Annotated in this window: 99 protein-coding genes, 2 tRNA genes, 1 pseudogene and 1 riboswitch (2 of these 103 only partly in view); of the genes and pseudogenes, 74 read left to right on the top strand and 28 right to left on the bottom strand. The window is 68.7% G+C overall.

The window, feature by feature from the left end:
• The 3 genes from NQ706_RS03170 to crcB all read left to right on the top strand — a co-directional run.
• A protein-coding gene (locus tag NQ706_RS03170; RefSeq protein ID WP_038566847.1) for a PhoX family phosphatase crosses the window boundary here: on the top strand, window positions 1–841 show its final stretch. The gene continues 1,199 nt to the left of window position 1, outside the view; the window shows 841 of its 2,040 coding nt (coding positions 1,200–2,040); its start codon lies off the left edge, out of view; its stop codon occupies window positions 839–841.
• 112 nt (window positions 842–953) lie between these two features.
• A complete protein-coding gene (locus tag NQ706_RS03165) occupies window positions 954–1,340 on the top strand; it encodes a CrcB family protein (protein WP_235181999.1) in 387 nt (128 codons plus the stop codon).
• A complete protein-coding gene (crcB, locus tag NQ706_RS03160) occupies window positions 1,337–1,687 on the top strand; it encodes a fluoride efflux transporter CrcB (RefSeq protein ID WP_235181998.1) in 351 nt (116 codons plus the stop codon). Before NQ706_RS03165 ends, crcB begins: the two co-directional genes overlap by 4 nt.
• 70 nt (window positions 1,688–1,757) lie before the next feature.
• On the opposite strand, the gene NQ706_RS03155 is transcribed toward crcB, so the two are convergent.
• The gene (locus NQ706_RS03155) at window positions 1,758–3,284 is read right to left on the bottom strand and encodes an ATP-binding protein (protein WP_404360372.1); all 1,527 of its coding nucleotides are present in this window, start codon (window positions 3,282–3,284) and stop codon (window positions 1,758–1,760) included.
• Window positions 3,281–4,009 carry a response regulator transcription factor gene (locus NQ706_RS03150; protein WP_038566843.1) on the bottom strand — a complete coding sequence of 243 codons (729 nt, stop codon included), beginning with the start codon at window positions 4,007–4,009 and terminating at the stop codon, window positions 3,281–3,283. The genes NQ706_RS03155 and NQ706_RS03150 overlap by 4 nt, the downstream gene beginning before the upstream one ends.
• A gap of 311 nt (window positions 4,010–4,320) precedes the next feature.
• Here NQ706_RS03150 and NQ706_RS03145 point away from each other — a divergent pair, with 311 nt between their 5' ends.
• Window positions 4,321–5,385, top strand: a complete 1,065-nt coding sequence (locus NQ706_RS03145; protein WP_051805603.1) for a hypothetical protein — start codon at window positions 4,321–4,323, stop codon at window positions 5,383–5,385.
• On the opposite strand, the gene NQ706_RS03140 is transcribed toward NQ706_RS03145, so the two are convergent.
• Window positions 5,376–7,667: a bifunctional UDP-sugar hydrolase/5'-nucleotidase gene (locus NQ706_RS03140; protein ID WP_051805602.1), complete on the bottom strand. Its 2,292-nt coding sequence runs from the start codon at window positions 7,665–7,667 to the stop codon at window positions 5,376–5,378. The genes NQ706_RS03145 and NQ706_RS03140 overlap by 10 nt on opposite strands.
• Window positions 7,668–7,934: 267 nt before the next feature.
• Between NQ706_RS03140 and NQ706_RS03135 the strand changes: the two genes are divergently transcribed.
• On the top strand, window positions 7,935–8,984 hold the full coding sequence (locus tag NQ706_RS03135) for a pirin family protein (RefSeq protein WP_038570250.1): 1,050 nt from the start codon (window positions 7,935–7,937) through the stop codon (window positions 8,982–8,984).
• 81 nt (window positions 8,985–9,065) lie between these two features.
• On the opposite strand, the gene NQ706_RS03130 is transcribed toward NQ706_RS03135, so the two are convergent.
• Window positions 9,066–9,707, bottom strand: coding sequence for a hypothetical protein (locus NQ706_RS03130; RefSeq protein WP_038566841.1), 642 nt, complete (start codon window positions 9,705–9,707; stop codon window positions 9,066–9,068).
• A 254-nt stretch (window positions 9,708–9,961) separates the two neighbouring features.
• Between NQ706_RS03130 and NQ706_RS03125 the strand changes: the two genes are divergently transcribed.
• Both NQ706_RS03125 and NQ706_RS03120 read left to right on the top strand, forming a co-directional pair.
• Window positions 9,962–10,858 carry a lysoplasmalogenase family protein gene (locus NQ706_RS03125; RefSeq protein ID WP_051805599.1) on the top strand — a complete coding sequence of 299 codons (897 nt, stop codon included), beginning with the start codon at window positions 9,962–9,964 and terminating at the stop codon, window positions 10,856–10,858.
• Between the two features lie 10 nt (window positions 10,859–10,868).
• Window positions 10,869–11,354, top strand: coding sequence for a hypothetical protein (locus NQ706_RS03120; protein WP_038566839.1), 486 nt, complete (start codon window positions 10,869–10,871; stop codon window positions 11,352–11,354).
• A gap of 172 nt (window positions 11,355–11,526) precedes the next feature.
• Here the strand turns inward: NQ706_RS03120 and NQ706_RS03115 are convergent, their stop codons facing one another.
• Together NQ706_RS03115 and NQ706_RS03110 are read right to left on the bottom strand one after the other, a co-directional pair.
• Entirely contained in the window at window positions 11,527–11,940 is a 414-nt protein-coding gene (locus NQ706_RS03115) for a hypothetical protein (protein WP_081873568.1), read from the bottom strand.
• A gap of 6 nt (window positions 11,941–11,946) precedes the next feature.
• Window positions 11,947–12,993: an ATP-dependent 6-phosphofructokinase gene (locus NQ706_RS03110; protein WP_038566837.1), complete on the bottom strand. Its 1,047-nt coding sequence runs from the start codon at window positions 12,991–12,993 to the stop codon at window positions 11,947–11,949.
• A 212-nt stretch (window positions 12,994–13,205) separates the two neighbouring features.
• Here NQ706_RS03110 and NQ706_RS03105 point away from each other — a divergent pair, with 212 nt between their 5' ends.
• The 3 genes from NQ706_RS03105 to NQ706_RS03095 all read left to right on the top strand — a co-directional run bounded on the left by NQ706_RS03105 (window position 13,206) and on the right by NQ706_RS03095 (window position 19,700).
• Window positions 13,206–17,381 (top strand): Pls/PosA family non-ribosomal peptide synthetase, encoded by a 4,176-nt coding sequence (locus NQ706_RS03105; RefSeq protein ID WP_038566835.1) that lies wholly within the window; start codon window positions 13,206–13,208, stop codon window positions 17,379–17,381.
• Window positions 17,381–18,760: a M1 family metallopeptidase gene (locus tag NQ706_RS03100; RefSeq protein WP_038566833.1), complete on the top strand. Its 1,380-nt coding sequence runs from the start codon at window positions 17,381–17,383 to the stop codon at window positions 18,758–18,760. The genes NQ706_RS03105 and NQ706_RS03100 overlap by 1 nt, the downstream gene beginning before the upstream one ends.
• A gap of 97 nt (window positions 18,761–18,857) precedes the next feature.
• Complete coding sequence (locus NQ706_RS03095) at window positions 18,858–19,700, top strand: thioesterase family protein (RefSeq protein WP_038566831.1); 843 nt, start codon at window positions 18,858–18,860, stop codon at window positions 19,698–19,700.
• A 23-nt stretch (window positions 19,701–19,723) separates the two neighbouring features.
• On the opposite strand, the gene NQ706_RS03090 is transcribed toward NQ706_RS03095, so the two are convergent.
• The 3 genes from NQ706_RS03090 to NQ706_RS03080 form a co-directional block, all read right to left on the bottom strand.
• Window positions 19,724–20,887 (bottom strand): ABC transporter ATP-binding protein, encoded by a 1,164-nt coding sequence (locus tag NQ706_RS03090; RefSeq protein WP_038566829.1) that lies wholly within the window; start codon window positions 20,885–20,887, stop codon window positions 19,724–19,726.
• Window positions 20,888–21,027: 140 nt separating this feature from the next.
• Window positions 21,028–22,701: an iron ABC transporter permease gene (locus NQ706_RS03085; protein WP_081873567.1), complete on the bottom strand. Its 1,674-nt coding sequence runs from the start codon at window positions 22,699–22,701 to the stop codon at window positions 21,028–21,030.
• Between the two features lie 10 nt (window positions 22,702–22,711).
• Window positions 22,712–23,806 (bottom strand): thiamine ABC transporter substrate binding subunit, encoded by a 1,095-nt coding sequence (locus tag NQ706_RS03080; protein WP_038566827.1) that lies wholly within the window; start codon window positions 23,804–23,806, stop codon window positions 22,712–22,714.
• A 55-nt stretch (window positions 23,807–23,861) separates the two neighbouring features.
• Window positions 23,862–23,970: riboswitch (TPP riboswitch) on the bottom strand.
• A gap of 270 nt (window positions 23,971–24,240) precedes the next feature.
• Here NQ706_RS03080 and NQ706_RS03075 point away from each other — a divergent pair.
• The 4 genes and pseudogenes from NQ706_RS03075 to NQ706_RS03060 all read left to right on the top strand — a co-directional run bounded on the left by NQ706_RS03075 (window position 24,241) and on the right by NQ706_RS03060 (window position 28,380).
• Complete coding sequence (locus NQ706_RS03075) at window positions 24,241–24,576, top strand: DUF4235 domain-containing protein (RefSeq protein ID WP_006945679.1); 336 nt, start codon at window positions 24,241–24,243, stop codon at window positions 24,574–24,576.
• A gap of 377 nt (window positions 24,577–24,953) precedes the next feature.
• Window positions 24,954–25,229, top strand: a pseudogene (locus NQ706_RS03070) (DUF72 domain-containing protein); the annotation flags it as partial.
• Between the two features lie 139 nt (window positions 25,230–25,368).
• On the top strand, window positions 25,369–26,898 hold the full coding sequence (locus tag NQ706_RS03065) for a circularly permuted type 2 ATP-grasp protein (protein ID WP_051805597.1): 1,530 nt from the start codon (window positions 25,369–25,371) through the stop codon (window positions 26,896–26,898).
• A 198-nt stretch (window positions 26,899–27,096) separates the two neighbouring features.
• Window positions 27,097–28,380: a DUF4921 family protein gene (locus tag NQ706_RS03060; protein ID WP_038566823.1), complete on the top strand. Its 1,284-nt coding sequence runs from the start codon at window positions 27,097–27,099 to the stop codon at window positions 28,378–28,380.
• 12 nt (window positions 28,381–28,392) lie between these two features.
• Here NQ706_RS03060 and NQ706_RS03055 read toward each other — a convergent pair whose 3' ends face one another.
• Window positions 28,393–28,824: a nucleoside deaminase gene (locus tag NQ706_RS03055; protein WP_038570237.1), complete on the bottom strand. Its 432-nt coding sequence runs from the start codon at window positions 28,822–28,824 to the stop codon at window positions 28,393–28,395.
• A gap of 64 nt (window positions 28,825–28,888) precedes the next feature.
• On the opposite strand from NQ706_RS03055, the gene upp reads away from it, so the two are divergent.
• A complete protein-coding gene (gene upp, locus NQ706_RS03050) occupies window positions 28,889–29,539 on the top strand; it encodes a uracil phosphoribosyltransferase (protein ID WP_006945708.1) in 651 nt (216 codons plus the stop codon).
• A gap of 106 nt (window positions 29,540–29,645) precedes the next feature.
• Here the strand turns inward: upp and NQ706_RS03045 are convergent, their stop codons facing one another.
• Complete coding sequence (locus NQ706_RS03045) at window positions 29,646–30,737, bottom strand: small ribosomal subunit Rsm22 family protein (RefSeq protein ID WP_235181997.1); 1,092 nt, start codon at window positions 30,735–30,737, stop codon at window positions 29,646–29,648.
• Between the two features lie 193 nt (window positions 30,738–30,930).
• Between NQ706_RS03045 and NQ706_RS03040 the strand changes: the two genes are divergently transcribed.
• The 8 genes from NQ706_RS03040 (at window position 30,931) to NQ706_RS03005 (ending at window position 37,622) form a co-directional block, all read left to right on the top strand.
• Entirely contained in the window at window positions 30,931–31,107 is a 177-nt protein-coding gene (locus NQ706_RS03040; RefSeq protein WP_006945715.1) for a hypothetical protein, read from the top strand.
• A 4-nt stretch (window positions 31,108–31,111) separates the two neighbouring features.
• Window positions 31,112–32,146, top strand: a complete 1,035-nt coding sequence (locus tag NQ706_RS03035) for a PH domain-containing protein (protein WP_051805593.1) — start codon at window positions 31,112–31,114, stop codon at window positions 32,144–32,146.
• Between the two features lie 39 nt (window positions 32,147–32,185).
• Window positions 32,186–33,754 carry an APC family permease gene (locus NQ706_RS03030; protein WP_038566821.1) on the top strand — a complete coding sequence of 523 codons (1,569 nt, stop codon included), beginning with the start codon at window positions 32,186–32,188 and terminating at the stop codon, window positions 33,752–33,754.
• Between the two features lie 257 nt (window positions 33,755–34,011).
• Entirely contained in the window at window positions 34,012–34,587 is a 576-nt protein-coding gene (def, locus tag NQ706_RS03025; protein WP_038566819.1) for a peptide deformylase, read from the top strand.
• Between the two features lie 59 nt (window positions 34,588–34,646).
• On the top strand, window positions 34,647–35,522 hold the full coding sequence (locus NQ706_RS03020; RefSeq protein ID WP_038566817.1) for an SMP-30/gluconolactonase/LRE family protein: 876 nt from the start codon (window positions 34,647–34,649) through the stop codon (window positions 35,520–35,522).
• A gap of 368 nt (window positions 35,523–35,890) precedes the next feature.
• Window positions 35,891–35,963: transfer RNA gene (locus NQ706_RS03015), tRNA-Arg, on the top strand.
• 106 nt (window positions 35,964–36,069) lie between these two features.
• Window positions 36,070–36,789, top strand: coding sequence for a sulfite exporter TauE/SafE family protein (locus NQ706_RS03010; RefSeq protein ID WP_038566815.1), 720 nt, complete (start codon window positions 36,070–36,072; stop codon window positions 36,787–36,789).
• A 194-nt stretch (window positions 36,790–36,983) separates the two neighbouring features.
• The gene (locus tag NQ706_RS03005) at window positions 36,984–37,622 is read left to right on the top strand and encodes a hemerythrin domain-containing protein (protein ID WP_038566813.1); all 639 of its coding nucleotides are present in this window, start codon (window positions 36,984–36,986) and stop codon (window positions 37,620–37,622) included.
• Window positions 37,623–37,920: 298 nt separating this feature from the next.
• On the opposite strand, the gene selB is transcribed toward NQ706_RS03005, so the two are convergent.
• From selB to NQ706_RS02990, 3 genes are all read right to left on the bottom strand, one after another.
• Entirely contained in the window at window positions 37,921–39,738 is a 1,818-nt protein-coding gene (gene selB / locus NQ706_RS03000; RefSeq protein ID WP_038570230.1) for a selenocysteine-specific translation elongation factor, read from the bottom strand.
• 118 nt (window positions 39,739–39,856) lie between these two features.
• Window positions 39,857–41,212 carry an L-seryl-tRNA(Sec) selenium transferase gene (selA, locus tag NQ706_RS02995; RefSeq protein ID WP_038566811.1) on the bottom strand — a complete coding sequence of 452 codons (1,356 nt, stop codon included), beginning with the start codon at window positions 41,210–41,212 and terminating at the stop codon, window positions 39,857–39,859.
• Between the two features lie 224 nt (window positions 41,213–41,436).
• A tRNA-Sec gene (locus NQ706_RS02990) sits at window positions 41,437–41,529 on the bottom strand.
• Window positions 41,530–41,650: 121 nt separating this feature from the next.
• On the opposite strand from NQ706_RS02990, the gene selD reads away from it, so the two are divergent.
• Window positions 41,651–42,640 (top strand): selenide, water dikinase SelD, encoded by a 990-nt coding sequence (selD, locus tag NQ706_RS02985; RefSeq protein WP_038566809.1) that lies wholly within the window; start codon window positions 41,651–41,653, stop codon window positions 42,638–42,640.
• Between the two features lie 177 nt (window positions 42,641–42,817).
• On the opposite strand, the gene nrfD is transcribed toward selD, so the two are convergent.
• The 3 genes from nrfD to fdh are packed head-to-tail and all read right to left on the bottom strand — an operon-like array spanning window position 42,818 to window position 48,653.
• Entirely contained in the window at window positions 42,818–44,161 is a 1,344-nt protein-coding gene (gene nrfD, locus NQ706_RS02980) for an NrfD/PsrC family molybdoenzyme membrane anchor subunit (protein ID WP_081873565.1), read from the bottom strand.
• Window positions 44,158–45,384: a 4Fe-4S dicluster domain-containing protein gene (locus NQ706_RS02975; RefSeq protein ID WP_038566807.1), complete on the bottom strand. Its 1,227-nt coding sequence runs from the start codon at window positions 45,382–45,384 to the stop codon at window positions 44,158–44,160. The genes nrfD and NQ706_RS02975 overlap by 4 nt, the downstream gene beginning before the upstream one ends.
• Window positions 45,384–48,653: a formate dehydrogenase gene (gene fdh / locus NQ706_RS02970; RefSeq protein WP_239303125.1), complete on the bottom strand. Its 3,270-nt coding sequence runs from the start codon at window positions 48,651–48,653 to the stop codon at window positions 45,384–45,386. Before fdh ends, NQ706_RS02975 begins: the two co-directional genes overlap by 1 nt.
• Before the next feature lie 109 nt (window positions 48,654–48,762).
• Here fdh and NQ706_RS02965 point away from each other — a divergent pair, with 109 nt between their 5' ends.
• Window positions 48,763–49,416 carry a histidine phosphatase family protein gene (locus NQ706_RS02965; protein WP_038566802.1) on the top strand — a complete coding sequence of 218 codons (654 nt, stop codon included), beginning with the start codon at window positions 48,763–48,765 and terminating at the stop codon, window positions 49,414–49,416.
• Between the two features lie 103 nt (window positions 49,417–49,519).
• Here the strand turns inward: NQ706_RS02965 and NQ706_RS02960 are convergent, their stop codons facing one another.
• Window positions 49,520–50,260, bottom strand: coding sequence for a hypothetical protein (locus tag NQ706_RS02960; protein ID WP_150112710.1), 741 nt, complete (start codon window positions 50,258–50,260; stop codon window positions 49,520–49,522).
• A gap of 148 nt (window positions 50,261–50,408) precedes the next feature.
• Here NQ706_RS02960 and NQ706_RS02955 point away from each other — a divergent pair, with 148 nt between their 5' ends.
• The 5 genes from NQ706_RS02955 to NQ706_RS02935 all read left to right on the top strand — a co-directional run bounded on the left by NQ706_RS02955 (window position 50,409) and on the right by NQ706_RS02935 (window position 56,830).
• On the top strand, window positions 50,409–51,260 hold the full coding sequence (locus NQ706_RS02955; RefSeq protein WP_404360360.1) for a rhodanese-like domain-containing protein: 852 nt from the start codon (window positions 50,409–50,411) through the stop codon (window positions 51,258–51,260).
• Between the two features lie 200 nt (window positions 51,261–51,460).
• Window positions 51,461–53,233: an ABC-F family ATP-binding cassette domain-containing protein gene (locus NQ706_RS02950; protein WP_038566796.1), complete on the top strand. Its 1,773-nt coding sequence runs from the start codon at window positions 51,461–51,463 to the stop codon at window positions 53,231–53,233.
• 62 nt (window positions 53,234–53,295) lie between these two features.
• The gene (locus NQ706_RS02945) at window positions 53,296–53,469 is read left to right on the top strand and encodes a CsbD family protein (protein ID WP_006945671.1); all 174 of its coding nucleotides are present in this window, start codon (window positions 53,296–53,298) and stop codon (window positions 53,467–53,469) included.
• A gap of 357 nt (window positions 53,470–53,826) precedes the next feature.
• On the top strand, window positions 53,827–55,296 hold the full coding sequence (locus tag NQ706_RS02940) for an amino acid permease (protein ID WP_038566791.1): 1,470 nt from the start codon (window positions 53,827–53,829) through the stop codon (window positions 55,294–55,296).
• 169 nt (window positions 55,297–55,465) lie between these two features.
• Window positions 55,466–56,830, top strand: a complete 1,365-nt coding sequence (locus NQ706_RS02935; RefSeq protein WP_038566789.1) for an amino acid permease — start codon at window positions 55,466–55,468, stop codon at window positions 56,828–56,830.
• A gap of 491 nt (window positions 56,831–57,321) precedes the next feature.
• On the opposite strand, the gene NQ706_RS02930 is transcribed toward NQ706_RS02935, so the two are convergent.
• Entirely contained in the window at window positions 57,322–57,540 is a 219-nt protein-coding gene (locus NQ706_RS02930) for an RNA-binding S4 domain-containing protein (protein WP_006944081.1), read from the bottom strand.
• Between the two features lie 228 nt (window positions 57,541–57,768).
• Here NQ706_RS02930 and shbA point away from each other — a divergent pair, with 228 nt between their 5' ends.
• The 3 genes from shbA to guaB all read left to right on the top strand — a co-directional run bounded on the left by shbA (window position 57,769) and on the right by guaB (window position 61,398).
• Window positions 57,769–58,446: an RNA polymerase sigma factor ShbA gene (shbA, locus tag NQ706_RS02925; protein WP_074040287.1), complete on the top strand. Its 678-nt coding sequence runs from the start codon at window positions 57,769–57,771 to the stop codon at window positions 58,444–58,446.
• Window positions 58,443–59,735, top strand: coding sequence for a hypothetical protein (locus tag NQ706_RS02920; protein WP_038569115.1), 1,293 nt, complete (start codon window positions 58,443–58,445; stop codon window positions 59,733–59,735). The genes shbA and NQ706_RS02920 overlap by 4 nt, the downstream gene beginning before the upstream one ends.
• A gap of 136 nt (window positions 59,736–59,871) precedes the next feature.
• Window positions 59,872–61,398 (top strand): IMP dehydrogenase, encoded by a 1,527-nt coding sequence (gene guaB / locus NQ706_RS02915; protein ID WP_038569113.1) that lies wholly within the window; start codon window positions 59,872–59,874, stop codon window positions 61,396–61,398.
• A 326-nt stretch (window positions 61,399–61,724) separates the two neighbouring features.
• Here the strand turns inward: guaB and NQ706_RS02910 are convergent, their stop codons facing one another.
• The gene (locus NQ706_RS02910) at window positions 61,725–62,297 is read right to left on the bottom strand and encodes a hypothetical protein (RefSeq protein ID WP_150112780.1); all 573 of its coding nucleotides are present in this window, start codon (window positions 62,295–62,297) and stop codon (window positions 61,725–61,727) included.
• Between the two features lie 72 nt (window positions 62,298–62,369).
• Between NQ706_RS02910 and NQ706_RS02905 the strand changes: the two genes are divergently transcribed.
• The 11 genes from NQ706_RS02905 to NQ706_RS02855 all read left to right on the top strand — a co-directional run bounded on the left by NQ706_RS02905 (window position 62,370) and on the right by NQ706_RS02855 (window position 75,305).
• Window positions 62,370–63,359: a bile acid:sodium symporter family protein gene (locus NQ706_RS02905; RefSeq protein ID WP_038569110.1), complete on the top strand. Its 990-nt coding sequence runs from the start codon at window positions 62,370–62,372 to the stop codon at window positions 63,357–63,359.
• A gap of 9 nt (window positions 63,360–63,368) precedes the next feature.
• A complete protein-coding gene (locus NQ706_RS02900; RefSeq protein WP_038569108.1) occupies window positions 63,369–64,490 on the top strand; it encodes a GuaB3 family IMP dehydrogenase-related protein in 1,122 nt (373 codons plus the stop codon).
• 157 nt (window positions 64,491–64,647) lie between these two features.
• Window positions 64,648–66,228 carry a succinic semialdehyde dehydrogenase gene (locus NQ706_RS02895; RefSeq protein WP_038569106.1) on the top strand — a complete coding sequence of 527 codons (1,581 nt, stop codon included), beginning with the start codon at window positions 64,648–64,650 and terminating at the stop codon, window positions 66,226–66,228.
• Window positions 66,225–67,991 carry a GMC oxidoreductase gene (locus NQ706_RS02890; protein ID WP_038569104.1) on the top strand — a complete coding sequence of 589 codons (1,767 nt, stop codon included), beginning with the start codon at window positions 66,225–66,227 and terminating at the stop codon, window positions 67,989–67,991. The genes NQ706_RS02895 and NQ706_RS02890 overlap by 4 nt, the downstream gene beginning before the upstream one ends.
• A 63-nt stretch (window positions 67,992–68,054) precedes the next feature.
• A complete protein-coding gene (locus NQ706_RS02885; protein ID WP_150112779.1) occupies window positions 68,055–68,981 on the top strand; it encodes an SURF1 family protein in 927 nt (308 codons plus the stop codon).
• Window positions 68,978–69,346, top strand: coding sequence for a DUF3817 domain-containing protein (locus tag NQ706_RS02880; RefSeq protein ID WP_006944851.1), 369 nt, complete (start codon window positions 68,978–68,980; stop codon window positions 69,344–69,346). The genes NQ706_RS02885 and NQ706_RS02880 overlap by 4 nt, the downstream gene beginning before the upstream one ends.
• A gap of 57 nt (window positions 69,347–69,403) precedes the next feature.
• On the top strand, window positions 69,404–70,990 hold the full coding sequence (gene guaA, locus NQ706_RS02875; RefSeq protein ID WP_038569103.1) for a glutamine-hydrolyzing GMP synthase: 1,587 nt from the start codon (window positions 69,404–69,406) through the stop codon (window positions 70,988–70,990).
• A 164-nt stretch (window positions 70,991–71,154) separates the two neighbouring features.
• The gene (locus NQ706_RS02870; protein WP_062257908.1) at window positions 71,155–72,024 is read left to right on the top strand and encodes a phosphatase PAP2 family protein; all 870 of its coding nucleotides are present in this window, start codon (window positions 71,155–71,157) and stop codon (window positions 72,022–72,024) included.
• Window positions 72,025–72,090: 66 nt separating this feature from the next.
• Window positions 72,091–73,059 (top strand): phosphatase PAP2 family protein, encoded by a 969-nt coding sequence (locus NQ706_RS02865; protein WP_167539855.1) that lies wholly within the window; start codon window positions 72,091–72,093, stop codon window positions 73,057–73,059.
• 9 nt (window positions 73,060–73,068) lie between these two features.
• Entirely contained in the window at window positions 73,069–74,388 is a 1,320-nt protein-coding gene (locus NQ706_RS02860) for a Mur ligase family protein (RefSeq protein ID WP_038569101.1), read from the top strand.
• The gene (locus tag NQ706_RS02855) at window positions 74,385–75,305 is read left to right on the top strand and encodes a type 1 glutamine amidotransferase (protein WP_081873717.1); all 921 of its coding nucleotides are present in this window, start codon (window positions 74,385–74,387) and stop codon (window positions 75,303–75,305) included. The genes NQ706_RS02860 and NQ706_RS02855 overlap by 4 nt, the downstream gene beginning before the upstream one ends.
• A gap of 187 nt (window positions 75,306–75,492) precedes the next feature.
• Here NQ706_RS02855 and NQ706_RS02850 read toward each other — a convergent pair whose 3' ends face one another.
• Together NQ706_RS02850 and NQ706_RS02845 are read right to left on the bottom strand one after the other, a co-directional pair.
• A complete protein-coding gene (locus tag NQ706_RS02850; protein WP_235181938.1) occupies window positions 75,493–76,539 on the bottom strand; it encodes a lysylphosphatidylglycerol synthase transmembrane domain-containing protein in 1,047 nt (348 codons plus the stop codon).
• A 95-nt stretch (window positions 76,540–76,634) separates the two neighbouring features.
• Entirely contained in the window at window positions 76,635–77,504 is an 870-nt protein-coding gene (locus tag NQ706_RS02845; RefSeq protein WP_051806076.1) for a PIG-L deacetylase family protein, read from the bottom strand.
• Between the two features lie 24 nt (window positions 77,505–77,528).
• On the opposite strand from NQ706_RS02845, the gene NQ706_RS02840 reads away from it, so the two are divergent.
• Complete coding sequence (locus tag NQ706_RS02840; protein ID WP_038569097.1) at window positions 77,529–78,647, top strand: glycosyltransferase family 4 protein; 1,119 nt, start codon at window positions 77,529–77,531, stop codon at window positions 78,645–78,647.
• Window positions 78,644–79,357, top strand: coding sequence for an NUDIX hydrolase (locus NQ706_RS02835; RefSeq protein ID WP_051806074.1), 714 nt, complete (start codon window positions 78,644–78,646; stop codon window positions 79,355–79,357). Before NQ706_RS02840 ends, NQ706_RS02835 begins: the two co-directional genes overlap by 4 nt.
• Before the next feature lie 125 nt (window positions 79,358–79,482).
• Here the strand turns inward: NQ706_RS02835 and NQ706_RS02830 are convergent, their stop codons facing one another.
• Window positions 79,483–79,830 (bottom strand): hypothetical protein, encoded by a 348-nt coding sequence (locus tag NQ706_RS02830; RefSeq protein WP_006945590.1) that lies wholly within the window; start codon window positions 79,828–79,830, stop codon window positions 79,483–79,485.
• 87 nt (window positions 79,831–79,917) lie between these two features.
• Entirely contained in the window at window positions 79,918–80,556 is a 639-nt protein-coding gene (locus NQ706_RS02825; protein WP_038569096.1) for a DedA family protein, read from the bottom strand.
• 133 nt (window positions 80,557–80,689) lie between these two features.
• Between NQ706_RS02825 and pcrA the strand changes: the two genes are divergently transcribed.
• The 11 genes from pcrA to NQ706_RS02770 all read left to right on the top strand — a co-directional run bounded on the left by pcrA (window position 80,690) and on the right by NQ706_RS02770 (window position 93,790).
• Window positions 80,690–83,386, top strand: coding sequence for a DNA helicase PcrA (pcrA, locus tag NQ706_RS02820; RefSeq protein ID WP_038569094.1), 2,697 nt, complete (start codon window positions 80,690–80,692; stop codon window positions 83,384–83,386).
• An 82-nt stretch (window positions 83,387–83,468) separates the two neighbouring features.
• Window positions 83,469–83,936, top strand: a complete 468-nt coding sequence (locus NQ706_RS02815; protein ID WP_006945578.1) for a cobalamin B12-binding domain-containing protein — start codon at window positions 83,469–83,471, stop codon at window positions 83,934–83,936.
• A 93-nt stretch (window positions 83,937–84,029) separates the two neighbouring features.
• Window positions 84,030–85,214: an ADP-forming succinate--CoA ligase subunit beta gene (sucC, locus tag NQ706_RS02810; protein ID WP_038569092.1), complete on the top strand. Its 1,185-nt coding sequence runs from the start codon at window positions 84,030–84,032 to the stop codon at window positions 85,212–85,214.
• Window positions 85,215–85,230: 16 nt separating this feature from the next.
• Entirely contained in the window at window positions 85,231–86,130 is a 900-nt protein-coding gene (gene sucD / locus NQ706_RS02805) for a succinate--CoA ligase subunit alpha (RefSeq protein WP_038569090.1), read from the top strand.
• 218 nt (window positions 86,131–86,348) lie between these two features.
• On the top strand, window positions 86,349–87,041 hold the full coding sequence (locus NQ706_RS02800; protein ID WP_038569088.1) for a DUF4352 domain-containing protein: 693 nt from the start codon (window positions 86,349–86,351) through the stop codon (window positions 87,039–87,041).
• Between the two features lie 58 nt (window positions 87,042–87,099).
• A complete protein-coding gene (locus NQ706_RS02795; protein ID WP_038569086.1) occupies window positions 87,100–87,774 on the top strand; it encodes a DUF4352 domain-containing protein in 675 nt (224 codons plus the stop codon).
• A gap of 501 nt (window positions 87,775–88,275) precedes the next feature.
• Window positions 88,276–89,352, top strand: coding sequence for a DUF6350 family protein (locus NQ706_RS02790; RefSeq protein WP_150112777.1), 1,077 nt, complete (start codon window positions 88,276–88,278; stop codon window positions 89,350–89,352).
• A gap of 60 nt (window positions 89,353–89,412) precedes the next feature.
• Window positions 89,413–89,799 carry a hypothetical protein gene (locus NQ706_RS02785; RefSeq protein WP_150112776.1) on the top strand — a complete coding sequence of 129 codons (387 nt, stop codon included), beginning with the start codon at window positions 89,413–89,415 and terminating at the stop codon, window positions 89,797–89,799.
• Window positions 89,800–90,415: 616 nt separating this feature from the next.
• Window positions 90,416–91,111: a phosphoribosylglycinamide formyltransferase gene (gene purN, locus NQ706_RS02780; RefSeq protein ID WP_051806072.1), complete on the top strand. Its 696-nt coding sequence runs from the start codon at window positions 90,416–90,418 to the stop codon at window positions 91,109–91,111.
• The gene (gene purH, locus NQ706_RS02775; protein WP_038569078.1) at window positions 91,104–92,714 is read left to right on the top strand and encodes a bifunctional phosphoribosylaminoimidazolecarboxamide formyltransferase/IMP cyclohydrolase; all 1,611 of its coding nucleotides are present in this window, start codon (window positions 91,104–91,106) and stop codon (window positions 92,712–92,714) included. Before purN ends, purH begins: the two co-directional genes overlap by 8 nt.
• Before the next feature lie 104 nt (window positions 92,715–92,818).
• On the top strand, window positions 92,819–93,790 hold the full coding sequence (locus tag NQ706_RS02770) for a DMT family transporter (RefSeq protein WP_038569076.1): 972 nt from the start codon (window positions 92,819–92,821) through the stop codon (window positions 93,788–93,790).
• Here NQ706_RS02770 and NQ706_RS02765 read toward each other — a convergent pair.
• Entirely contained in the window at window positions 93,768–94,211 is a 444-nt protein-coding gene (locus NQ706_RS02765) for an SGNH/GDSL hydrolase family protein (RefSeq protein ID WP_081873716.1), read from the bottom strand. The genes NQ706_RS02770 and NQ706_RS02765 overlap by 23 nt on opposite strands.
• 350 nt (window positions 94,212–94,561) lie before the next feature.
• On the opposite strand from NQ706_RS02765, the gene NQ706_RS02760 reads away from it, so the two are divergent.
• The 17 genes from NQ706_RS02760 (at window position 94,562) to NQ706_RS02680 (ending at window position 112,506) form a co-directional block, all read left to right on the top strand.
• On the top strand, window positions 94,562–95,419 hold the full coding sequence (locus tag NQ706_RS02760; protein ID WP_038569073.1) for a bifunctional methylenetetrahydrofolate dehydrogenase/methenyltetrahydrofolate cyclohydrolase: 858 nt from the start codon (window positions 94,562–94,564) through the stop codon (window positions 95,417–95,419).
• On the top strand, window positions 95,416–95,679 hold the full coding sequence (locus NQ706_RS02755; protein WP_038569071.1) for a DUF3017 domain-containing protein: 264 nt from the start codon (window positions 95,416–95,418) through the stop codon (window positions 95,677–95,679). Before NQ706_RS02760 ends, NQ706_RS02755 begins: the two co-directional genes overlap by 4 nt.
• Window positions 95,680–96,090: 411 nt before the next feature.
• Window positions 96,091–97,434: a UDP-glucose/GDP-mannose dehydrogenase family protein gene (locus NQ706_RS02750; RefSeq protein WP_038569067.1), complete on the top strand. Its 1,344-nt coding sequence runs from the start codon at window positions 96,091–96,093 to the stop codon at window positions 97,432–97,434.
• A 113-nt stretch (window positions 97,435–97,547) separates the two neighbouring features.
• Entirely contained in the window at window positions 97,548–98,357 is an 810-nt protein-coding gene (locus NQ706_RS02745; protein WP_288756508.1) for an exodeoxyribonuclease III, read from the top strand.
• Window position 98,358: 1 nt separating this feature from the next.
• Window positions 98,359–99,183: a hypothetical protein gene (locus tag NQ706_RS02740; protein WP_051806067.1), complete on the top strand. Its 825-nt coding sequence runs from the start codon at window positions 98,359–98,361 to the stop codon at window positions 99,181–99,183.
• A gap of 31 nt (window positions 99,184–99,214) precedes the next feature.
• Entirely contained in the window at window positions 99,215–100,057 is an 843-nt protein-coding gene (locus NQ706_RS02735; RefSeq protein ID WP_038569063.1) for an HAD-IIA family hydrolase, read from the top strand.
• The gene (locus NQ706_RS02730) at window positions 100,054–100,554 is read left to right on the top strand and encodes an NUDIX domain-containing protein (RefSeq protein ID WP_051806063.1); all 501 of its coding nucleotides are present in this window, start codon (window positions 100,054–100,056) and stop codon (window positions 100,552–100,554) included. The genes NQ706_RS02735 and NQ706_RS02730 overlap by 4 nt, the downstream gene beginning before the upstream one ends.
• 147 nt (window positions 100,555–100,701) lie before the next feature.
• On the top strand, window positions 100,702–101,922 hold the full coding sequence (locus NQ706_RS02725) for an NADP-dependent isocitrate dehydrogenase (protein WP_038569061.1): 1,221 nt from the start codon (window positions 100,702–100,704) through the stop codon (window positions 101,920–101,922).
• Window positions 101,923–102,053: 131 nt separating this feature from the next.
• Complete coding sequence (locus tag NQ706_RS02720; RefSeq protein ID WP_038569060.1) at window positions 102,054–103,109, top strand: NAD(P)-dependent oxidoreductase; 1,056 nt, start codon at window positions 102,054–102,056, stop codon at window positions 103,107–103,109.
• 78 nt (window positions 103,110–103,187) lie between these two features.
• Window positions 103,188–104,075, top strand: coding sequence for a nucleotidyltransferase family protein (locus NQ706_RS02715; RefSeq protein ID WP_051806060.1), 888 nt, complete (start codon window positions 103,188–103,190; stop codon window positions 104,073–104,075).
• The gene (locus NQ706_RS02710) at window positions 104,072–104,383 is read left to right on the top strand and encodes a PqqD family protein (RefSeq protein ID WP_038569058.1); all 312 of its coding nucleotides are present in this window, start codon (window positions 104,072–104,074) and stop codon (window positions 104,381–104,383) included. Before NQ706_RS02715 ends, NQ706_RS02710 begins: the two co-directional genes overlap by 4 nt.
• Window positions 104,370–105,713 (top strand): O-antigen ligase family protein, encoded by a 1,344-nt coding sequence (locus tag NQ706_RS02705; protein WP_131941406.1) that lies wholly within the window; start codon window positions 104,370–104,372, stop codon window positions 105,711–105,713. The genes NQ706_RS02710 and NQ706_RS02705 overlap by 14 nt, the downstream gene beginning before the upstream one ends.
• Complete coding sequence (locus tag NQ706_RS02700; RefSeq protein WP_167539854.1) at window positions 105,710–106,258, top strand: DapH/DapD/GlmU-related protein; 549 nt, start codon at window positions 105,710–105,712, stop codon at window positions 106,256–106,258. Before NQ706_RS02705 ends, NQ706_RS02700 begins: the two co-directional genes overlap by 4 nt.
• Window positions 106,255–107,271: a glycosyltransferase gene (locus NQ706_RS02695; protein WP_038569056.1), complete on the top strand. Its 1,017-nt coding sequence runs from the start codon at window positions 106,255–106,257 to the stop codon at window positions 107,269–107,271. The genes NQ706_RS02700 and NQ706_RS02695 overlap by 4 nt, the downstream gene beginning before the upstream one ends.
• A complete protein-coding gene (locus NQ706_RS02690) occupies window positions 107,268–108,458 on the top strand; it encodes a glycosyltransferase (RefSeq protein WP_006944481.1) in 1,191 nt (396 codons plus the stop codon). Before NQ706_RS02695 ends, NQ706_RS02690 begins: the two co-directional genes overlap by 4 nt.
• A complete protein-coding gene (locus NQ706_RS02685; protein WP_038569051.1) occupies window positions 108,455–110,314 on the top strand; it encodes an ABC transporter ATP-binding protein in 1,860 nt (619 codons plus the stop codon). Before NQ706_RS02690 ends, NQ706_RS02685 begins: the two co-directional genes overlap by 4 nt.
• 5 nt (window positions 110,315–110,319) lie before the next feature.
• Window positions 110,320–112,506, top strand: a complete 2,187-nt coding sequence (locus tag NQ706_RS02680; protein ID WP_051806055.1) for a glycosyltransferase — start codon at window positions 110,320–110,322, stop codon at window positions 112,504–112,506.
• Window positions 112,507–112,589: 83 nt separating this feature from the next.
• Here the strand turns inward: NQ706_RS02680 and NQ706_RS02675 are convergent, their stop codons facing one another.
• The 3 genes from NQ706_RS02675 to NQ706_RS02665 form a co-directional block, all read right to left on the bottom strand.
• Window positions 112,590–113,540, bottom strand: a complete 951-nt coding sequence (locus NQ706_RS02675; protein ID WP_038569049.1) for a glycosyltransferase — start codon at window positions 113,538–113,540, stop codon at window positions 112,590–112,592.
• Window positions 113,541–113,850: 310 nt separating this feature from the next.
• Entirely contained in the window at window positions 113,851–114,786 is a 936-nt protein-coding gene (locus NQ706_RS02670) for a glycosyltransferase family 2 protein (protein ID WP_081873710.1), read from the bottom strand.
• On the bottom strand, window positions 114,783–115,343 hold the 3' portion of the coding sequence (locus NQ706_RS02665; RefSeq protein WP_167539853.1) for a glycosyltransferase. 135 nt of this gene lie beyond the right edge of the window; the window shows 561 of its 696 coding nt (coding positions 136–696); its start codon lies off the right edge, out of view — the gene reads right to left on this strand; its stop codon occupies window positions 114,783–114,785. Before NQ706_RS02665 ends, NQ706_RS02670 begins: the two co-directional genes overlap by 4 nt.

Here is a 115,343-nt window from a genome sequence, read left to right as displayed (position 1 = left end):
GCTGCTGTCCGCCGGCACGCTCTACGTCGCGAAGTTCACCGGTGACGGCGACGCCGACGGCGTCCACGACGGCACAGGCACGTGGATCCCGCTCGCGAGCGAGAAGAAGTCGTACGTTCCGGGCATGAGCGTCGCGGAGGTGCTCGTCCACACGCGCGTGGCGGCCGACAAGGTCGGTCCGACGCGCATGGACCGCCCCGAGGACATCGAGCCGAACCCCGTCAACGGCAAGATCTACTGCGCGCTGACGAACAACTCCGACCGCGGCAAGAAGTTCACCACGGACGAGGCCAATCCCCTCGCCTCGTCGATGACGCGCAAGAAGCTGGGCGAGCCGCTCACGGCCACGTCCGGCAACCGCAACGGATACATCCTCGAGGTCACCGAGGGCCGTGGCGGCTCCTGCGGCAAGGGGTACGAGACCTCGACCGACTTCACCTGGGATCTCATGCTCATCTGCGGTGACCCGGCCGCGCAGGAGACGTACTTCGCCGGCTTCCCGAAGGAGCACGTCAGCCCGATCAGCTGCCCCGACAACGTCGCCTTCGACGCCGTCGGCAACCTGTGGATCTCCACCGACGGCAACCAGCTTGGCTCCAACGACGGGCTCTTCCGCGTCCCGACGAACGGGCCGGAGCGCGGCCGCGTCCAGCAGTTCCTCACGGTGCCCTACGGCGCCGAGACCTGCGGGCCGCTCGTCAGCCCGGACCAGCTGTCCGTCTTCACGGCCGTGCAGCACCCGGGCGAGACCGACGACGCGACGTTCGAGAAGCCGACGAGCACGTGGCCGCACACGGACGCCTTCCCCCGCCCGTCGGTCATCGTCTCCTACGCGAAATGACGATGCTCGTCTGACCGAGCGTGAGCCGTGAGGTCAGACGAGCAGGCGCCGGCGGCTCACCCGCGCATCAGGTGAGCCGCCGGCGTCATGCGTCATGGCCTAGGCTCGGGCCGTGAGTTCGCCCGCCTTGCATCGTCGCGTCTCGATGGTCGCTCTCGTCGCCCTGGGCGGCGCAGCGGGGGCGATGGCCCGCGCCGGTGTTGCGGCCGCGATGCATGCGCCGTGGGCGACGCTGACGGTCAACCTCGTCGGCGCGTTCGTCCTCGGCGGGCTGCTCGAGTTCTTCACCCGCGCAGGCGACCGCCCGGCCTGGCGTCTGCTGCTCGGCACCGGGTTCTGCGGGGCCTTCACGACGTACAGCACGTTCGCGCGAGAGGTCGCCGAACGCTCCGCTGGGTCGGGAGTGGGCCTCGCCGCCGCGGAGGTCGCGCTCGGCCTCGCAGCCGCGGCGGCGGGGGCCGTCGTCACCGCCCGTTGGGCACCTCGGAGCAGCGCATGATGACGTGGCCGCTCATCGCCCTCGGTGGCGCTGTCGGAGCCGTCCTGCGCTTCGTCCTCGACGGAGAGATGAAGGCCCGCGGCCCACGCACGTGGCCCCACTCGACGTTCGCCGTCAACCTCCTCGGCTCGTTCGTGCTCGGCGTCCTCACCGCGCATCCTCGCCCAGGATGGTTGAGCGCCCTCGTCGTCACCGGCGTCTGCGGCGGCTTCACGACGTTCTCCACCGCGAGCGTCGAAACGCTCACCCTGCTGCGCGCACGGCGCGCGGCCACTGCTCTCGGGTACGCGGTGGGCAGCGTCGTCGCGTGCGTCGCCGTCATCCTGTTGGCCCACCGCATCGCCTGACGGCCGGGCTCGGGCCGGCTGTCGAGCCGCGCGGCGCGCATCCGACACCGCGACCGGCTCGAACCGAAGCTCACTCAGCCCCGAGCGCTGCGGGGCGGCGCGGCAACGTCACGATCGCCGTCGTGCCGGCAGTGCTGGAGTCGAAGTGGATGCTCGCCTCCATCGACTCCGCGAGTGCCATCGTGATGGCGAGGCCCAGCCCACCGCGACGACCGGTGTCCGAACGCGCCGCCCCCTTGAAACGTCGCCCTGGTTCGGCGGCGACGGACGCGGGCAGCCCCGGCCCGTCGTCGGCCACCTCGACGACGACGCTGTCGCCGGCGTCGCGCACGCTGAGCTGCACGCGCGTACCAGCGGGCGTGTGGCGTCGCGCGTTCGTCACCAGATTGACGATGACGCGGCGCACCCCGTTCTCGTCGCCCACGATCTCGCACGCCTCGTCCGGCGCGTCGAACGCCCACAGGTGCTGCGGCGCCATCAGTTTCGCGTCGGACAACGCCTCCAACGCGAGGAACGTGACGTCGACGCTCTCCTGTGCCGCGCGTTGGCCGGCGTCGAGGTGGGCGAGGAGCAACAGATCCTCGACGAGGCGCGCCATCCGGATGCTCTCGCGTTCGATGCGACGCAGCGATGGCGCCAGCTCGAGCTCGAGCGCGCGGACGTCACTCGCCGCCCTACGTCCGTGGTCAGCGCCGCCATCCTGGCCCTCAACGCCCGAGAGGCCCGCGCCGGCAGACTCGCCCGCCGCCTCGGATCGCTCGGCCTCTACGGCGCGCGTGAGCATCGACGCGGACAGCTCGGCATGCGATCGCACGACGGCCAGCGGCGTGCGCAGTTCATGGCTGACGTCGGCCAGCATGGTGCGCAGGGCGGCCTCGCTCTCGTCGCGGCGCGCGAGGGCCGCCTCGACCTGACGCAGCAGATCGTTGATGGCGTGCGTGAGCACCCCCACCTCGTCGGCGGCTCGTCGCGGTTCGGGCACACGGCGGCTGACGGCGTCCTCCACCGATTCCGCGGGTGTCTCGGCGATACTGCGCGCGGTGCGCGTGACGGCCTGCAGGGGCCGCACCTGACGTCGCGTCAGCCACACGCCGACGGCGCTCGCCACGATGCCCGCGGGCACCCACAGTGCCAGTTGCCACGCGGCGAGGCGGGTGAGGTCGCGCTCCGCAGGTTCCATGCTGACGGCAGCGAGCACCTCGGTGCCGGGCTGCCTCAGCGTGGCGACGCGCATGTCGTCGCGTTCGGGCAGCTTGACGTCGCGCAGGCCGTCCGGGCGATCGAGCTCGGTTCGCAGCGCGGTGGCGTCCTCCGCCGCCACCACGCGGTCGGGGCCGTTGGCGCGCACGTCGAGCCGGTCGCCACGTCGCACCATGACGATCGCCCCGGACGGTAGTTCTTCCGCCAGCTCCTGCGCCGACGTGTGCTCGTGGTTGACCGCAACGTGCAGGGTGTCGTCGATGCTCGCGTGGATGACGGCGCGTGACAGCAGGAACGAGGCGATGCAGCCGATGGCGGCGAGCACCATCGTCAGCGTCATGACGAGCACTGCGACGCGGGTGCTCAGCTTGCGTGGCCGCAGCCGTGCGAGGTTCATCCCGCGGCGGGTCGCATGGTGTATCCGAGGCCCCGCACCGTGTGGATGAGCGCCGGATGCGACCCGTCGATCTTCTTGCGCAGGTAGCTGATGTAGAGCTCGACGACGTGCTCACCGCCCTGGAAATCCTCGCCCCACACCGCGGCGAGCAACTCCTGCTTCGAGCACACGCGACGCCCGTTCTGCGCCAGGTGCCGCGCGAGCGCGAACTCGGTGGCGGTCAGACGGATCGGTTCGCCGGCGCGCGACACCTCGTACGTCAGGGTGTTGATGACGAGGTCGTCGACGACGAGATGCTCGCCCTGCCCCTGCGCGACCATGCCGCTGCGGCGCATGAGCGCCTCGGCGCGGACGATGACCTCCTCGAGGCTGAACGGCTTCGTCAGGTAGTCGTCAGCGCCCTGCCGGATGCCACTCACCCTGTCCTCCAACGCATCCCGCGCCGTGAGGAAGATGACTCCCGCCTCGGGCAGGATCGAGCGGATGCGGGCGAGGACGTCGAAACCGTCCGTGTCCGGCAGCCCGATGTCGAGGACGACGACGTCCGGGCTCTCGCGCCGCGCGAGGGCGACGGCCTGCGAGCCGGTCGTCGCCGTCAGCACCTGCCAGCCCTGGAACGTGAACGCCGCCGACAGCGACGTGAGCAGGCCCTCCTCGTCGTCGACGATGAGGACGCGCGCTGCACGTCCGGTGACGTGACGAAAGGATGCCTCGCGGGTGTTCATGCTCCCACGATAGAAGCCGCCGAGACGCGCGAAACAGACCACAGTTCCATGAGAGGGAATTCTGAGGAAGGGGCGATAGTTTCATCTTCGTGCCCAGGAAGGTGCTCCCGTTCCCCCCTGGTGTGATGCGTCCTGGGCACCCCAGCGGCGGTGGAGGTCTCGACCTTCACCGCCGCTTTCTTCTCACCGCGGGCGCGTCGTCCACAGGCCGTGACGGCGGGAGCGCTCTTTCCGCTGCCGGAGCAGGCTGATCCACAGGGTGGCCGTGCTGACGTTGGCGCCGCTCATGGCCCGCCCGCCACGCTCGAGCCATGAGCGACGATCTGGCACCCGGCCCCCTGTTCGACACCCCCGCGCCTGACACCTCCGACGACGCCGCACCGACGCTCGTCGGCGCGTGGATGAGCCCCGGCCTCCTGACACATGACGGTGTCGTGCCGCATGACGAGCGCCTGCCGGGCGATTTCGGTGCGACCGGCCCCGGGGCGGACGATCCCGACGCGGGCGGCCCGGCGGAAACCGGCCTCGGGTCGGACGAGGCGCCGTCGGCCAGCCAGCCGTCCCCTGCTGACCCGACGGCCGGTGAGTCGGCCGCTCCCGAAGACGCGCCTGCTCCGGAGAACGAGCCAGCTCTCGAGGACGGTCTCGTTCCAGGGGACGATCTCGAGTCGTGCGCGGCGACCCTCGCAGTCGCCGTCGTGCTCGAGCGCGGCGCTCCGTCTGCATGGCGCGCCGTGCCGGTGCGTCAGGGCCTGAGCAGCGCCGTCATCGATGCGGTGATGACGCCCCGCGTCATGACGAGCACCGTCGACGCCGTCGTCGCCCGCCACGAGGCCGCGTTCGGGGCGGGCACCGCGTCGGAGCTGCTGCACGCGTTCGATCTCATGGGCGAGACGACGTGGCGGGAGGAGATCGGCACCGGCCACCGCACCCGCGCCAGTGTGGACGCACCCCACAAGAGCGCCGTCATCCGTCAGGCGGCGGCGCTCCTCGCGGGCCGAGGTATCGAGTCATGCGCCGACCTGGTGGCGGCCGCCCACGACGACGACCTCCGACGGGCCTGGTGCGCGCTGCCCGGCCAGTCGTCCGGCTCGACGTGGCGTCACCTGCTGCTCGCCGGAGGGTGCGACGACGTCATGTTGTGCCCCCTCACCCGATCCTTCGCGCGCCGCGCCACCGGCCACACCCTCACCGCCGACGAGCTCCACGCCGTCATCGTCTCCGCGGCCGTCCAGTTGGGCATCACGCCCGCCGCGATCGAGCACCAGATGTGGCGCGGCGCGCTCACGGCGAAGCGCCGCCGCCCCAGCGTGAGCGACGACGGCGCTGCGCGTGAGGGGGCCGATGAGCCCCCTGCTGTCGACGATCAGCTCTGACGGCGCAGACGCATCGCGATGCCCGCGCCGGCAGCCACCACGACGACAGCCAGGCCCGCGAGGCCTGTGACGGCGCGCTCGTTGCTCACGCCATCGGTGTCGACCTTCGGCCCCGTCGTCGTGCTCGGGGACGTGCCGTCGGAAGCGGAACCGGTCTCCGTCGCGCCGGTGGTGGAGCTCGTCGAACCGGCCGGCGGCGTCGTGGGCTCGGTCGTCGGCGTGGTCGGCTCGGTCGTCGGCGTCGTCGGTTCCGTCGTCGGCGTCGTGGGCTCGGTCGTCGGCGTCGTCGGCTCGGTCGTCGGCGTCGGGGTCGTCGTGGCGCCGGCCTCGAGCGTCACGGGGAAGCTGCCCGTCGTGCCGGATTCCTTGGCCCTCAGCGTGATCACGGCGTCGCCGGCGGCGAGGTCGCTCGGGGCGGTGAACGAGATCGTGGCCTCACCGTGGTTGGCCGGGTAGGGCGGGGTGGCGGCGCTCGTCGCGCTGATCGGGAACGTTCCGACCACGTGGCCACCGATCGAGACCTCGACCGAGGTGTTCGTCGGCGAGTTCTTGCTCGTCATGTCGAAGCCGGAGGCGGTGAACTCGACCTTCTCCCCGGCCTTGACGCTCGTCGGCTGGCCATGGATGGACAGCGACTGCTTGGCGTACGACGGCTTCACCGGGCTGTGCGCCTTGAGCCACTCGACGAACAGGCCCTGGTCGATGAGACCGGAGTCGGAGATCGGGCCACCCTCGTTGAGGGCGGTGAAGTTGTCGCCGCCGGCCATGAGGAAGGAGTTGGACGCGACGGTGTACTTCGCCGCCTGGTCGATGGCCTTGCCGCCCACCATGACGCTGGTGATGCGCGAGCCCGCGGGCTTGGTCTCGTCGAACGTGTACGTGACGTTGCTCGACAGGCCCATCTTGAGGAACGGGCGGGAGGCGCCGTCGGGCTGCCACTGCTGCTCGAGGAGCTTGACGAACGTCGAGCCCGAGATCTCACGCGTCGCGACCGTGTTGTTGAACGGCATGACGGCCGCGGCCTGCGCGAACGTCAGGTTGCCCGCGGCGTCGGGGACGAGGTCGGCGCGCACGCCGCCGGGGTTCATGATGCCGATCTCGACGCTGCCCGGGCGACCGGGCGCGTTGAGGGAGTCGACGTAGCTCTGCGCGATGGCGTTCGACAGGTTCGACTCGGCGAGACGGTCGTCGCGCGAGCCGTCGGGCTTGAGCGCCGAGGTGATCGGGCCCGTGGCCTGCGCGATGACCTGCTGACCGATCTGCGCGGCGCGCGCGTTCGCCGAGTCGACGATGGAGGCCGCCGCGGTGTAGGCGGGCAGCGACGCGCAGGCGTCCGTCGGCGCCGTGACCTTGCGGTTGACGACGGAGTACTGCTTCACCTTCCCCGAGGCCTTGTCGTAGCCGAGGTTGAGGATGCCCAGGTTGTGCGCGTAGAAGTCGGTCTGGATGATCGGGCGCGTGCCGTCGCCGTCAGGCACGGGAGCGTCCCAGTCGTACAGCTGGTGGGTGTGGCCGGTGAAGATCGCAGAGACGTTCGCGCTCGTCTTCGTCACGATGTTCTTGAAGACGGGGCTCGCGGATTCCATCTGCTCCAGCGTCGCGCTGCCGCCCTCCGGCGCACCCTCGTGGTACTCGGCGACGACGACGTCGGCCTCACCGTTCGACGGGTCGCCGTCCTTCAGCTTCGCGGCGACACGGTTGACGGCGGCCACGGGGTCACCGAAGTCGATGCTCGCGATGCCGTCGGCGCCGACCATGTTCTTCGTGTCCGTCGTGACGGCACCGACGACGGCGACCTTGACGCCGTTAACGTCGAGCACCTTGTACTCGGGCAGCGCGGGCGTCGTCGTGCCCTTCTCGTAGACGTTGGCACCGAGGTAGGTCCACTGCGCGCGCGACTGGACGTGACCGGTCAGGTCGTCCAAGCCCTTGTCGAACTCGTGGTTGCCGACGGAGGAGACCTGCAGCTTCAGGGCGTTGAGGTAGTCGATCGACGGGTTGTCGTCCTGCGAGGCCGACTCGAACGGCGAACCGCCGACGTTGTCACCGGCCGAGATGAACGCCGAACCCGGGAACTCCTGCTCGGCCGAGGCGACGGTGCAGGCGAAGTCCTTCGTGAAGTGACCGTGGAAATCGTTGGTGCCGAGCAGCGTGACGGGCGTGAGGTCGGCGTCGAGCGTGGGAACGACGGTGGCGGCGTTCGCGGCAGGCGTCAGGGCACCGGCGAAGGCGAGTGCGAGCACACCGGAGAGGGCACAGGTGCGCGCGATGCGGTTGGTCATGAGGTTCCTCGAGGTTCGAAGTGTTCGGCGGACGCTCGGCCTGGGGCACGTGGCCGCGGGGAAGGACAGCGCCTCATTGTGCGCAGGCTGGCCACCCCCTGGGTGCCCCCAGCGCCCCCTGCGCATGATGTTCACCAACTGTTCGCCTGACGTCGTCGACCACGGGCGAAACCGCGGTGGCGGCCGTCCACCTCACCCACCCCGCCAGGCGGAATAGTTGAAATGTAAACTAGGTTGAACCAGGCAACCGATCGCCAGGAGGATCACATGCCCGCCGTCACCGCAGACACGCTCACGTTGCCGCGCCTCGCCGCACCCGCGGCCACGGCCCGCGAGCGCCGCGTCACCCGTCACGTGGCCGGCCCGAAGGGGTACGAGGGCGAGGGTTTCCCGGTCACGCGCGCCTTCGCCGGCATCCCTCACGACGAGCTCGACCCCTTCGTCCACATGGACGAGATGGGCGCCGTCAACTACGCCCCGGGCGAGCCGAAGGGCACCGACTGGCACCCGCATCGCGGTTTCGAGACCGTCACCTACATCATGGACGGGCGCTTCCAGCACCAAGATTCGCACGGTGGTGGCGGCATGATCGAGAACGGCGCAACCCAGTGGATGACGGCCGGTTCGGGCGTGCTGCACATCGAGACACCTCCGGCCGAGCTCGTCGTCTCGGGCGGCTTCTTCCACGGCATCCAGCTGTGGGTCAACCTGCCGGCGGCGCAGAAGTTCGCCGACCCGCGCTACCAGAGCATCGACGGCACGGACTCGGAGCTCGTGACGACGCCCGACGGTGCCGCGCTCATCCGCATCATCGCCGGCTCCATCGGCGGCTTCCGCGGACCGGGCAGCACGCACACGCCGATCACGATGGCGCACGCGACGATCCCGGCAGGTGTGCGCGCCGACATCCCGTGGGAGGCGTCCTACAACGGCCTCGTGTTCGTCCTGTCCGGTTCGGGCACCATCGGCAGCACGCCCGCTGACGGTTCGTCGCCCCGGCCCATCTCGGCGGGTCAGACGATCGTCACGAGCGCCGGTGACCTCTTGACGCTGACCGCCGACGCCCGCCAGGACGTCGAGACCCCGTCGCTCGAGGTGCTGCTGCTCGGCGGTCGCCCCATCAAGGAACCCGTCGTGCAGTACGGTCCCTTCGTCATGAACACGAAGGCGGAGGTCATGGCGGCGTTCGAGGACTTCCGCTCAGGACGCCTCGGCCGCGTCCCCGCGGACGCCCTGCGCCCCTACCGCGCGACGGAGGCCGAACTGCGCGACGCCGTGGCCGCCATGCCGCACGGGGGCAATATCACGAACCCCTGACCACCGCGCCGCCGTCCCCAACTGCGATTTTCGTCCACCCTCGAGGCCGGCTCGTCGCCCACGACGGGCCGGCCGGCGTCGTCACCCAACGGGCAGAGCGGGCATCTGCATGACGAACCACACCGCGAAGCCGCCGGCCAGTGCGAAGGTGACGATCGCGACGACGGTCGTGACCGCGGGCGCCGTCCGAGGGCGTGCGCGCTGACCGCGCGGGGCTCCGATGACCTTCGGCAGCCGCCACACGTAGGCGAGGACGTGCGTCGCGGCGCAGGTGATCCACCCCCAGAACGACGCCTTGTGCAGCGTCAGCCAGATCGTGTCCGGTTCGTACAGCGTCACGATGCCGGTGCCGATGACGCTCGCAGTGAGCACCACGAGCAGCGGCGCAAGCAGTCGCAGGACGATGAACGGTGGCCCTGACGCGACGTAGCGGCCGTCGCGGGTGTAGTAACGCACGAGCCGGTAGCCGGTGGAGGTCAGCTTGACGAGGACGACGACGCCCGCGGCGATGCCCAGCCCCGCATGCCACTCGATGAGCCCCTCGACGTCGAGCAAGGTGATGCCGACGGCGCTCAGGGTGAGGACGAGCGAGGCCCCGAGCGTTGCGGTCAGGCGTGAGTTGGCGACGACGCCGTCGTCCGCGGCGGGCTTGTCGACGCTTTCGGGGCGGAACAGCTCGGCGGGGAAGAGCACCTCGTCGAGCGGTTCGGGCAGGCGATTCATGCGCCGATCATGCGGCCGCGCAGCGAGATGCGCCAACCAGTGCAGGCAAACCTGAGCTCGCCACCTCGTGCTCACTCCGGCGACACAGAACCCGCCTCGCGAAGCTGCCTGCCCGTTATCCACGCCCGCGGGGTCGATATCCACCGCGAGGCCATCGCGAGGCTGCGATGCTGAGGGGACGAGAACGGCGCTGACGCGCCCCGAGATGGAACCCGAGTTCAAGGAGAGATGACGATGACGCACGGTGAGCGGGTATGAAACTGCGTCCTCTGCGCCACCGTCCGGCAGGCCGCGCAATCGCCTCACTTCCCGGCGCGGCCACGCGCCCTGCAATCGCTCGCCTCGCGACGACGCGCCCCTCGGCCGCGGCATACGTCGTCGTCGCTGCGACGACCAGCCTCGGGGCTCTGTTGCCCGACGATCGCCTCCACGCGGTCACCAAGCATCTCGTCGCACCGCTCGCCGCGCTTGACGTCGCGACTCGCCCGGGGGCGTGGACCCCGCGTCGCCGTCCTACGACCGGCACGCTGCTCGTCGCCCTCACCGGCTCGGCCATCGGCGACCACCTCATGCTCGCCGAGTCGCGCAGCGAGGGCGCGGCGGCTCGCCGTCATATGGGTCGCGGCGCGGCCGCATTCGGTGTGCAGCAGCTCGGCCTGCTCACCGTCATGCGCACGCGCGGTCAGCGCTTCACGCCGCGCACGATCGCAGTCGGCGTGACGACGCTCGCCGCGCTCGCCGTGGTCGATCACGTTGCCGCCCAGCGCGATTCAGTCTCGTCGATCGTGCCGGACGACAGCGCTCCGAGCGCCGCTCGCAACCCGGACGCCGCCAGGGTTCAGCCGAGCGCCGCCGAGCCGCGCACGCCCGACGCGCCATCGTCCGCACTGCCCGACCCTGTCGTCGCGACCTACGGGGCGCTCCTCGTCGCCATGGCCATGCTCGCCCAGGACGACGCCCGTACCGCCCGCGGCGGGGCCATCTTCCTCGCGAGCGACGCCCTCATCATCACCCGACAGCTGCTGCCACACAGCAGGCTGCGGCGCGTCGCCGACACCGCCGTCATGGCGACGTACACCACGGCGCTCGCGATGCTCGTCGACGCCTTGGCCGCCGACGACATCACTCCCGCGCGGTGTCACCGCGGGTGATAATGCAGGCATGGCTCTGCAGATCGACTACTTCGCCGCCGCGTCCGACGACGAGGCCGCGGCTCTCGTCAACCTCGAGACGGGCGTGCGCTCGATCCCGTTCGACGACGAATCCGACGCTCCGGCAGTCGAATACGACGTCGTCCCCTCCCAGGTCGTTGATCCGGGCCTCGCACTCGGCTACCTCAACGAGCTGTTGACGGGCGTGCCCGTCGAGGAGTTCGTGACGAACGGCTGGCCCGCGCTCGTCGCGACGAGCGACGACGAGCAGAAGTTCGTCCTGCAGGTCGACCCGGGATTCGTCGCGCTCATGTCCACGCGCGAGGGGCCGTTCGACGACCTCGCCGCCCAATGGGCCGCCGTCGAAGCACCCGAGGACGCCGACGAGTGGGACGCCGACCCGCGTGAACTCGGCGAGTTCCTGGCCCAGTTCGTCGCGCTCGCGCTGACGGCCGGCGACGAGGGCAAGCACGTCTACTGCTGGCTGTGGCCCTGACGGGTCTGGGTGCTCGCTGGCCCGGAGCCGCAGGAGACGCCCGCCGGGTGGCAGGTCACTCACACATAGGCGCGCAACTGCGTGCCTCCCTGTTCGTCAGTCGCCATCCTGCATCACGCGAGGCCACCACAGCGCGCCATGCGAGGCCGCCACGGCGCATCACGCGCAGCGATCACCTCGCAAGATCCTCCCGCGACAGCGCACGGTAGGCGTGCCAGGCCGGTTCCTCGTACGGGTGCGCGGCGAGCATGGCGTCGAGCGCCCGCACGGCGTCGCGACGCGGGCACACGACTTCGATGCGCTGCTCCTGCACGACCTCGGGGCGCCCTACGGCGCCGATGTGCGGCTGCGCGCCGGCGAGCGGTTCGAAGCGCCCTTCGCCGGTGACGCTGAACGAGCACGCGCGGTAGTCTCCGATCGCACCCGCCCCGGCCCGCGCCGCAGCGTCACGCACCGCGTCGACGTGGCTGACAGGGGCGAACACGACGATGACGACGAGGTCGTCCCGGCCGCCCGCACCCCCGTCACCCGCGCCGAGATACTTGCCCCCACGCCGGACGGCACGCGCCCAGCGCGTCTCATGCACCGTCGATCACCCGAACAGGACGGCTGCCTCGTCCCACTGCTTGCGCGGGACGGTCTTGAGCTCCTTCGTCGCCTCGGCCATCGGCACCGTCACGATGTCGATGCCCGAGAGCGCCACCATCTGACCCCACTTGCGCTGCATGACGGCGTCGATGGCGGCGTGCCCGAAACGCGTCGCGAGCACGCGGTCGTAGGCCGTCGGCACACCGCCGCGCTGCAGGTGGCCGAGCGTTGCGGCGCGCGTCTCGATGCCGGTTGAGCGTTCGATGAGCGGTGCGAGCGCCTCACCGATGCCACCGAGGCGCGGGCGTCCTGCGGCGTCGAGGCCACGTTCGGCCGCGATGTCCTCGAGCTCGCCCTTGTCGTTCTTCAGCTGGAACCCCTCGGACACGACGACGACAGGCGCACGCCCGCGCGCCTGCGTCAGCAGTACCCACTCGGTGATCTGCTCGAGCGTCACCGACACCTCGGGGATGAGGATGGCGTGGGCGCCGCTCGCGAGCCCGGCGTGCAGCGCGATCCAGCCGACGTGACGGCCCATGACCTCGACGACCATGCAGCGGTGGTGCGCCTCCGTCGTCGTGCGCAGTCGGTCGATCGACTCGGTCGCGATGGAGACGGCGGTGTCGAACCCGAACGTGTAGTCGGTGCCCGACAGGTCGTTGTCGATGGTCTTCGGCACACCGACGATGGGAAGCCCGTCAGCCGCGAGACGCGCGGCACCCGACAGCGTGCCCTCGCCTCCGATCGCAATGATCCCCTCCATGCCGTGCCGTTCCATGACGGCGCGGATCGCGTCGGGGCCTCCGACGCCGTCGATGCCGTTGTAGGGGTGCGTTCGGGAGGTGCCGAGGATGGTGCCCCCCTCCTTGGACAGCCCACGCACGCGACGGCGTGGAAGGGAGAACACGTCGTCGACGATGAGGCCGCGCCACCCGTCACGGATGCCGGCGAACTCCTGCTCATAGATCTTGTCGCCCTTCATCACCGCGCCACGGATGACGGCGTTGAGGCCGGGGCAGTCGCCGCCAGAGGTCAGGATGCCGATGCTCATGCGCCTAGTTTCTCCCATGCGCGGCGGCAGGGGGCGCCCGCACCGCCGGGTGGGACGTCGCGTCTCTCCCTACGGACGAGTAGACCCGCAGCCATGTGGATGGGACGGCAGCCGACGCGACGCATCGCGCGTGCGCGGAGGACACCCGTCGGGAGGAGCGTTGCCCATTACGATGAGGTGTCACCACACCTCGACGGCAGGAATCCGTGAGCATGACGCGCCCCGACGACACGACGCCTCAAGCCCCTGTTCCCCCCGAGCCGGAGGCTGCGGCGCCAGAGCCATCCGGAACCCGCGACCCGTTGCTGCGTGGCGATCTGGCTCCCGCGCCGCGCACACTCGTCGACATCCTGCGCGCGAGCGTCGCCGCGCACCCGGACGACTCGGCCGTCGACAACGGCCAGGACGTGCTGACGTACGCCGAATTCGCCCAGGCCGCAGAGCAGTTCGCCGACGCCCTGCACGAGCTGGGCATCGGTTCGGGTGAGCGCATCGGCATCCGCATCCCGTCGGGAACCCTTGATCTGTACGTCGCGATCGCGGGGACGCTCGTCGCGGGCTGCGCGTACGTGCCGGTCGACTTCGACGACCCCGACGAGCGCGCCGACACCGTCTTCGGCGAGGCCGACGTCGCCGCCATCGTCGGCAAGGACCTCGTCATCAGCCCCCGCGCGCCGCACGCCGACGACGCCGCGGCGCACGACGACGTGCGCACCGGCGACCCTGCCCTCACCGACGACGCGTGGATCATCTTCACCTCGGGTTCGACGGGCAAACCGAAGGGCGTCGCCGTCACGCATCGCAACGCTGCGGCGTTCGTCGACGCCGAGGCCAACCTGTTCCTGCAGAACGCACCCATCGGGCCGGGTGATCGCGTCATGGCGGGTCTGTCCGTCGCGTTCGACGCGAGCTGCGAGGAGATGTGGCTCGCGTGGCGCTACGGCGCCTGCCTCGTGCCGGCACCGCGCAGCCTCGTGAAGTCGGGCATGGATCTGGGGCCGTGGCTGACGGCGAACGACATCACGATCATCTCGACGGTGCCGACGCTCGTCGCGCTGTGGCCGCACGAGGCGATCAAGGACGTCCGCCTCGTCATCCTCGGCGGCGAGGCGTGCCCGCCCGAGATCGGGGCCCGTCTCGCGACCGAGGCCCGCGAGGTGTGGAATACCTACGGCCCGACGGAGGCGACCGTCGTCGCCTGCGCCGCGCAGCTGACGGGTGAGCCACCCGTGCGCATCGGCTTGCCCCTCGACGGGTGGGATCTCGCCGTCGTCGACTCCGAGGGCAACCCCGTGCCGCAGGGTGAGGCGGGCGAGCTCATCATCGGCGGCGTCGGCCTCGCGCGCTACCTCGATCCGGCCAAGGACGCGGAGAAGTACGCGCCGATGCCGACGCTCGGGTGGGAGCGCGCGTACCGAAGCGGCGACATCGTCGTCAACGATCCGATCGGTCTGACGTTCCAGGGCCGCGCCGACGACCAGATCAAACTCAACGGCCGACGCATCGAGCTCGGCGAGGTCGACTCCGCGCTGCTGCAGCTGCCGCACGTCAGTGGTGCGGCTGCGGCGGTGCGTACCTCGGAGACGGGCAACAAGCTGCTCGTCGGCTACCTCACCGTCAAGGACGGCTTCGACCGCAAGGCCGCCACCGCGCACCTGCGCGAGACGATGCCCGCGGCGCTCGTGCCGCAGCTCGCCGTCGTCGACACGCTGCCGACGCGCACCTCCGGCAAGATCGACCGCGATGCGCTGCCGTGGCCCCTCGAGATCCCGACGGGTGACGGCGACGGCGAGACGTTCACGGGCACCGCGGCGCGGCTGCAGGAGCTGTTCGCCAGCATCCTGGGCACTCCCCCGACGTCGCCGGACGACAACTTCTTCGACCTCGGCGGCGGCTCGCTGACGGCGGCGCAGCTCGTCGCGCGGCTGCGTGAGACGAACCCGGAGATCACCGTCGCCGACGTCTACGAGGCGAACTCGATCACCGAACTCGCCGCGACGATCGACCAGATGTCCTCTCCCACCGGGCGATTGAACGACAACGTCGTCAAGGTGCGCCGCAGCACGCAGAGGTTGCAGGTCGTCGCGTCGCTCGCGGTACGCCAGTTCTCGGCGCTGCGTTGGCTGACGTGGTTGGGTGCCGGCGCTAACCTCGCGCACGCCTGCGGCATGACGTGGGTGCCGACGCTGAGCTGGTGGTGGATCCTCGTGGGCTGGGTGCTGTTCGTCGCCCCGCCGGGGCGCATGCTGCTGGCCGCCGGATTCGCCCGCACCATCCTCGCGGGGGTGACGCCGGGCGCGTACAGCCGCGGTGGACGCACCCACCTGCGCGTCTGGCTCGCCGAACGCATCGCCGACGAACTGGGCGCCACCAACCTCGCCGGTGCGCCGCTCGTCAAGTTCTACGGCCGCCTGCTCGGCTGCGACATCAAGAAGCACGTCGACCTGCACAGCCTGCCGCCCGTCACCGGCTTCCTCACGCTCGGCAAGGGCTGCTCGATCGAGCCCGAGGTGGAGCTGCGCGGGCACTGGATCGACGGTGACACGTTCCATCTCGGACGCATCGAGGTCGGACCGAACGCCCGCGTCGGCACGCGCTCGACGCTGCTGCCCGGCGCCCGCGTCGGCAAGCGCGCGGAGATCGCCCCCGGTTCGGGCGTGTTCGGTCGCGTGCCCGCCGACCAGCTCTGGTCCGGGGCGCCCGCCGAGCACATCGGCACCGCACGCGGCCCGTGGGACGAGCAGGCGCCGCCGAACAAGCCGATCTGGCTCGTCGCGTACGGCGCGACGGGCATGGCTGCGTCGCTCATCCCCGCGGTGGGTTCGGCGGCCGGGCTGGCCGTGCTGTGGCCCTGGCTGCGTCACGCCGACTCGGTCGCGGACATCGCCCGCATCGGCGCGATCGGCGTCATCCCGGCGACGCTCGTCGGTTTCGTCGTCACGGCCCTCGTCATCCTGGCTGCGGTGCGCGCCCTCGGCCGCGGCCTCGTCGCCGGCCACCACGCGATTCACGGCGGTCAGGGCTGGCGCGCGTGGACGACCATGCGCATCCTCGACGAGGCCCGCACCTGGCTGTTCCCGCTCTACTCGAGCACGCTGACGCCGAACTGGCTGCGCGCGCTCGGCGCGAAGATCGGACGTGAGGTCGAGGCCTCGACCGTGCTCATGCTGCCGAAGATGGCGGACGTCGGCGAGGGCGCGTTCCTCGCCGACGACACCCTCGTCGCCAACTACGAACTCGGCGGCGGCTGGATTCGCATCGCGCCCGTCAAGGTCGGCAAGGGTGCCTTCATCGGCAACTCGGGCATGGCCGCGCCCGGGCGCAAGGTGCCGAAGCGCGGCCTCGTCGCCGTACTGTCGGCCGCGCCCGCACGCGGGGCGGCGAAGAAGGGCACGAGCTGGCTCGGCTCGCCGCCGCAACGTCTGCGCCGCCAGGCCGGTGAGACGGACGCCTCCCGTACCACCGCGCCGCCGACGAAGCTGCGTGTCGCGCGCGCCGTCGTCGAGGCGCTGCGGATCATCCCGCAGTCGCTGCACTCGGCGCTCATCGCCGGTGCAGCGCTGACGATGCTGTGGGTCGCCGACACGCACTCGTGGTGGCTGGCAGCGCTGACGGCAGGATTCGTGCTCGTCGGCTTCGGCGCGCTCGGCGGGGCGTCCGCCGTCATCGCGAAGTGGCTACTGGTCGGGCGCCTGCGCGTCACCGAATACCCGCTGTGGAGTTCATTCGTGTGGCGCAACGAACTCGCCGACACGTTCACCGAGGTCGTCGCCGCGCCCTGGCTCATCCGCGCCAACGGCGGCACGCCGGTGCTCAACCTGTGGCTGCGCGCGATGGGAGCGAAGATCGGCCACGGCGTGTGGTGCGAGACGTACTGGCTGCCCGAAGCCGACCTCATCCGCCTCGGCGACGGCGCCTGCGTCAACTCGGGTTGTGTCGTGCAGACTCACCTGTTCCACGACCGCATCCTCGCGATGGACACCGTCACCCTCGGCGCCGGCGCGACGCTCGGCCCGAACAGCGTCGTCCTGCCCGCCGCGAAGATCGGCACGCACGCGACCGTCGGGCCGACGTCCCTCGTCATGCGCGGCGAGAGCGTGCCGGACAAGACCCGCTGGCTCGGCAATCCCATCGGCCCGTGGATCGAGGACGAGAACCCCGCCGACGCCCGCCGCGACGGCGGCGAGATGGAAACCGACGACGCCGTCGCGCACGATGACGAAGCGGCGCGTACTTCGCAGGGCGCGACCCACGTCGAGTTCCACGACGAACCGTCCTCACCGGTAGCATCCGACGAGCACCCCGGTGACGGGCAGCCCGTCACGAACGGCGCCTCCTTCGAGGTACGCGACGCCACGCCGACCGCACGACCCGAAAGAGATTCCTGATGTTCAGCAGCACTCCGAGCGGCGGCGCCGACCCCTACGTCCCGGGTCACGGTGATCTGGCGTTCGGCGTCGATTCCTACGATCTGACCCTCGACTACACGCCCGCCGGTAACCGTCTCGACGCCACGGCCGTGCTCGCCTGCCGCATCGTCGACGACGTGCCGGAGGCCTCGCTCGACGACGGCGGGGTGCGCCGGATCGAACTCGACCTGCATCACCGACTCAAGGTCGCGAAGCTGACGGTGTCGGGCGCGAAGATGGCGCGGTTCGGCCAGGAGCGTTCGCGGCTGTTCATCCGGTTCGCGCAGCCGCTCGCGCCGGGCGCGCGCTTCACCGTCACCGTCGCCTACAAGGGTTCGCCCGGTCCGATGCGCGGGCTCGACGGCGACGCGGGCTGGGAGGAGCTGGAGAACGGCGTCATCGTCGCGTCGCAGCCCCACGGTTCGCCGACGTGGTTCCCGTGCAACGACCGTGCCGCGGACAAGGCCGTCTACCGCTTCGCCGTGACGACGGATGCCGAGTACCACGTCGTCGCCAATGGCACTCTGCTGCGCCGCCGTCACACGGGCCGACGTGCGACGTGGACGTACGAGTGCACAGCACCCATGTCTCCGTACCTGGCGACGTTGCAGATCGGGCCGTACCAGACCCGTCAGATCCAGGCGAAGCCGACGGACGTCCGCCTCGTCTTCCCGCCTCGTCTGCGTGAGCCGGTCCGGGAGGCGTTCTCCGAGCAGCTGCACATGATCGATTTCTTCTCCTCGCGCTTCGGCGCGTACCCCTTCGCCTCATACACGGCCGTCATCACCGACGACCCGCTCGAGATCCCCCTCGAGTCGCAGACGTTGTCGACGTTCGGCTCGAACTTCGCGAACCGCGGCTGGGACGCACAGCGCCTCATCGCGCACGAACTCGCGCACCAGTGGTTCGGCAACGCCGTGACGGCGGCGTCGTGGGAGGACATCTGGCTCCACGAGGGCTTCGCCTGCTACAGCGAGTGGCTGTGGAGCGAGGAGATCCATCTCGGGAGCGCCGACCAGCGGGCGCGCGAGGCGTGGCTGCGCCTGTCGCGGCTGCCGCAGGATCTGCGCCTGCACGATCCGGGCCCGAAGGACATGTTCGACGACCGCGTCTACAAGCGCGGAGCGCTGACGCTGCACGCCCTTCGCCTGACGATGGGTGACGCCGCGTTCTTCACGCTGCTGCAGCGATGGGTGTCCGAGAACACCGGCAAGACGGTGACGACGCAGCAGTTCGTGCGGCTCGCGGACGAGGTGGCTGCCGCAGCCGGCGTCGAACCCGTGGGCGCCCTCATCGCCGAGTGGCTCGAGACCCTCCCCCTGCCGCAGCTGCCTGGGCCAGGCTCCACGCGCGTCTGACCCGCTCGAGCCATTGAATGTGGACAGGAATCGCAGATGGGTACGCGGCGCCGCCACCGAAGCGATCCAGGTCACACCAGATGGGTAGGGTGAGGGCATGCCAGCTGATGCACCTGAGCTTCCTGCGTTCACGCCGCGCGAGGACGTCGACACCTACTTCATCCCCCGCCTCGAGACCCCCGAAGGAGCCCCCGAGGGCGCGCGCCTGTTCGATCCGACGATCCACGTGCAGGGCGCCTGGAACGAGGGCGAGCAGCACCTCGCCGCGTCGGCAGGGCTCATGGTGCACTGCATCGAACAGCACGAGCCGCGCGACGACATGCAGCTTGCGAAGATCACCTTCGACGTCCTCGGCTTCATCCCGCTGCGTCCGACGCTCGTGTCGGTGCGCACGATTCGCCCCGGCCGCACGATCGAACTCGTCGAAGCCACGTTCAGCGTCGACGGACGAACCATCATCGTCGGGCGCGCGTGGCGTCTGTCGAAGCAGGATTCCTCACCGGTGGCGGGCGCCGACGTGCCCACCATGCCGCCCCTCGAAGAATGCACCCCCTACAGCATGTCGAGCATGTGGCCGGGCGGCTTCATCCACTCCCTCGACGGTTACGAGGCCGAACCTTACGTGCCGGGCCGACACCGCGTCTGGCTGCGCACGCAGCTGCCGATCGTCATGGGTGAACAGGTCACCCCGACGACGCACTTCCTCTCCGTCATCGACGGCGCCAACGGCATCGCCGTCCGCGTCGATCCGCGCGAGTGGATGTACCCCAACGTCGATTTGACGGTGCACCTCTTCCGCCAACCCGACCCCACCGCAACGGGATTCGACACCACCGTCGCGATGGGCGAGAGCGGGCTCGGCGTCACGATGACGTCACTGCACGACGTCCACGGCCCCGTCGGACGCATCGCGCAGAGCCTGACGGTCCGCAAGCTCTGACGCGCGATGTTGCCCGGGAATCTTCAGTGGGTGAACTGCACGCCCTGGGAGGCGTCGAGCACGACGCCGACGCGGGCGCCGGGCTCGAGCGCGGCCGGTTCGACGTCGCCGGGGTAGGCCACGGCAGCCAGCTCCAGCGTGGGCAGCGCATCGAGCCGGACGCTCACGCGCGTCAACTCGTCCGCCACCGCGCTGTGCACGATGCTCGCCGCCAGCGCGCGGGGGGCCCGGGCGTCACGCGCTCCGGCCGCTTCGCCCCACGAGGAACCATGTGTCGCCCCGGCGTCACGCATTGCGACACCGTCCCCCGAAGAGGAGCCGGACGCCGTTCCTGTCGCAACCACCCGTAGCGCACTCTGACGCAACTTCCAACGCCCCGGCGCGAGGCCCACCGCTGCCGCCTCGTCGGGGTCCAGGGTCGTCGTGAAGCCGAGGAAATCGGCGGTGTCTTCGTCGGACGGCGCGGCCCACACCTCACGCGCGGCACCGTGCTGGACGATGCGTCCGTCGCGCATGACGGCGATGTCGTCGGCGACGGTGAGCGCCTCGCCGTGATCGTGCGTGACGAACAGTGCGGTAGCGCTCTCGGCCGTGAGGATGGCCCGCAGATCGGTCGACAACCGCTCGCGCAGGCCTCTGTCGAGGGCCGAGAGCGGCTCGTCGAGGAGCAACAACCGCGGTCGCACCGCGAGGGCCCGCGCGAGCGCCACACGCTGCTGTTGACCGCCGGACAGCGTTGCGGGAGAACGCTTCTCGTAGCCAGGCAGCCCGACGAGGTCGAGCAGTTGCCCGACGCGTGCGGCCTGCTCGGCGCGCCCCACACCACGTCGCGCCAGCCCGTAGGCGACATTCGCGGCGACGTCGAGGTGCCCGAACAGTTGGCCGTCCTGGAACATCAGCGCGAAGTCGCGCTTGTGCGTCGGCACACGCGTCACGTCGTCGCCGTCGAAGCTGACGCGCCCCGCGTCGAGACGCTGCAGCCCCGCGACGGCGCGCAGCAGCGTCGACTTGCCGCAGCCGCTCGGGCCGAGGACGGCGAGCACGCGCCCGGCGTCGACGGTGACATCGACGTCGTCGAGCGCCGGTGACTCCTGGCCGGCGAACGTCACGCGGGCGCCGCTGACGACGAGCCCGCGCGCCGCCTCCGCGGCCCGCTCACCATCGGCCCGCTCGCCACCAGACGTCATCCCCTCGGACCGCGTCCCACCGGCTCGCAACCCGTCGGACCTCTCTCCACCAGACGGCATCCCGTTGGCCCGCTCTTCACCGACCGGCGCCCCACCAGCCCACGCCGGACCGGCGTCGCCTCGCCTGGGTCGTCCCACCATCAGCCCATCCTCCCTGCGGCGACGCCGCCGATCTTGTCGACGGCCACCATGACGAGGCCAGTCACGGCTGCGAGCACGACGGACGCTGCCATCGCGCCACCGAAGTTGGCGTCACCGGGGCGCCCGATCAGCTGGTAGATGACGACGGGCAACGTCGGCGAATCAGGTTGCGCGAGAAAGGCCGTCGCGCCGAACTCGCCGAGCGAAACCGCGAGCGCGAACCCGGCTGCCGCGACGAAGGGTCGCCACAGCACCGGCAGATCCGCCGTCATCCATGCCCGGACCGGCGAGGCCCCGAGCGCGGCGGCCGCCTCGCGCGGACGGGGGTCCAGCGAGCGCAGCACGGGCGTCAGCGTGCGCACGACGAGCGGCAGCGCGACCATTGCCTGCGCGATCGGAATGAGCGCTGACGACGAACGCAGGTCGAGAGGCGGCCGGTCGAGCGTGATGAGGAAACCGAAACCGACGGTCACGGCCGAGACGCCGAGCGGCAGCATGAACGCCGCGTCGAGCAGCCGGACGACACTCCGCCCCTTCGGGCTCGCCGCGCGCCACGACACGACGACGCAGACGCACACCCCCAGCACGAGCGCGAGCAACGCAGCGTCGATCGCGATGCGCCAGCTCTGCGAGAGCGCACCGACGACCCCGAGGTCACCCAATCCGCGATAGTGCTGCACCGTCCAGCCGCCATCGGAACGCAGCGAGCGCACGAGCAGCGTCACCAGCGGCGCCAGGATGAGCGCCCCGACAGCGGCGGTGAGCGTCAGGGCAGCCACGTCACCGCGCCCAGGACGTCGCAGCGCCGTCTGCTGCGTCACGCCACGCCGCACCCGCTCGTCATGACGCCCGATGCGCGAGCGTTCGCTGACGACGAGCAGCGCCGCGACGAGGACGAACTGCGTCACCGACAGCACCGCCGCGGCTCGCAGGTCGAGGAATTCGACGGTGAGGGAGTAGATCTCCGTCTCGAGCGTCGAGTAGCGCAGGCCACCGAGCATGAGGACGATGCCGAACGCCGTCGAGCAGAACAGAAACACGACGCTCGCGGCGCTGACGACGGCGGGGCGCAGCTGCGGCCACGTCACCGTCCGGAAGACCTCCCGCGGTGATGCCCCGAGTGCCGCCGCCGACTCCGCCGTGCGCGGGTCGAGCGACGCCCACATCGGCCCGACGGTGCGCACGACGACGGACACGTTGAAGAACACCATCGCGAGCAGCACCGGCTGCCACGAGCCGTCCCAGCCCAACCAGGCAAGCGGGCCGCCGTCGGCGAACAGCGACCGGAACGCGACGCCGACGACGACCGTCGGCAGGACGAACGGCAGGACGACGAGCGCGCGCCACACCCCCGCCCCCGGCACGCGCAGCCGGTACAGGGCGTGCGCGACGGGCACACCGAGCAGCACCGAGCACGCCGTCGCGAGCGCCGCCATCCACACGGTGAACCACAGCACGCGCAGGATGCGCGGGCGCGTCAGGACGTCCGTGAATCCGCCCAGATCGACGTGCCGACCCGGCGCGAGCCCACGCACCGCCATCGCTGCGACGGGCCACGCGAAGAAGATCGCGAGGAACACGAGCGGGACGACGGCAAGCGCGGCCATGACGAACGGCGCGCGAGCGCCCCGGGCTCGTGCGCCGCGACGCAGACCATCACGGGTGCCGTTCATCGCTCGGGCGTCACTTGGACGTGACGTCCTTCCACTTCGTCAGCCATTCGGAACGGTTCTTGTCGATGTCGGCGGGCGACACCTCGATCGGCTTCGTCGGCTGCTTCGCGTTCGCCGCCCACGCCTTGGGCAGTTCGACGTTCGAGTCGACGGGGAAGACGTACATCGAGTCGGGCAGCGACTTCTGGAAGCTCGCACCGTTCATGAAGTCGATGAGCGCCTTCGCGCCGTCGGGGTTCTTCGCCCCCTTGAGCACACCGGCGTACTCGGTCGATCGGAAGCACGTGTCGAGCAGCGCCGACGTCGTCGACGTGCCCGCCTTGTCGACGGTGAACGCCGGCGAGCTGTCGTAGCTGACGACGATCGGACGCTTGCCCTTGCCACTGCCGCTGAAGTCGACCTCGTACGCGTCGCTCCAGCCCGACGTCAGCTTGAGCCCGTTCGCCATGAGCTTCTTCCAGTACGCCTCCCAGCCGTCCTGGCCGTAGTGGCCGACGGTCGCGAGGAAGAACGCCATGCCCGGCGAGCTCGACGACGCGCCCGGCGCGACCATGAGGTTCTTGTACTCGGGCTTGACGAGGTCGTCGAACGAAGCGGGCTTCGTCTTGTGGTTCTTCGTGAACCACGCGTCGTCGACGTTGACGCACACCGACGCGGTGTCGATCGGCGCCAGCTGCCCCTTGCCCTGGCCGTCCGGCAGCTCGTACTTCGACGCCGACGCAGGCGCGCCCTTCGGGCTGTACGGCTCGAGGACGTCGTTCGTGGCGACACGCGAGGCGAACGTGTTGTCGATGCCGAACACGACGTCACCGAGCGGGTTGTTCTTGCTCAGCACGAGCTTGTTCGCGAGCTCACCGGCGTCACCGGACTTCACGACCTTGACGGTGTAGCCCGTCTGCTTCGTGAACTCGGCCATGACGTTCTTGTCGGGCGCCCACGACTCGTGCGTCACCAACGTGACCGTCTTCGACGCGCCCGAACCCGACGCACCCGAGCCGCCCGCCGAACTCGACTTCGACCCCGACGAGTTGTTGTCGACGCTGCACGCCGCCAGCGCACCCACGCACGCGAGCGCCAGCACGGCGCGGCCACCACGAGACATCATGTGAACGTTCCTCCTCACGGCCAGTGAGGGACGTCGTCGCCCGCACGTACGCGCGACGAGTGAGAACTCGACTTCCTCCGCCGGTGCTAACCGGGTCAGGTTCGAGGGTTTGGTGCCGGGTGCGGCACGATCTCAGCGCACACTGCGCTCCCCTGTCGTTCGAGCGCGAGATTAGCACCGACCACCGACGGACGACACGCTTCGGCCCGCTTCGCACTCCGGCATCCCCGCTGACGGCTCGTGCGCACCTCACGCCGACGCCCGATCCCCCGTGCAAGAGGCGACCGCCACGACGCCCACCCCCGTCAGACCGGGCCGATGACCATGCCGACTGGCGCAGCGACACATGCACGCGCGAGGATGGACCCAAGACATCAACGGCCCGAGGCTCGACGACGCCTCACGACGGCCGACGACACGTAAGGGGAAACACCATGGGCAACCTCGTGTGGAAGGTGCTGAGCATGGGCGCCGGCATCGTCGCGAGCAAGATCGCGACGACCACCGCCACCAAGACGTGGAAGATGACGACCGGCAAGAGCCCGCGCAGCGCGAAGGACCCGAACGCCAGCATCATCGAAGCCGCGATCTACGCCGCCATCTCCACCGGCGCACTCGCCGCCGCGAAGATGTACGCCGAACGCCGCGCCGCCGACTACTTCACCAAGTCCGCCGGCCACCCGCCGCAGGCCCTCGTCAAGCGCGCCGAAGAAGAAGCCAAGGAAGCCCAGAAGGGCAAGAGCCAGGCGCCCGTCGTCGTCATGAAGTAATTCCCCTTCGTCCGCTTTCCGGCGTGGGAGCCTCGCGGGCTCGGCTCCCACGCTCGGTGCAGCAGACTCGGGGGCGTCCATGTCGCGCATGGAGCCGTCCGCTTGGAGGGTCAGGTTCTGCCTGGCCCTCCTCGCGTGTCTCGGGCCGACGCATCACTGAGCGTCGCGAATTTCGTCCACACCGACGAATCACGTCCACATTTGCGATTCACGTCCACCTCGGCGAACATCGTCCACATTCACGTCCCGGCCGAACGTCACGCCGCGCTCCGGTGGCATCTGACGACATGAGCACGGCCACCCGAGCGCAACTGCGCCTCGGCACGTCAGGGGGGACGTAAGCCGCCTGGAAAGGCACCGTCCACCCCGCAGGCGTCGCCGACCGCGTGCGCCTCGAGTACTACGCGGCGAACCTCTTCGACACCGTCGAACTCAACGCCAGCTACTACCGCTGGCCGGCACTCACGAGCCTCGAGGGCTGGCACCGCCGCCTACCCGGCGGGTTCCGCATGACCGTCAAGGCATGGGCAACCGGCATCAACGGCTGGCTCACCGAGGGACGCACCGTCTGGGCGTACTTCAACAACGACATCGACTGCGCCGCCGTCGCCAACGCGCAGACCCTGGGCCGCTTCGTCCACGACCGCACGTGACCGATCAGCCCTGCTTCACCCATGCGGCCCCTCACCTCGCCCGCCATCGCCCGAGATCCGCCCACCTCCGCGCGACGGACCAGAACCCGCCCGCCTCGTCCGCGAGCGCACGTGAGCCGTCTGCCGTAACGTCGTGCCCATGACCACCGCACAGGGCACGAACGCGACGAACGACGAGGGCGCAGAGGGCGAGATCGTCCCCGAGGCGTTCAGCGAATACCGCGAGCACGAACCCGAGACCCCGGGCGTGCACGACGAATCCGTCACCGACGATGCGGAGCTGCGCCCCGACTACGCGGCCGTCATCGAGCGCATCGAGACGCTCGGGCCCGACGAGGTGTCGCGCCGCCTCGAAGCGGCCGGCAAGGGCCTGACCGAGCTCGGCGTGACGATCAACTCCGAGGACGGCAACCGCCCGTACCCGATCGACATCGTGCCGCGCATCATCTCGGCCGAGCGCTGGGCCGAGCTCAGCGCCGGCGCCGAGCAGCGCGTCCGTGCGCTCGAACTCTTCCTGCGCGACGTCTACGGCCCCGGCGAGATCATCAAGGCGGGCCGCGTCGACGCCGACATGCTGCGTCGCTCGCCCGGCTGGTCCAAGGACGGCCAGCGGGTGCCCGCTGACTTCGTCCGCGCCGGCATCTGCGGCCTCGACCTCGTCTCGCCCGCGTCCGGCGAGTGGATGGTGCTCGAGGACAACCTGCGCATGCCCGGCGGGCTCGGCATGACGCACATCAACCGCGAGGTGCTCGAGAACCACTTCGCCGAGATCCTGCCGCCCGCCGAGACGCTCGAGCACCCGACCCGGACGTACGGGCTGCTGCACGAGTCGCTCGTCGCGAGCGCAAGACTCGTCGACGGTGGCGTTGCCGGGGGCGAGATCGGCCTGTGCATGGTCTCCCCCGGCCCGACGGACACGACTTGGTACGAGCAGAACCTCGTGAGCGGCCAGGTCGGCGCCGCCATCGTGACGGCGGACGCCCTCGTCGTCGACGACGGCAAGCTGTGGCGCCTCGACGGCGGCGAACGTCACCGCGTGCACCTGCTCAACCCGCGCATGGGTGAGACCGAGCTGTTCGGAGCGAAGGGCGCGGACGGTCGTCCGCTCGGCGACGCGCTGCGTGACGTGCTCGCGGCGGGCGCGGTCGCCATCGTCAATGCGCCCGGCAACGGCCTCGCCGACGACAAGGCGACGTACGCGCTCGTGCCCGACATCATCGATTTCTACCTCGGCGAGAAGCCGCTGCTCGCGCAGGTGCCGACGCTGCTGTGCGCCCGCGAGGACCAGCGCGAGGAGGTGCTCGATCGCCTCGACGAACTCGTCGTCAAGCCGATCGACGGCTACGGCGGCAGCGGCATCACCGTCGGCCCGGAGTGCTCGGCCGACGAGCTGGAGACGCGCCGTCGGGAGATCCGTGAGACGCCGGAGCGCTTCGTCGCGCAGGACATCGTGCCGTTGTCGACCCTGCCGACGCTCGTCGACGGCTCGTTCGCGCCGAGCCATGTCGACCTGCGCGCGTTCGTGCTGCAGCGCCCGGACGAGCAGGACGCCTCGCGCACCGTCGCCGTCACGGCACCGGGAGCGATGACGCGCGTCGCCCCAGCGGGCACGATGATCGTCAACGTCTCGGCCGGCGGCGGCGCGAAGGACACCTGGATCCAGCGCTGACGCCCGCATCGCGGCCCGGTGCGACGCTCGAAGCGCCCTGACGCGATCGTCGACGGCCGCGCCACCGTGCGCAGAGTTACGCCAACCTGCGCAGAACCGCGCCCGGTCGCGCAGCCCCATGCCTCTGCGGGCAAGTGCACCCAGGTGCACTTGCCCGCAGAGGAGACGGGGCGCGGCGCCGTGGGTGAGACTGGAGTCATGACGCCCGACGCCAGCCAGCAGCCGACCGAGTTCATCCGCACGATGGCCGACGGCACGACGAAGCAGGTCAACCCGCTGAGCGGTACGAAGGTGTGGACGGTGCCAGGCCGCGGCGACCGTCCCCTCGGGCTCGTCCCGCCTGGCGTCAAGGACCTCGAACCGCACGACTTCACGGCGTCCTGCGCATTCTGCTCCGACCGTTACCTCGAGACGCCGCCGGAGAAGGTGCGTTCCGTCCTCGCCGCAGGTTCCGCCGAGGGGCCGCGCTTCGTCCGACTGCGTGGTCTGACGCCGGCCGAGGTGACGTCGCAGGTCGCCGAGTTCCGCCGCATCCCGAACCTGTTCGAGATCATGTCGGTCGACTACTGGCAGGCCAATCACGGTTACACGTTCGACGACGCGATCGAGGCCCGCCGCCGCGCCTACGAGGCTGCTGACGGAGGGCGCGAACACCTGTTGCGCCTCGCGCGGGTGCGTCTCGGCAAGCGCGCCGAGGGCGCCACGGACGCCGAACTCCTCGACGCTGCAGGCGATTTCTTCGCGAGCACCCATGACGTCATCGTCGGCCGCCGCCACTACGTCGACGGCGCGACGCGCAGCGACCAGCTCGCCTCGTCAGGCGCCCTGACGCCGACCGAGCACCGCGAATACCTCGACCTGACGATCGACGCGATGGCCGAGCTGTACGCGACGAACCCGCACGTGCGCTACGTCGCGGCCTTCCAGAACTGGCTCAAGCCGGCGGGCGCGTCGTTCGACCACCTGCACAAGCAGATCGTCGGCATCGACGAGTTCGGCACCTCGACCGACCTCGACATCGATGCGGCGCGTCGCGATCCGCGCGTGTTCGAGGAACTCATCGCCTACGCGCGCAGCCACGATCTCGTCGTCGCGGAGAACGCTCACGCGATCGCCTTCGCCGGGTTCGGCCACCGCTACCCGAGCATCGAGATCTGGTCGACGTCCGGCACGTGCGAGCCATGGCTCATGACCGACGACGAACGTCACGCGATGGCCGACCTCGTCCACGCCATGCATGCCGCGACCGGAACCGATGTGCCGTGCAACGAGGAGTGGCACCACCGTCCGCCGTCCATGAGCGACGTCGAGATCCCCTGGCACGTCGTGCTCAAGTGGCGCATCGCCAACCTCGCCGGGTTCGAGGGCAGCACGAAGATCTACCTCAACACCATCAGCCCCGCGGGCGTCCGCGACCGCGTCGTTCCCGCGCTCCGCCGGTTGCAGGAGGAGGGCCGCCTCGCCCCCGGCATCCGCCTCTGATCGCTGCGCGCGTCACCGTCGGGTCGCGAAGAACTCCTTGAGGACCGCCGAACACTCGTCCTCACGGATGCCGCCGACCACCTCGATGCGGTGGGTCGAGCGTGAGTCGCGTACGACGTCCCACAACCCGCCGCAGGCGCCGGCCTTGCGATCCCACGCCCCGAGGACGATGCGCGCCAGCCGCGCCTGAACGGCTGCCCCCGCGCACATGAGGCACGGTTCGAGCGTGACGACCAGGGTGCAGCCGTCGAGGCGCCAGCCCCCTCGCGACGCTGCAGCGCGCCGCATCGCGACGATCTCCGCATGACCCGTCGGGTCGCCGTCGACCTCACGAAGGTTCGCGCCGACGCCGATCACCTCGCCGTCAGCATCGACGACGAGCGCTCCGACCGGCACGTCTCCCGCCGCGCCCACCTCACGCGCCAGTTCGAGCGCGCGCCCCATCCACGCGTCGTACGTGAGCTCGATCGCTGGTGCCACGGGAAGATCCACGGGTTAAGTTTGTCCCATGCGCGTCATCGTTGCCGACCACCCGCTCATCTCGCACAAGCTCACGACGCTGCGTGACAAGCGAACCGACTCCCCGACGTTCCGTCGCCTCGTCGACGAACTCGTCACGCTCCTCGCGTACGAGGCGACGCGTGACGTCCGCGTCGAGGAGGTCGACGTCGAGACGCCGGTGACGACGGCGCGCGGCATCAAGCTCGCGACGCCGCGTCCGCTGCTCGTGCCGATCCTGCGCGCCGGCCTGGGCATGCTCGACGGCATGATGCGGCTCCTGCCGACGGCCGAGGTCGGCTTCCTCGGTCTCGTGCGCAACGAGGAGACGCTCGAGGCGACGACGTACGCGAACCGTCTGCCCGACGACCTGTCGGGCCGTCAGGTCTACGTCGTCGACCCGATGCTCGCGACGGGCGGCACCCTCGCCGCGACGATCGACTACCTCGTCGAGCGCGGCGCCGACGACATCACGGCCGTCGTGCTCATCGCCGCGCCGGAAGGCCTGGCGAAGCTCGAGGAGTTGACGTCGCACATCGAGGTGCCCATCACCCTCGTCACCGGTGCGATGGACGAGAAGCTCAACGAGAACGGCTACATCGTGCCCGGCCTCGGCGACGCCGGCGACCGTCTCTACGGCATCGCGACGCACGACGCGTGAGCGCCTGAGCCGCATTCTCGATGGGGGCCGAAATCCTGAAATGCAGGGTTTCGGCCCCCATCACGCTCATTCGGGGCTGAAACACTGCATGGCAACGTTTCAGCCCTCAGCCCCGAGCACCCAGGTCGATGGCGTCGCCCCAGCCAGCGTCACGAGCCTGCTTGTAGGCCGGGCCGGCCTTCTTCGTCACGACGGCGCGTCGCACCTGGCCGGCGAGGCCTGAGGCGTCGAGCGCCTCGCACACCTGCAGCTCGACGAACCCCTTGTTCTTCTTCGGGTGCCGGATGATGCGGGCGTCGCGCTCGCTGGGGCGCTGCGTCAGATCGACGCCGTCGCGCAACGGCACACCCTGCGCCACATGCGCGGGCTCACGCACCATCGCGACGTACGAGAACTTCTCGTCCTCGTGCGACAGCTCGCCACCCTTGACCTGCCGGTGCACCGACGAACGGTTGACGCGCGCCGCGAAGTGGCACCAATCCGGTTCCGTCTTGGCGAGCAACGGGCACGCCCCCTGATGCGGACATGGCGCCGCGACCGACCACGACTGCTCGAGCAGTTGATCGCGGGCTCGCAGGATGCGCGCGTAGCCGTCCGGCGTGCCGGGTTCGACGATGACGACGGCGCGCGTCGCCGCTGACGTCGCCTCGGCGACGATGCGATCGGCCTGCTGAGCCGACAACTCGCTCAACACATAGGAGACCGTCGCGAGATCAGCGCCGCCACCGGATGGCGCACCGACCGTCACGTTCCACGAGCCGACGCGGCCCTCCTGCCACACGGTGCGCTCGAGGGCGGGCACCCCACTGGCGCGCGCGAGCCGCTGCCCCAGGTCGAGCGCCGCCGGCACCTGGTCGAGGACGCTGATGTCGCGCAGCGTCTCGAAGACGTCCGCCGCCGCCCAGGCCGCGGCGCCGGTGCCGCCGCCGAGGTCGACCATCGACGTCACCGAATCAGCGTCGAACACACCGGAATCGGCGAGGGCGCGCAGCGCCGAACGCACCGCACCGAACGTCGCGGGCATGCGGTAGTGGGCGTACGCGAGCACGTCGACGGGGCGCGCGAGAATGGGCTCGTCAGCCGCCGCGACGGCCCGATACCGGGTCGACAGGCGCGTGACAGCCTCACTCAACTGCTTGATCGCCGTGCCGGAGGCTTCTCGTTCGAGCGCATCGCGCAGACTCATCGCCAGATCCACGCCGTCAGCGTACGCACCACCAGCGACAGCGGCGCGCGCGTTCCACGGTGGGCCCGACAGCGAGCACTCGACAGCGAGCGCCGCCAAAAACGGTTCGGCGCGCCTGCGCCGCAGCCTGGGCGAACCCTGCAAGGATGCGAGAGTTGCCCGTGCCTTCCCCCGCGCGCTCCACCCACCAGAAAGAGACGACGCCATGGACAAGATCAACTTCAAGTCGATCCTGAAGTTCTTGTTGTTCGCGTTCATCATCTACGCCGTCTTCTCGAGCCCCGCGAAGTCGGCCGACGTCGTGCGCGCCGTCGGTGACGTGCTGCGCAACGCCGTCACCAACCTGCGCGAATTCTTCGACGCGCTGCTCGGCAAGAACTGAACCCATGGGCCCACTGCGCCCACATCAGGCGAGCGACCACGTCGCCGGTTATCTCGCGCGCGGCGAGGACGTCGTCCTCGAGATGAAGCAGCACTGGGCGCGCGTGCTGCCCGCCATCACCTCGTGCGTCGTCGGGTTCGCCCTCGTCATCGTCGCGGGCATCTGCGCGCCCGCCTGGATGGGCCCGCTGACGAACGCCGCGTGGTGGATCTGGCTCGTCCTCGCCGCGCACCTCGCCTGGCGCGTCGTCGAATGGTGGGACGAGACGTTCGTCATCACGAACAAGCGCCTCATCCTGGTGCACGGGTTGTTCGTCAAGAAGGTGGCGATGATGCCGCTGTCGAAGGTGACGGACATGTCGTACAACCGCTCGCCCGCCGCGCGGCTGCTCGGCTACGGCACGTTCAAGATCGAGTCGGCGGGTCAGGAGCAGGCGCTCAACGTCATCGACTTCGTGCGCAACCCCGACGAGAAATACCGCGACATCTGCGGGCTCATCTTCGGTTTTGAGGACGAGGACGACCCGCGCCCCAGCGGGCGCGCGGACGCGCGGCACGCCGACGACGAGGGTTACGACGACGAATGGCGTGACCCGTGGGTCGAGGCCGACTGGCGCGACGAGTCGCAGCATGACGAGTCGTGGGATGGCGACGGCTGGTCCGACGACGAACAACGCCGTGAGACGCCGCGCCGCGAATCGCAGCGTCGTGAGTCGCAGCGTCACGGCCCGTCAGGCGGCGACGACACCCGCCCCCTCGCGGTCCGTCAGCCCCGAGCTCGCTACGGCCGCGGGCAACGTCGAGCGGCCGAAGACGACACCGATCCTCACGGATTTGTCACGGTTGGCCACCCAAACCCCCACAGTGACACCGATCACACGTACCGTCAGCGGCATGACATGGACGAGACGTCGCCCGAGCAGGGTGACGAATCGGCCTGGTGGGTGAGCCGTGAACACGCGACCTCACCTCAACCCGTCCGCCGACGAGGTCGCGACCACGATGTGGACGATGGCTCCACATGGCGAGACGGAACGTAATCTCACACGGTTCCAACCATCCGGTGAAAGGGCGCTCACATGAGCCTTTTGCGCACCAAGTCGATCGAAGCGTCGATCGCAGACTCGGAAGCCTCCGAGTTCCAGCTGAAGAAGAACCTGTCAGCGCTCGACCTGACGGTCTTCGGCATCGGCGTCATCATCGGCGCCGGCATCTTCACGGTGACGGGGCGAGCCGCGCACACGATGGCGGGCCCCGCCATCGTCATCTCGTTCCTCATCGGCGCCTTCTGCTGCGGTCTCGCTGCCCTGTGCTACGCCGAGCTGTCGTCGGCGGTGCCCGTCTCGGGCTCCGCCTACACGTTCTCCTACGCGACGATGGGCGAACTCATCGCCTGGATCGTGGGCTGGGATCTGCTTCTCGAGCTCATCCTCGCCGCGGGCGTCGTCGCCCAGGGCTGGAGCGCGTACTTCAACATCCTGTTCGGTGAGTGGGGGTTGAAGCTGCCCGACAATCTGCAGGGCGGCACCGGCTGGTTCACCCACTTCGACATCGCCGCCTTCGGCCTCGTCGCCGTGCTCACCTGCGTCATCGCGACGGGCATCAAGGAGTCGATGCGCGTCAACCTGACGCTGGTCGCCGTCAAGCTGTTCATCGTGCTGTTCATCATCGTGATGGGCATTCAGTACATCAACACGTCGAACTACACCCCGTTCGTGCCGCCGGCTCAGCACCTCGAGAGCACGTCCGACACGCTCAAGCGCCCCCTGTGGGAGCTCATGACGGGCATGGAACCGCAGGCGTTCGGCGTCATGGGCGTCATCTCCGGCGCAGCCCTCGTGTTCTTCGCCTACATCGGCTTCGACGTCGTCGCGACCACTGCCGAGGAGACGCGCAACCCGAAGCGCGACCTGCCGATCGGCATCATCGGCTCGCTCGCGATCTGCACGATCCTCTACGTCTCCGTCTGCCTCGTCATCACCGGCATGGTGAGCTACGACAAGATCGACCCCAAGGGCGCACTCGCCGCGGCCTTCCGCGATCACGGACATCCCGGGTACGCGCAGATCATCGCAGCCGGCGCCGTCGCGGGTCTCGCCACGGTCGTCATGACGCTGATGATCGGCGCCACCCGCGTCATGTACGCGATGTCGCGCGACGGCCTGCTGCCGATGGGCATGGCACGCACGAACCCCAAGACGGGCACGCCGGTCCCGATGACGCTCGTCATGGGCTTCATCATCGCGGTCGCAGCGGCGACCATCCCGATCGGTGAGTTCGAGGAGATGGTCAACATCGGCACCCTGTCGGCGTTCTTCCTCGTCAGCCTGGCCGTGCCCGTGCTGCGCAAGAAGCGCCCCGACCTCGAGCGCCCGTTCAAGGTGCCGGGCAGCCCCGTCCTCCCGTGGGTCGCCGCCGCTGTGTGCCTCTACCTCATGCTCAACCTGCCCGTCGAGACGTGGCTGCGTTTCGTGGTGTGGCTCCTCGTCGGCTTCGCGATCTACTTCTTCTACGGCCGCGGCCACTCGCGCGTCGGTCGCAACCCGCAGCTGCAGGGCGGCGTCGGTGACGGCGTCTACGCCACCGACCTCGACACGTCGGTCGGTGACGGCGCCGAGGCGCTGCGCAAGAACGAGCGACGCCACTGAGCACACTCGCCTCGTTTCATCTCGAAGCCCCTCGCCCGCATCGTCGGGTCGAGGGGCTTCGACGTGCTCCGTCTCCTCGTGTCGCAGCTCACCCGCGCGCGCGATCGAGCAGAATCGGTGAGATCGAGCGTCGGGGCGCTCGATCCCGCCGATTTCGCTCGATCACGTCGGCGAGCACCCATGCACCCGGTCGCCCCACCCGAGGGCCCTAGAATGATCGACGCCCACCCGCCGACCCGCGTTCTTCGAGGTTCCTCATGGCTGTTCGCCCCATCACCATCGTCGGCCACAAGGCCCTGCACGCACCCACGAAGCGGGTCAAGGAGATCACCGACGACACGCGCGCCCTCGTCGAGGACATGTTCGAGACGATGGAGGCGGCGAACGGCGTCGGCCTCGCAGCCAATCAGGTCGGCGTCAAGCAGCGCATCTTCGTCTTCGACTGTCCCGACGACGAACTCGGCGAGAACCGCCGCGGCGTCGTCATCAACCCGAAGCTCGAGAAGGGTCGCGTGCCTGCCGGCGAGGCCGACGAGGAGAACGACAACGAGGGTTGCCTGTCGGTGCCCGGCGAGCACTTCCCGACGGCGCGGGCCGACTGGGCGAAGGTGACGGGCACCGACCTCGACGGGAACGAGATCGTCATCGAGGGGCACGGCTTCTTCGCCCGCATGCTGCAGCACGAGACCGACCACCTCGACGGCTACCTCTACCTCGACCGCCTCACGCCGACGATGCGCCTCGAGTCGCGCGAGGCGGTCAAGGACCGCGGCTGGCAGTACGACGGCATCACCAAGTGGGACCCGACCGAACTCAAGGCCGAGGACGTCTGAGCCGACAGCGGCATCCGAGCATCGTCGCGGAGCGTTGCCGCCCGATATAGCCTGACGTCATGAAGGCTGAAGCTGTCGCGAAACCGCACGCCTACCACGGTGAGGGCGTCATCTGGGCCGACGATTGGGGCGGAGGCCACCCGGCGCTGCGCTACGTCGACATGCTGGCCGGGGATGTCCTCGAGCTCCAGCCGGGCGGTGACGTCACCCGATTCCACGTCGGGGACGTCGCGGCAGCGCTGCGTCCGCGCGCAGGTGGAGGCGCGATCGTCGCGACGGAGCGTGGTTTCGCACTGACGCGTTCGGTCGACTTCGCCGACCTGGAGCACACCGCCGATCTGTGGCCGTCGACGCACGAGCCGCGCACCCGGTTCAACGACGGTGGATGCGCCCCCGACGGGTCGTTCTACATGGGGTCGATGGCCTACGACCAGAGCGAGGGCGCGGCGTCGATGTGGCGGCTGGCGCCGGACCGGTCGACGAGCCATGTCTTCGATGACGTCACCATCTCGAACGGCCTGTGCTGGTCGCCCGACGGCACGCTCGCCTACTACAACGACACGCCGACCCGCATCATCTGGGTGTTCGACTGGGGCGCCGAGACCGGCCTGACGAACCGTCGGCCCTTCGTCCGGCTCGAGGACGGCATCGGCTACCCCGACGGGTTGACGGTCGACGCCGAAGGCGGAGTGTGGACGGCGCTGTTCGGCGGCTCCGCCGTGCGTCGCTACGGCGCTGACGGCTCGCTCAGCGAGATCGTCGAGGTGGGGCCGAGTCAGGTGACGTGCCCGGCCTTCGGCGGCGACGACCTCGACCAGCTGTTCATCACGACCTCGCGAGAGAACCTGCCGGACGACGCGGAGCCGGACGCCGGCGCCCTCTTCGTCTGTACGCCGGGTATCCGCGGTCAACGCACCCTCCCCTTCACCGGCTGACCGCACCAGTCCGTCCCCATGTGCGATTTTTGACCCCTTCTGCGAACCGCGTCCACATCGGCGATCTACGTCCACATGCAACCGACGTTGCCACCAGGGCGACCCGTGTCACGACGACTCGCGCCGGCGCGTGCGAATGTGACGCTGATTCGCAGATGTGGACGCCGTTAGCGCGTGTGAACGTGGATCGCGGATGGGGATGCGATTCGCCGATGTGGACCAAAATCGCAGGTCATGACGGGCGACACGGGCGGGGCTGACGGAGGAGCACAGGCCGGTTCACGAGGGCGGCCGAGCCGATTAGCGTTCCCCCGAGGATGCGTGTAGAGTTCTATCTCGTTGCAGAGGCCGCTGAGGCCGAGCAGCAAGCACCCGTAGCTCAACGGATAGAGCATCTGACTACGGATCAGAAGGTTTGGGGTTCGAATCCCTACGGGTGCACTCTGTGTTGAGACAGAGGAAAGAACCCCCGGCTCGCCGGGGGTTTTTGCTATGTCCGGGCCTTCCTCTCCGCGCGGCCCGACAACCTTCGGCGAAGTGAGGTCCGATGCCGCTCACCACCCTGCTGGCCTTCGGTCTCGTCGTCGGCGTCGGCGCCTTCGTGCAACGCATCGCCGGGTTCGGCCTCGCCGTCGTCGCAGCGCCGTTCGTCGTCATGGCGGCTCCGCAAGTCATGCCGGCGGCACTGCTGTTCGTTGTCCTGCCACTGCTCGTGCTGGAGGTGGCTCGGGCCCACCGTGACATCCGGTGGCGGCCGTTCGGGTGGGCGATGGCAGGCCGCCTCGCGACGATGCCATTCGGCGTCTGGCTCGCGGCCAACGCGTCGCACACCGTCACGTCACTCCTCGTGGCCGGCATGGTGCTCGTCGCCGTCGCCGGATCGCTCACGCGCTGGCGCGTACGCCCGTCGTCGGGCATCGCCTTCGGCGCCGGAGCATTGACGGGCATCTCGGCGACGACGGCGTCGATCGGCGGCCCGTTCTTCGGCCTCGCCCTGCAGGAACTCGCACCGCAGCAGGCACGCTCGACACTCGCGCCGTTCTTCCTCTTCGGCTCACTGAGTTCACTGCTCGGCCTCGCGATCGGCGGCCAGATCGGCGCTGACGGTCTGCGTGCCGGGCTCGCGTGGCTGCCGTTCATGGCCGTGGGCGCTCTCGCGGCGCAGCCGTTGCGGCACTCGGTCGACGCGGTGCGCTTCCGCCACAGCATCCTCGCCCTCGCGACGGTCAGCGCCCTCGCCGTCATCGTCCGCGTCGCGCTCACCTGAACGCGTCCCTCTCGACGGCGAGCGCCACGCCGTCCGCGTCCCGCGCGTCGTCATCGAGCCCGCGACGCTGGGCGCGACCTCCCCCTCACGAACGCCTTGTCGCATAGGTGCACCTTGCTGGCGCAACGCCCTTCGCCAGCGTGAGATTGAGGGCAAACAGTCCCCGATTCCGGGGCCGTCTCACGGAGGTAGCCATGGACATCACCGAGATCATCCTGCAGCAGCACACCGCTCAGCGACGCGCGTTCGCCGTGCTCGAGGAGTGGCCGCGCGACGACACCGACGGTCTGGCCGCGCTGTGGAGCCAGCTGCGCATCTTCCTCGAGCTGCACGCTGAGGCGGAGGAGCTGTACTTCTATCCCGAACTCGTCAAGATCGGCACCGGCGGCGCAGACGCCGAGAGCAACGACGAGCAGGTCGAGGACGCGATCCACGACCACAACCTGCTGCGCGACGCCATTAAGCGCGCGGACGCCGCCACGACCGGGTCGAAAGACTGGTGGGAGGCCGTCGTCCAGGCCAACATCGCGAACTCCGACCACATGGCCGAGGAAGAGCGTCAGGACCTGGCCGACTTCCGTCAGCAGGCGAGCCTCGAACTGCGTCACCAGGTCGGCATCAACTTCCTGCGCCACCTCGCGGCGTCGTGGTCGAAGCCGCTGACGATCGAGGACAAGAACCCCGAGCGCTTCATCGCCGACGCCGAGAAGGCCGGCCCGAGCGGCGCCGTCCGCGCCGCAGCCGCTCAGGCGAAGGAGCAGACGTCGACGCGCGTCAGCGCCGACCCCGAGCCGTCGCTCAAGGCCGACGACCCGGAAGGCGACGACGACTGAGCTCCCCTGATCGAACGCGACGCGCCATCGCTGGGTCCTTCCCAGCGGTGGCGCGTTGCTGCGTCTGTGCGGCTGGACGCACGTCGAAGATCGGCCCCGAGCGGCGGTCCGTCGGCGCCGGGCGCGGGATGGTGCGCCCCGGCGCGCTCGGGTGCGCCTCAGTCGGTCGCGATTCTGGTACCCGGCCGACCGCGCTGCGTCCCCGGCCCCGCTTGACCCAACTTCGGGTGCGATTCTGACGGTCGCGATTCTGGCACCCTGGCCGACGGTGCTGCGCTCGGCCCCGTCCCAGCACGATTCAGCGCACGACGACGCGCGCGTTGCCGTCACGCCGCGTCCAGCCTCGTGCGTCGAGATGCTCGAGCAGGGGGATGACGACGCGGCGCGTCGTGCCGAGCGCCTGGCGCGCCTCGCTCGTCGTGAACGGTTGCGGCAGTCTTGCGAGCTCGCGCATCGCTCGCGCGGGCGTGTCGGGCAGCAGGACGATGTCGGCGGGCTCGGCCTTGAGTCGCAGGATCGCTCCGCGCTGTGCAGCCGCGGCGAGCTGCCGGTTGCCGAGGCCGAGCGCCACGAGGTCGTCGGCTTCGGGGGCATCGAACGGGTTGGCGCGCAGCCGTTCTCGAAGTTGCTCCAGGGCCGCTTCATCGGCACCGAACGACGAGCCGTGGCGTGAGCCGACGACCCGCCCGTCGCGGATCACGAGACCCGCATCAGGGTTCGCCACGCCGCATGACTCGACGAGGGCGGGCAGCAGACGTCGGGGCACGCCGAGGCGCGTCTCGATGGCACCTGACGGCAACCCGGGGCTCAAGGGGTCGGCGGCGTCAGCGGTGACCGCCTCGATGATCGCGGCGCGCCAGGCCGTCGCCTGTTTCTCGTGCACGACGAGTCCCTCGACACGACCCAGGCCCTCCCCCGGCAGGGGCAGCCCCTCGCGCAGCACCTCGGGCCGGCGGGCCCCGACGGCGGTGACCCACTCGTCGCGCACCCAGCCGCGCTCGGCGACGAGCGGTTCGAGCTGCGCGACCGCGTGGCCGGCTAGGACACGCGCGCGCTCCCGACCGGCGCCGCGCCTCGTCAATGCCGCCGGGTCGAGGTCGAGCACCGTTGCCCCGCAATGGATCCGCCCCGCTGACGCATCGCGCACGATGATGCGATCCCCCAGCCGCAACGGCAGCGGATCGCTCAGCGTCAACCGCGCGTGACGCTCGTCGAACGGTCGCACCCGCGCCTCGACGGACGCTGTGCCGATGTGGACGCTGACCTCTGCCGACGCATCCTGCCACTCATGCCCGCTCTCGCTGCGTACGTCAAGGACGTTCACCCACGACGCCGACCCCGGCGTCAGCAGGGGCGTGCCGCGCGGCACGTCGTCGGTGTGCAGACCTCGCAGAGCGACCGCGACGCGCGAGACCGGCGAGACCTCGTCATGACGCTGCCCGAGCACCTGCAACGAACGCACGGCCGCTCGTTCGTCACCCACCTCCAACTCGTCCCCGAGACGCAGCGTGCCCGCCGCGAGCGTGCCGGTGACCACGGTGCCGGTGCCCTTGACGGAGAACGAACGGTCGACCCACAACCGCACAGGCGAAACCGTGTCCACGGGTGGCATCTGCGCGACGAGATCGTCGAGGGCGCACCGCAGTTCGTCGATGCCACGGCCGCTGACGGCGTCGGTCTCGACGACGTCGACAACTTCGAGCGACGTCGCGGCGATGTGACCGAGCGCTGTCTCACGCACCTCGGCGACGCGCTCGGGCGTCGCCAGGCCACAGCGCGTGATGACGAGCAGGCCGTGCCTGAGACCGAGTGCGTCGATGGCGTCGAGGTGCTCGCGCGATTGCGCCTGCCACCCCTGATCCGCGGCGACGACGAGCATGACGGCCGGCGCCGGCCCGAGGCCCGCGAGCATGTTGCCGATGAAGCGACGGTGGCCGGGCACGTCGACGAATGCGAGCTTCTCGCCCGACGGCAGGTCGAGCCCCGCGAACCCGAGATCGATCGTCAGGCCACGCTTCTTCTCCTCCTCGAGCCGATCCGGGTCGGTGCCCGTGAGAGCCCGCACGAGGGTGCTCTTGCCGTGGTCGACGTGACCGGCCGTCGCGACGACGCGCATCAGCACTCACTCCCCGCGAGCCGCACCGCGCCGCCGCTGCGCTCGGCGACGTAGCCTCTGGCGGGGAGGAGCGGTGTCGTCGCCGACGGGGCCGTGGCATCACGCCGCGTGTTCACCGTCATGCGCGTCCTCCGTCGTCAGCTGGGGTGCCGGATTCGTTGCCTACAGCGACGGCCCGGATCGCGGCGGCGACGTCGGCGTCCGAGGACGCTGGGACGCACCGCAGGTCGACGAGGCAGCGTCCAAGCGCGGTGCGGGCCAGGACGCACGGGCGTCCGAGGCGTAGCGCCTCCGCGAAGGGCTCGGGCAGGGCGACGGCGAGGCTCGGCAGCTCGAAACCAGGCGCGCCTCCCCCACCGACGCGTCCGATGACGTCGACGACCTCGGCGCCCGGAACGACGTCAGCGATGGCCGCCGCGAGGTGTGTCGTGCGCTGACGAAGCGAGTCGCGCGTCTCGTGCAGGGCGCGGGTAACGGGGGGTTCGGGGCCGCGCAGGGTGGCTTCGAGAGCGGCGAGCGTCAGCTTGTCGATGCGCATCGCGCGGGCCATCGGGTGGCGGCGGACGCGTTCCACGGCGTCGGCGTCGCCGAGAACGAGCCCCGCTTGCGGCCCGCCGAGCAGCTTGTCGCCGCTCGCGGTGACGACCGTCGCGCCGTCGCGCAGCCAGCTCGTCGCGTCGGGCTCGTCGGGCAGCACCCGTTCGGGGGCGAGCAGGCCGCTGCCGACGTCCGCGATGACGGGGACGCCGAGCGCCGAGAGATCGCGCACGCCTGGCACCCCGGCGAACCCTTCGACGCGATAGTTGCTCGTGTGGATCTTGAGCACGGCGCCCACCCGGCGGCCGTGACGTTCGGCGTCGACGATGGCGTTCTCGTAGTCGCGCAGATGCGTGCGATTCGTCATGCCTACCTCGACGAGCCGGGCCCCGGCCGACTGCAGCAACTCGGGCAGACGGAAGCCGTCGCCGATCTCGATGAGTTCGCCGCGGCTGACGAGGACGTCCCTGTCCCCGGCGATCGCGAGGCAGGCGAGCAGCAGTGCGGCCGCGCCGTTGTTGACGACCAGTGCGCCGCCCGCGTCCGGCACCTGCTCCTGGAGCGCGTCGAGCGTCGCGCGGCCGCGCTTGGCGCGCGTGGCAGTGACGGGGTCGAACTCGACGTCGACGTACCCCGCAGCGCGACCGAGTGCCTCGACCGCGGCGTCGCTGAGAGGCGCGCGCCCGATGTTGGTGTGCACGACGACGCCCGTTGCGTTGAGAATCGCTCGCAGGGTGGTGGCCGATTCGGGCAGGCGCAATGCAATGGCCGCGTCGATGCCGTCGGGGCTGATGGTGCCCGCGCGGACGTCGGCCTGGGCAGAGACGATGGCGCGCTTCACAGCGTCGCGTCCGAGCGCGCCTACCTCGTCGGCGAAGCGTGCGAGGAGCTCGTCGGTGCGCGGGATGCGCCGACGTGGGTCGTCGCTCGTGGCCATCGTTCCTCCAGGTCGAGTGCTGATGCGCCCCAACCTATCGGGCAGGTCTGACAATCCTGCGCAGCAACGGTTTTCACGCCCTTCGCCGCTGCGGCGCACTCATGGCTCGAGTAACCCTCCGTGGCGCGTCGCTCCGGGCCGCGGCGGCGAGCCCACGCGGCCGGAAGACGGGCCAATGACGACACATGCGAGAAGCCCCCCAGCTCGCGGGGCCCTGAGACTTGCGGAGGCGGACAGGAATCGAACCTGCCAAACCGAGATGCTCGGTTTCACCGGTTTTGAAGACCGGGGGGCCCACCAGGAACCCGGACGCCTCCCTTGGTGCGTGTCAATCATAGGGGCGCTGGGGTCGTGGGTGCGCCGGGGCAATGGGCGGGCGGGGTCCGCGCGGCGTACCCGTCGGGGTCGTTGTCAGGGGTACGGCGTAGGGTCGGATGCATGGAGTCGATTCGTCTGACGCAGTACGCCCATGGTGGCGGGTGCGCATGCAAGATCCCGCCCGGCGAGCTCGAGGAGGCGGTGAAGCACCTCGTGGGGAAGCCGAATCCGAGCGTCATCGTCGGCCTCGACGACGGTGACGACGCAGCCGCCGTCCGCGTCGGCGAGCAGGCGGTGCTCTCGACGGCTGACTTCTTCACCCCTGTCGTCGACGACCCGTACGACTTCGGTCGCATCGCGGCCGCGAACGCGCTCAGCGACATCTACGCGATGGGCGGCACCCCCGTCATCGCCATCAACCTCGTCGGCTGGCCGCGCGACGTGCTCGGCCTCGACATCATGGCCGAGGTGCTCCGAGGCGGCGCCGACGTCGGTGCGCAGGCGAACTGCCCCGTCATCGGCGGCCATTCGATCGACGATCCGGAGCCGAAGTTCGGCATGGCCGTCACCGGCATCGCCGACCCGGGCAAGCTCATGCGCAACGACGCCGCCGAGGCGGGCCTGCCCATCTCCCTGACGAAGCCGCTCGGCGTCGGTGTGCTCAACAACAAGCACAAGTCGACGGGCGAGGTGTTCCCGCAGGCCATCGAGGTGATGACGACGCTCAATCGCGACGCGTCGATCGCCGCCGTCGCGGCGGGTGTCACGGCGGCGACGGACGTCACCGGTTTCGGTCTGCTCGGCCACCTGTGGAAGATGTGCCGCGCCTCGGGCGTTCGCGCCGAGATCGACTCCGCTGCCGTGCCGTACATCGACGGCGCCCGCGACGCCGCAGCCGAGGGATACGTCTCCGGCGGCACGCGCCGCAACCTCGACTGGGTGCATGAGCACATCACCGCGGCCGACGGGATCGGCGAAGACGAACTGCTGCTGCTCGCGGACGCTCAGACGTCCGGCGGCCTCCTCGTCATCGGCGAGGTGCCCGGCGCGCCCGTGATCGGCCGCACCGTCCCCCTCGACGGCGGCGCCCCCGGCATCAGCGTGCGCTGACACGGCCGCGATCCGACAACCAGCCAGGACGGCCGCCGCCCCGCGACTCGAACATCACAGCTGCACGAGAAATGCGCATCTGCACGGGTATCAGCAGTCACAATCCCGATGCAGATGCGCATTTCTCGTGCACAGGCCCGGCCAGCCGACGAACCGACCCGCCAGACACGCGAGCGCTCAGAGGTTGACGGGCTTGCCGTCCGGGCCAGGCAGCGGTCGGCGCCCATCCGCGGTGCGGGGGGCATCATCCGACGAGGCCAGCCGCGGGCCCGTCGTGATGTTCTCCGTCCCGCCACGCGCGTCGAGGCGGCGGCGCTGCGGCCCCATCGTGTACTTCGGGTCCTTCGCCGATTCCATGCCGGCCTCAAACACCGCGAAGCGCGTGCACACCGAGCCTGCGACGAAGCAGGCCCCGGAGACGACGGACGCCACGCGCGAGCGTCGCGCGAACAGCGCCGTCCCGACGAACCCGGCGACGTTGAGCGCCATGCTCGCCTTGTTGAGCTTGCCGGCAGTGCCGTGGTGCAGCGGCTCGCCGACGCCCTCGGCGTCGAGGTGCTTCTCGAGACGATTGAGCGCGCCGAGGTCGACGGCCGGCCCGATGAGGGCTAGCGCCCGGGCGGGGCCAGCCTTCTCGACTGGCGTCCACATCATCGCGTTGCCGCTCGCCGCGGCCGATGCTGAACCGCCGAACACGAACGGCAGGTACAGCCGCGACTCGTGCCACGTCGGCGTCGACGTGTTCGACAGCAGCACCGCCGTGTAGGTCGCCAGCGGCGCCGCCATCGACGCACCGAGCGCGACGAATCCCGGTTCGGTGACGCCGAGCATCTTCTCAACGCCGACGAGTGCCCCGTTGACGCGTAATCCGGCGTCACGACGACCCGCAGCACGCGACTGCCGCCGCAACCACCGCGACCCCGGCACCTCGAGCGAGGACGCCGACGCGACCTCGCCTGCAGCCCCGGCCACGCGATCGAGCGCGCCGACCAGACCCGTCACGGTGCCGCTTCGCTTGAGCGGCAGCATCCGCAGCACCTCGAGGGCCGCGAGCGGCATCGCACCGCCGCTGAAACCGGAGAGGATCCACGTGCCCACCGACATCGGCGAGCTGAGCTTCGCCACGCGCATCATGTTGTAGAAGCGCTCCGGGCGACCCAGGTCGCCGATGAGCGACGCACCCGAGACGGCGACCGCGACGGCCGTCGTCAGGCGCGTCACGCGCTGCAGGGGTTCGTTGCCCGTCAGGTACGCGCCGGTCGCGAGCAATTGCGAGCCGCCCGCGAGGCCACCGAAGAACAGGTACGTCGGAATCGGCCATTCCCACGGCACGGGCTTGATGACGCCACGCCCGTAGTAGCTCTGGAACTCGACGTCCGGCACGAGCGCGCGCTCACCGCGGCCCTCGCGACCGTTCAGCCAGTCGGTCGGACGACGACGTTTGCCGCCACGCCCGCCGCGACGGCGCCGCCCACCCTCGGGTTCAGGATCCCTATACGCATCAAGGGAGTTCACGCTCACGCCACACCACCTCCGACGAACGCCAGCGCTGCTGCGGCCACCATGCCACCGGCTGCCATGACCATCCGCTTGTACGACTCCGGCAAGGTCTTCGACGGCGCCACCGGGTCCGGCGGCAGGCCGTACACCTCGGGATCGTCGAGCAGGAGGAAGACCGAACCGGTGCCGCCGACGCCGTCGTCGAGGTTCGCGCCGTAGAGGCGCGCCTCCGTCATGCCCTGCGCGTGCAGCTGAGCGACGCGCTCCTCCGCGATCGCGACCATCTCCGCGTGCGTGCCGAACTTGATCGATGTCGTGGGGCACGTCTGCGCGCACGCGGGCGTCTGGCCTTCCTTGAGCCGGTCGTAGCACAGCGTGCACTTCTGCGCGTTGCCGTGATTGACGGTCGCCGTCTTCTCACGCCGTTCGATGACGCCGAACGGACACCCGCCGACGCAGTAGCCGCAGCCGTTGCACACGTCGGCCTGCACGACGACCGTGCCGAACTCGGTGCGGAACAGCGCGCCCGTCGGGCAGTTGTCGAGACACCCGGCGTGCGTGCAGTGCTTGCAGACATCGGAGGCCATGAGCCACCGGAAATCCTGGGCCTCGTGCAGCGCCGTCGGCATGACGCCGTTGTCGGTCGCGACGATGTCGAGCACGTTGACCCCCGCCAACTCGTCCGCCACCTGCGCCTGTTCGACGTCGAGCGCAGGGGCGCCCGGGTCGAGCGCTGACGGCGCGTCGGTCGCGTAGTCGGTGTGCCCACCGGCGACGCGGATGGCGCGCGCGGCGTCATCCGGCAGGTCGGCGAGGTGCGACGCTTCGCCCGAGCCACCCGCAGCTTCTGCACCGTCACCGGGGGTCGACCGCAGCGTCGGCATGCCGAGGTCGACGAGCTTGCGCCCCGACTCACGGGCCCGCGCGATCTGCTCGCCCGACTGCTCGACGAACGCGACGTGACGCCAGGTGTCGGCACCCAGCTCACCCGTGTTGTCGTAGGAGTAGCCGGTGAACTCGTACCCGTCCTCGGGGTTGCGGTTCCACTCCTTGCACGCGACCTCGCAGGCCTTGCAGCCGATGCAGATCGAGGTGTCGGTGAAGAAGCCCATGCGTTCGGCGAGGACGTCGTTGGGCGCACCACCCGTCAGCGTCGTCGCCTCCGGGGTGCCCCAACCCGCCTGCTTCGACGGGTCACCGCCACTCGCGAACTGCGAACGGATGTACTCGGTCACCAGGCTCATCAGTCACACTCCTGGCAGATCTCGTTGCCCGTCTCGACGGTGACGCCGGCGCGGCTCTGGTACTCACTGACGAGCTGCTCGTACTCGTCCCGATCCTGTGGACGGCGGCCCGGACGGATGTCGCACATGCCCATCTTGCCCTCCTGGATCTGGGTGTTGCGATCGAGCACCACGCCGAGCAGGTCGTTCGCCGAATCACCATGCACCTCAGCGGACTTCGCGCTGCCCCAGTGGTACGGCATGCCGATCTGGTGCACCATGCGGCCACCGATCTTGAGCGGCACCATGCGGTCGGTGACGAGCACGCGCGCCTCGATCGCCGCGCGAGCCGACACGACTGTCGCCCAGTCGCCGTTCTCGAGGCCCTTCTCGGCCGCGAGATCGGGTGAGACCTCGATGAACATCGACGGCTGAAGCTCCGACAGGTACGGCAACCAACGGCTCATGCCGCCGGCCGTGTGATGCTCCGTCAGGCGCCCGATCTGGAACACGTACGGGTACACGTCGCCACCCGGCATGCCCTCGCTCGGCGCGTTGAGGTTGTCCTTACGACGGAACGTCACCCGTGTCGGGTTCGACTGCTGGCTGTAGAGCGGGTTGCGCATCGGCGATTCCGCAGCCTCGTAGTGCGTCGGCATCGGGCCGTCGACGAGACCGAGCGGCGCGTAGAGCCAGCCCTTGCCGTCCGCCATCATGATGAACGGATCGTCGCCTGCGAGGCCGTCGGGCCCACCCACACCCTCCTTCGGACGGTAGGACGGGGCGGTCTTGAGCGGGAAGTCGGGGTTGTCCTTGCCGACCCACTGGCCTTTCTCCTCGTCCCACCAGATGAGCTTCTTGCGCTCGCTCCACGGCTTGCCCTCACGGTCCGCGGAGGCGCGGTTGTAGAGCGTGCGGCGGTTCGCGGGCCACGCCCACGCCCATTCGGCGGCCGTCTCGTCCTGCTCGTACCCAGGCTTGCGCCGCGCGGCCTGATTGACCCCGTCCTTGTAGATGCCGGCGTAGATCCAGCATCCCGACGTCGTGGAACCGTCAGCCTTGAGATCCGCGTACGTCGCGAGGGGCTTGCCCTCCGCGTCGGTTCCGTTGATCTCGGCCATGACCGATTCGGCGATGACCTCGCCGTGCTCGTCCTTGGGGTAATCCCACGTGATCGCCTTGAGTGGCTCGTCGATGGGGTCGCTCGAATCGGCCAGCCTGGCACGGATGCGCACCCCGACCTCGTGGAAGAAGTCGAGCTCGCTCTGCGCGTCGCCCGGCGGGTTGACCGCCTTGTGACGCCACTGCACGAGACGTTGGGTCTGGGTGAACGTACCGGCCTTCTCGACGTGCGTCGCCGCGGGGAAGAAGAAGACCTCGGTGTCGATGTCCTCACTCCTCCACTCCCCGGAGGCGATCTCCGGCGCATCCTTCCAGAAGGTCGCGGTCTCGATGAGCTGGAAGTCGCGCACGACGAGCCACTTGAGGTGGCGTAGGCCCTCACGTTGCATACGGGCGTTGGCCGATCCGACGGCCGGGTTCTGCCCGAGCACGAAATAACCCTCGACCTGGTTCTCGATCATGCCCATGACCGTCTGGTACGTCCCGTGCGCGCCGGACAGACGCGGCATGTAGTCGAGCCCGAAGTTGTTCGCACTTGTCGCTTTCTCGCCGTACCAGGCCTTGAACAGCGACACGGCGTACTTGTCGGCATTCGCCCAGTACCCCTTGGCATCCTTCGACACGATCGAGTCGATGTAATCCTCGAGCGTCTCGTGGTCGGAGACCCGCGGCATCGGAAGGTAGCCCGGCAGCAGGTTGAACAGTGTGGGAATGTCGGTCGATCCCTGAATCGTCGCGTGTCCGCGCAGCGCCATGATGCCGGCGCCAGGACGCCCGACGTTACCCATGAGCAACTGCAGGATCGCCGCGGTGCGAATCATCTGGGCCCCGCCGACGTGCTGGGTCCAACCGACGGCGTAGGCGAACATCGTCGTGCGCTCGCGACCAGAGTTGGCGACGACCTCGCGGGCGACGAGTGCGAAGTCCTCCTTGGAGACGCCGCACACCTCTTCGACCATCTCCGGTGTGTAGCGCGCGTAGTGCCGCTTCATGATCTGCAGCACGCACATCGGATCGGTGAGCGTCTCGTCGCGCAGCACGGCCGAATGCGCGAGCGTCGGGCCACCCGAGCCGTGCGTCTCGGCGCCACCGCTCGCCTGGTGGCCAGAGGAACCGCTCTTCTCGTCACTCGAGGTGCCCTGGTCCGGTTTGCCGGGCGGCGTCTTGTACTGCCACGAACTCTGGTCGTACTGACCCGTGCTCGGGTCGTACCCGGAGAACAGCCCGTCGAGCTCCTCGGTGTCGACGAAGTCGTCGCTGACGATCGTTGCCGCGTTGGTGTAGGCGACGACGTAGTCACGGAAGTAGGACTCGGTCGTCAGCACATGGTTGATGAGTGCACCGAGGAAGACGATGTCACTTCCGCCGCGGATGGGGATGTGCTTGTCGGCCACGGCGGACGTGCGCGTGAAGCGGGGGTCGATGTGGATGACCTTCGCGCCGCGCGCCTTGGCCTCCGTCACCCACTGGAAACCCACCGGGTGGCACTCGGCCATGTTCGACCCCTCGATGAGGATGAGGTCGGCGTTCGCCATGTCCTGCAGTGAATTGGTGGCTCCACCACGCCCGAACGAGGCTCCCAGACTGGGAACCGTGGCGCTGTGTCAAATACGCGCCTGGTTCTCGATCTGTATGGCCCCCGCGGCGGTGAACAGCTTCTTGATGAGGTAGTTCTCCTCGTTGTCGAGCGTTGCTCCACCCAACGAGGCGATTCCCATGGTGCGACGCAGGCGGTTGCCTTTGTCGTCCGTCTCCTGCCATCCGTTGCGGCGGCTGGCGATGAACCGGTCGACGACCATGTCGATGGCCTTGTCGCGCTCGATCGGCTCCCAATCGGTGCCACCCGGCTTGCGGTAGAGCACCTGCTTGACGCGCGAGGGGTTGTTGACGAGCTGCTCGCTCGCTGCCCCCTTCGGGCATAGGCGGCCGCGCGAGATCGGCGAATCTTGATCGCCTTCGATCCCGACGACCTTCTCGTCCTTGACGAACACGCGCTGGCCGCAGCCGACGGCGCAATAGGGGCAGACCGACTGCACGACGCGGTCGGCCGTCGTCGTGCGCGGTTCGAGCGTTCGAGTCTTCTCACTCGTCACTGCCGGGCCGCGACCGAGGAAATCCTTCGATCGCACCTGACGCAGGACGGGCCACTCGAGGGGTGAAAGACCCATTGAGCGCCCCTTTCGTCGTATGCGTGATCGTTCTGCGTCGAAGTCTAGACCCGAGGGCCGACAAGCCTCCGTTCAGGCGGGGCTCACCCCCGGCTGATTGGATGAGCGGGTGACCACCCTCCTGCTCATCCGCCACGGCCAGACCCCCAACAACGTCATCGGTGCGCTGGACACCGCGCTGCCCGGCGCCGGGCTCACCGAGCTCGGCCACGCGCAGGCCGACGACCTCGTGCCGCGCCTCGCCGATCGCCGCATCGATCGAGTCGTCGCGTCCGCGCACGATCGCGCGCGCCTCACGGCCGGACCGCTCGCCGCCGAACGCGGGCTGACGCTGACGCAGGACGCCGGCTTCGGTAAGATCTTCGCCGGTGATCTCGAGATGGCGACGACGCACGAAGCCGCCGACATCTACCTCGACACGGCCTACGCGTGGGCCACCGGTGACCTCGAGGCGCGCATCCCGGGTGGCCCCGCCGGCGCGGAGACGCTCGAACGGTTTACCGAGGCACTCGAACGCTCCCTGGACGGGCTCGACGACGATGCGACGCTCGCCGTCGTCAGCCATGGCGCGGTGCTGCGGCTATGGGTGACGTCGCGGTGCGAGAACCTCACGCCGCAGGAGGTGCGTCGTCGTCGGATCCCCAACACGACCGTCCTGACGCTCGAGGGACGCCCGGGCGCATGGCGGTTCGTGGCCTGGGACGAACCGCGCCTGCTCGACCTCGCCGCCGACGACCCGACTGCCAACGCCGACGAAGACTGAACAGCCCGCGGCGCGCATCGCGTCAGCCGTCCGCCGCCTGAGCCACATGATGCTGCCCGAGTCAGTCAGGGCTGACTCGGGCAGCACCACGTGACGCGACTGATCAGGCAGCCTGCGCGCTCGTGCTCGACGAGGTGGGTGCCGTCGTCGACGAACTCGTCGAACCCGAGCCACCCTGCGTCTGGCCGCTCGGCGCGCCATCGTGGCGGGGTCCGTCATGCCCGCCCGGCCCGCCGGGCTTGCCGGCCGTCACCGTCACGGTCTTGAGATCCTTGCTGACGTCGATCCGCACGTGCGCGCCCGCCTTCGTGCCGAACGCGCGGTAGGTGCCGTCGCTCTCCTTGTAGACCTTCTCGACGGTGACGCCCGAGTCCTTCGCCTTGACGGCGTTCTTGACGTCCGTCAGGGCGGTGCCCGTCACCTCGGTGCCGCGATGGTGGCCGTGCTCCCCGGGGCCGCCGTGGCCTCCCGGGCCCATGCCGGTGCGCACGGTGACCGTCTTGAGGTCCTTTCTCACTTCGACCATGACGCGCTTGCCGGCCTTCGTGCCGAACGCGCGGTACGAACCGTCCGGCGCCTGACGCACGCCCTTGACGGTGATCGACGCGTCCTTCGCCTTCACCGCATTCTTGACGTTCGTCGCCGCGGTCCCCGTGACCAGCTTGTCGTGCATGCCGCGCATGCCGTGCCCGTCCTGGCCGGCGGCGCTGCCCTGCTGCGTCGTGATGTTCGGGGTAGAGGTGCCGGTGCTCACCGTCTGCGAGCTCGCGAGCGCCGCCCCCGAGACCGCGAGGGTGCTCACTGCGCCGACGCCGGCGGCGATCTTGCGACCGTTCTTCGCCATGGTTGACTCCTTCATCCGTGGGCCTCGACCGTTCGTGGCCCCACGGATGCACGCTGGCCGCCGCGGCTGTGATGAAGCTGTGTGCGCTACAAGGCGAGCCCATGCGTTCGCCTGCCGTCAGGTTCGAAGAAGCTGAGAGAATGCCGTCATGCCCGGCGCTCCCTCCGACGATCTCGCACCCATGACCTCTCCCGCTCCGTCCGCCCTCCCGTCGAGCGGCGATCACATCGCGTTCTATCGGTTCGTCGCGGTGCCCGACGTCGACGCCGCCGTCGTGCGGGTGCGCGAGCTGTGCGCTGCGCGCGAGGGTTTGACGGGGTCGGTCCTCATCGCGAGCGAGGGCGTCAACGGCATGCTCGCCGGAGCGCCCGAACAGGTCGACGCCTTCCTCGCGGCAGCGAGCGCCGACGCCGTCACGCGGGCCCTGTTCGACGGCATCGTCACCAAGCGCACCGCGTTCACACGTCCGCCGTTTCGCCGCATGATGGTCAAGGCGAAGCGCGAGATCGTGCCGCTGGGCGTCGGCGGGCTCGACATGCCGAACCGCATGCAGGACGTGCGCGCCACCGACGTCGCGCCGCAGCGATGGCGCGAGCTGGTCCGGCGCGACGACGTCGTCGTCCTCGACAACCGCAACAGCTTCGAGTTCGGCGTCGGCCACTTCGAGGGGGCGATCGACCCGGGCGTCGAGAACTTCCGCGACTTCGCCGACTACGTCGAGGCGCATGCGCCTGCGTGGCGTGAGAGCGGGACGAAGGTCGCGATGTACTGCACGGGCGGCATCCGCTGCGAGAAGTCGAGCCCGTGGATGCAGGATCTGGGTCTCGAGGTCTTCCAGCTTCAGGGCGGCATCCTCAACTACTTCGCGCAGATGCCGGACGCCGATGTCGACTGGCGCGGCGAGTGCTTCGTGTTCGACGAACGCGTCAGCCTCGACACGCACCTGCGCGAGAGCGGCATGAACACCACTGACGTCGACGAGCCCCGCCCCTCCGAGTGACGAGCGGGGCGCCAGCCCGACGGCACATGACATGTCGCCCCGGCTGACGAGTGCCCGCTGGGTCGACGGGGCGCCGCGTCGCCGGGGCGTCAGGTCGCCGGGCCCACTGGCTGACGGACCGCCCAGCCCGCTGAAAATCGGGTGACGCCACCCCGCCGCGCCGCCTAACGTGAGGGTGTTCCCACCACTCCAGGAGGCCTGTGTATTCATCGTCCCTGCCCTCGGCCGGCGGCTCGTCCGGCAGCCATCTGCGCGTCGACGGCGTGTCGAAGAGCTATCCCGACCGTCGCGTCCTGACGAACATCTCCTTCAGCGTCGCGGGGGGCGAACGCGCCGCCCTCATCGGCGAGAACGGCACGGGCAAGTCGACGCTGCTGCGTCTCGTCGCCGGCCTCGAGCGCCCGGATGCGGGCAGCATCACCGCGCCCGGCAGCGTCGGTCTGCATCATCAACAGGCGCCGTTCGCCCTGACGCTGACGGCGCAGCACGTGCTCGACGACGCCGCCGAGCCGATCCACGCTCTGGCGCGAGCGGTCGAGGTCGCGGGCGAGCGTCTCGCGCGAAACGCCGAGGACGCGCTCGTGGCGACCGAACTCGACGCCGCCCTCGCCGCGGCGGAGCGAGCCGACGCGTGGAACGTCGAGCACACGATCGACGAACTCGTCGACGGCCTCGGCATCGGCGCGATCGCGCGTGACACGCCGATGAACGAGGTCTCTGGCGGCCAGCTCGCCCGCTTCTCCTTGGCGTGGATGCTCATCCGCCGTCCGCAGACGCTGCTGCTCGACGAACCGACCAACCACCTCGACGATCGTGGCGCGCAGCTGCTCACATCGATGCTCCTGACGTGGCCCGGCCCGGTGCTGCTCGCGAGCCACGACCGTGCCTTCCTCGACGAGAGCATCACCGACCTCATCGACCTCGACCCGCGGCCCCTGCCGCACCGGGTCGCCGCCCGCATCTCCGATGCCTCGGACGCCGGCGCCGCCCACGGCGTCACGCGTTTCACGGGTACGTTCTCCGACTACGTCCTCGCTCGCCACGACGAGCACGAACGCTGGGCGCGCCAGTACGAGGACGAGCAGGCCGAACTCAAACGGCTGCGCGCGAAGATGAAGGACGACCACACCGTCGGGCGCCCCGAACGAGGGTCCCGCACCGAGGCGCGCGGGGCGAAGAAGTTCTACTCGGACAAGAACGCCACCGTCGTCGCGCGCCGCGTCAACGATTCGCGCACGGCCTTGGAGCGACTCGAGAAGACGCAGGTGCGCAAACCCCCGGCCACGTTGCGGTTCAACACCGAGCGTTCCCTCGCGGCGGCGTCACGCCCGTCCGAACTTCCCGGCGGGCCGCTGCTCGCGTCGTCCGCCGTCAGCGTTCCGGGGCGTCTGGAGCCGACGAGCCTGACGGTGTCCGCCGGCGAGCGCCTCCTCGTCGAGGGGCCGAACGGGTGCGGCAAGTCGACGTTGCTGCGCGTCCTCGCCGGCGAGTTGGAGCCCGTCACGGGGTCAGTGCATCGCGAGCGCCGCATCAGCGTCGGATTGCTCGGCCAGGACACGGCACCGCTGGCGTTCGACCGTCAGCCCTCTGCCGGCCCTGACGTCGACGCCCCGCACCTCGAGCCCGACACCACCGTCCTCGACGCCTACCGCGCCCGTGTCGGTGACGACCTGGCAGCGCGACGTCCGCTCGCGACGTTCGGCCTCATCGCCGCACGCGACGAAAACCGTGCGTTGGCCGACCTCAGCGTCGGGCAGCGTCGTCGTCTCGATCTGGCGTGTCTGCTGGCGTTGCCGCCGGACGTGCTGCTGCTCGACGAACCGACCAACCACTTCTCACTGCTGCTCGCCGAGGACGTCGAACGGGCTCTCGACGACTACCCGGGCGCCGTCGTCGCCGCGAGCCACGACCGCATGCTGCGCTCGCGCTGGGCAGGAGAACGCCTCGCACTGAGCTCCCAGAAAACCCTCTAGCCACGCTCCGGAAAGCGGCGTAGGGTCGAGGCAACTGTTGTCCAGAGAAAGGAGTTCATGTCATGGGTATCGATGACAAGTTCGACAACGCCAAGGACGAGAAGCTCGGCCAGGCCAAGGAGGCCTTCGGCAAGGCGAGCGACGATCAGGGTCTCGAGGCCGAGGGCAAGGGCGACCAGATGGGCGCCAACCTCAAGCAGGCCGGCGAGAAGATCAAGGACGCCTTCAAGGGCTGATTGCCCGAAGCGTTGCCTACTTGCTCACGGGGCGCATCCTCACGACGAGGATGCGCCCCGTGTCGTATGTCCGCCCGGGTCCAACCCTGCAGGCTCCACCCCGGTTACGAGCGCAGCGTCGACGGCCGATCGTCACGATGCGGTCTCGGTTGCGTCGCGTCCAGAGCGCTCGCCCAGGCCGCCCCGCAGCGTCAGACCGTCACCCACGCGACTTTCACAGGCCCCCTTAACACTCCCGTAACAATGGGGCGCGATGGGTGTCACCTCGCTGCCCTACAGTGATGGGCGGCACACCTGACCGGCGACGTGCGTCCCCGCGCGAGGCCGAGGTGTCCTCCTGTTCATGAAAGGCAACGTATGTCCTCGACTCCTGACGCGCTGAAGAAGTCGGCCGCGTCCGATTCGCGCGACTCCGGCGACACCGGGTACGCCAAGCACCTGAAGAACCGCCACATCCAGATGATCGGCATCGGCGGCGCCATCGGCTCGGGCCTCTTCCTCGGCTCCGCGGGGCGTCTCAACGAGGCCGGCCCGTCCCTGATCTTCAGCTACGCCATCTGCGGCGCCGTCGCGATGATCGTCGTGCGTGCGCTCGGTGAGATGGTGCTGCACCGCCCGAGTTCGGGTGCCTTCGTCTCCTACAGTCGCGAGTTCATCGGAGAGAAGGGGGCGTACGCAGCGGGTTGGTTCCACTTCCTGAACTGGGCCTTCACTCTCATCGCGGACGCAACGGCGATCGCGACGTTCCTGTACTTCTGGAAGCCGGTGTCCGACGCCTTGCCGAAGTGGGCGCTCGCCCTCATCGCGCTGGCGATCGTTCTCGCCATCAACCTCATCGGCGTCAAGCTGTTCGGCGAGGTCGAGTTCTGGTTCTCCATCATCAAGGTCGCCATGCTCGTGGTCTTCATGGTGGTCGCGATCTACTTCATCGCGACGTCGCACCAGCTGGGCCCTGATACCGCAGGCCTGCGCAACATCACCGATCACGGCGGGATGTTCCCGAACGGGCCGAGCCACATGTGGACCCTGATGTCCGGCGTCATCTTCGCCTACGCCGCCATGGAACTCATCGGTGTCGCCGCCGGCGAGACGGAGAACCCGCGCGAGATCATGCCGAAGGCCGTGCGCTCCGTCCTGTGGCGCATCCTGATCTTCTACGTCGGCACGATCACGCTGTTCTCGCTGCTCCTGCCGCACACCGCCTACCAGGCGGACACCTCGCCCTTCGTGACGGTCTTCGACCGCATCGGCTTCCACATCGGCGGCGTGAAGATGGCCGACATCATGACCGTGGTCCTCGTGACGGCGGTCGCCAGCTCGATGAACTCCGGCCTCTACTCCACCGGGCGCGTGCTGCGCTCGATGGCCGAGGCGGGCACGGCGCCGCGTTACCTGCGCAAGATGAGCAAGCACCAGGTGCCGTGGGCCGCGATCGCGACGACGGCTGCCTTCGGTCTCATCGGTGTGGCCATCAACTACGCGTGGCCCTCGGATGCCTTCGAGATCGTCCTGGAGGTCGCCGTCCTCGGCATCATCGGCGTGTGGGCCATGATCCTCATCTCGCACATGATGATGGTGCGCAAGGCGAAGCGCGGTGAGATGCAGCGACCCGACTTCCAGCTCAAGGGCGCGCCCTTCCTCAACATCGTCGCGCTGGGCTTCCTCGGCTTCATCCTCGTCCTGATGGCGACGCAGGGTGGCGTGCTGCAGAAGGTCGTCCTCATCATGGGCCCGGTCGTGGCCGCTCTCATGATCGGCGGTTGGTTCCTCGTCCGCAATCGGATCAACGCCGAAGCGTTCGACTCCGAGGACAACGCCATGGTGTGAGCCTCCGCTCATCACGTCTGATGCCCCGTCTACGTTCGTAGGCGGGGCATCACGCGTCGATGGCGTCATCTCAGAGCGGACACATGTGTGCACGCGGTCACATCGGTGGCCTAGAGTGTGCCAGTCATGTGGCCTGGGCTACGGCCCTCGAGCAGTAAGGCATCCCTCGATGTCCTCCCCCATCTCTGAGCCTGCGCCCACCTTCGGGTCCGCGGCTCCCGGCGCGAACGGCCCCGCCGACGCCCCGCATTCCCACGACGCCGGTGACGCCGGGTACGCCAAGCACCTGAAGAACCGCCACATCCAGATGATCGGTATCGGCGGCGCCATCGGCTCCGGCCTCTTCCTCGGCTCCGCCGGGCGCCTGCACGAGGCCGGCCCGTCCCTGATCTTCAGCTATGCGATCTGCGGCATCGCCGACTCGACGGCCATCGCCGGGTTCCTCATCTTCTGGAAACCGATCTCCGACGCGCTGCCGCAGTGGGCTCTGGCGCTGCTGGCTCTCACGATCGTGCTCGTCATCAACCTCATCGGCGTGAAGTGGTTCGGCGAGATGGAGTTCTGGTTCTCCATCATCAAGGTCGTCACGATCATCGCGTTCATGTTCGTCTCGATCTTCTTCATCGTGACGAGCAAGGATCTTTCGTCCGGCTCGCAGCACGCCACGGCCGGCCTGCACAACATCACCGACAGCGGTTTCTTCCCGAACGGCGTGTCGCCGATGTTCATGCTGATGTCCGGCGTCATCTTCGCGTATGCGTCGATGGAACTCATCGGCGTCGCCGCCGGCGAGACGGAGAACCCGCGCGAGATCATGCCGAAGGCGGCGCGCGCCGTCGTGTGGCGCATCCTCGTGTTCTACATCGGCACGATCACCCTGATGACGCTGCTGCTGCCAACCGACCAGTACAAGAAGGGTGAGTCGCCGTTCGTCACCGTGCTCGACCGCGTCGGGTTCCACATCGGCGGCGTCCACATGGCCGACATCATGAGCGTCGTGCTGATCTCCGCCGTCGCGAGCTCGATGAACTCCGGCCTGTACTCGACCGGCCGTGTGCTGCGCTCGATGGCGATGGCCGGCACCGCGCCGCGCTACCTCGCGAAGATGAGCAAGACGCAGGTGCCCTACTGGGGCATCTTCACGACGTTCGCGTTCGGCCTCATCGGCGTCGGCATCAACTACGCGTGGCCGTCGGACGCGTTCGAGATGGTCCTCGAGCTCGCGACGCTCGGCATCATCGGCGTGTGGTCGATGATCCTCATCAGCCACCTCATGATGGTGCGCAAGGCCAAGCGCGGCGAGCTGGAGCGACCCGACTTCAAGCTCAAGGGCGCGCCGTTCCTCAACATCTTCGGCCTGCTGTTCATGGCGGCCGTGCTGCTGCTCATCATGTTCGGCGACGACCCGAAGGCCGCCAAGGCCGTCTACATCGGCGGGCCCGTCCTCGCGGCGCTCATGGTCGGCGGCTGGTTCCTCGTGCGCGGCCGCATCAACTCCGAAGCGTTCGACGACGAAGCGTCACGCATGTCCTGACGATCGAATGCCCGACGTGGCGGGGCCCCCCCCCCCCCGGGGGGGGGCCCGGCCCGGGGGGGGCGCCCCCCCCCCCCCCGGGGGCCGGGGGGGGGCCGGCGGGGGGGGGCCCCGGGGGGGGGCCCCCCCCCCCCCCCCCCGCCCCCCCCCCCGGGGGGGGGGGGGGGGGGGGGGGCGGGGGGGCCCCCCCCCCCCCCCCCCCCCCCCCGCTCGGCGCGACGATGCTTCGGGCGTGACAGACGAATCCCGCCCCGCCCCACACTTCGCAAGCTCAGTGTGGGACGGGGCGGGATTCGTCTGTCACGGGTCCATGTCGCGCCGTGGTGCGGTGGCGAGAGCGTGCGGTGTTGGTCAGACGCCGGCGTCGCGCCGTGGTGCGATGGTGGGAGCGTGGGGCGTTGTTCGCCCGGGGGGCTCGCGTCGTCGGGTGGTGGCGGGAACGCGCGAGGTTGTTCCGGAGCCGGCTTCGCGCCGGGGGTGCGGAGCGGGCGTCAGTTCGTGACGCGCACGCACTCGTCCTCGAGGCACACGACGCTGCCGACCTTGATCTGCGCGCTACGACGCGTGTCGACCTCGCCATCCACCGTTACGAGACCCTCCGTGATGACCACGCGCGCCTCCGCACCGTCCTCCACGAGATTCGCGAGCTTGAGCAACTGACCGAGCTTGATCGACTCGTCACGGATCTGAACATCGGCGTGTGCGCTCATGACGCACTCCTTTCTGAGACTGCCCCCATTGTCCCATCGCGGGCGGCGCTGAGGTGGCGCCGCGGCCCCAGCTTCGTTAGCGTGGAGCGTCGATCTACGGCCCCACACACCGTCAGAGCGCGACAGGCAGTACCGTCGGATCGGAACACTGAAGCGCGACCGCACGCCCAGAAACGAGCAGGCAGAACCCCGTCCGACAGCACGCAGCAGCCCCTTGGAGAGGCCCGCATGACGAGCGAGACCGGATACTCCTCACCCGAGGCCGAATGGCCCCGGGTGAGTTCCGCGCGCCGCCATGTAACGCTCACGACCCCAACAGCGATGGAGGAAGTGAACGGGGAAGCCTCGTCCATCGCCGCGCTGGTCTCAGCAGCGCGATCCGGTGACGACGCGGCACGGGAGACACTTCTCGACGACGTGCACCAACGTGCACTTCGCTATGCCTCGGCAAGGTTGGGGGCCTTCAGTGGCTCCCGCGAACTCGCAGCGGATGCGGCTCAGGAGGTGTGCGTGGCTGTGCTCAAGGCTCTGCCCCGCTACGTCGAGCGCGGTGTCCCCTTCGAAGCGTTCGTGTATTCGATCTGCTCGCGCAAGGTGGCCGACGTCCAGCGCGGCGCCTTCCGCTCCGCCGTGCCGACGGACGAGGTGCCCGACACGATTGACCCCGGCCTCACCCCCGAGGACGCGGCGCTCAACCTCGACACCGCGCGGCGGCTGTCCGTGCTCATGGAGAAGTTGACGCCGCAGCAGCGCGAGATCCTGACGCTGCGCGTCGCCGTCGGCCTCAGCGCCGAGGAGACGGGCGCGAGCCTCAGCATGTCGCCGGGCGCCGTCCGTGTCGCCCAGCACCGTGCGCTCGCGCGACTGCGCACCCTGCACGAGACCTCGGGGGAGGAGCTTCGATGACACCGCCCGCCACCCGCTTCGACGTCGAGGCCAACCTGCGTGACATCGCCGAGGACGACGCCCTGCTCGACGCTCTCGGAGCCCGCTCCGTCGTCGAGTCGCCGTGCTCACGCGGCACGACGGTTCCCCCCTCGGAGGCGCGCTGCGTCTCCGCCCTGCGCCCCGCCCGGTTGCGGCCCGTTGTCGAGCCCCCGGCCCGCGAAGGTGACGACGACCTGGAGCGCAGCCCCGGCGAGCAGGCATTGAGCGACCTGTTCACCGCCTGGACACGTGAGATCGACGCGACCTGCGAGGCCGTGACGCGGCCGTCGCGTCCCGAGGTGACGCGCCGGCCCGAGGTACACGACAAGGATGTGTCGGCCCACCCCGTCATCGACACCAACATCACAGCTTCGCACGGGGACGAGTTCGCCGGAGGTGGCCGCTACCTCGCGACCGGGCGACCTACTTCGAAGCGCCGTACGCGGCGTGCTTGGAGTGGACGTGCCAGTCTCACGGCCGTCTCCGCCGGCGCCGTCGTCGCGCTGTCCAGCGTCGCCGCTGCCGTCAACGGCGGAAGCCTGTCGACCGTTCTCGCGCCGCTGCACCTCGACTGGAGCAACGCGCGCGCCGTCGCCGAACCAGATGTCCCCCGAGTGCACGCCACGGCCGTTCCCACCCCGACGACGCTGTCCGGACCGGTGGCCGCCGCGCCGGGTGCACCGGCGCGATCGAGTGCGCATGGTGGACCGAGTCAGGGCCAGAGTGCCGGTCGTGAGGCGGCCCGACCCGAAACCGCGCAATCAGGCGTCGAGCGTTCGGGTGTGGGCTCAGTCGCCGGTTCGATGATTCCCGAGCAGGTTCCCTCGAGCGTGGCGATGACGACGACGCGCGGCGACGCGCCGCAGCGCTCGACGCCGGGAACGCGCGGCCAGCGCTCGCCCCAGTCGACGACGCAGCGCCCGTCGACGGGTTCGGCGTCCAGCTCGCGGCCCAGCACGTCGCGTCCGACGGGCTCGTCCGGATCGACCTTGCCCGGTTCGCCCTCGAGCACGTCCAAGCCGAGCAGCTCGAGCGCATCCAAGCCGAGCAGTTCGCGTCCGTCGCCGTCGCACTCGCAGCCCACGTCGCCGACCAGCCCGACGACGCCTTCGTCCGGCACTGCGACGCCGACGAGTCCGGCTGCGCCGCCCACCACGCCGTCGGCGTCGAGCACGCCGACGCCCTCCGACACGGTTTCGGACCCGGGCGCCGCGCAGACGAGCGCCGGCGCCACCGCGACGGGAAGCCCGTCGGCCGAATCCGACTGACGGTAGCTGCGGCGCGGTTCGTCATGGAGCCCGGTAGCGGCTCGCACTGACCGGAGCTGCGGCGCTCGTCGTGCAGCCACCTGTGCCGTCGTCACGCGCGGTGAGGGCAGGGGCCGGAGTGTCCTAGACTTGGTGAATGGCTTTCGGTTCTGACCATGTCACTGACGTTCCCCCGAAGTTCGCGACGCTGGGCCTCACCTATGACGACGTTCTGCTGCTGCCCGGCGAGACCGACGTCATCCCGTCCGAGGTCGACACGACGGCGCAGCTGACGCGCGAGATCACCCTGAACATTCCGCTCGTTTCGGCGGCGATGGATACCGTCACCGAAGCGCGCATGGCGATTGCCATGGCGCGCGAGGGTGGCATGGGTGTGCTGCACCGCAACCTGTCGATCGAGGATCAGGCCTACCAGGTCGACCTCGTCAAGCGCACGCAGACGGGGCGCATCACGAACCCCGTGACGATCGGGCCCGACAAGACGCTCGAAGAGCTCGACGCGATCTGCGGCCAGTACCGCGTCTCCGGGCTGCCCGTCGTCGTCGAGGACGACAAGCTCGTCGGCATGATCACCAACCGCGACCTGCGCTTCACGCCCGTCGCGGAATGGGCGACGACGAAGGTGCGCGACGTCATGACGCCGCAGCCGCTCGTCACCGCTCCCGTCGACATCTCGAACGACGACGCGACGGCGATCCTGCGTCAGCACAAGCGTGAGCGCCTGCCGCTCGTCGACGACGACGGGCGTCTCGTCGCGCTCATCACCGTCAAGGACTTCGTGAAGTCCGAGCAGTTCCCGAACGCCTCGAAGGACGCCGAGGGCCGCCTGCTCGTCGGCGCCGCCGTCGGCTACTTCGGTGAGGCCTGGCAGCGCGCGACGACGCTCATCGAAGCGGGCGTCGACGTGCTCGTCGTCGACACCGCGCACGGCCACGCCAAGCTGCTGCTCGACATGATCCGCAAGCTGAAGGCCGACCCCGTGACGAAACACGTGCAGATCGTCGGCGGCAACGTCGCGACCCGCGCGGGCGCGCAGGCACTCGTCGATGCCGGCGTCGACGCCGTCAAGGTCGGTGTCGGCCCCGGCTCCATCTGCACGACGCGCATCGTCGCCGGCGTCGGCGTCCCGCAGGTCAGCGCCGTCTATGAAGCCGCGCAGGCATGCCAGCCCGCAGGCGTGCCCGTCATCGCCGACGGCGGCCTGCAGTACTCCGGCGACATCGCGAAGGCCCTCGTCGCCGGCGCCTCCACCGTCATGGTCGGCTCACTGCTCGCCGGCACCGAAGAATCACCCGGCGAAGTCGTCCTCATCAACGGCAAGCAGTTCAAGGCCTACCGCGGCATGGGCTCACTCGGAGCGATGAGCTCACGCGGCAAGAAGTCCTATTCCAAGGACCGCTACTTCCAGGCCGACGTCATCAGCGACGACCAACTCGTCCCCGAAGGCATCGAAGGCCGCGTCTCCTACAAGGGCCCCGTCAGCAACGCCGTCCGCCAACTCGTCGGCGGCCTGCACCAGTCGATGTTCTACGTCGGCGGCTCGACGATCCCCGAACTGCAGAAGCGCGGCCAATTCGTGCGCATCACCTCCGCCGGGCTCAAAGAAAGCCACCCCCACGACGTCCAAGGCATCGTCGAAGCCCCGAATTACTCCATTCGCTGACCTGTGCCGCACCGAGATCCGGGAGCGGCAACGTCATGCGCCACGAAGGCGACCCCGGTCACTCGCAAGCTCGCGACGGGGCCGCCTTCGTGCGTCTGCGTCGTCGGGTGCTGCGGTCGTGGGAGGGTTCGGCCACCGCTTGCGGAGTTCGTGGCCTCGCTGACGTCCGTGTCGGTCGTGGTGCGGTCGTGGGAGGGAGCGGCTGGTACGGGTGGCCACGGACGTTGCCCGAAAACGCCTCATGGATGACGCCATTCCGGGCAACGATCAGTTCAGCTGGCCTCGCCGGTGCGCGTTGGATGGAGTCACCGGTGAAGCACCTCGGATCAGTCACGAAGCATCTTGGTCGCGACGACGCCCACATCAGGACGCGCGGGCAGAACTGCCTCGAGCGCACAGAGGTATGAGTCGCCCCAGGTGACGCGGGTGATGCTGGTCGTGCGGTAGGCCAGAGGCTCCTCGCGCCAAGCGGCATCGGCATCGACCTCGTGCATCCACGTCCAACGCTTGTCGATCAGAACCGGGACGCCCACCCACATGGCGTCCTCGAGCTTCCGCTCGCGTTCGATCGCGATGAGCCGACCCCGCGTCGGCGCCGATTCCAGGAGACCCCTCGTCGAGTCCAGATCGAGATGGAGCGGCGACTCAGGCCAGTCGGTCCGCGTCTTGGCGAACGCGTCCTCGAAGCCTGCGCGTCTGCGCACCGCGATCACGTCCTTCAGACGAATAGCGGTGAACCCGTCGGGGTACCCGCCGTCGCGCGCGTTCGCGATGAGAGCCCACTTCTTGCCGACGGCGCTCACGTAGCCCCAAACGGTTCCAGAAGAGCGAGGGTTGCGATGGACGTCCACGAGGCTCCGATCGATACGGGCCTTGTCGAGCTTCTTCGCGGCATCCATGCGAAGAGCGTAGCCACGCCGAGGAAGGCACTGCAGGTTTTCATCATCGAGGACCGGTGATACTCATGACCCGTGCGCTTCATCACCAAGTACCTCGACGGATACGTCCTCGCCCTGCTCGGAATGGTCGCCCTGGCGTGCCTGCTGCCGGCACGCGGCGGTGCGGTCGCGCCCGTCGAATGGGCGACGAACATCGCCATCGGGCTGCTGTTCTTCCTCTACGGCGCGCGCCTCTCGACCGAGGAGACGAAAGAGGGCTTCCGCCACTGGCGCCTCCACCTGCTCGTCCTCGCGTTCACGTTCGTCGCGTTCCCACTGCTGGGCCTCGTCATCCGGCCCATCGCTGACACGTTCCTGCCCCACACCCTCAGCCTCGGACTGCTGTACCTGACGCTGCTGCCGTCGACCGTGCAGTCGTCCGTCACGTTCACCTCACTCGCGCGCGGCAACGTCGCCGCGTCGATCTGCGCCGCCTCGTTCTCCAACATGCTCGGCGTCGTGCTCACACCTTTGCTGGTTATCGGTGTCATGGGCGGGCAGGCCGCGTTCAGCCTCGACTCGGCGGAGAAACTCATCGTCCAACTGCTGCTGCCGTTCATCCTCGGCCAGTTCTGCCACAAGCGCCTCGGCAGCTTCCTCGCCGAACACAAGCAGGGCCTGACGTACCTCGACCGCGGCGGCATCATGCTCGTCGTCTACTCCGCATTCAGCGCCGGCATGCGCGAACACATGTGGAGTCACGTCACCGTGTGGCAGGTCGTGGCGCTGCTTCTCATCTGCGCTGTGCTACTCGCCGTCGTCATGGTCGGCTCGTACGTGACGGCCCGCCGCCTCGGCTTCTCGCGGGCCGACCAGGTCGCCATCGTGTTCTGCGGATCGAAGAAGTCGATGGCGTCCGGATTGCCGATGGCGACCGTGCTGTTCCCCTCCGGCGTCGGACTGCTCGTGCTGCCCCTCATGATGTTCCACCAGCTGCAACTCATCGTCTGCGCGCAGGTCGCGCGCCAGTGGCCCGACAAACCCGCCCTCGGGCGGGCGCCGGAAGACGGCGTGAGGGAATAGGATCGACGCGTGACTGAGATCGAGATCGGCAAGGGCAAGCGCGGTCGCCGCGCGTATTCACTCGACGACATCGCGATCGTCCCGTCGCGCCGCACGCGCGACCCGCGCGAGGTGTCGACGTCGTGGCAGATCGACGCCTATCACTTCGACCTGCCAGTCATGGCGGCGCCGATGGACTCGCTCATGTCGCCCGCGACGGCCATCGCGTTCGGCAAGCTCGGCGGCCTGCCGGTGCTCGACCTCGAAGGCCTGTGGACGCGCTACGAGGAGCCCGAGAAGCAGCTCGCGCAGATCGCGACGTGCAGCCCTGACGAGGCCACCGCCCGCATGCGCGAGATCTACTCCGAGCCCATCAAGCCCGAACTCATCACCGCACGCCTCAAGGAGATCCGTGACGCGGGCGTCACCGTCGCCGGCGCCCTGACACCGCAGCGCACGCAGGAGCACTGGCGCACCGTCGTCGCGGCGGGCGTCGACCTGTTCGTCATCCGCGGCACGACCGTCTCGGCCGAGCACGTCTCCGGCGCGTCCGAACCGCTCAACCTCAAGCGCTTCATCTACGAGCTCGACGTCCCCGTCATCGTCGGCGGCGCGGGCACCTACACCGCTGCGCTGCACCTCATGCGCACCGGCGCGGCCGGCGTCCTCGTCGGCTTCGGCGGCGGCGCCGCGCACACGACGCGCCGCACGCTCGGCATCCACGCGCCCATGGCGACGGCGATCTCCGACGTCGCGGCGGCGCGCCGCGACTACCTCGACGAGTCGGGCGGACGATACGTCCACGTCATCGCGGACGGCGGCGTCGGCACATCCGGCGACATCGTCAAGGCCGTCGCGTGCGGCGCTGACGCCGTCATGCTCGGCGCAGCCCTCGCGCGTGCCGAGGAGGCGCCGGGCCGCGGGTTCCACTGGGGACCCGAGGCGCACCACAGCCAGCTGCCGCGCGGTGAGCGCGTCGAGGTCGGCACCGTCGGTTCGCTCGAGCAGATCCTCGACGGCCCCGGCCAGAGCGCCGAAGGCACGACCAACATCATGGGCGCCCTCAAGCGCGCGATGGCGACGACCGGTTACTCCGACCTCAAGGAGTTCCAGCGCGTCGAACTCGTCGTCGCGCCCTACCAGCGCAGCTGACCCGCACCCCAGCCGGCACGCCCTCGCTCTTTCGAAGAGCGGGGGCGTGCTGCGTCAGGGGACGCATCGCGTCGGCAGAGCGCACGACGGCGTCCGCCATGTGCACGGTGTACGCGAAAGTAACCACGGTGTCGGAGGTCACATCTACAGTGGGGGGATGACGCCTTCACCGCGCACCCAGCCCCGCCCGCAGCGGCCGCTCGCTCTCGACGAGGCGACCGTCCGACGCATGAGCGCCCGCGTCGTCGCGAGCGGCCCGGCGCAGGAACGCATGACGCCGCTGACGGGGGAGACGATCGGCGCGCTGCCCACGTCGACGCCCGACGACGTCGTCACCGCCTACGAACGGGCGCGCGCAGCGCAGCAGGAATGGGCACAGCGCGACGTCCGCGAACGCGTCGAGTTCCTCACGAGGCTGCACGACCTCGTGCTCGATCGCCAGGACGAGTTGCTCGACCTCATCCAGATCGAGTCGGGCAAGGCGCGCATCCAGGCGTTCGAGGAGGTGCTCGACACCGCGGGCGTGTGCCGTCACTACGCCAAGAAGGCGCCGAGCTATCTCGCCGAGCGCAAGGCCCTCGGCGCGCTTCCGGTGCTGACGCAGGCGCGCACGCACTATCTGCCGAAGGGCGTCGTCGGCATCGTCGCGCCGTGGAACTACCCGCTGTCGATGTCGATCACGGACGCGCTGCCAGCGCTCGCGGCGGGCAACGCCGTCGTCCTGCGCCCGGACGAGAAGTCGAGCTTCACGTGCCTGCGCGCCGTCGAACTGTGCGACGAGGCGGGCCTGCCCGAGGGGCTGCTCCAGGTCGTCCTCGGCGACGGGCCGAACGTCGGCGGGGCGGTGCTCGAGCACGCGGACTCGGTGATGTTCACCGGTTCGACGAAGACGGGCCGCATCGTCGCGCGCGACGCGGGGGAGCGGCTCAAGAGCGCGTCGCTCGAACTCGGTGGCAAGAACGCCATGTACATCGCCGATGACGCCGACCTGACGCGCGCCGCCGAGTGCGCGCAGCGCGCCGTCTTCGCGAGCGCGGGCCAGCTGTGCATCTCGATCGAGCGTCTCGTCGTGCACGAGAAGATCGCCGACGAGTTCCTGCGACGCTTCCTCGAACGCGTCACAGCGATGAAGATCGGCGTGGCGCTCGACTGGGGCTACGACATGGGCAGCCTCATCTCGGCCGACCAGCTCGAACGCGTCACACAGCACGTCGACGACGCCGTCGCGAAGGGCGCGACCGTGCTGGCCGGAGGCAAGGCGCGCCCCGACATCGGCCCGTACTGCTACGAACCGACCGTCCTCGACGGCGTCGCGGACGGCATGCTGTGCCGCGACGAGGAGACATTCGGGCCCGTCGTCAGCGTGTACCGCGTGAGCAACGACGACGAGGCCGTCGCCCTCGCCAATGACACCGACTTCGGCCTCAACGCCTCCGTCTGGACGAAGGATGTCGCGCGCGGGCGCGCCATTGCCGCCCGCATCCGCACCGGAACCGTCAACGTCAACGAGGGCTACGCGGCCGCTTACGCGAGCAACGGCGCGCCGATGGGCGGCATGAAGGCCTCCGGCCTCGGGCGGCGTCACGGCGCGGAAGGCATCACGAAGTACACCGACATCCAGAACGTCAGCGTGCAGCGGTTGCAGGGCTTCGGCGTGCCGAAGGGCGTGTCGCAGCGACAGTTCGCCCGCGCCCTGAGCACGGGTCTGCGCGTCATGAAGAAGGCGGGCCTGTCATGAACACCACCTCGCGCGATCAGGCGATGGACGTCGACGTCGCCGTCATCGGCTCCGGTTTCGGCGGCTCGGTCGCGGCGCTGCGGTTGGCTGAGAAGGGCTATGACGTCGTCGTGCTCGAAGCCGGCCCGCGGCGGCGTGACGACGAGTTCGCCAAGACGAGCTGGGACGTGCGCAACTACGTCTGGGCGCCCAAGCTCAAGTGCTTCGGCGTGCAGCGCATCCACAAGCTGCCGCACGCCGTCATCCTCGCGGGCGCGGGCGTGGGCGGCGGCAGCCTCAACTACGCGAACACGCTCTACGTGCCGCCGAAGACGTTCTTCGACGACCCGCAGTGGGCGCACATCACCGACTGGCAGGAAGAACTCGCGCCGCACTACACCGTGGCGAAGAAGATGCTCGGCGTCGTCGAGGCCAACCCGTGTGAGGGCGTCGTCGAGAACGTCATGCGCGACGCAGCCCGCAGCCTCGGTGTCGAGAACACGTTCCGCAAGACGCCGGTCGGCGTGTACTTCGGACGCGCCGGCGAGCGCGTCGACGACCCCTACTTCGGGGGCGAGGGCCCGGCGCGCACCGGCTGCACCGAGTGCGGCAACTGCATGGTCGGCTGCCGCGTCGGCGCGAAGAACACGCTGCTCAAGAACTACCTGCCCCTCGCCGAACGGGCCGGCGCACGCATCGAGGCGATGCGCACCGTCGTCGATCTCGAACCGATCGGTGAGCATGGCGAAGGCGGCTGGCGCGTGACGAGTGAGCGCACCGGCGCGTGGCTGCGTCGGGATCGCCGGACGATGACGGCCCGCCACGTCGTCCTCGCCGCCGGGACGTGGGGGACGCAGTCGTTGCTGCACACGCTGCGGGCCGAGGGGCGCCTGCGGCACCTGTCGCCGCGGCTGGGCAAGCTGACGCGTACCAACTCCGAAGAACTCGGTGGCGCGGCCCTCGTCGACGTACCGCGCGGCGCGGACCTGACGAAGGGCGTCGCCATCACCTCCAGCTTTCACGTCGACGCCACGACGCACGTCGAGAACTGCCGTTACGGCAAGGGCTCGAACGCGATGGGCTTCTTCTCCACCCTGCTCATCCCCGGCGACGTGCCGAGCCGCACGCGTGCCTTCGCGCGCGAGTTCATCAAGCGCCCGGGCACCCTGCTCAAGACCGTCGTGCCGCGAAGATGGAGTGAGCGCACCGTCATCGCCCTCGTCATGCAGACGCTCGACAACTCGATCGACGTCTCACCGCAGCGCACGCGCCGCGGGTGGAAGCTGACGTCCGCGCAGGGCCACGGCGAACCCAATCCGTCGTGGATTGCTGGCGGGCACAAGGCGATTCACGCGATGGCGAGCGAGCTGCAGAAGGCCGTCAAGGGCACCGCGGTGCCGGGCGGCACGTGGAACGAGCTGTTCGAGGTGCCGATGACGGCGCACTTCCTCGGCGGCGCACCGATCAGCGACGGGCCGGGCACGGGCGTCATCGACGCCTATCACCGCGTCCACGGCTACCCGACTCTGTCGATCGTCGACGGTTCGGCTGTCTCCGCGAACCTTGGCGTCAATCCTTCGCTGACGATCACCGCCCAGGCCGAACGTGCGATGAGTGCGTGGCCGGCCAAGGGGGAGCGGGACGAGCGCCCCGCGCCGGGTGAGGAGTACGTCAGGCTCGACATGGCGCCGGGTCGTGTGCCCGGGCAGGTCGTCGACGTCGGGATGCCGCGCATCGGTGGGCTTGCCGGTGGTGAAAGGGGCGCCGTCGAGGTGACGCCATGACGCTCCACAATGCAGAGCGACCCGTCTGAGGCAACGTTCAGTTCGACCCCGTAGGCTGAGTCGGTGCTGCGAACCGCGATGAAACCCCGCCTCCTGCGGTTGTTCGTCGTCATGCTCGTTCTGACGGCAGCCTTCGTCTGGTTGGGCAACTGGCAGTGGCAGACGGCCCACAACAGGGCCAACCAGCAGGTGCTCGAGGAGAGCAACAGGCGCGCTGTGGAACCACTCGACGACGTCCTGAAACCGCAGACGACGTTCGACAATGGGCGCTCCTTGCAGCCGATTCGTGCGACCGGCCATTATGACGCCGCGAAGACCGAACTGGTCGCCGGCCGCGTACTCGACGGCAAGAACGGCTACTGGCTCATGACACCGCTCGTCGTCGACACGACGGGCGCGCGCATCCCGGTGGTGCGCGGGTTCGTCACGCAGACGACGAAGTTGCCCGCGCCGACGTCAGGCGCGGTGACGATCGAGGGCGCGCTCGCGCCCGGTGAATCGGTCTCTACGCTCGGTGAACTTCCCGAGGGGCAGATCGGCACGATCGACATGGGCCGGCTGCTCAACGAGTGGGGCGGCAAGGTCTACAACGGCTTCGTCTTCTCGACGAAGCAGGCGCCGGCCGCGGCGCCGCAGTCGGGAACCGCTGTCGTGCAGCACATTCCGCCGCCGGTGCCGAAGGCGACGAAGGTCGATCTGCGCAACGCGGCCTATGCGTGGCAGTGGTGGATCTTCGCGATCTTCGCCGTCTTCATGTGGCTGCGAATCCTGCATGAGGAATACCTCGCCGACCGGGCGGGCGCCGAAGCCGCGATCTCCGACGGGCCGCAGGCAACAGATGCGCCCGACGTGCGCGCCGCACGCAGCGAGGGCGACGCCGCTGACGATCTCGACCAGCCCGACGACGGTGCCGCCCGGGCGTCGTCGGCTCCCGAAACCCTCGCCGAACAGGGCGCGATGCGCCCGGCGACACGAAAGGAAACGCCGTGACCAAGCCTGCTCCCACCCCCGGCCGCCCCGTGGTGCGCATCGACGCACTCAAGGCTCGCTCTGCCCTCAAGTTCTTCAAGGTCGCCGCGTTCATCGTCGGTATCGGCCTGCTCGTTCTCGTGCTCGAGATGGTGCTGCACTACGGTTTCGACAACCACGCCCTCGACTGGTGGCCGCAACCGCATGGTCTGCTCTTCCTCGTCTATGTCGCCGCGACGGCGAATCTGGGTTTCGCCATGCGCTGGGGGATCGGCAAGATGGTGCTCGTCATCCTGGCCGGCTGCGTCCCGTTCCTGTCCTTCTGGGTGGAGCGCCGCATCAGCGGTGAGGTCGAGCGCGATCTCGAGGCACTCCCCACCCGCTGAGCGGCCGTCAGCGTCCGATAACCGCGTGATTCCGGGGTTGTCGCCCCGGCCGATAGGATGAGTGACGTGACCGACAATCTGCAGGATCATCCCGTTCTCGTCGTCGACTTCGGCGCGCAGTACGCGCAGCTGATCGCGCGACGCGTGCGTGAGTGCGCCCTCTACTCCGAGGTCGTGCCGCACACGATGAGTGCCGCCGAGATGCTGGCCAAGGAGCCCGCGGCCATCGTGCTGTCGGGCGGGCCGTCGTCGGTGTACGCCGAGGGGGCGCCGTCGCTCGACGTCGCGCTGCTCGAGGCCGGCGTGCCCGTGTTCGGCATCTGCTACGGCTTCCAGGCGATGGCTGACGCTCTGGGCGGCACCGTCGGCCACACGGGTGGTCGTGAGTACGGCAACACGACGGCGACGATCACGCACACCGAGTCCGTCCTGTTCGCGGGGCAGCCCGCCGAGCAGAACGTGTGGATGTCGCACGGTGACGGCGTCACCGAGGCTCCCGCGGGCATGACGGTGTGTGCCCGCACACCCGGCGCGCCCGTCGCGGCGTTCGAGGATCCGGCGCGCAAGCTGTTCGGCGTCCAGTGGCACCCCGAGGTGTTGCACTCCGCCCATGGCCAGGAGGTGCTTCGTAACTTCCTGCTCAAGGGCGCCGGCCTCGAGGCGACGTGGACGGCCGCCAACATGGCCGAGGAGCTCGTCGAGCAGGTGCGGGAGCAGATCGGTGAGGGCCGCGCGATCTGTGGCCTCTCCGGTGGTGTCGACTCCTCGGTCGCCGCGGCGATGGTGCAGAAGGCGATCGGCGACCGACTGACGTGCGTCTTCGTCGACCACGGCCTGCTGCGCGCCGGTGAGGCCGAGCAGGTCAAGGAGGACTTCGTCGCCGCCACCGGCGTCGACCTCGTCGTCGTCGATGCGTCGCAGCAGTTCCTCGACGCGCTCGCGGGTCAGAGCGACCCGGAGACGAAGCGCAAGATCATCGGTCGCGAGTTCATCCGCGTCTTCGAGCAGGCGGCACGCGACATCGTCGGCGCTGAGTCGAGCAGCGAGCACCCCGTCGAGTTCCTCGTCCAGGGCACGCTGTACCCCGATGTCGTCGAATCCGGCGGTGGCACGGGCGCGGCCAACATCAAGAGCCACCACAACGTCGGCGGCCTGCCCGACGACCTGCAGTTCACGCTCGTCGAGCCGCTGCGTTCGCTGTTCAAGGACGAGGTGCGTCAGGTCGGTCTCGAGCTCGGTGTGCCCGAGGCGATCGTGTGGCGCCAGCCGTTCCCGGGCCCCGGCCTCGGCATCCGCATCATCGGCGAGGTGACGGCCGAGCGCCTCGAGATCCTGCGCGCTGCCGACCTCATCGCCCGCGAAGAACTGACGGCCGCCGGTCTCGACCGCGACATCTGGCAGTGCCCCGTCGTGTTGCTCGCCGACGTGCGCTCAGTCGGCGTGCAGGGCGACGGCCGTACGTACGGTCACCCCATCGTCCTGCGCCCCGTATCGAGCGAGGACGCGATGACGGCCGACTGGACGCGCCTGCCCTACGACGTGCTCGCCAAGATCTCGAACCGCATCACGAACGAGGTCGCGGACGTCAACCGCGTCGTGCTCGACGTGACGAGCAAGCCGCCGGGCACCATCGAGTGGGAGTGAGTTCGAAGGTGACGGCATGATGCCTCCTGAGCTCACGCACGACGACGGCGCAGCCCGCACGGCTGCGCCGTCGTCGCATCCCGGTGGTCCTCGACGCGGTCACGACGATCGGGCGGTCACGACGATCGGCCCGGCAGGTCGGCACGCCCCGGCGGTGGTGCGCGATGAGCGCCGATGACCTCGTGGGCGCGACACGCGCTGGCGACGACGCCGAGCCGGCCGGCGACATCCCGGAGTCCGTGCGTCGTCTCGTCTGCTCGGTGACGACCATGGCGCTCGTATCGCTCACCGGGTTCCTTCTGGTGCTGTGGGTGTTCACGCGAACGGCACGCGGCCAGATGTGGGACGAACGCGCGCGCCTGAGCACCGGTTCCAGCGCGCGAGCCTGGGCGCACATCGTCGACCCCCTGACGTACATCACGATCGCTAGCACAGGCGCGTTCCTGCTCGCGTTCGTCGTGATCGCACTCGTGCGACGCCGTTTCGCTCTCGCGGCGGCGGCCGTCTGCGTCGTCTCTGTGGCGAACGTGACGACGCAGCTGTTCAAGGCCTATTGGCCCACGCAACCGCACTGGTGGTCGAACTCGTTGCCAAGTGGGCACTCGACGGTGGCGATGAGCATCGCCACGGCTGCCCTCATCGTCGCGCCCGTGGGCGCCAGGCGATGGCTGCTGCCGTTCGCCGGCTTCGGGGTGACGTTCGTCGGCGCGGGCACGCTCGTCGGACACTGGCACCGGCCCGCCGACGTCATCGCGGCCTTTCTGCTGACCACGTTCCTCGCCGCGATTGCGCTGGGCGTCGTGCAGCGCGTCCAGCACGGCCGTCATCCGCGCGACACGTCTTACGCGGTGCGACCCGTGCTCAGCCTGGCGGGCAGCATCGGCGTCGGCCTCATCTTCGTCGCGCTCGGGGTGCGTCCGCTCGATCACGACGTCTCGCTCGTCCTGGCGTTCGTCTCCCTGGTGAGCATCGCCGTGACGGCGGCGCTCACGCTGGCGTGGATCAGCGCCGCTGCCGACGACGCCGTCGGCTGAGGTCTCGAGCAGACCATGGTGGCCCGTGTGACGCGGTGCGCGGTGCGGTCGTGGGGTCGGCGCTTCGTGCCGGCCGCGTTCATGATGCTGCTCGCAGCCGTTGTGGTCGGCATCGTGGCGATGGCGCGTGATCTCCCGGGCGGGGTCAGCAGGGCCCGGGACGGCATGCACGCGTTGAGTGGTACGGGCCGCACGTTCGAGACAATCGCGGCCTGCGTCGGGTGGGTACCGCGCGGGGCGCTCGTGGTCGCTGTCGTGGCGGTCGTGGCGCTCCCGGTTTCGCTGCTGCGCCGCGGCGGCGCATGGGCCGTGACGCCCCCGCGCGCCGCCGCCGCTCTGCTCGTCATCGCCGGCGCCAATCTGAGCACGCAGGCGGCCAAGTTGCTGCTCGCCCGGGCGCTCACGCCTGAGGTCGCGACGCTGCCCAGTGGGCACGCCACGCTCGCGCTGACGAGCGCTGCCGCCGTCGTCCTCCTCGCGCCCCCGCGATGGCGGCGTGCGGCGCTCGTCGGCGCCGGAGCCTGGGGAACGCTGGGGTGTCTCGGCGTCATTGCGGCGTACTGGCACGCGCTGGGCGACGTCGTCGCCGCGATCGCCGTCGTCGCGGCCTGGCTGGGCGTTGCGCATCTGCTGCTGGCGCCTCGAGGCGGTGGGGGTGGGTCGCACCCGTTCTTGGGCGACCTGGCGATCCCTGACGAAGGTGTCGATGCTGAGGAAGCCGCCGGCGTCCGCCTTGGACAGCGCGGGGAGCTCCGCACCCCAGCGCACCCCGGTGGCGCCACCGTCAGCCGGCCGGCCTCGGGTGGCACGTTGGGTGCCAGGCCCCGCCCGGCGCCCCACGACGTGCTCGCGGCGGCTGCGGGCGCCGCGTGGGTCGTCGTCACGTTCCTCGGGTGGGGCACGGACGTCAACGCTTTCGGTGCGTGGTGGGTGGGCGCGGCTGTGCTCGAACTCGTCGCCGTCCCGCTGGGCGTCACGATGATCGTCGCCTCCGCCGCGCGTGCCGTCCGGGAGGTCGCGCGGACCACGCACTAGGCTGGCCGGGTGTTGAGAACTGCTGCTGCCGTGCTCGCGGGCAAGTCCGCGCGAATCGCGACGAGGCTGCGTGGGGGCGGAAGCGCCCTGCCCGGTCTCGTCGTCGAGAAGATCGATCCGCGTTTCCTCTCCCAGGCGCTCGCGGACCTGCCGCAGGGCATCGTCGTCGTCACCGGCACGAACGGCAAGACGACGACGACGAAGATGCTCGTCGCGCTGCTGCGCGCGCATGGTCTGCGCGTGTTCACGAACCCGACGGGCTCGAACTTCACGCGTGGCGTCATCTCGTCGGTGCTCGGAGAGATCTCCCTCAAGGGTGGTCTCGACGCCGACATCGCGGTGCTCGAGCTGGACGAGGCGCACTCGCTGCACTTCGCGAAGGTCGTCAAGCCCACGCATGCGCTGCTGCTCAACGTCGCACGCGACCAGCTCGACCGATTCGCCGAGATCGACTACACGGCGAAACTGCTCGCACAGCTGGCGGAACAGACCACGCAGGGCGTCGTCCTCAACCGCGACGACTCGTTCGTCGCGCGCATCGCGGGGCGCCTGGCCGATGGCGTCGAGGTCTCGTACTTCGGCGTCGACGAGACGATCGCCGACCGCCTCGGCGAGCTCATGGAGCAGGACGTGCGCAGCGACGACGACTTCGTCGCGCCGCTCGTCGGCCCGGGTGACGGTCTGCTCAAGCCGCTCGACGAACGTCGCTTCCTCGTGACGTTCGCCGACCGTGCCGACGGCAGCGGCAACGTCGGGCCCATGCAGATGCGTCAGCACGGTCTGGCCGCGATGATCAACGCGACCGCGGCGACGTCGATGGCGCGCCGCCTGCTCGGCGACGCGTTCAGCGGTGAGACGGCGGTGACGGCACTCGAAGCCGTGCAGCCGCCGTTCGGGCGCGGAGAGGTGATCGACGCCGACGGCACCGAACTCGAGCTCGTGCTCGTCAAGAACCCAGCCGGATTCACCGTCGCGCTGTCGACGTACGGGGGCCGGCCGGTCGCGAGCATGGTCGCGATCAACGACAACTACGCCGACGGACGCGACGTCTCATGGCTCTACGACGTCAACTTCGCGTCGCTGCGCGAGCGCGGCGTCGAACTGACGAGCGGGGTGCGCGCCTATGACATGGCCTTGCGGCTCGCCTATGACGGCGTCGAGGTGCGCGCGGTCGAACCCGACCTGCACGCCGCTCTTGATCGGTTCCTCGCCGAGCACGCCGACGAACCGAAGCGCATCTTCTGCACGTACACCGCCATGATGACGCTGCGTCGCACGCTCGCCGAGCGCTACGACCTGCCCGACTTCGGAGAGGACGCCGCCGAATGAGCGAGCAGACGAACCCCCAGCCGACGGCTGCCCCTCGGATCGACGACGACCCCGCGGCGATGGGCGGGGTGCCCACGGATGCTGGGCGAGTCGACTCGTCGACATCGGGTGAGGTGCAGGCGCGGGTCAACGAGGACCCGGCGGCGATGGATGTCGTCCCGACGACACTGGGCGATCCGAGTGGCCCGAGCAAGGGCCGCGTCACGCTCGTGCACCTGTACCCGCGGGAGATGTCGATCTACGGCGACCTCGGCAACACGCGCTGCCTCGAGGCACGCCTGCGCTGGCACGGTTACGAACCGAACGTCGTGAGCCACAACCCCGGCGACGAACTGCCCGACGACATCCACCTCGTCGTCGGCGGTGGCGGCCAGGATTCGGGGCAGGCTCGCGTCGAGGCCGACCTCGAACGCATCGGCCCGCGCCTCGTCAGCATGGCTGAGGACGGCGTCCCGATGCTCATGATCTGCGGCATGTACCAGTTGTTCGGCAAGGCGTTCCGCACCGTCGAGGGCGAAACGCTGCCCGGTCTCGGCATCCTCGACGTCACGACGCAGGGCAACGCGAAGCGCATGATCGGGCCCGTCGTGCTGTCGACCGAGTTCGGCGACGTCGTCGGGTACGAGAATCACTCGGGTTCGACGGTGCTCGGCGACGGCCAGCGTGCGTTCGGTGACGTGCGTTCCGGTTTTGGCAACAACGGCGAGGACGGCAAGGAGGGCGCGCGCACGCACAACGTCATCGGGTCGTATCTGCACGGCCCGATCCTGCCGTCGAACCCGCAGCTCGCGGACTTCCTCATCGCCGTCGCCGCCGAGCGCGCCACGGGCCGTCCGTTCGAGCCGGGCGAGATCGACGACCACCTCGCCGACGAAGCCCGCGCCCGCCAGGTCGCACGTCTGACGAAGAAGAACTGACCCCGCCACGTCGGGTGTACCTCAGCCGCGAAGGCCGACGGGATTCGCCAATGTGGACGAACATCGCCGATGGGGACAAGAATCGCGAAGGCGACTGAAAATCACAGATGTGGACGAAAATCGCAGGTGGGGGCGGGGCCCCTGACCCAACCGCGATTTTCGTCCACATTCGCGATTCTTGGTCATATCAGGTCGGCGATGACGACCTGGGCGACGTCGCGGCGTCGAGGACGGGTTGCTTCGGCATGAGCCACCACGCCAGCCAGCCCAGTGCGCCAAGAGGCACCTCGAGCAGGTGTGTGAACAAGGCGAAGACGAGGACGCCCGCAGCTGCGGCGGGTTTGTCAGCGCCCCAGGCGACGAGGACGGCGAGGGTGCCGGCCTCCGTCACGCCGAGGCCGCCCGGCGTCACGCCGACGGTCGTCAGCAGGCGCCCGACGGCGTATGCCGCGAACAACTTGCTCAGAGGCATGTCGACGCCGACCGCCTCCATCGTCCGCCAGAACAGCACGAAGTAGACGGCGAGGTACCCGACGACGCCCACCGTCATCGGCGCCCACCCGTGCGCCGTCACGCCCGCCAGACGGCGTCGTTGATCGACGAGCGTGGCCTCGATCTCGAAACCGGGCCGGCGACGTCGCACACGTCCACCGACGCGGCGATCGAGCCACGCGCCGAACCGCTGCGTCAGACCGGGGGAGAGCAGCACGCCGACGAACGCGGCGATGATGACGAGCCCGACGATTCCGCCGGTCAGCGCGCCGCGACGCACTCCCTTCGGCAGGGCGTCCGTCGAGCTGAGCAGCGCGACGCCGAGCAGCGGCATCGCGAGGCGCGCCACGAGGTTCCACACGCCGGTGACGATGACCGACGTCGAGATCGCTGCGGCCTGAAACCCCCAGGAGCGCAGCATCAGGTAGGTCGCGGCGACGCCGGCCGCGCCACCGCCGGGCAGGAGGTTGCCGGCCGCGGACCCTGCGACGTTGACGATGAGCGCCTTGACGTGCCCCAGCCCGGGTATGGAGCCGGTCAGCGCGAAGGTGTAGAGCCACAGCCCGAACGCGACGAGCGCGAACAGTTCGAGGCTGCTCGCCCACCCGAGCAGTTGCAGATGTCGCCCGATCTCGGGCCAGGTCGTCTCGCCGAACCACGGCACGCCCCAGTACAGGATCGCCGCGGCCAGGCCGATGCCGATGACGGCCTGCGCGCTCTGCCACGCGTTGGGACGCGGCATCGCGGGCGACAGAGGTGAATCCTCGGAACGGGATCCATGGCCGGACGAGGCGTCGGGCGAGGTGCTCCCGGGCTGACGGGACGACGAGGGCGAACTCACTCGGCGCGGTCCTCGTGCTCGGTCAGCCCCGCGAAGATGTCGTGGCTGACGGGGCCGACGTGGGCGGGGTCGCGGAACCATTCGCGTCCGAAGACGATGTCGTACAGCGGCCGCGGGATGCGCAGGAACGCGGCGAGGGTGCGGTCGGCGTCACCGTCAGCACTTGCCTGTGACGCGTGCGCCGCCATTGACGCTCGCTTCGCGCCCGCTTGACGGAGGACGTTGACGCGATGAGTGATGTCCTTGCGGGCCGAGTAGGCGCGTTCGAAGCCGGCCATGTCGAAGTCGTCGGGGAAACGGTAGAAACGCGCCACGAGGTGCAGCGCGCGCACGAGCAGGTCGCGGGGCGCCGTCGCCTCGAGTACGCGCGGCGTGCCCGCCAGCTCAGCCGCGCGCGCGCCGACCTCATGGACGCGCACGTGGTCGCGGTGTCCGTAGCCGCCGGCGGCGTCGTAGGTGACCAGGACGTCGGCGTCCTCCTCGCGCAGGATGACGGCGAGCGCCTCGGCTGCTTCCTCGACGGGCACCGTGACGAAGCGCCGCTTGCCCGGCGGGTCGGGAAACACCTGCGGGCCCATGCCCGAATCGGCGTAGCCGAGCGTCTCGAGCCGGGCGACGCCGAGCCCGCGGGCACTAGCCGATACTTCGTCCCAACGTCGCGCCGCGAGCTCGTCAGCCGTGCCGTATTCCGACCCGGCGAGGCCGAGCGCGCCGTCCGTCGCCACGACGAGGACGACGCGATGCCCCTGCGCCGCGGCCTTCGCCATCGTGCCGGAGGTGAGCAGCGCCTCGTCGTCGGGGTGGGCATGGAATGCGACGAGGGTGCGTCGCGGCTGGCCGTCTGGGGTGGTGATCATCGTCTTCATCCTCTCGCATGAAAGACTCGTGCCGTGAAGATCGCCCTCGTGTCCGACTGCTATCTGCCGCGTCTGGGCGGCATCGAGGTGCAGGTGCACGACCTCGCGCAGCGCCTGGTGGCGCAGGGGCACGAGGTCGTTGCGTACACCGTCACCCCGGCTCACCGTGAGCAGCACAGCGGCCTCGAGATAGTCGACGGCATCCCGGTGCATCGGTTTTCGCTCGGGTTGCCGCACGATGTCGCGCTCAATCCGATGGCCGTCTCGCAGCTTCGCCTGGCGCTGTCGAAAGGCGGTTTCGACGTCGTCCACGCGCACATCGGCGTCATCAGCGTGTTCTCCTTCGACGCCGTCCGCCTCGCCCTCGATCTGGGCCTGCCGACGGCGGTGACGTGGCACTCCGTCATGGCGTGGGCCGGTCCGCTGCTCAAGCCGCTCGGTTTCGTACGGCGCTGGGCCAAGGGCGGCGCTGCGTTGTCGGCGGTCTCGCAGGTCGCGGCGCGCCCGATCCGCGACATGGCCGGCCGCGGCCACGAGGTCGTCGTGCTGCCGAACGGCATCGACGCCGACGCGTGGACGCCCGGCGAGCCGCGCACGGGCGACGAGGTGCGTGTCATCTCGGCGATGCGGCTGGCCACGCGCAAGCGTCCGCTCGAGTTCTTCTCGGTGATGAAGGCGGTGCACCGCGAGGCACCGAACGTCCGGCTCGAGATCGCGGGGGAGGGCGACCTGCGCCCGAAGCTCGTGCGCGCCGTCGACCTCGCCGACGCCCACGAGTGGGTCTCCTTGCCAGGACGCATGACGCGCGCGCAACTGCACGACCGCTACCGCGCCTCAGACCTGTACGTCGCGCCGGCGCGGCTCGAGTCGTTCGGCATCGCGGCGCTCGAGGCGCGCTCGTCAGGGCTGCCCGTCGTCGCGCCGTCGACGAGCGGCGTCTCGGAGTTCGTCACCTCGGGCGTCAACGGGCTGCTCGCGGGAGATGACGACGACCTCGCGCAGGCCATCATCCGCCTCGCGCTCGACACCGACCTGCGCCGGACGATGGCCGAGTACAACCGCACGCATCGCCCGGCGCAGACGTGGGATCAGGTCGTCCGTCTCGCCGAGGCCGAGTACGCACGGGCCGCGGCACTGCGAGCGGCGCGATGAAGGGCGACGGCGTCCCCGACATCCCGATCTTCGTGCGGGGTCTGGAGGACGGTCGCGAGGTGCTGCGTGCCCGGTTGGCGCAGGGCATCGCGCCGCGGCGTCAGGTGCGCGACGCGGGGTTCAAACCGGTCGCCCTACGCACGGCGACACTTGCGCATGACGGCGTCGAGCTGACGTTCGAGGTCGCGCGCATGCATGCGGCTCATCATCGCCTCGCGGGTGTCGCGCGCGCCGCCGGCCCGGTCGATCTGGTGCGCCAACGCCTGGCTGCGTACGCGGTCGTGACGAGCGAGAGGGGCGTGCTGCTGACGCAGCTGTCGCGCGAGACGGGGCGTCCGGGGCTGTGGATCCTGCCCGGGGGCGGGGTCGAGGCCGGCGAGGCGCCCGAGGCGGCCGCCGCGCGCGAGGTCTGGGAGGAGGCCGGGCAGCGCATCAGCGACGCGCGGTTGTGGGACGTCTCGTCCTCGCACCGCGTCGGCGATGGCAGGGAGGGGATGGTCGAGGACTTCCACGCCGTCCGCCTCATCTACTCGGCCCGCTGCGACGAGCCCAGCGAACCCACCGTCCACGACGTCGGGGGCTCGACGCAGCACGCGGCGTGGTTCGCGGCGGCCGACGTGGTCGACCCCACCTCCGACGGCTACCCGAGCGGCGGCATGGCTCCCTGGGCGCTCGAATCGGTGCGGCAGGTGCTCGGCTCCTCAGGTTGACGCCGAGCCATCCACGAGCCGAGCCCGGCGACCGGATGCGTCGACGGGGCGTGGCCAGCGACGACGAAGCGGGTGCGTCGACGCCTCATGCGTCGTCGCACCCGCTCGTCATGCGGGGTGGTCGGTCAGTGCCAGAAGATCGCGACGATGACGTTGATGACGGCGAGCGCGGCGGCTGCCTGGACGAGCGGCGCGGCGCTGTCGCCCTTCTTCTCCTTCGACGAGGAGACTTCGAGCAGACCTGCGACGATGAGGGCGATGACGAGCTTCACCGCGACCCACGTGTGGTCGAGCGACCAGTGCTGCGACTCGGCGACGCCGACCATCGCGAGCCCGCTGAGCAGCTGCAGGCGCGCGCCCCACACCATCGCGGGGATCGCGCGCGGCGCCTTGAGGACAGCGAGGAAGCCACCGACGATGGCGGCCATGCCGAGCAGGTGGACGAGCAGGAGGATTTCGTTGAGCGTGGACATGCCACAAGGGTAGGCGTTCGCCGCTCCAGCCATGCTCGGGTGAGCGTCCGTCAGCTCACCGCGCGCGGATCGGCGGGGTTGACCTCTTCACCGGCGGCGCTCGCGTTCGGCGTACTCGGCGACGTTGGCGCTGATGCGCTTGCGAGCGACGGTCGACAGGACGATGCCAAACACGATCGCCACGCCGAGCCCAATGTAGGAGAAGTTCTTCATCCACTTCTCGGCGATCTTGCCGAGGAAGTGGACGCCGTAGGCGGTGCCGCCGGCCCAGCAGATGGCGCCGAGCACGTTGGCGGCCAGGAAGCGCGCATACTTCATGTGCAGCGAGCCGGCGAGCGGGCCGGCGAAGATGCGCAGCAGCGCGACGAAGCGTCCGAAGAACACCGCCCAGATGCCGTGGGTGTGGAAGGCGTGCTTGGCGTACCCGATCGTCTCGTCGTTGACGTGATGGGGGAAGCGTGTGCCGAGCCACGCGAACAGGCGCTCACCGAAGTGTCGACCGACGTAGTAGCCGATCGAGTCGCCGATGACGGCGCCGAGGATGGCGGCCAGTGCGACGAGGTGGATGCTGACGTGCGGGTGCGGCCCTGAGGCGAACAGCGACGCGGTGACGAGCATGATCTCGCCGGGTAGGGGGATGCCGACGCTCTCGAGCAGGATGATGAGACCGGTCAGCACGTAGACGGCCGGGGCCGGAATCGCATCGAGAATCGCGTGAAAATCCACGCCCCAAGAGTAGGCGACGAAGCCGCCCGCGCCCGCCGCCTCGAGCCTGATCCCCGCAGCCGCCCTCGGCCGCGCGGCCGCCGCGCTCGTCGCCTGCGCGGTTGTCGGTTCTCACTTCTAGACTGGCCTCATCATGAGTGGCCTCTTCGACGACCTTCCGCTGACCGCTGCCGACGCCTCCCGTCCCTCCTCCAGGAGCGGTACCGACGCGTGGCCGTCGCGTACCCCGAGCACGGAGGCTCCCGCCGGGGCCGCCGCAGTCGATCCGGGGGCGGTCGACGCGTCCGGCATCCCGTTGTGGGCCCTGCAGGAACCGCCGCCCGACGAGGCCCCCGCCGACGCCGGCACATGGGGCGACGACGCGCCGATGCTGGGTCGCGGATCGCACTGGGGTCGCCCCGATTCGGGCCGCGGCACGCGACGTTTCGAGGCCGATCCTGCGAGCCTGCTCGAGGGCATGAACCCGCAGCAGGCGCAGGCCGTCGAGCACTTCGGGACGCCGTTGCTCATCGTCGCGGGCGCCGGTTCGGGCAAGACGCGCGTGCTGACGCACCGCATCGCCTACCTGATGGCGGCGCGTGGCGCACAGCCCGGCCAGATCCTCGCGATCACCTTCACGAACAAGGCGGCCGCCGAGATGCGTGAGCGCGTCGAGCAGCTCGTCGGGGGTGCGGCGAACGCGATGTGGGTGAGCACGTTCCACTCCGCGTGCGTGCGCATCCTGCGCCGTGAAGCCAAGCACGTGGGGTTGCGCTCGACGTTCTCGATCTACGACGCGGCCGACAGTCAGCGCCTCATGGCGATGGTGACGCGCGATCTCGACCTCGATCCGAAGCGCTACCCGCCGAAGTCGTTCAGTTTCCAGGTGAGCAACCTGAAGAACGAGCTGATCGACGCCGAGGAGGCCGCGAAGCGCGCCGAGACGGATCAGGAGCGCAAGGTCGCCGAGGCCTACCGTCTCTACCAGCAGCGCCTGCGTCAGGCGAACGCGCTCGACTTCGACGACATCATCATGACGACCGTCACCATCCTGCAGGCGTTCCCGCAGGTGGCCGAGCACTACCGGCGCCGCTTCCGGCACATCCTCGTCGACGAATACCAGGACACGAACCACGCGCAGTACGTTCTCGTGCGCGAGCTCGCCGGCGGTGAGCACGCCTCGGGCGGCATGGCGAGCCAGGACGCCGAGGGCGATTCGCGCGCCACGAGCGCGGTACCCATGGCCGACCTGTGCGTCGTCGGTGACGCCGATCAGTCGATCTACGCCTTCCGTGGGGCGACGATCCGCAACATCGTCGAGTTCGAGGAGGACTACCCGAACGCGACGACGATCCTGCTCGAGCAGAACTACCGTTCGACGCAGAACATCCTCGGCGCGGCGAACTCCGTCATCGAGCGCAACCCGGAGCGTCGCAAGAAGAACCTGTGGTCCGATCAGGGCGACGGCGAGAAGATCGTCGGGTACGTCGCCGATTCCGAGCATGACGAGGCCGCGTTCGTCGCGCGCACGATCGACAAGCTCGGCGACGATCACGGCGTCAAGCCCAAGGACGTCGCGGTGTTCTACCGGACGAACGCGCAATCGCGCGCGCTCGAAGAGGTGTTCGTCCGTGTCGGCCTGCCGTACAAGGTCGTCGGTGGCACGCGGTTCTACGAGCGCAAGGAGATCAAGGACGCGCTCGCATACCTGCGCGTCATCTCGAACCCGGCCGACACCGTCAACCTGCGCCGCATCCTCAACACGCCGAAGCGCGGCATCGGTGACCGCGCCGAGGCATGCCTCGGCGCGCTCGCGGAGCGGGAGCGCATCTCGTTCATCGAGGCGCTCGCGCGGGCCGACGAGGCGCCGGGCATCGCGACGCGGTCGGTGAGCGCCGTCAAGGGCTTCACCGAGATCCTCGAGAGCCTGCGGCAGACGCGCGAGTCCGGTAGCGGCGTCGGCCCCCTCATCGAGGCGATCCTCGAGCGCACGGGGTATCTGAAGGAGCTGCGCACGAGCAAGGATCCTCAGGACGAGACGCGCATCGAGAACCTCGCCGAGCTCGTCGCCGTCGCCAACGAGTTCGACGACAACTACCCGGGCGCGACGCTCGAGGACTTCCTCGAGCAGGTCTCCCTCGTGGCCGACGCGGACGAGATACCGAAGGACGCCGAGGATCAGGGCGTCGTCACCCTCATGACGTTGCACACCGCGAAGGGCCTCGAGTTTCCGGTCGTATTCCTCACCGGCATGGAGGACGGCACCTTCCCACACATGCGCGCTCTCGGCGACACGAAGGAGCTCGAGGAGGAGCGGCGCCTCGCCTACGTCGGCATCACCCGGGCGCGCGAGCGCCTGCACCTGTCACGCGCTGCCGTGCGCAGCGCATGGGGTGCGCCGCAGTACAACCCGCCGTCGCGCTTCCTCGGCGAGATCCCGGAGGAGTTCGTCCACTGGGAGCGCGAGGCCACGGCGTTCGCGTCGTCCCAGCCGCGCGGGTACGCCGCGTTCGGCGGCGGGGGCGGTTCGCGCTACGGCTCGGGTGGCAGCAGGCACGACGATGACGGCCCCGTCATCGGGCGCGGCTCCGCGCCGGTGGCGCGGATGTCGTCGAGCGGTCGCAGCTCCGGGGCCGGTTCGTTCTCGACCACGAAGAGCTCCGCCGTCGGCCGCGGCATGCGCGAGATCCCGAACCTCGACGCCGGCGACAAGGTGACGCACGACAGCTTCGGCCTCGGCACCGTCGTGCGCGTCGAGGGTCAGGGCGACCGAGCGATGGCTCACATCGACTTCGGCGACGGCCCACCCAAGCGCCTGCTCCTGCGCTACGCGCCCGTCACGAAGCTGTGACACGCATGAGTTGAGGATCATCAACTGAGCTGAGGGTGTGGCGGGCGTTACAGTGCGAGTAACCGCCCGAGAGGATTGAGTCATGGTCCAGCACGCGCCTGCCACGAACGCCACCCCTACGAATGCTGCCACGAACGGCTCCGATCGACTCCGCGTCGTCGTCGCGAAGCCGGGCCTCGACGGCCACGACCGTGGTGCGAAGGTCATCGCGCGGGCGTTGCGCGACGCCGGCATGGAGGTCATCTACACGGGCCTGCACCAGACGCCGGAGCAGATCGTCACGGCTGCGGTGCAGGAGGACGCCGACGCGATCGGCCTGTCGATCCTGTCCGGTTCGCACATGACGCAGTTCGAGCGCCTGATGACGTTGCTGCGCGAGCAGGGCATCGACGACGTCGTCGTCTTCGGTGGCGGAATCATCCCCGAGGGCGACATCAAGCCGCTGCTCGACATGGGTGTCGCGCGCATCTTCACGCCCGGTGCGCCGACGCACGAGGTCGTCGCGTGGGTGCGCGAGAACGTCGGGGACGCGGCGTCCGCACACGCCTGAGAGCACCGGCGCGAACCCCTGGTTACCCCCGCGCGGCAAAGCGCGTTAAAGTCACAAGAGGAACACTCCTTTCAACGATGAGGATGGATTCGCGTGGATCTCTTCGAGTACCAGGCGCGCGACATGTTCGAGGCGCACGGCGTTCCGGTGCTGGCCGGCCAGACGGCCACCACCCCGGAAGAAGCCAAGGCAGCCGCCGAGCAGATCGGTGCGAAGTCGGGCGGTGTCACCGTCGTCAAGGCCCAGGTCAAGACCGGTGGTCGCGGCAAGGCCGGCGGCGTCAAGGTAGCCAAGTCGGCTGACGAGGCCGAGCAGTACGCCAAGGACATCCTGGGCATGGACATCAAGGGCCACACCGTGGGCACCGTGATGATCGCCCAGGGCGCCAAGATCGCCGAGGAGTACTACTTCTCGATCCTGCTCGACCGAGCGAACCGCAGCTACCTCGCGATGTGCTCGAAGGAGGGCGGCGTCGAGATCGAGCAGCTCGCCGTCGAGCGTCCCGAGGCACTCGCGCGCATCGAGGTCGACCCGAACGTCGGCATCGACGGCGCGAAGGCCGACGAGATCGTCAAGGCCGCCGGCTTCGACGACGAGACGGCCGCAAAGGTCGCTCCCGTGCTCGTCAAGCTGTGGGAGACCTACCGTGACGAGGACGCGACGCTCGTGGAGGTGAACCCGCTCGTCAAGACCGAGGACGGCGACATCATCGCGCTCGACGGCAAGGTGACGCTCGACGCGAACGCCGGCTTCCGTCACCCCGACCACGAGGCTCTCGAGGACAAGGCCGCGGCCGACCCGCTGGAGGCCAAGGCCAAGGCGCTCGACCTCAACTACGTGAAGCTCGACGGCAACGTCGGCATCATCGGCAACGGTGCCGGCCTCGTCATGAGCACGCTCGACGTCGTCGCCTACGCCGGCGAGGACTTCACCGGCGGCAAGGCCAAGCCCGCCAACTTCCTCGACATCGGTGGCGGCGCCTCGGCCGAGGTCATGGCCAACGGTCTCGACGTCATCCTGAACGACGAGCAGGTCAAGAGCGTCTTCGTCAACGTCTTCGGTGGCATCACGGCGTGCGACGCCGTCGCCAACGGCATCGTCGGCGCCCTGAAGAAGCTCGGCGACGCGGCGACGAAGCCGCTCGTCGTGCGCCTCGACGGCAACAACGTCGAAGAGGGCCGTGCGATCCTCTCCGACTTCAACCACCCGCTCGTGACGGTCGTGGACACCATGGACGGCGCAGCCCGCAAGGCTGCCGAGCTGGCCGCGGCCAACTGAAAGGGATCTGACTTCCATGTCGATTTTTCTCAACGCTGACTCCAAGGTCATCGTTCAGGGCATGACCGGCTCCGAGGGCATGAAGCACACGGCGCGCATGCTCGCCTCGGGCACGAACGTCGTCGGTGGCGTCAACCCGAAGAAGGCCGGCCAGACGGTTGACTTCGATGTCAACGGCGAGACCAAGCAGGTTCCGGTCTTCGGCTCCGTCAAGGACGCCATGACCGAGACGGGCGCCAACGTCTCCGTGATCTTCGTGCCGCCGGCCTTCGCCAAGAGCGCCGCGGTCGAGGCCATCGAGGCCGAGATGCCGCTCGCCGTCGTCATCACCGAGGGCATCCCGGTGAAGGACTCGGCCGAGTTCTACAACCTGAGCAAGGGTTCGAAGACGCGCCTGCTCGGCCCGAACTGCCCGGGCATCATCAGCCCCGGTGAGTCGAATGCCGGCATCATCCCGGCGAACATCGCCGGCAAGGGCCGCATCGGCCTGGTGTCGAAGTCGGGCACGCTGACGTACCAGATGATGTACGAACTGCGTGACTTCGGTTTCTCGACGGCCATCGGCATCGGCGGCGACCCGGTCATCGGCACGACGCACATCGATGCGCTCGAGGCGTTCCAGAACGACCCCGACACCGACGCGATCGTCATGATCGGTGAGATCGGCGGCGACGCCGAGGAGCGCGCTGCGGCGTACATCAAGGAGAACGTGACGAAGCCGGTCGTCGGTTACGTCGCGGGCTTCACCGCTCCCGAGGGCAAGACGATGGGCCACGCCGGCGCCATCGTCTCCGGTTCCGCGGGCACGGCTGCCGCGAAGAAGGAGGCCCTCGAGGCCGCCGGCGTCAAGGTCGGCAAGACGCCGTCCGAGACGGCCGCTCTCATGACGGAGATCATGAACAACCTCAGCAAGTGAGGCGGATTCACCGAACGTCGCTTCGGTGATCTCGACGAACGCCCCCGCATCGGCTCGCGCTGGTGCGGGGGCGTTCGTCGTGTCGCCGAGGTGCCGACGACATGGCCGCGAGAAGTCGGCGCACGGATGGAACCAGTAATGATGCAGCGGCGTCCCAGTGACGGTTAAGTTATGAATGATGACGCGGGCGAGAGTCCGTCGACCTGGGAGGGATCGTCATGGACTTGAAGCAAGGGTTCGGTCTCGTCGGAGCTGTGGGCGTGACGTTGTCGGTGGGTGCGTGCACGAGCGTCGACGGTTCGTCGCCGGCGGCGAGCGCGTCTGCGCCGCCGAGTGCCGCCGTGTCGTCGAACGCGGCCGCGCAGACTCCGAGCGCGCCGACGTCTGCGCCCGCGCCCGAGTCGTCGTCGGCGCCCGCCACGTCCGCTGGTGCCGCGTCGAGCGAGGCGGCCGCGTCGTCCGTGCCGACGTCCGATCCGCTCGGCTCCGGCCAGCAGGGGCTCGTCACCACGAAGGTCGGTGCGGAGGCGAAGACCTCGAAGTTGTCGGTGAAGGTGACCAAGGTCGTCGACCCGGTGCCGGTCGGCGATTCTGCGGTCTTCAAGCCGGGGGCCGGCAAGAAGTGGGCGGCCGTGTCGATCACGGTGACGAACGTCGGCGGCGCACCGATCAACTTCAGCCCGTCGATGTGCATCGACGCCAAGACGACGACGAACGGGTCGGCGTCGGCGTCACTGTTCGCCGATTACGGTTCGCCGATGGATTCGTCCACCCTGCACGAGGGTGACACCGCGAGCGGGGACGTGACGTTCGAGCTGCCGAAGGACCAGAAGCTCAAGTCCGTCGACGTGCGATGCTCCCTCGACTTCGCCGGGGATCAGCGCACCATCCGCGTCGACCTCGCCCACTGACCACTTCACCCTCAGCCCGGGCCCGCCGCGGCTCGGACGCACCGAAAGGAACACCCAGATGAAGACCACCGCACGCACGATGGGCCTGGCCCTGCTGGCCGGCACGATGCCGCTTGGCATGAGCGCCTGCACCCAGGTCGAGGGCGGCGCGTCCCAAGCCACGTCGGCCGCGAACAGCGCGGCGCCGTCCGTGGCCTCGGCTGCGGGCGAGGCCACCTCGGCGGCCCCGAGCGCCACGTCGCCGGCCTCCACGCCCGATCAGAGCTCGAGCGCGGCTGCACCGACGACGAGCGAGTCCCCGTCCTCCGACACCGGTACGGGCGACTCGGGAGACGCGTCGGGCCCCAAGACCGGCAAGGTCGGTGAAGAGGTCAAGACGAAGGAGATGTCGGCCAAGGTCAACAAGATCGCCGACCCGATCACCCCCGAGAACGACTTCGACAAGCCGGGCAACGGCAACCACTTCGTCGCCGTCAACATCACGATGACGAACCTCGGCGACAAGAATCTCAACGCCGGCACGACGTGTCTCAAGGTGAAGCTCGACGACAACACGTCCGCGCGCGAAGACTTCGCCTCGTACGGGCAGCGTCTCGACTACGGCACCCTCTACAAGGGCGACACGACGACGGGTGACGTCGTCTACAAGGTGCCGAACGGCAAGAAGATCAAGACGATCGACGTCAAGTGCGGTTACGGCGACGAGCAGGCCATCCGCATCCAGGCCAAGTGACGTTAGCGTTCCGTCAGGTCTGAGCGCTCTCGACGGCCCACGGCTTCGACCCGTGCGGCCGAGGCTCGCGCCTCTCGCTGATCCCGCCACCTGCTCCAGGTGGCGGGATCAGTCGTTCCTGCGGCGAGCCTCGAGCATCGGCCCAGCGCGGCCTGAGAGGATGGCCGGGCCATGAGTGATCGTCGCCCCCGCAGTTCCTCGTCCGCCTCGTCTCCGGCGAACAAACGCCCTCGACCGCAGCGCCCGCAGCGTGCGGGCGGCAGTTCACCCGCGCGCGCGGGTGCCCGTGACGGCGTGGGTGGCGGCTCCCGCCCGCCGCGACAGAGCGCAGCGTCTCGTGACTCGGCGTCACGAGGTTCGACAGGACCGTCTCAACGAGATGCGGCGCGCACCGGGGCGAATGGTCGCTCGACGAACGAATCGCGACCGGCCGGGCGCCCGCACGTCCCGCTCGCCTTCGGGTACGGCATCGTCGCGGCGCTCGCGTCACTCGTCGTCCTCATGGTCCCGGTCTTCGCCGCATGGACGCTCGATGCACAGTCGACGTCGTCGTGGAACGACACACTCGGCGTCGCCATCGACCTGTGGGCGCTCGCACATCGCGGGCACGTCGTCGTCGACGGCATCACGGTCGTCTTCAGCCCGCTGCTGCTGACGCTCGGTTGCGTGCTCGCCGCTTGCTTCGGCGCGCGCGCGGCGTTCCCCGACGAACGGCTGCGCGCCGCGGACCTGCGCGCCATCATGCTCGCGTACGTCGGGGGATACGTGGTCGCGGCGCAGGTGCTCGGCATCGTCGCGGGGCTCGGCCACAGCCACATCCACTGGTGGTCGCTCATCGTGGGCCCGGCGCTCGTGGCCGCGCTCGGCGTGGCGTGGACGGCCTGGCACGAACGCAAGCACTCGCCCGAACTCGCGGCGCTCGACGAGGTCGTCGTCGAGGCCACCCCGCTGCTGTTGCGCCGTTCGCTGTCTGCGGGCCTGCGCGGCGCCGGCCTGTTCGCTGCGTTGTCGCTGCTGCTGCTCGTCGTGCTCATCGCCTGGCACGCGCCGCGCGTGTGGGCGGTTCAGCAAGCGCTCGCGCCCGGTGTCGTTGGCGGCTGCCTGCTCGTGCTGGCGCAGGTGATGGCCCTGCCCAACCTTCTCGCCCACATGGCGGGGTGGACGACGGGCGCGCCGTTCGAGGCGGGTGACGTCAGCATCGGCCACTCCGGGATGACGCCCGGCACCCTGCCGATGGTCCCCGTCCTCGGGGCGCTGCCCGACCACGTCGGGCCGTGGGCCTGGGCGGCGCTCGCCGTGCCCATCGGCGTCGGCGTCTTCATCGGCTGGGCCTCGGGCCGGGCACTCACCCGGTTCGCGAGTCTGCGTGCGAAGCTGACGGTCGCGGCGAGCGCCGCCGCCGTCACGACGGTGACGATGTGGCTGCTGTGGTGGTTCTCGACGGCTTCGGTGTCGCGCGGGCTGCTCGAGTACGCCGGCCCGTCGTGGCAGGCGTGGCTCGTCGCGCCGCTACTGCTCGTGCTGCCCGCGCTCGCGACGGCGGCGGCGCGTCACTGGCGTTCGAGCCACCAGAAGTGACGCGATGCACGTGGCCCGCGCGGCGGGATCAAATCGTCGTTCTCGATCGTTGGGAGTGCTGTGAGTGAGATGCCCCAGCTGCCGCCCGGTCTGCGCAACAACGTCCTGTCGCTGCGGTATCTGCTGCTCGGGTTCCTGCTGTCGTGGCTGCCGCTGCCCGCGTCGGGCCTGGCCGCCATCCCGTTGGCGTTGTCTCTTTTCTACGGCATCCGCTACCTGCGCGACGTGCGCCGCGCCGGCGTCGCGGGTGCGTTCGGGCCGAACCTCGTCGGCCTCGTGCTGACAGCGCTGCTGCTCGTGATGACGGCCGCGCCGCTCGTGCATTACGAACGCACGAAGAGCTATCAGGAGTGCCTGTGGGGCGCCAACACCAACCAGGCGCGCGAATCCTGCGAGAGCTCCTACAGCCAGAACCCCAACGAGGTCGAGAAGTTCTTCTTCAACTGACCTCGGCGTGGCGTGCTCGGCGTCATCGCCTGGTCTCGTGAGGGCCAGGGCCACCTCGAGGGCAGCATCGACGCGCCGCATGATGTGCGGTGGTAACCCACCCCGGGGTGCACGTGGTGGTCGTCGTAGAGCACCTCGATCTCGTCGCGGGGACGCTGCCGATGAGTTCTTGGCCCGCGCGATTCGCGCCGCTGAGCTCGATCGGGACGATGCTTGGCAGCGGCGGCTTCGTCGAGGTCGTGACGCGCACGACGAGAGCGATGCGCACATGGGTGTTACGGGCGTTGTTCGAGACGACGAGTCAGGGTTTCTCCCCGTGGCCGAGGTCGCGCCAGTAGATCTGGCCCCGGTGCATCGTCACCGCTGTGACCCTGCCGCGTGTTCGTCGTTCGATCGACGCCGTTCGCGCTGCTCGCGGCGCGCCCGATTGCTCCGGGCATGCTCGAGGTCGTCTCCTGTCTCGTGCGATGCGTACTCCGCATAGGCCGAGTCGAGCCGATATGAAGCATGAAATCCTTCGCCCATCACAGCAGGTCGCAGCCGTGCCTCACGAGCGGGCGCGTGCAGCTTTCCACCCCTCAGGACTACCGGGTTCGCAGTCGCTGCTTCGTCAAGCATGGTCGGTAGGGTTGTCCATGTGAGTGCCACGCCGCAGCTGCGCCCCGACACCCGACCGCTCGAGGTCGTCGTCCTCGTCTCCGGCAGCGGTTCGCTGCTGCAGGCGCTCATCGACGCAGAGGCCGACGCGGCCGCTCGCGGTCAGCGCTCGCCGTTCACGATCGTCTCCGTCGGTGCCGACCGCGAGTGCGCCGGTCTCCAGCGCGCGATGCTCGCAGGCATCCCGGCGTTCGTCGTCGACACCGCCCATTTCGCCGACCGCGACGCCTGGGACGAGGCGCTCGCCGACGCCGTCGAGCGCAGCTTCGACGACGACTCGGACGACCCCGATGCGCCGCCGCACCTCGTCGTCTCGGCCGGTTTCATGAAGATCTTGGGTGCGACGACGCTCGCGCGCCACACCGTCATCAACACGCATCCGGCGCTGCTGCCGAGCTTCCCCGGCGCGCACGGTGTGCGGGATGCCCTCGCCCACGGCGTCAAGATCACGGGTACGACGTGTCACGTCGTCGACGCCGGCGTCGACACGGGCCCGATCATCGCGCAGCGCGCCGTCGAGGTGCGCGCCGATGACGACGAAGACTCGCTCCACGAACGCATCAAGGTCGAGGAGCGCGACATGCTTGTGGACGTCGTCCGCAGGTTCGCACGTGGTTGGTCCATCAACGGCAGGACGGTTTTGATCAATGAGTGACGGTTTGCGCCCCATCAAGCGGGCCCTCGTCTCGGTGTACGACAAGACGGGTCTGGAGGAGTTGGTACGCGCCCTGGCCGACGCCGGCATCGAGATCGTCTCGACCGGTGGTTCGAGCAAGCTCATCGCCGGTCTCGGCATCCCGGTGACGCCCGTCGAGGAGCTGACCGGTTTCCCCGAGTGCCTCGAGGGTCGCGTCAAGACGCTGCACCCCAAGGTGCACGCGGGCATCCTCGCCGACTCGCGCAAGGACGACCACCTGGCGCAGCTGCGTGAGCTCGGCGTCGCACCGTTCGACCTCGTCGTCGTCAACCTGTACCCGTTCGCCGAGACCGTCGCGTCCGGCGCGAGCATCGACGAGTGCGTCGAACAGATCGACATCGGCGGCCCGACGATGGTGCGCGCGGCCGCGAAGAACCACCCCACCGTCGCGATCGTCACCGACCCGTCGCGCTACGACGACGTCATCACCGCCGTCAACGGTGGCGGCTTCACGCTGCAGCAGCGCACCGAGCTCGCGCGTGAGGCGTTCGTCCACACCGCGTCGTACGACGTCGCCGTCGCGACGTGGATGGGGGAGAACCTCGCCGGTTCGGACGACGAGGCGACGGGCGATCAGTTCCCCGACTGGATGGGCGCGACGTTCACGAAGGCCGCGAGCCTGCGCTACGGCGAGAACCCGCACCAGGGCGCGGCGTTGTACACCGCTGAGGGTCAGGCCGGCATCGCCCAGGGGGAGCAGCTGCACGGCAAGGCGATGTCGTACAACAACTACGTCGACGCCGACGCCGCCTACCGTGCCGCGTACGACCACGGCGACGCGCCGACCGTCGCCATCATCAAGCACGCCAACCCGTGCGGCATCGCCGTCGGGGCTGATGGCGATGACATCGCGGACGTGCACCGCAAGGCGCACGAGTGCGATTCGACGAGCGCGTTCGGCGGCATCATCGCGACGAACCGCCCGGTGACGAAGGCGATGGCCGAGACGGTGAAGGACATCTTCACCGAGGTCGTCGTCGCGCCCGCGTTCGACGACGACGCGCTCGAGGTGCTGACGCAGAAGAAGAATATGCGCCTCGTGACGGTGCCCGCGCCCGCTGCGGGTGGTTTCGACATGCGTCCGATCAGCGGCGGCCTGCTCGTGCAGGAGCGCGACCTCATCGACGCAGAGGGCGAGGACAAGGACGGTCGCACCACGGGTGACGACCCTGAGCGCTGGCAGCTCGTCGCCGGCGAGGCCGCGGACGAGGCCACGATGCGTGACCTCGAGTTCGCGTGGCGTGCGGTGCGCGCCGTGAAGTCGAACGCGATTCTGCTCGCCAAGGACGGTGCGTCGGTCGGTATCGGCATGGGCCAGGTCAACCGCGTCGACTCGTGCAACCTCGCCGTGACGCGTGCGGGTGCCGAGCGGGCCCGTGGTTCGGTGGCGTCGTCGGACGCGTTCTTCCCGTTCGCCGACGGCCTGCAGATCCTGCTCGACGCGGGCGTCCAGGCCGTTGTCGCGCCGGGTGGCTCCATTCGTGACGCCGAGGTCATCGACGCCGCGAACAAGGCCGGCGTCACCCTGTACTTCACCGGTACGCGTCACTTCGCGCACTGAGTGACACCTCTGATCGACAACCCCCAGATGGCGGGTTTGGCTCAAGATGGCCTGAACGTCGGCCACATCTTCGGCCAAACCTGCCATCGTCGCGGTGCCCTGCGATGACGCGTGACGCCAGAGCCTCCTCCGAGGCGCTTGCCCTCACTGCCGCGTTCTTCGGTGGGGCGTGCCTGTCGTTGCAGGCGCGCTTCAACGGGACGCTCGGTGAGCCGTTGTCCGAGCCGCTCGTCGCGGCGGTGTGGAGCTTCGGTTCGGGGCTCGCGCTGCTCGTGCTGACGCTCGTCGTGCCGAGCCTGCGCCGCGGCGCCGGTCGGCTCGTCGACGCGATTCGGGCGGGGCGTCTGCGCTGGTGGGAGTGCCTCGGCGGCGTTCTCGGCGGTGCGTTCGTGGCGGTGCAGACGAGCACGGTCGCCATCCTCGGGGTAGCGGTCTTCATCGTCGCGAGCGTCGGTGGCCGGGCACTCGGCGGGCTGCTCGCCGATCACGTCGGTGCCGGCCCCAAGGGGCGCACGCCGATCACCCCCGCTCGCGCGCTCGCCGGAGCGTTCGCCGTCGTCGGGGTCGGCATCACGGTGAGCGGCCAGCACGTCCCGGGTGGCATCGCGATCCTGCCGGCCCTCGCCGTCATCATCGCGGGCGTCATGACGCAGTTCCAGCAGGGTCTCAACGGGCGCGTCAGTGCGCGGGCAGGTAGTTCGTACGCGACAACGCTGCAGAACTTCCTCGTCGGCGTGATCGCTCTCGTGGTGTTCGCCGGTGCGCGCGTGCTCCTCGGCTTCACGCAGTGGCAGTGGCCGCACGACGCTCCCTGGTGGGCGTGGCTCGGTGCGCCGCTGGGCATCGCGTTCATCGGGTTGTCGGCGTGGGCGACGGAGCACATCAGCGTGCTCGTGCTCGGGCTCATGGGCATCATGGGGCAGCTCGTCGCGGCGCTCGTCATCGACCTGCTCGACCCGGTGGCGGGCGAAGGTGTCGGTGTGCGCACCGTCGTCGGCATGGTCGTCACCGCTGCGGCGGCAGCCATGGCTGCACGCTCCGGTGGCCGACGGGCTACTTCAGACGCGCGTTCGTGAGCTCGGCGAGGCGCTTGTAGCCCGCGTCGTTGGGGTGCAGGCCGTCAGGGCTGATCCACTCAGGGTGACCGGTGAGCGGGAAGTCGAGATCCAGCCACGTCGCACCTGAGCTGCGCACCACGGGTGCGGCGGCATCGCGCAGCCGTACGAGGTCGGGTGGGGGAGAACTCGCCGGTCCGATCGGTGCGATGACGACGACGCGCGCCTCGGGGACGTGCTTCTTCACCGCCGCGGGCGTCTCGCGCAGGCCCTCGACGATGGTCGCCGTCGGCACGCCGCGGGCGACGTCGTTCCATCCGCCGGAGATGATGACCGTGCCCGGCTTCGACGCTGCGGCTCTGCGACCTGGGAAGCGTAGTGCTGCGTCGGACGCCCCACGTCGTAGCCCATGCCAGACACGGCGACGTTGATCTCGTTCCACCCGCGCTCAGCGCTCAGGACGGTGGTCCATCGCTTGTCCGGTGAGCTCGCCTCCGAGCCGGCGGAGTAGCTGTCGCCGACGAAGGCCACCACGGGGCGTCCGCTCAGGCTGGGTGAGGGCGCGTCGGCGACCGGGGCTGACGAACGGCGGTCGACGACGAGGAACAACGCCACGACGAGCACCCCGACGACGAGTGCCACGAGCGCGGGAACGCGCCACGCCACTCGCCGCTCGGCACGCTCGTTTCATACGACGACCGTACGCGTGAGCCCAGGTCGATCACGAGCGTCCCGTCACACCCCGGTGTGAGCGCCGACCGCGCGCCCGGGGCGTCTGGCAGGATTGGGGCCATGACTGCGACGACGCTCGACGGCAAGGCCACCCTCGCGACGATCAAGGGCGAACTGCGTGAGCGCATCGCTGCGTTGAAGGCGCGCGGCATCACGCCGGGCCTCGGCACGGTGCTCGTCGGCGATGACCCAGGCTCGCAGTGGTACGTCAACGCCAAGCACAAGGACTGCGCGGAGGTCGGCATCACCTCGATCCGCAAGGATCTGCCGGCCACCGCGACGCAGGCCGAGGTCGAGGCCGTCATCGACGAGCTCAACGACGACGAGAACTGCACGGGCTTCCTCATCCAGCAGCCGACGGGTCTCGACGAGGTCGCGCTGCTCTCACGCGTCAAGCCGGAGAAGGACGTCGACGGTCTGCACCCGGTCAACCTCGGCAAGCTCGTGCTCGGCGAGGAGGCGCCGCTGCCGTGCACGCCGATGGGCGTCATCGAACTGCTGCGCCGTTACGACGTGTCGCTGAACGGTGCGGAGGTCGTCGTCGTCGGGCGTGGGCTGACGGTGGGGCGCCCGCTCGGTCTCATCCTCACACGTCGCAGCGAGAACGCGACGGCCATCCTGTGCCACACCGGCACGAAGGATCTCGCGGCTCACACGAAGAACGCGGACGTCATCGTCGCCGCCGCCGGTGTGCCAGGGCTCATCACGAAGGACATGGTCAAGCAGGGTGCCGCAGTGCTCGACGTCGGAGTCAGCCGCGTCGACGGCAAGGTGGCCGGTGACATCGCACCGGACGTCGCGGAGGTCGCCGGATTCATGTCGCCGAACCCCGGCGGCGTCGGCCCGATGACGCGTGCGCTGCTGCTGACGAACGTCGTGGAGGCCGCCGAGCGTGAGGCCGAGGCTCGGGGTCGGTGAGTCACTTCAAGCTCGGCGTCCCGTGGCTCGTCGTCGTGTTGCCGGTCGCGTTGGGCCTCGCCGTCGTCTTCGGCGGGCATGTGCGTGTCGGAGGCATCCTCATGGCCGTGGGTCCGCTGCTGGGGGCGATCATGCGCGCCGTCTTCCCCGAGCGTGTCGTGCCCGATCTCAAGGTGCGTTCGAGGGGCACGGACGTCGCGTTGTACGCGCTCGGTGCGATCGTCACCTTCGTCGCCTTCACGGGCGTCAAGCTCGGTTAGGTCGCAGCCGATGACACGTCCCTCGGACGTCGAGGTGAGCGTCATCATCCCCGTCCGTGAGGCGAGCGAGCGAGGCCGTGCAGCTGAACGTGCTCGGCGCGCCGCCGTTCACGTAGGACGAGCTGGATCGTGCACTCCGCGATGTGTGGGCGACGCTCGCAGGGTGGCTGCCGCGGTATCTCGCGCAACCCGATCAGGTGACGCCGATGCCGCAGGGGGACGTGCCCGGTGTTGCTCGGGTGCTCGTTCGGTGTGCGGCGCAGTTTCGCACGCGTACCCGAGATGCCGAAGCGGACCGACGAGTGCGTAAGCGCGCCGTCTGGTGAACGCGCGACGAACAACGACGCGGTGACGGGGGCCGCGCGCGGCAAATGAGCGTCGCAGCAGGGGCGGCACCCTAGAATCTGCGGCATGGGTTTGAAGATCTCGGTCATCGGCACGGGCTATCTGGGCGCGGTGCATGCGGCGTGCATGGCTGAGTTGGGTCATGACGTGGTGGGTGTTGATACGGATGTGTTGAAGATCGAGGCGTTGGCGGCGGGGCGTAGTCCGATCTTCGAGCCGGGGTTGCCGGAGTTGTTGGTGAGTGCGCGGGCGTCGGGTCGGTTGCGGTGGTCGACGGACATCGCTGATGTGGCGGATGCTGATGTGCATTTCGTATGTGTGGGGACGCCGCAGAAGCCGGGGGAGTATGCGGCGAACACGGATTATGTGTTCGGTGCGTTCGCGTCGTTGGCGCCGCACATGAAGGCGGGGTCAGTGGCTGTGGGTAAGTCGACGGTGCCGGTGGGGACGGTGCCGCGCGTGCTGGAGGTGCTGCAGGCCGGCGTGTGTGAGGGGGTGGATGCGCGTCTGATCTGGAATCCGGAGTTCTTGCGTGAGGGATTCGCGGTGAAGGACACGTTGACGCCGGATCGGTTCGTGTATGGCGTGGAGAGGGAGTTCGCGGAGGCGAATGTCGCGCGTCTGGATGAGGTGTATGCGCGGGCGTTGGCGGCGGGTACGCCGCGGTTGGTGACGAATTTCGCGACGGCTGAGTTGGTCAAGGTGAGCGCGAATGCGTTCCTCGCGACGAAGATCTCGTTCATCAATTCGATGGCTGAGGTGTGTGAGGCGAGCGGCGGTGATGTCGTCGCGCTCGCGGATGCGATCGGGCATGACGAGCGCATCGGGCGTAAGTTCTTGGGTGCGGGTGTCGGGTTCGGTGGGGGGTGCTTGCCGAAGGACATTCGTGCGTTCATGGCGCGTGGTGAGGAGCTCGGCCTGGCGGAGTCGGTGGAGTTCTTGCGGACGGTGGATGCGACGAACGTGCGTCGTCGTTCGCGGGTGGTGGAGCTCGTGCGTGACGTGCTGGGTGAGGACGTCGTGGGGGCGCCGGTGGCGGTGTTGGGGGCGGCGTTCAAGCCGAATTCGGACGATATTCGGGATAGTCCGGCGTTGGACGTGGCTGAGCGTCTGGTGGCGTTGGGTGTGGATGTGCGGGTGCATGATCCGGAGGCACTGGCTGTGGCGCGGGCTCAGCGTCCGGGGCCGGGTTATGTCGACACGGTTGATGAGGCGTTGGTGGGGGCGCGGGTGGTCGTGTTGTTGACGGAGTGGCAGGTGTACCGCGATCTCGACCCGGCCGATGTTGCTGAGCAGGTCGCGGGTCGTGTGCTCATCGATGGGCGGAATGCGTTGGATCGGCAGCGGTGGGCTGAGGCGGGTTTCACCGTCCACGCCCTCGGCCGCCCGACGATACCCCCCGCGAGCTGACCTCTTCCCCGCGTCCAGATGCACGCGGGTGCACTTGGACGCAGGGTTTCGGGCTGGGCGCGGTTGTGGTCGGTGGGTTCGACACGATCATGCGGCCTTGAAACGATGAGCCCATGCGAGTGATCACGGCGAACGTCAACGGCATCAGGGCAGCGCGGCGTCGCGGGGGTCTGGAGTGGTTGGCGCAGCAGGAGCCGGACGTCGTCGCCATGCAGGAGGTGCGCGCGTCGGCGAAGCAGTTCGCGACCGCACTCGACGGTTCGGCTCTCGCCGAGTACGAACTCGCGCACGCCGAGTCGGCCGCTGCGGGCCGTGAGGGCGTCGCCATCCTGACGAAGCATGCGCTCGCGTCGTCGAGCTGCGTCATCGACGGCTTCGACGAGATCGGCCGCTGGGTGGAGGCTGACGTCGTCGTCGGCGGTCGCACTGTCACGATCGCGAGCGTCTACGTGCACACCGGCGAGGCGGGCACCGACAAGCAGACTGCGAAGTACGCCTTCCTCGACGCGCTGGAGGCGCGGATGGCGCAGCTCGTTGGTCGTCCGGCGCTCGTCATGGGCGATTTCAACGTCGCGCACACGGTGAACGACCTCAAGAACTGGAAGGGAAACCGTGGCAAGGCCGGGTTTCTCGAGGACGAGCAGGCGTACCTGACGCGGCTCACCCAGAACGGCTGGGTCGACGTCGTGCGCGCTAATCACGGCGACGTGCCGGGCCCGTACTCGTGGTGGTCGTGGCGCGGAAAGGCGTTCGACAACGACTCCGGGTGGCGCATCGACTACCAGTTCGCGAGCCCGACGCTCGCCGCTGTCGCCCGCGAACCGTGGATCGGGCGCGCCGCAGCCTACGATCAGCGGTGGAGCGACCACGCGGCGGTCGTCGTCGACTACGACCTCGCCGCGCTCGAGACGACGGGGGAGTGACGTGAGCGAACCGCGCGACGCCGCGTCGTCGGGCGAACCGGCACAGGCTCACGAGGCCGTCGAGCCCGTCACGCCCGGGCAGTGGGGCACGCTCCGCACGCGCTCCGATCAGCGACGGCTCGCGCAGGTGCAGGCCGCGAAGCGCGAGCGTGAGGGAGCGCGAGCCCGCCCGGACGTTTCGCTCAGCCTCGATGCTGGGCCGGCGCCGGTTCGCCCTCAGCAGGCGGGCCATGAGGTCGACAGCCTGGCCACCGGGGATGATCGCGAGACCTTCACCATCCTCGGCGTGTGCACGGGAAACGTCTGTCGCTCACCGTATTTCGAGCGTGTGCTGGCTGCCGACCTGGCGGGCCTGCCGGTACGCGTCGAGGGCGCCGGGACGGGCGCGTTGCTCATCGAGAGGATGTCATCGGGGACGCAGGTTCTCCTGCGTGAGCGCGGCCTCGACGGCGCGCGCTACCGTCCGCGTCAGGTGACGCCCGCGCTCGTGCGCGAGGCGGACCTCGTGCTGGCAGCGTCGCGCGAGCATCGGCGCGTCCTCGTCGAAGAGGCGCCGACGGCGGCGTCGCGCATCTTCGCGTTGCTCGACTTCGCCGACGTCTGCGCCGAGGCGCCCCTACCCCGAGCCAAGGGCGTCGACGGGCTGCGCGAGTTCGTCGCCAATTCGACGGCGGGCAGCGTCGAGCGTCACAGCACTCGATCGGACGTCGAGGCGGAGATTCTCGACCCGTTCCGCCAGGGCCCCGAGGTCTTTGCGAGGATGGCGGCGCAGGCCGATCCGGCGCTTGCGACGGTGGCGGCGGCCGTTCGTCGCATCATGGGTTGAACGATTCGGCACGACAGTGAAGGATGAGCGGATGAGCAACCACCACGCAGTGGAGTGCTGGCTGACGGACATGGATGGCGTTCTCGTGCATGAGGAGCGCGCCATTCCGGGGGCTGCGGAGTTCTTGCAGGCGTTGCAGGAGACGGGGCGTCGTTTCCTCGTCCTGACGAACAACTCGATCTACACCCCGCGTGACCTCCGCGCCCGCCTGCAGGGCAGCGGCATCGACATCCCCGAAGAGGCGATCTGGACGTCGGCGCTCGCGACGGCGCAGTTCCTCGCCGATCAGCGCGCCGGTGGCAGCGCGTACGTCGTCGGTGAGGCGGGGCTGACGACGGCGCTCCATAACGTCGGCTACACGATGACGGAGCGAGACCCCGACTACGTCGTGCTGGGGGAGACGCGCACGTATTCGTTCACGGCGATCACGCGTGCGATCCGTCTCATCGAGGGTGGCGCGCGGTTCATCGCGACGAACCCGGACGTCACGGGCCCGAGCACGGAGGGGCCGTTGCCGGCGACGGGGTCGATCGCGGCGCTCATCACGGCGGCGACGGGCGTCAAGCCGTACTACGTCGGCAAGCCGAATCCGCTCATGATGCGCAGCGCGCTCAACCGCATCGATGCGCACTCGGAATCGACGGTGATGATCGGTGACCGCCTCGACACGGACGTGCGCAGCGGCCTCGAAGCGGGGCTGCGCAGCATTCTCGTGCTGACCGGTTCGACGAGGCCCGATCAGGTCGACCGGTACCCATTCGTGCCGACGCGCATCTGCGATTCGATCGCCGACGTCGTGCCGCTTGTCCACGAGCTCGCGCCGCACCCCGACGACGACGTCATGGGGTACGGCTCGCACGACGAGGCCGTATGACCCAATTCGCCGAGACGTACCTCGGACGCTTGCGCGCCCTCGTGGGGTCCCAGCTCATCCTGATGCCTGGCGCCCAGGTGGTTCTGTTTGATGCGGGTAGCCACGTTCTGATGCAGCGACGCGCCGATTCAGGCCAGTGGGAGTTTCCGTCCGGTTCAGCCGAGCGTGGGCAATCTTTCGCCGACATCGCGATCACAGAACTGGCCGAGGAGGCCGGGGTGCTCGTGCGAGAGGACGAGCTCGAGCCCTTTGCCTGCCTGTCCGATCCGAAGGTCACGCATCTTCGTTACTCCAATGGCGACCAGGTGCAGGCGTTCGCCTTGTGCTTTGTTGTGCGCGTAGCACAGCGTCCGCCGGCCTGGGGCGCGGACGGTGAAGCCGCAGAGCACACGTGGTGGCCGCTGGCCGGCCTCCCCACCTCTCTTGACCGGACTGCAGGGGCAACAGCAGCGCACCTGCGCGCATATCTGCGCAGCGGCTCTTTCCAAGTGGGGTAGGAGTGCCCCGAGACGGCCGCCGGGGTAGGTGATGACACAGGCGTTCGGGCTGCCACGCCTTCGTCTTGGGGAGGTCGCCCACGTAGCGATAACCTGAGGCAAGCGAACATTCGTCGCACCAACTGATCGAAGGAGCCAGCACAGGCCATGGAGAAGATCAAGGTCAAGAACCCCATCGTCGAGCTCGACGGTGACGAGATGACGCGCATCATCTGGCAATTCATCAAGGACCGCCTGATCCACCCGTACCTCGACGTCGACCTCAAGTACTACGACCTCGGCATCGAGAACCGTGACGCGACGGACGACCAGGTCACCGTCGACGCGGCGAACGCGATCAAGCAGTACGGCGTCGGCGTCAAGTGCGCGACGATCACGCCGGACGAGGCGCGCGTCGAGGAGTTCGGCCTCAAGGAGATGTGGAAGAGCCCCAACGGCACCATCCGCAACATCCTCGGTGGCGTGATCTTCCGCGAGCCGATCATCATCAGCAACGTGCCGCGCCTCGTGCCGGGCTGGACGAAGCCGATCATCGTCGGCCGTCACGCTCACGCCGACCAGTACAAGGCGCAGAACTTCAAGGTGCCCGGTGCCGGCACCGTCGAGATCTCCTACACCCCGGCCGACGGTGGCGAGAAGCAGGTCTACGAGGTCGCCGAGTTCCCCGAGTCCGGCGGCGTCGCGATGGGCATGTACAACTACAACAAGTCGATCGAGGACTTCGCTCGCGCGTCGTTCAACTACGGCCTCGAGCGCAACATGCCCGTCTACCTGTCCACGAAGAACACCATCCTCAAGGCGTACGACGGCGCGTTCAAGGACATCTTCCAGGACGTCTTCGACCGCGAGTTCAAGGCCGAGTTCGACAAGCGCGGCCTCACGTACGAGCACCGCCTCATCGACGACATGGTCGCCTCTGCGCTCAAGTGGGAGGGCGGCTACGTCTGGGCGTGCAAGAACTACGACGGTGATGTGCAGTCCGACATCGTCGCGCAGGGCTTCGGCTCGCTCGGCCTCATGACGTCCGTGCTCATGACGCCCGACGGCAAGACGGTCGAGGCGGAGGCCGCGCACGGCACCGTCACGCGTCACTACCGTCAGCACCAGCAGGGCAAGGAGACGTCGACGAACCCGATCGCGTCGATCTTCGCCTGGACGCGCGGCATCGCCAAGCGTGGCGAGCTCGACGGCACACCCGAGGTGACGAAGTTCGCCGAGACCCTCGAGCGCGTCTGCGTGCAGACGGTCGAGGAGGGCAAGATGACGAAGGACCTCGCGCTGCTCATCAGCAAGGACCAGCCGTACCTCAACACGCAGGACTTCCTCGCCGCCATCGACGAGAACCTCAGCAAGGCCATGGCTGCCTGATCACAGCGGTCTCGCCGGTGACGCCCTCCGTCGCGTGTTCAAGGACACGTGACGGGGGGCGTCATGTTCTGACGCCCGTCATGCCGGGGCGTTAGAGTGGCACGGAGCAACGGGTCACGACGAAGGGCGCCATGCGCATTCTCATCACCGGCGGGGCCGGATTCATCGGTCAACATGTCGCCGTCATGCTGGCCTCGGAGCATGAACTGGTCGCCGTCGACAGTTTGAATGCCCAGGTGCACCAGCATGCAGAAGCTGCCGTGCAGCGCTTTCCGGGGCAAGTCGTCATCGCAGACGTCAGTCAGGCAAGCACGTGGGACGCATTGCCGGGGTTCGATGTCGTCGTTCATCTGGCTGCTGAAACCGGTACGGCACAATCCATGTACGAGGCCGGGCGCTATAGGGCTGTCAACGTGGAGGGGACGCGGCTCGCGGCTGCTGCGGCCGCTTCTTGGGGTGCCGCCCTCGTCGCACTGTCGTCCCGAGCCGTCTACGGCGAGGGACGGTACGAGTGCCGGCGCCACGGCACTCGGTTCGGGGCGCGTTGCTGTCCCCAGGCAGAGGCCGCGCCGTCCCGGGAGGAGGACCCGCACCGCCCTGTTTCCGTCTACGGAGAAACCAAGTCCGAGGCGGAGGCCATCCTCGCGGAGTACGCTGCCGCGATCCCGGTCACTGTTCTACGGCCGCAGAACGTGGTGGGCTTCGGACAGGCACTCCACAATCCCTATACGGGGGTTCTGGCAGCTTTTCTCGCGCGCCTCCGCGAGGGTCGACCGTTGTCGGTCTATGGCGATGGCTCTGCGACGAGGGATTTCGTGCACGTCGACGATGTTGCGCGTCTGATCACCTGGTGCATCGATCACCCGGGTCGACTCGGGAGCCTGCGGGTTCTCAACTGTGGCACCGGTGAGCGTACGTCGTTGACCGACCTGGCGCGGTTTGCTGCTGCTGCGGCCCCGGTCGCGAGTGCGCCGGTGGAGTATGTGGATGTCGGCCGGGCCGGGGACATCGAGCACGCCGTTGCCTCTCTGGAGGGTCTCCGTTCCGCAGGCGCGCCATTGCCCCTGATGAGCAGTGAGCAGGCCGTGGCCGACTTCATTGGTCGATCGTGGGGCTTGCCCGGCGCCGATTCGGAGGCATGGGACGTCGCCCTGCGCGAATTACGGCAGAGAGGTCTGACGAGCTGAGTTCGCCGCGAGGGCAAGGCAAGTTGGCGCTACGCGCCTGTGTGTTGGAACGTGCAAGGCCAGGATAGGGGATGACGAATGGACACGATGACGGCAAACTGCGTCGAGGTCCCTCAGACAGTCCGTGTCCGGCTGCTGCATGCTTATGTACAGCTCATCGCTGACGAGGTCGGTTGCGACCTTCTCCACGTCAAAGGCCCAGCAGTGGATCTCCGCCTGCAGCGGGCGGCGCGGCACAGCGTTGACGTGGACGTCCTCGTTCGCCCCCAGCACGTGCTTGCCTTTGTCGAGGCGCTCCGGGCGCGAGGTTGGCGCGAGATCACAGGTTTCGACGAAGGCTCCGCTTTCGGTCACGCGATGAACCTCCGCCACGAGCTCGGCCTTCTGGATGTACATCGCTGGTGGCCCGGGTTCGATGTCGAGCCCGCGACGGCCTTCGAAGCCATGTGGGGACAGCGCACAACCCGGACCCTCGCCGGGGTGGCCTGTGATGTGCCGTCGCTGAACGATCAGCGACTGGTGCTGCTTCTTCACTTCGCGCGTAGCGGCGGCCACCGGATCGAGGACCTCGAGGCTGCCTGGGGCGGGGCTGAGGAGGGGAGCCGCGCCGCAGTGGTACGGCGCGCCGACGAGATGGAGGCTCGGCTGGCGCTGGCTGCCGCCGTCGGTGGTCTCGAGGAATTCCGTGGGCTGCCTGCCTACGCGTTGTGGAAGTACTTCTCCAGCGGGCAAGGATCACGTCTGGACGAGTGGGGCGGGCGTTTCCGGGCGGCACGCGGGCCACTGGCGAAGGGGCGGGTCTTCCGTGCATTCTTCATGGTCAACAAGGGCCTCTTGAGCGACGAGCTGGGCCACCCTCCCACGCGCCGTGAATATGTGCACGCTTTCCGGCAGCGATTCGTCACGGCCCTCGGTGATGTGCTTCACCGGCTTGAAACGCGGCTGCGTACGAGGGCCGAGCGATGACTCGCCGTGAAGAAACCCAGGGCCGATGGGCCATCCCTGAGGACATCGCTGTGGAGACGGACCCCGATGATCGATCTGCGGTGTGGGTGCTCAGGGCGTCTCGAGGAGTCATCGTGCGGTTGCCGCAGGTAGGGTTGCTGGTCTGGCGGGCGTCCCCGCGGGTCTCCGACACGGAGGGGCTCGTGGCGCTCTTGGCTGCTGAGCACGGATGGCCGTCCGACGAGATCGCGCAGCCCGTGCAGAACTTCGTGATGTCCTTGGTCGATCACGGCCTGCTGGAGGAGAGGTCGGGCCATGAATCGAACTGAGGGGATGGCTCCCGAGTGGCAGCACCTGCTCGGCGCTGAGACCCGCCGAAGTGCGTCTGTGCCTGAATCCCGTAACGTCAAGGCCGCAACGGAAGGACCGCACGCCTCGACGCGCGTGGAAAAGGTCGGGCAGGCCGTCGCCGGCTTCTGGGGGCCGGTGGTTCTCCTGGACCTCGTCATGGGTTTCTCGCTGATGTTCGTCACCACCGCCCTGCCTGGGGGTCTTGTGGGCGGTCTTGCAACGGGTGTCGTGATGGTGGCCGTCAGTGCCTGCCGGCGAGCGAAGCTGACCGTACCGGGCGGTGGTCTCCTGGTCATCGCCTTCCTGGCACTCATGGCCTTCCTCGTCCTGGTTTCCGTCTTCCACGGCATGCCGTGGCAGCAGCGCCTCCTGAAGTTCTTCATTCTCTTCGCCGTGTGCGTTGTCATCGCAACCGGGCGGATCGACATTCGGTCGTTCATCATCGGAGCATGCATGAGCGCATGTGCCAACGTCCTTCTGTTCTATGCCGGGCTGACGGAGAATAATTACCCGCCATATCTGACCGGTTTCTATGGGGACAAGAACGTTGCAGGGATGTACTACGCGATATGGGGGATCCTCGGGCTTGCGGTTCTGTCCCCGCGTTGGCGCATACCGTGGTTCTTCCTCTCGACGTGGTTCGTCTTTCTCACCGGATCGCGAACCGCGCTCGGAGGTATCGTGCTGGCCGCCCTGTGGGTCCTGCTCCGCAACCGGATCGGTGTGGCCTATCGAATCGCCCTCGCGGCGATCGGGTATGCGGTTCTCGTCTTCTCGATCAACAACTATGCCTCCAGTTCCGCGTTCGGTGACCGAACAGGCACCGATTGGTACAGGGCGCAGATCGATCAGGCGATGGAAATCAAAGCATCCCTGACGCCGTGGACGGGCCTCGGTCTCAATCAGGGGTTCGTGGTGATCGGTGATCGACGGCAATGGTTCCATGATTCGTATCTGCAGGCTTTCGTCGAGGGCGGTCATGTTTTTCTCTGGTCAACCGTTCTGGCCTTCGTCCTCCTCGGCCTGGGATTGCTCGATCGACGACTGCATGTCTCATGGGAGATGCTCACAGCAGAGGCGACGGTCATCGTCGTGCTCGTCTGCGCGTGGAAACTGGGAGAGGTGTTCATGACGGTGGGTGCCTTCATCGTGCTCGGAATCTGCATCGCTTACCGTCTCGGCAAACCCGCCGCCGCGTCGAATCTTGCGTGGCGGGCCGCAGAGATCGCCCCGCCACGCGCATCCAACGCGGCGCCGCTGCATCGCGGCGCTCCAGTCGGCGCCTCGCGATCGGAGGTCCAGGCGTGAAGATGACACGAACATTGATCGAGAAGACCCCAGGTGTTCGCTATCGGCGGGCCCAACTCCTGATCCCTTTGTATCGACGGGCCTTCGCGCACTTCGGGTCGGGCAGCGTGCTGGTTTCGCCTCTCATGATCCAGGGGACCGACAGGATCAGCGTCGCGGATCGGGTCATCATTCGAGACGGCGCTTGGCTGGCGGCGGAAGGCCCCGCGGGGCACCTTGCCATCGGTGCGGACACCTACATCGGCCATCGCGTACACCTGCACTCGATCGACCCGGTGAGCATCGGTCGCGGTTGTGTCTTCGCGGACAACGTCATGGTGACGTCGACCGACCATGCCCGAGGAGGCTCACGGCATGAGGTCCGCGGCACCGGGCCCGTCCTCATCGAGGACGACGTCTTCATCGGCCAGAACGCCGTGGTGCTCGGAGGAGTAGCCATCGGCAGAGGGGCGACTGTTGCAGCCGGCGCCGTCGTCGTCAAGGATGTGGTGCCGGGCGCCGTCGTGGGCGGCGTTCCTGCGCGCGTGATGGGAGGTGAAGCGTGACGCGCTCGCGGTCACTGCTCATCATCTCTCCTTCATTCCACGGCTATTACGCAGCCATCGGGCGGGCGTTCGGTGAGTTGGGGTACGAGGTGCTCACCCATTGCTACGACGTCGCCGCGTCGCCCGCTGAGAAGCTCTGGAACAAGACCGCACACGAACTAGCCGGCAAACTTCGAGGTGACGGAGGGCATCTGTCCGGCGCCACGGTCTCGCGCCGCGCCATGGCCCGGGTTCGCGAAGTGTCTCCAGACTTCGTCCTCGTCATTCGCGGGGATGTTCTGACAGAAGAGTTCTGGGCCCTCGCCGCCGAGAACGACCGGCTCGTCGGAGTGTGGATGTATGACGAGATCCGCCGTACCAATTTTGACGCGGACCTCGTCGGGCGGTATGCCCAGTTGGCGACGTACAGCGCCCAGGACGCTGCAACGCTCCGGGCGGCTGGTCATCGTATCGCGCAGGTGCCTTTGGGTTTCGATGCATCGAGCGTCATCGACAACACAACTGCGGGCGCCGGGCTCGTGAGTTTCGTCGGTGCGCCCTTGCCCAAGAGAGAGTCTGCGCTCGCGGCGCTTGTCTCTGCGGGTGTCCCCGTTCAGGCATGGGGGCGGGGCTGGTCGGATCACGTGTTCGACCGCGCGCGCACCTGGCGTGTGCGCTCACTCGGCATCCCGGCGAAACGCGACGTGGCCGGCCCATCCGCGCACGCCATCATGCGGAACGGCAGGGCCACCTTGAACATCCACGGGGATCAGGACGGCTTCACGATGAGAACGTTCGAGGCCGCCGGGGTGGGTGCGGTGCAGATCATTGATCGTGCCGACGTGGCGGATTTCTACGATCCAGGCGAAGAGATCCTCGTGTACGACGGCCACGAGGAGCTCGTGGACCTGTGCCGACACGCGGTGGCGCGTCCGCAGGACTTCATGATGCTGCGCGAGAGGGCACGTCGACGTACTCTCGCCCAACACACCTTCACGCACCGCGCGGACGCTCTATTGGAGGCGTGGTCGTGAGTGACAGGGGCCGAGCGGTCGTCCTCGCCCCGATGCTTGCCGCGCGCGGCGGCGCCGAGCGCGTAGCGCTCGTCGCAGCTGAAACGCTCAAGGCAGCCGGTTACGACACGGTGATCGTGGCTCCCGGCCAGGTTGATGACCTCGGGGCTTACGCCGATTACTTCGGGATCGACCTCGACGGCGTTGCGTACGAGGAACTTCCCAGCGTCGGGAGGATGGGACGCTTCGAGGCGCTGCGAACGGTGATCGAAGAGTTAGTCTGGGCCCGCATCGTGCGCTCGATGCAGCCGGACGTCTTCCTCACGTGCATGTACGGCGCGACTCTGCCGGGACTCGCCGAGCGCAGTCTGTATTACATCCACTTCCCGCACCAGTTGACGACGCCCGGGCTCACGGGTCTTCGTGCACGTTACGTCTCCTGGACGCAGTACGCGCGCCGCCTGCAGAATCGGGGGAGCGACTTTCGAGCCACCTACACGTCATTCCTTGCCAACTCACGGTTCACCGCCTCTCACGCGCGACAGCGTTGGGGTGTCGACCCCTACGTCCTCTACCCGCCCTGTTGCGGCGTCGGGGCAGGACGGGTTTGGCGGCAGCCTTCGATCCTCGCAGTCGGAAGATTTCAGGACCGGCAGCCGGGTCACCCGTACAAGAACCAGGAAGCCCTCATCGTGGCCTTCCGCGCAATGGCGGACCTGCACGCAGAAGGCTGGCAATTGCATCTGGCTGGGAGTGTTGGTTCAGAGGCAGAGCTGGCCAGGCTGCGTGAGATGTCCGTTGGCCTGCCCGTCGCGTTTCATCCCAATGCCTCTCTTGAAGAACTGCACACGCTTTATCGCGAGTCGTCGGTGTACTGGCACGCACAGGGTTTCGGAGAGTCACACCTCATGGCACCGCAGTCACAGGAGCACTTCGGCATCACGACCGTGGAAGCCATGTCCGCGGGAGCTATCGCCATGGTGTACGACACCGCGGGCCCGGCAGAAGTCGTCGCAGACGTGCCAGGAACCGTGCGATGGACGAGCTTGGAGGAGTTGCGGCTGGCTACACGCAATATTGCCCGCGCCGATCCGACAGACATGGCCAGCTTGCGTCGAGCCGCGCAGCGGCGAGCAGCAGAATTCTCCGAGGCCGCGTTCGCGACACGCCTCCTGACCCTCATCGAAACCGGGAGTCCTCGTTCATGACTACTTCTGTTGAACCGGAGACCTCCTGGGTGCGCGAGTTGCGCTACCTAGTCTCCAGCTTTCCACGCGGCACCCGCGCACAGCTCGGCTTGTACGCTGCACTGCAGTTCGTGGTCTCATTGCTCGATCTCGCCGGCTTGGCAGTCGTCCTGCCCGTCATGCAGGTGCTTTCCGGGGCGAGCCTCGAGGCCGGATACCTCGGGGTCATCCATCGCCTTGCGGGCACGCCTGAGCGTGGCCCTTTCGCCGTGATGCTTTGCGTCGCCATGGTGCTGGCTTTCTTGACAAAGAGCATCTTTGCCCTCGCGGTCGCGCGCTGGTCCTTCGACTTGGTGGCCCGTCTCCAAGTCCTGACAGCGACCAGGCTGCTGCACAGCTACTTGAGCGACAGCTATCTCGTGCAACGACGACGGGATGTCGGCGCGGTCGTCCGTACGGTGGGTGCCGCGGTGCAGGCCGCCCACGCCAACGTTCTGGGAGGCGTGCTCGGGGTGTTCGGGCAGCTCCTGTCAATCAGTCTCATTGCCGGTTTCCTCTTCGCCGTGGCCCCTGGCACCACCCTGGGCGTCATCGTATACTCCCTCGTGGCGGTCGCGCTGGTCCAGCGATTCTTGGCGCCGAGGAATCGAAGGGCGGGTATCGCTGCGCAAGAGGCCGCGGGGCAGATGAGCCATGCGTTGCTCGAAGCGATCTATGGGGCCCGCGAAGTGCGAATGCACAAGGCTGAGCAGCACTTTCTCGTGACGTACAGTGATGCGGCCACACGTAATGCCGCCGCGTCTCGGGACGCCAACTTCTATGCCCAGGCTCCCAAGTATGTCCTCGAATTCGTCACGATTCTCGGGATCGCGGTTCTGCTGTGTTCGAGCGCGCTGAGCGGCGGGGCGGACAACACAATGCCCACCATCACCCTCTTCGTCGCGGCCGCCGTGAAGTTGCTGCCGTCGTTGACAGCGCTCACCGCCACGCTGGGAAACATCCGATTCGGCATCGAGGGCCTCCATGTCACGACGAAAGCTTTGCGGGGACTGAGCGAAGCCCCCCGCAAGGGGGCCGCCCGAGCTGGACGAGCCCAGAAGGACCCGCACCTGGGCCACGCGGCGACTGCGATGGGATCCGGCGACCTCGTCGTCGACGACGTGCGGTTCCGTTACCCGGATGGGGTCGACGACGTGTTGCAGGGCGTGTCATTCGTGGTTCCCGAGGGATCGTCACTTGCTGTTTGCGGCTTGTCCGGCTCGGGCAAGACAACCCTCATCGACATTGTCCTCGGGCTAATCCAACCTACCTATGGCCAGGTGTCGTTCGATGGGCTCGACATCGTCGCTGATCATGCACAATGGCTTGACAAGGTCGCTTACGTTCCGCAGGACGTCTACCTGCTGGCCGCCACCTTGTGGGAGAACGTCGCGTTCGGGGCCGATGAGCAGTCTGTCGACCGAACCGCTGTTGAAGCGGCCCTTCGCCTGGCGCAACTCGGCGAGCTTCTTGATTCCCTGCCCGGGGGTATGGACGCCATCGTCGGGTTCCAAGGAACCCAATTGTCGGGTGGGCAGAAGCAGCGCGTCGGTATCGCGCGGGCACTGTATCGGCGCCCGCAGGTCCTCGTTCTCGACGAGGCCACGTCGGCTCTGGACAACGAGACAGAGGACAAGATCAGCGCAGTCATTCGTGGCCTACACGGAAGCATCACGGTGATTCTCGTGGCCCACCGGCTTTCGACCGTCAAGCATGCCGATTGTGTGATCTACCTGGAGGATGGCCGCGTAGTCGGGTCCGGCACCTTTGCGAAACTACAAACCCAGAGCCCCGCGTTCGCACGCTTGGTGCGTCTCGGTCGACTCGAGGAGGGATGAAGCGAATGGCTGACAACCTCGGAGTCACGGTCGTCGTCGTGTGCTATAATCACGAGCGGTTCGTAGAAGAATTGCTCGATTCGATCCTCGTCCAGACGCGTGCGCCGGAGCGCGTGCTCATCATCGACGATGCATCCGGCGACAGTTCTGTGGCGCGGATTGTATCCTGGCTCTCCCGCCATCCAGAGGCCGGATATGAGCTTGTCGTGCACCCTCAGAACATCGGGTTGTGCCGTGGTCTGAATGAAGCGCTGGAGACGATCACCACACCGTTCTACACGTACGTCTCGGCAGATGATCGGATGATTCCTGAACGGTTGGAGTCGCTCATAGATCGCTGGGTGGGGGATGGGCACCGTGCCGTTGCTGTCTATTCGAACGCCCGGCGGATCGACGAGGAAGGCCAGGTGCTGCAGCCGGACTACCGCACGCTGCACGAGTGGCCCTCGGGCCCAGGGGCACTCGAAGGCAACATCCACACGCGTCTGCTGCATCAGTGCTGGTTACCCGCAGCCTCGGTCCTGGTAGCGACCGAGGCCGTTCGGACCGTAGGGGGATACGACGAGCGATGGTTCTTCGAGGACTATGACCTGTGGCTACGTCTTGCGGCTCATGGGCGCATCATCTGTGTCGATGAACCGCTCGTGGATTTCCGTGAGGTATCGACGTCGCTCGGGACCACTCGTTTCCGAGACGATGACGCGGGGTTTCTCGCCGCTCGCGTCGGGATACTGCTCAAACAGGTGGGGGTCTCGGATGAGGGGGATGCCTATATTCGGACCGCCATGCCGCCCCTGGCCATCCGGCTGTGGCGAACAGGGGAATACCGTGACCTGGTTGTCGAGGCGCTGCGCGCTGCCACGCAAGAGCGTCCTGCGCTTGGCCTAGGCGTTCGTCTCGCTCTCGCCCGCGTAGGAGTAACGCGTGAGCCAGGGGCGGTTCGCGCCTTGGCCTGTTTGGTCCGTGAGACCCGAGACAGGTGCCGGCGACTCGTCCAGACCCCGCTCTCTGCCGTGATCTCACGAGGTCATGCACCCGCTATGCAGCGCCGTGTCGCGGCCGCTCACGGCGTGCGACGGGTGGCTGTGCTGGCGATCGGAGATCCTCGTGACCCAGGATTGTGGTCGGGCACGCCCAGCAACCTCGTGCAGGGGCTTGAAGAGGCCGGCGTCGATGTGATCACCGTGGACTGCTCCCCGGTCGGCTGGCGCTTCGTCAGACGGGCGGTACAGCTGGCCTGGGGGGTTCCTGGACTCGCGAAGCGGGGGAGGCGAACAGCCATGCGGCGTGCCCTGGCCGGATCCACGCAGTCGATGACGCATCTGCGGCTCGTCAGCTGGACGGCGGCGCGGCGTCTACGGACCGTAGGCCCAGTCGACGGCGTCCTGCAGATGGGCACCGGTTACAGCGTCCGACACCCCCGCACGGCCTCCTACGAAGACATGACCATTCCACAGGCGCTCCAGTGGCCGTCCCGTTTCTGGGGGACCGTTCCCCAGCGCACGACAGTCGCGCGCAGCCGTCATCAGGTTGAATCGTACGCGGCGAATCATGCCGCACTGTTCTCGACGGGGTGGGCGGCCGATTCTGCAGTGAACGACTGTCATTGCCCTTCCGAGAAGGCTCGCGCGGTGGGTATCAGCGCCAATTTCGAGGTCGAGCCGTCGCACCACAAACAATGGTCTCCCCCGAGATTCCTCTTTCCGGCCAGGGAGTGGATCGGAAAGGGAGGTCCTCAGGTGGCGAAGGCTTTCTCGGACGTCCGTCGAGAGTTTCCCGAGGCAGAGTTGCACCTGGTAGGTCAGCATCCGCAGGTCGAGTTTCCGGGGGTGATCTGCCACGGCTGGAAGGACCTTCGGGATCCAGGCGACCGCGCCGACATGGAGGACTTGTGGCGCCGCGCCACCTGTTGTATCGCACTGGCTGACTGTGAACCAGCAGGCATCATCTTCGTCGAAGCCATGCAGGCAGGGGTTCCCAGCATCGGCCCTGCCGTGGGAGGGCCCGGATGGCTTCTGGGAGACACGGGCATCACGGTTGACCGTGACGACCATGCGGCGCTGGTGGCCGCGATGAAGACAGCAGCAGACCCCGAATCGGCTCGTGAGCGGAGTGGTGCGGCCAGGCATAGGGCGAGTGAATTCACACGCGCGGCTGTTGCTCGTCGGATCATGGCAGCGATCGATGAATGACCTCCCGGGGTGGGAAATTTGCTTGTCGACGACGCTGTGAGGCTGACGCCCATCAAGGACCGGAAACTGTGACACCGCCCCGCTCAGGCTTCGCGGCGGGGCGAGGGAACTCCGGGGGACGCGCACGGGTGCGTTGATTCGGGACGGGCCTGCGCCGTGGAGGACTCTTCAGAGGGGGCTGGTGGGTCCATGGGAAATAGGGTGTCGAATAGTGCGAGCCAGCGTGCTGCGATGGTCGACGCATCGTACGACCGGGAGCGAGTCAGCGCGCGGTCAGCCCGGCGAGCCCGTTCTTCATCGTTGGTCATGGCGGCTCTGAGCGCCTCGACGTAGGCAGTTTCGTCGCTGGCAGGAACGAGGTACCCAGCCCCGTCCTCCAGCTGCGACCGCACACCCTCAGAGCAATCGAACGCGATCGAAGGGATCCCTGAGCACGCCGCCTCCAAGATCGTCATGCCGAAGCCTTCGAGGCTTGACGTCAGGAGATTCAACGACGCGTCTGACAGCGCGGTGGCTGAATCGTCGACGACACCGGCCAACTGGATCCGCGTATGCATGCCAGAGTGCTCGATCTCGTCGGCAACCTGGGGGCGCTCGACCCCGTCGCCGTAGATGGCCAACGACCACCCATCCGCCTCGGGCACGGTGATCGCCGCGGCGAAGAGACGCACCATGAGAGGGATCTGCTTTTCGTGCGACAAGCGTGCCAATGCCACCGCTCTCTTCGTCGATTGCGTGGAGAGAGTGCGGCCCTCTGGTGCCGGGTTGGGGATTGCGACGCACGGCACGTCGAGCAGCGAGCCGAAGAAGGCCGCGTCCTCATCGGAGAGCGCGACGAAGGCATCACAGTCAGCGAAGTGTTTCGGAAGAGCCTCCCGGAGCCACGGTTCGTCCTCAAGACTCGCGAACGACGAATGGTGCTGCCCGACGAACAGTGGGCCGGTCGGGGACCGCTGAAAACCGGACTCATCGACCATCATCTTGCCGAGGACGTGGGTGAAGATGACAACGCTGTTGGCGGGCAACGTGGCCATGGTGCGTCGCAGAGCAGAGAGCTGGCGCCACCGGTCCCATCGCTTGAACAGGGCAAGAGGGGCAGCGCGCCAAGGGGGACGCCCCTCCGAAACTGGCCGTCGGTGCAGTTCCTCGCGTACGAAAATCGTGTCAGTCTCATCCGCAGCAGGAGAGAAGCTGTCACCGCCGAGCGGGTGGCCCGGGTACACCGATAGGACGCGAACGCTGAGCCCATGATTTCTGAAGGCCGCAGCGAGATTGCGCACGAAGGTCGACCCCCCGCTGACCTCGGGATGGCGGGGGACGACGAGGCAAATGTGTGAGACGGAGTTATACGTCATTCTTCGCCCCGTGCGGGCGGGAGTAGCCTGCTACAGCTGACGCCTCTACGAGTAGTGCGACTAGTTTCGACCCCACCTGGGATGGCAGCCTAGGCAGAACGAAATCAATGGCATGGCCCGTGGATCTGGCGCTTGAGTAGGTCGTGCATAGTGCGACCAGGTTCGTTGCGATGTTCCAAGGAGACGTGTTCTTCGGGCGCGGTGGGCCAGAGTGGGGAACCTCGCCTGAGTGAATTGAGTCAAAGAGGAAGCGAGCTTGTCCCGATAGGAAGGCGCGGCGCGCGCGAGAGCTTGTCGAGACAGCAGCCGCGTAGTGCGCTGTTTCGAGTGAAGGCTCGAGGACAACCGGGTATCCGGCTTCTACGATGCGGAATCCGTAGTCAACGTCTTCCCATCCGTAGGCGCGGAAGCGTGGATCGTACGGCCCGACTTCGCGCCATGTGTGGCGTGTCATGGAGCAGTTTCCCGCCCAATAGCGCCAACGCTGTTCGGCCGGGGTGGCGTAGGCTTCACGACGAAATCGCTCGTCGGCATCATGACCATACACTTCTGCATAGGGGGTGTCGTCTAGAATATTCTTGTACAAGCCCACCACCCCGCATGGCTCGCCTTGGTGCGCCGCAATATGCTTCTCGACAAAGTCTGGCGCCGGTTCGAGGTCATCGTCACAACGAATGAGCACGTCCCCGAGGGATGCGTCGAAGCCGGCGTTGAGGGCAGCAACTCGCCCCCGGTTTTTCGGGAAGACGATGGTCCGCACCGGTAAGTAATGGTACTGCGCCACGACAGAGGCCGAATCGTCGATATCCCCGTCGATAACAACGACAGCCTCCCAATCGGCGTAACTCTGCTTGCTGAGGGCCTCGAGGAGTACGGGCAGGCGCCTTGCGCCTCCGCGCGACGGAATGACGAGAGTTGCTTTCATGAGGTTGGGGTGTCCTTGATGAGGTCGTCGAGCAGAGACTTGAGCCGGTAGGCGCCCGTCCAAGGGGAATAGTGGCCTGCCCATCGCCTGTATGAGTGATTCACGACATCCGCAGCGGGTTCGCTCAGAGCGTCTTCGATGACGGCGGCGAGGGAGGCGGCATCGCCGCGGGCTGCGACAAACGGATAGCCCGGCCCCGCAACCTCCGGCAGCGCCCCGGCATCGCTCACGACGAACGGGCAGCGCGCGGCCATGGCTTCGGCCACGACAAGTCCGAAGGGCTCGTCCCACACCGAGGGGAAGACGGCCAGATCAACAGACTCGAAGAACTCGGCGCGCTCCATCCACCCCTTTCGGACCGCAGTCGCGCCCAGCGCAGCGATAGCCGCGTCAACGCGCGTGGCGTCGGCCTCGCTCACGAACCGTGATTCGCCGGCGAGCAGGAGCGTCGGGTTGCGATGACCCTCGCGAAGCGTCGCGACTGCCCTGCAAAGGATCGGTACGCCTTTGTCGCTCGAGAGGCGCCCGAGGTATCCAATGACCGGGGACTTCAGATC

Origin of the sequence: Dermacoccus sp. BD5, from assembly GCF_044878485.1 — a bacterium.
GTDB lineage: Bacteria > Actinomycetota > Actinomycetes > Actinomycetales > Dermatophilaceae > Dermacoccus > Dermacoccus nishinomiyaensis.
Note: the sequence above shows the minus strand (reverse complement) of the source record. Positions and strands in the feature narration are given on the sequence as shown.

Bases quoted from the DNA above. Each gene is read 5' to 3' on its own strand.
- pcrA (WP_038569094.1), top strand. From the start codon at position 80,690: ATGAGTGGCCTCTTCGACGACCTTCCGCTGACCGCTGCCGACGCCTCC.
- NQ706_RS03095 (WP_038566831.1), top strand. From the start codon at position 18,858: ATGCCAGCTGATGCACCTGAGCTTCCTGCGTTCACGCCGCGCGAGGAC.
- NQ706_RS03105 (WP_038566835.1), top strand. From the start codon at position 13,206: ATGACGCGCCCCGACGACACGACGCCTCAAGCCCCTGTTCCCCCCGAG.
- NQ706_RS02895 (WP_038569106.1), top strand. From the start codon at position 64,648: ATGACGCCTTCACCGCGCACCCAGCCCCGCCCGCAGCGGCCGCTCGCT.
- NQ706_RS02760 (WP_038569073.1), top strand. From the start codon at position 94,562: ATGACTGCGACGACGCTCGACGGCAAGGCCACCCTCGCGACGATCAAG.
- NQ706_RS02935 (WP_038566789.1), top strand. From the start codon at position 55,466: ATGTCCTCCCCCATCTCTGAGCCTGCGCCCACCTTCGGGTCCGCGGCT.
- NQ706_RS02975 (WP_038566807.1), bottom strand. From the start codon at position 45,384: ATGAGCCTGGTGACCGAGTACATCCGTTCGCAGTTCGCGAGTGGCGGT.
- purN (WP_051806072.1), top strand. From the start codon at position 90,416: ATGGTCGGTAGGGTTGTCCATGTGAGTGCCACGCCGCAGCTGCGCCCC.
- NQ706_RS02725 (WP_038569061.1), top strand. From the start codon at position 100,702: ATGGAGAAGATCAAGGTCAAGAACCCCATCGTCGAGCTCGACGGTGAC.
- NQ706_RS03155 (WP_404360372.1), bottom strand. From the start codon at position 3,284: ATGAACCTCGCACGGCTGCGGCCACGCAAGCTGAGCACCCGCGTCGCA.
- NQ706_RS02685 (WP_038569051.1), top strand. From the start codon at position 108,455: ATGACTACTTCTGTTGAACCGGAGACCTCCTGGGTGCGCGAGTTGCGC.
- NQ706_RS03150 (WP_038566843.1), bottom strand. From the start codon at position 4,009: ATGAACACCCGCGAGGCATCCTTTCGTCACGTCACCGGACGTGCAGCG.
- NQ706_RS02670 (WP_081873710.1), bottom strand. From the start codon at position 114,786: ATGAAAGCAACTCTCGTCATTCCGTCGCGCGGAGGCGCAAGGCGCCTG.
- NQ706_RS02680 (WP_051806055.1), top strand. From the start codon at position 110,320: ATGGCTGACAACCTCGGAGTCACGGTCGTCGTCGTGTGCTATAATCAC.
- guaB (WP_038569113.1), top strand. From the start codon at position 59,872: ATGGCTTTCGGTTCTGACCATGTCACTGACGTTCCCCCGAAGTTCGCG.
- NQ706_RS02790 (WP_150112777.1), top strand. From the start codon at position 88,276: ATGGTCCCGGTCTTCGCCGCATGGACGCTCGATGCACAGTCGACGTCG.
- NQ706_RS02955 (WP_404360360.1), top strand. From the start codon at position 50,409: ATGCCCGGCGCTCCCTCCGACGATCTCGCACCCATGACCTCTCCCGCT.
- NQ706_RS03135 (WP_038570250.1), top strand. From the start codon at position 7,935: ATGCCCGCCGTCACCGCAGACACGCTCACGTTGCCGCGCCTCGCCGCA.
- NQ706_RS02850 (WP_235181938.1), bottom strand. From the start codon at position 76,539: ATGCCGCGTCCCAACGCGTGGCAGAGCGCGCAGGCCGTCATCGGCATC.
- selD (WP_038566809.1), top strand. From the start codon at position 41,651: ATGGAGTCGATTCGTCTGACGCAGTACGCCCATGGTGGCGGGTGCGCA.
- shbA (WP_074040287.1), top strand. From the start codon at position 57,769: ATGACGAGCGAGACCGGATACTCCTCACCCGAGGCCGAATGGCCCCGG.
- NQ706_RS03090 (WP_038566829.1), bottom strand. From the start codon at position 20,887: ATGACGTCTGGTGGCGAGCGGGCCGATGGTGAGCGGGCCGCGGAGGCG.
- NQ706_RS02845 (WP_051806076.1), bottom strand. From the start codon at position 77,504: ATGAAGACGATGATCACCACCCCAGACGGCCAGCCGCGACGCACCCTC.
- NQ706_RS02705 (WP_131941406.1), top strand. From the start codon at position 104,370: ATGAATCGAACTGAGGGGATGGCTCCCGAGTGGCAGCACCTGCTCGGC.
- NQ706_RS02800 (WP_038569088.1), top strand. From the start codon at position 86,349: ATGGACTTGAAGCAAGGGTTCGGTCTCGTCGGAGCTGTGGGCGTGACG.
- NQ706_RS03145 (WP_051805603.1), top strand. From the start codon at position 4,321: ATGAGCGACGATCTGGCACCCGGCCCCCTGTTCGACACCCCCGCGCCT.
- NQ706_RS02855 (WP_081873717.1), top strand. From the start codon at position 74,385: ATGAGCGAGCAGACGAACCCCCAGCCGACGGCTGCCCCTCGGATCGAC.
- NQ706_RS02815 (WP_006945578.1), top strand. From the start codon at position 83,469: ATGGTCCAGCACGCGCCTGCCACGAACGCCACCCCTACGAATGCTGCC.
- NQ706_RS02675 (WP_038569049.1), bottom strand. From the start codon at position 113,540: ATGGCCACGTTGCCCGCCAACAGCGTTGTCATCTTCACCCACGTCCTC.
- NQ706_RS03020 (WP_038566817.1), top strand. From the start codon at position 34,647: ATGAAGGCTGAAGCTGTCGCGAAACCGCACGCCTACCACGGTGAGGGC.
- NQ706_RS03065 (WP_051805597.1), top strand. From the start codon at position 25,369: ATGACCACCGCACAGGGCACGAACGCGACGAACGACGAGGGCGCAGAG.
- NQ706_RS02930 (WP_006944081.1), bottom strand. From the start codon at position 57,540: ATGAGCGCACACGCCGATGTTCAGATCCGTGACGAGTCGATCAAGCTC.
- NQ706_RS02870 (WP_062257908.1), top strand. From the start codon at position 71,155: ATGAGCGCCGATGACCTCGTGGGCGCGACACGCGCTGGCGACGACGCC.
- def (WP_038566819.1), top strand. From the start codon at position 34,012: ATGGCTGTTCGCCCCATCACCATCGTCGGCCACAAGGCCCTGCACGCA.
- NQ706_RS02910 (WP_150112780.1), bottom strand. From the start codon at position 62,297: ATGGATGCCGCGAAGAAGCTCGACAAGGCCCGTATCGATCGGAGCCTC.
- NQ706_RS03035 (WP_051805593.1), top strand. From the start codon at position 31,112: ATGGGCCCACTGCGCCCACATCAGGCGAGCGACCACGTCGCCGGTTAT.
- NQ706_RS02960 (WP_150112710.1), bottom strand. From the start codon at position 50,260: ATGGCGAAGAACGGTCGCAAGATCGCCGCCGGCGTCGGCGCAGTGAGC.
- NQ706_RS03055 (WP_038570237.1), bottom strand. From the start codon at position 28,824: ATGGGGCGCGCGCTCGAACTGGCGCGTGAGGTGGGCGCGGCGGGAGAC.
- NQ706_RS03125 (WP_051805599.1), top strand. From the start codon at position 9,962: ATGAAACTGCGTCCTCTGCGCCACCGTCCGGCAGGCCGCGCAATCGCC.
- guaA (WP_038569103.1), top strand. From the start codon at position 69,404: ATGAGTGACGTGACCGACAATCTGCAGGATCATCCCGTTCTCGTCGTC.
- NQ706_RS02735 (WP_038569063.1), top strand. From the start codon at position 99,215: ATGAGCAACCACCACGCAGTGGAGTGCTGGCTGACGGACATGGATGGC.
- NQ706_RS03075 (WP_006945679.1), top strand. From the start codon at position 24,241: ATGGGCAACCTCGTGTGGAAGGTGCTGAGCATGGGCGCCGGCATCGTC.
- NQ706_RS02770 (WP_038569076.1), top strand. From the start codon at position 92,819: ATGACGCGTGACGCCAGAGCCTCCTCCGAGGCGCTTGCCCTCACTGCC.
- NQ706_RS02940 (WP_038566791.1), top strand. From the start codon at position 53,827: ATGTCCTCGACTCCTGACGCGCTGAAGAAGTCGGCCGCGTCCGATTCG.
- NQ706_RS03005 (WP_038566813.1), top strand. From the start codon at position 36,984: ATGGACATCACCGAGATCATCCTGCAGCAGCACACCGCTCAGCGACGC.
- NQ706_RS03010 (WP_038566815.1), top strand. From the start codon at position 36,070: ATGCCGCTCACCACCCTGCTGGCCTTCGGTCTCGTCGTCGGCGTCGGC.
- NQ706_RS02710 (WP_038569058.1), top strand. From the start codon at position 104,072: ATGACTCGCCGTGAAGAAACCCAGGGCCGATGGGCCATCCCTGAGGAC.
- crcB (WP_235181998.1), top strand. From the start codon at position 1,337: ATGATGACGTGGCCGCTCATCGCCCTCGGTGGCGCTGTCGGAGCCGTC.
- selB (WP_038570230.1), bottom strand. From the start codon at position 39,738: ATGCGCGTCGTCGCGACGGCCGGTCACGTCGACCACGGCAAGAGCACC.
- NQ706_RS03085 (WP_081873567.1), bottom strand. From the start codon at position 22,701: ATGAACGGCACCCGTGATGGTCTGCGTCGCGGCGCACGAGCCCGGGGC.
- NQ706_RS02720 (WP_038569060.1), top strand. From the start codon at position 102,054: ATGCGCATTCTCATCACCGGCGGGGCCGGATTCATCGGTCAACATGTC.
- NQ706_RS03040 (WP_006945715.1), top strand. From the start codon at position 30,931: ATGGACAAGATCAACTTCAAGTCGATCCTGAAGTTCTTGTTGTTCGCG.
- NQ706_RS02945 (WP_006945671.1), top strand. From the start codon at position 53,296: ATGGGTATCGATGACAAGTTCGACAACGCCAAGGACGAGAAGCTCGGC.
- NQ706_RS03030 (WP_038566821.1), top strand. From the start codon at position 32,186: ATGAGCCTTTTGCGCACCAAGTCGATCGAAGCGTCGATCGCAGACTCG.
- selA (WP_038566811.1), bottom strand. From the start codon at position 41,212: ATGGCCACGAGCGACGACCCACGTCGGCGCATCCCGCGCACCGACGAG.
- NQ706_RS02835 (WP_051806074.1), top strand. From the start codon at position 78,644: ATGAAGGGCGACGGCGTCCCCGACATCCCGATCTTCGTGCGGGGTCTG.
- NQ706_RS03080 (WP_038566827.1), bottom strand. From the start codon at position 23,806: ATGATGTCTCGTGGTGGCCGCGCCGTGCTGGCGCTCGCGTGCGTGGGT.
- NQ706_RS03060 (WP_038566823.1), top strand. From the start codon at position 27,097: ATGACGCCCGACGCCAGCCAGCAGCCGACCGAGTTCATCCGCACGATG.
- NQ706_RS02920 (WP_038569115.1), top strand. From the start codon at position 58,443: ATGACACCGCCCGCCACCCGCTTCGACGTCGAGGCCAACCTGCGTGAC.
- sucD (WP_038569090.1), top strand. From the start codon at position 85,231: ATGTCGATTTTTCTCAACGCTGACTCCAAGGTCATCGTTCAGGGCATG.
- NQ706_RS02890 (WP_038569104.1), top strand. From the start codon at position 66,225: ATGAACACCACCTCGCGCGATCAGGCGATGGACGTCGACGTCGCCGTC.
- upp (WP_006945708.1), top strand. From the start codon at position 28,889: ATGCGCGTCATCGTTGCCGACCACCCGCTCATCTCGCACAAGCTCACG.
- NQ706_RS02715 (WP_051806060.1), top strand. From the start codon at position 103,188: ATGGACACGATGACGGCAAACTGCGTCGAGGTCCCTCAGACAGTCCGT.
- purH (WP_038569078.1), top strand. From the start codon at position 91,104: ATGAGTGACGGTTTGCGCCCCATCAAGCGGGCCCTCGTCTCGGTGTAC.
- NQ706_RS02750 (WP_038569067.1), top strand. From the start codon at position 96,091: ATGGGTTTGAAGATCTCGGTCATCGGCACGGGCTATCTGGGCGCGGTG.
- NQ706_RS03140 (WP_051805602.1), bottom strand. From the start codon at position 7,667: ATGACCAACCGCATCGCGCGCACCTGTGCCCTCTCCGGTGTGCTCGCA.
- NQ706_RS03110 (WP_038566837.1), bottom strand. From the start codon at position 12,993: ATGAGCATCGGCATCCTGACCTCTGGCGGCGACTGCCCCGGCCTCAAC.
- NQ706_RS02745 (WP_288756508.1), top strand. From the start codon at position 97,548: ATGCGAGTGATCACGGCGAACGTCAACGGCATCAGGGCAGCGCGGCGT.
- NQ706_RS03130 (WP_038566841.1), bottom strand. From the start codon at position 9,707: ATGAATCGCCTGCCCGAACCGCTCGACGAGGTGCTCTTCCCCGCCGAG.
- NQ706_RS03100 (WP_038566833.1), top strand. From the start codon at position 17,381: ATGTTCAGCAGCACTCCGAGCGGCGGCGCCGACCCCTACGTCCCGGGT.
- NQ706_RS02830 (WP_006945590.1), bottom strand. From the start codon at position 79,830: ATGTCCACGCTCAACGAAATCCTCCTGCTCGTCCACCTGCTCGGCATG.
- NQ706_RS03120 (WP_038566839.1), top strand. From the start codon at position 10,869: ATGGCTCTGCAGATCGACTACTTCGCCGCCGCGTCCGACGACGAGGCC.
- NQ706_RS02730 (WP_051806063.1), top strand. From the start codon at position 100,054: ATGACCCAATTCGCCGAGACGTACCTCGGACGCTTGCGCGCCCTCGTG.
- NQ706_RS02795 (WP_038569086.1), top strand. From the start codon at position 87,100: ATGAAGACCACCGCACGCACGATGGGCCTGGCCCTGCTGGCCGGCACG.